Origin of the sequence: Lawsonella sp., assembly GCF_011525565.1 — a bacterium.
Lineage (GTDB): Bacteria > Actinomycetota > Actinomycetes > Mycobacteriales > Mycobacteriaceae > Lawsonella > Lawsonella clevelandensis_A.
Genome location: NZ_WVRS01000001.1, coordinates 230,685 through 346,027 on the forward strand (window position 1 = coordinate 230,685; position 115,343 = coordinate 346,027).

The following is a 115,343-nucleotide window of genomic DNA, read 5'->3' on the forward strand; positions in this document are numbered from 1 at the left end:
GCCGTCACATTACGGAGAAAAGCAGCATCTCCGGCACCTAGTAAGACTCCATCGCAGGAGAATACGGCACCGGCCACGGGGAGTAGACACACCATAAACCACCAGGGAATACCAACGCAGTTAAGTACTGCACTATCACTGGTAAAAATGCGAGGAATAACGTTGTAGAGTGCGGCATAAATAATTGCGATAACGACTGCAATAATTGTGCCGCTCGCGACGATATGCTTTCCTAGCTGTTCCGTTTCAGTGGTGCGATGCGCTCCCAAGGACTCCCCTACTAATGATTGTGCAGCGACGGCCACAGAATCTAGTAGTAGTGATGTAAAGACCCATATCTGCCACACAATTTGGTGTGCTCCCAGAGCTTCTGCGCCAATGCGAGCGGCTACCGCAGAAACGGAGAGAAAACACACCTGGAATCCGAGTGAACGAACAATGAGATCCTTCCCCATGCGCAATTGTTGGCGGATAATCTCCCGATTGGGTTTCCACGAAAGATGGTAGCGGTGGGCGGAGCGAATCAAGACAATGGTGAAGAGAATACCTGTTAGAGATTGTCCTACAACGTTTGCCCATGCTGATCCTTTGAGACCTATAGAGGGCAGGAATCCCCATCCGTAGATAAGAGCAGGGCAAAGGATAGCAGAAACACCAAATCCCACGACAACAAAAATGGGGGGTTGACGTACTTCTTGAACACCGCGCATCCACCCATTTCCCGCCATGGATAGCAGGATAAAGGGAACACCAAAAAGTGCTATTCGCAACCAGCTAAGAGTATCGCTAGCAAGTTCTCCCCCGCCGGTAAGAAGTTTCGTAAGTGGATTAAGAAACACCTGCATAAGGATAAGGATGGCAAGACCAACAAAAATAGCTAACCAACTAGCTTGGACACCTTCTTGGCGTGCTAGTTGAGGTTTTCCCGCCCCGTGGTAGCGAGCTGATCGAGCAGTAGTTCCATAGGAGAGGAAAGTGAGCTGTGACGACACAACAGCCAATACTGTACCGCCTACAGATAAAGCAGCCAGTGGAATAGCACCTAAGTGACCGACCAATGCTGTATCAAATAAGACATACAGCGGTTCCGCAGCTAGTACGACAAGCGCCGGGAGTGCTAGACGCAGCAACTGTGGTACAAGCTTACGAAAAGAATTGAGTGATACAGAAGAATTCATTATGGCGTTAAAGCCCGATACCCGTCATGGAGAGGCGGATTGTCTAATATGCGAAGAATTGTGTGAAGGACATCGTTCAAACTACTGGTAACAGTGAACCCGGCTGCTTGCCGATGCCCACCGCCCCCAAAATGGCGAGCAATGTCAGCTACGTTAACAAGACTGCGAGAACGCAAAGAACCTGTCCATACACCTGAAGTCATTTCCCGCATGACAAGTGCCACTTCTGCTTCACCGGTAGTACGAACAACATCAATAAGTGCCTGTACGTCCTCGGGTCGGGCATTCTTATATACGTCATGCGGAACTGTGGCATAGACAAGCCCGCGGCCTTTCCCCGCATCGGGTAATAATGTTGCTGTTTGCAGCACCGTTCCCAAAAGCTCCAGATAGCTAAAAGGGCGCGTATCCATCAATTGTCGAGTAAGACTATCGGCGTCAATACCAACTTCTACTAAGCGGGCAGCATCAGCATGAGCGCGGGCACTCCCCCAGTGGAAACCACCAGTATCGGTGAGGAGCCCAGCGAAAAGACACGACGCAATAGAAGGAGTTAAGGCAACTCCTAAAGCATCGAGAAAATCGAGAATAAGCTGTGCTGTTGCATCGGCACGAGGAACAATAACGCTATGGGTGCCGAATCCGTCATTGGAACGGTGATGATCAATAATGAGCGTATAGGGAACTTTCTCCGCTAGATGGTGGAGTACACCCATCCTATCGGCCGAACCGCAATCAACAACTACAACAAAATCGATATCATCCGGCATATCGCATGGCCGCACAATAGTGTCTGCACCTGGCAATATGCGGAGAGTCTCGGGAGTCTCATCAGGATAAGCAAAACTCAACCATGCTTCTTTACCCAAGAGATGGGCAGCGTGAACCACTGCTAATCCCGACCCAATAGCATCAGCATCAGGATTAACATGCCCAATAACAGCAATACGGTGAGCATTCTCAGCAAAAAGGCGAGCCGCGTCAGTAATAGAGATGTTCCGTGCTGTCACAGATTACCTTTCTGTACTGTGTATTTGTACTGTGTATCTGTACTACGTGTTACCTACGTGCAGTACTCACAATTGCGAATGCAGTTAACTATTCTTCATCGTCTTCTGCACCATCTACCCGATAGGGATGCGCATCTCCTGCCGGGGATGCACCTTCACGAGCTTTCGCCGCTGCGGCATCTGCTGCACGAGCTCGCGCAAGAAGCTCCTCCATATGCAGTGCTGCATCGGGTACAGTATCTGTCTCAAAACTAAGGGTAGGGGTAAAACGTACCCCCGTTCCTTTACCGACAAGCGTGCGCAACTGCCCTTTTGCCCTATCCAATGCTGCTGCAGCGGCCGCAACGTTAGGACGCTCATCGAGCGTTTCACCACGCACTGTGTAATACACGGTGGCATCGTGTAAATCACCGGTCAGGCGAACATCGGTAATCGTGACGTAGTGCAAGCGAGGGTCTTTAATTTCTCGGTCGATCGCAGTAGCCACAATTTCACCGATTCGTTTCGCCAAACGGCGTGCACGAGGTGATGATGTCATAAGGCCCTCCTCACATCAATAGTTAATTCTTACCTTTGAGAATACCCAAGCTCATGATGAAAGCCCATCACCGCATGATGAACGCCCTTCACTATACGGAAGGGCGTTCATCCACTATGCACTAACTGTATGCGGTATGTAGCTATACGATCAGGCTAGTCACACTAGTCAGACTAGTCGCGCGGCTTTTCCACCATCTCGTAGATCTCGATTACATCATCTACCCGAATATCGGAGTAGCCAACGGTAAGACCACATTCGAAACCTTCACGAACTTCTGTAACGTCGTCTTTTTCACGACGTAGTGAATTAACAGAAGTTTCCGGGCACACCACATTGCCGTCACGAACAATACGTGCCTTCGCGTTACGACGCACGATACCGTCCTTGACCATACAACCAGCAATTGTACCGACCTTGGAGGACTTAAAGAGAGCACGGATTTCAGCATGGCCAATAATATGCTCTTCGTAGATGGGTTTGAGGAGACCCTTAAGAGCCTTCTCAACTTCATCAATAGCCTCGTAAATGACGGTGTAGTAGCGAATTTCTACACCTTCACGGTTGGCAATTTCTGTTGCTTTGCCTTCCGCACGGACGTTGTAGCCAATAATGACAGCATCTGAAGCCTGCGCCAATCTGACGTTAGTTTCGGTAACAGCACCAACACCGCGGTCAATAATATTGAGTTCAACTTCGTCGTCAACATCAATATCCAGCAAGGCAGATTCCAGAGCCTCAACGGTACCGGAATTATCACCTTTGAGGATGAGATTGAGTTTCGAGGTCTCCTTCAAGACTTCATCGAGATCTTCCAGGCTGACGCGCTTGCGGGTCTTGGCAGCAAGGGCATTGCGTTTGCGTGCGTCGCGTTTTTCTGCGATCTGGCGAGCGATACGATCTTCTTCAACGACGAGGAAATTGTCGCCTGCGCCGGGAACACTGGTGAGACCAAGTACCTGTACAGGGCGAGACGGCTTAGCTTTCTCAAGATCATTACCGTATTCGTCAACCATACGACGAACGCGACCATAGGATCCGCCAGCCACAATCGAATCGCCAATATGCAAGGTTCCTCGCTGTACCAGCACCGTAGCCATGGGACCACGTCCACGGTCGAGGTGGGCTTCAATAGCCACACCTTGTGCGGGCATATCCGGATTAGCACGCAAATCCAAAGTGGCATCAGTAGTAAGGAGGATAGCTTCTAGGAGCTTATCGATATTGACACCATGCTTGGCATCAATATCGACAAACATTGTGTCGCCACCGTATTCCTCCGGCACCAAACCATATTCGGTCATCTGGCCACGTACGCGATCCGGATTGGCGGATTCCTTATCGATCTTCGTAATAGCAACGACAATCGGAACATCCGCAGCCTTCGCGTGGTTAATAGCTTCCACCGTCTGCGGCATAACACCGTCATCGGCAGCGACCACAATAACAGCCAAGTCTGTAGATTTAGCACCACGTGCACGCATAGCGGTAAATGCTTCGTGACCTGGGGTATCAATAAAAGTGATAACGCGAGTGCGTCCATCCATCGGCAGACGTACCTGGTAAGCACCGATATGCTGGGTAATTCCACCCGCTTCGTTCTCACCTACATTAGTACGACGAATGGTATCCAACAGACGGGTCTTGCCGTGGTCAACATGGCCCATGATGGTGACAACAGGTGGACGACGCTTTAATTCATCATCGTCGCCCTCATCGGCACCGAACTGAAGATCAAAGGACTCAAGAAGTTCGCGATCTTCATCTTCGGGGCTCACAACCTGAACCTTGAAATTCATCTCGTCGCCGAGCAGCTCCAAGATGTCGTCAGAGACGGACTGGGTAGCCGTCACCATTTCGCCGAGGTTAAAAAGAACCTGCACGAGAGATGCTGGGTTAGCATCAATCTTTTCCGCAAAATCAGCTAGTGAAGCACCGCGGGAAAGACGAACAACTTCGCCATTTCCTTTAGGAAGCCGCACTCCACCCACTGATAGTGCCTGCATTGCTTCATACTCTTGCTTCTTCTGACGCTTCGACTTCTTTCCTCGCCGGGGACCGCCACCGGGGCGTCCAAAAGCACCTGCTGTACCGCCGCGGCGTCCACCACGACCACTCCGGAAACCGCCACCAAAACCAGAATTGGGCTGTCCACCCGGGCCATGATGGCCACCAAAACCGCCACCGCGTTCACCACGACCACCAGAATGTGAGCGTGGAGCGTCAGGATTTTCTGAATGCCGAGGCATGACGGTAGGCGTGGGGAAACGACCGGAACGACGATTCTCCCCACCATTACGATTCCCGCGGTTATGGGAGGAACGACCACCCTGACCGCCGGAACGTCCACCTTGATTATTTTGTCCACCCTGTGAACCGGGACGTCCACCACGACCACCCGGACGTGGCATAGGACGGGGTGCGGGGTGCTCATCCGGTGTAGAGAATGGGTTATTAGCAACATGCGGACGACGTGCCGCAGCTTTTGCGACAGCTGCGGGGGAAGGATGCGAACCACGCGGTTTAGCAGCTGCACCAGGTTTAGGAGCTTTAGCTGTTTTGACAGCGCTCTTAGCCGCAGTTGCAGGAGTTGGCTTTCGTGATGTTTTAGCAGCGTCAGTTTTTGCGACACTACTGGCCTTAGCCGGTGCGGGCTTCGGAACAGGTTTCTTGGCTGCACCGGGTTTAGCAGGTTTAGCAGCGCTTACCGTAGCAGGCGAAACAGAATTCGTACTGCTGGTAGTTTTACGAGACTTCTTCGCCGCAGCAGGTTTTGCACGTGAAGACGTTTTTTCCGCTGTTTTATCGGTATTTTCTGCTTGTGCTGTTTTACCAGCAAATAGTTTGCGGATACGTCGCGCAACTGGAGCTTCGACGGTGGAACTCGCAGACTTAACAAATTCACCCTGTTCATTCAGGGTCTCTAAAAGTTGTTTGGATGTAACTCCGAGCTCTTTTGCAAGCTCGTGGACACGGGCCTTTCCAGCCACTTTTCTCCTCACTCAGAGGCCAAGCGCCGAAAAGGTGCTCGACCTCAATGATTACTGTGATTGCCGTTCATCGTAGTGACTTCACGGTGTACTCATCAGGGGTTTGTCTCACTTTCATATCTACTGACGAGGTATCACTCATACGAGTGAACCTCCTCGTCTAGGGTGCTACACCATTCTGATACTGCCTGAGTCGCAGCATCGGTGTTCAGCATTCCTTGCACTCGTAAAGCTCGTTGGAATGAACGTCGTTGTAACGCGAGCTCATAGACATGCTGATCCGAAAGAATCCATGCTCCCCTACCAGGAAGCACGGCTTGTGGATCAAACACTAACTCTGTTCCGCCAGCATTTGTCCTGCTAACAAAACGCCACAGCGCCGCACACTCTCGTTTTTCCCGCGTGACAATACACATACGGGTAGGACGATGAACTTTACATATAGCCACAGGCTATTCTATCGAATTCCGTGGTAAATCCTCGAATTTCGATATGTCTGGCTAATAATGCGCTAAAACTAGAGTTCAGCATGCTCCGGAGGCTCTGTTGTGACGCCATCAGATCGGATATCAATACGCCACCCTGTCAACCGGGCCGCCAGACGTGCATTTTGCCCCTCTTTACCGATAGCAAGAGAAAGCTGATAATCGGGGACAACAACACGCGCTGCTTTAGTTTCCTCATCTAGCACAGTGACGGAAAGAGCTTTCGCGGGAGACAGTGCATTACCAACAAATACTGCAGGATCTTCGTCCCAATCAATAATGTCGATCTTCTCGCCTCCCAGTTCACGCATAACGTTACGGACACGCTGCCCCATAGTGCCAATACAAGCACCTTTAGCATTAATGCCATCCTTCAAAGAGCGCACAGCGATCTTTGAACGGTGCCCAGCTTCACGGGCGACGGACGTAATCTCCACCTCACCTGCGTCAATTTCAGGAACCTCTAGGCGGAACAGTTCCCTCACCATATTGGGATGTGTTCGTGAAAGAAGAATCTGTGTTGAATTAGCTCCCCGACGTACCCCCACCACAAAGCATTTCAAACGATCGCCATGGTTGTAGCTTTCACCTGGGACTTGTTCACTGGGGGCAAGAATACCTTCCTGTGAATCAAGCTCAGTACCAAGTTGCACAACCACCATGCCACGTTTATTAGCAGCCGCATCTCGTTGTACGACACCAGCAACAATCTCACCCTGCTGCGCAGCATACTGACCATAGGTGCGATCATTTTCAGCATCACGCAGACGCTGCAGGATAACTTGTCGAGCAGTTGTAGCTGCTACTCGACCAAAATTGCGAGGAGTGTCATCGTATTCTGAGATGACAGCACCATCCTCATCAATTTCTTTAACGATGACAGAAACAGCACCGGTCTTTTCATCAATATCAATCGATGCATGTGGCTGGTGTCCCTCTGTATGCCGATAAGCACTTAATAATGCTTGTCGAATAGTGTCAATCATGTCTTTGACAGGAATTCCCTTGTCAGCCTCAATCATGCGCAATGCAGCGAGATCAATATCCACTTGTTACTTTCCTTCCTGGTGGACAAATGCGGCTAGCTTGTCATCGTCCATAACGATCTCCCAGTCCACGTCAGAGGGCTCGGAGAATTCAAACTCAATCATTGCTAGCGCAATCGAGGTAAATGGCACAGTGTGTACCGTAAGACGTTTGGGATTAATCCGCTGTCCCTTTTTCATTGTCGGAACAGTAAGAATAACAACAGCGTTATCACGTACAGGACCGATACGTCCACGTAGCGACTCCCCATCTGTTGTATCGATGGTGACAAGACGACCACGATTCCGAAGCCACTGTCGCACACGAGTAAGAGGGCGGTCTAGTCCCGGACTAGTAACTTGCAAAAGATAGGGTGCAGAACCTTTATCGTGTGCATCAAGTACCTGAGAGAGTATCTCGGATAATGCCACGATAGTGTCAAGAGAGGGACCACACTCAGAATCGTCATCAACACAGATCTCAATAATGCGTTGACCATCTTCACGGCGGAACGCAACATCAATAAGTTCCGCCTGATGCTCACTGAGCACCGGAGCTACGATATCTGCCACGGAATCTTCGGTGGAGAGGCCAGTGGCCTCGTCAGACGAGGAGGGGGGCATTCTGCCTTCTTTCGATTGTGTTATCGTCTCTAGGATACCCATCTTCGGGAGGAAGTTCGCATCTTTTGTCTTACCCAGACACGCAGTTCTCACGACAACTCTGGCACAATAAATAACGTGACTATAAATGTACAACAAGCGGCCAACACGCCAATGAACACACCAATGGAATTGTGTGACAGTTCATTGGCGCTTCACTGTAATAGAAGAAAATTTCTATTAGGTGCGGTTTCACTAGGCTTTACTCCCCTTATGGCCGGGTGCAGCCTTGGCAAACACGATACTGCTGATCCGCTCTATCAATTGTTGTATAGCGCACAATGCGATGTTCACGCAGCTCTTAGCCTTACTACCCTCTCTTCCCACACAAAAAATATTATTACTGTGCGGAAACGCCATATTGAGGCTCTGCAAGAAGAAATTAAAAGGCAGGAGAAGCTATGGAAGGCTCCTTCTGAGCCTCCGCATATCTCCCAAAAATCTCCTGTTTCACTAAAACTGCTACAGCAGCATCTCCTCAAAGCATCGCAGGAAGCGCTTAACATTGTTGCTGACAATACTGGTTATCGAGCAGGTCTAGCTGGCAGTATTGCTGCCTCATGCAATGCTCTTGCAAAGGTGGTGCTCTAATGGCCTCTGATACTGATGCCAAAGCTCTCGGTGAAGCACTCCGCAGCGAATATTCAGCTATTTTTGGCTACGGTGTTGTATCGGCCTATGTCTCCGATACCTACAATTCCTCCGTTGCCACTGTATGGTCAGCACATCGTGCCCGGCGTGATCGTATTATCCACATTATTGAGTCCTCAGATGAGGACCTCCCGCAACCGGAAGTGGCTTATACATCCACTAAAAAAGTGTGGGATAGCCTTACCGCTATGCAATTAGCTGCCCGAATTGAAGATGACTGTTCCATTGCTTGGGTGAATGCTTTACAGCAGTGCTCTACGCCAGATGGTCGTCAATTAGCCATGCGGGCGCTTCTGCATACTGCAGAATGGACGGCACGCTGGCGTATTGCAGCTGGTACTACACCTAGTGTCGATGCATTTCCCGGGCTGCATCGTTCGAAGGGTAACGACCTTCACGAGGTGGATCCGGGGGCACAGCCTTCGCCGACACTACCGACTATTTCATCTCACTCGACAACTACGTCACCGGAGAATGATAGGACGGTACTCAGTACACCATCATCGACTACTATGATGTCTTCAACTATGACGCCCTCGAATAAGGTGTCTCCTTCGTCCCTCTCAGACCGGTAAAAGTGCAAAAAGAAAATATGCGTTGTGGTGTGTCTTATTACTAGACACACCACAACAATGATTTTTCGTATTAAAGATCGGACTACCGGGTCATACTAACGGTTGGTAAGCACGGCGAGAGCATCTGCTGGATCCATTTCCTCAGATTCCCCGGTAAGACGGTTTCGCAGTTCCACCTTGCCGTTGGCCCAGCCGCGGCCAATAACAAGTATGTGCGGCATACCGAGTAGCTCGGAGTCTTTAAACTTCACTCCTGGTGAGGCTTTTCGATCATCGAGGAGTACTTCCAATCCGGCATCGGATAGCTGTTCTGCCATGTCAGTTGCTGCTTCAGCTACGCCTTCAGTCTTATTAGCGATAACAACGTGGACATCCCATGGAGCAACTTCTTCTGGCCAGCGCAACCCTTTATCGTCATGGGACTGTTCAGCAATAACAGCAACCAAACGCGATACACCAATACCGTAGGATCCCATAGTGACGCGTTGGGGTTTACCATCTTCACCCAAGACGTCAATATCGAAAGCGTTAGTGTATTTGCGGCCAAGCTGGAAGATATGTCCAATCTCGATACCGCGAGCCAGTGTTAATGTGCCGTTTCCGTCGAGGGCGGGATCGCCTTCATGGATAGTAGCAACATCTAAAACACCTGTAGGAATGAAATCTCTACCTACGACTGCATGAAGACGATGAGTATCCACTTCGCCGCCACCAATAACCCAGGAAGTACCTGTTACTGCACGGGGATCAACATAGTACTCAATGTCATTGTTAAGCAGTTCAATTGGCCCAATATAGCCCTTCTTGATGAAGGGGTACTTAGCGAAATCTTCTGCCTCGAAAAGCGCTACTTCAGCGGGATCGAAAGCAGCTTCTAGACGCTTCTGCTCAAGTTCACGATCACCTGGGATACCAATACCCATTGGTACCCACTCTCCGCCTGGTTGACGTGTTTTAACCATGAGTGTCTTTAGAGTATGGTCTGCCGTCACCGTCGTATGCCCAGCTTCATGGAGGCAGGTGACGAGTTCCTCAATAGTACCGGCGTGCGGAGTTGACACAGTAATCATCTCTGCGTGATCAGAAATGGATTGTTCCGGTGGAGCAGGAATACGTACAGCTTCTACATTGGCTGCGTAATCTGATTCAGTGGAGCGGACGAAAGTATCTTCGCCAGCCGGTGATACTGCCAGGAATTCCTCCGAGGCAGATCCCCCCATCGGCCCAGACATGGCCGTGCAAATAACGTATTCCACCCCAAGCCGGTTAAAAATACGCTGGTAGGCACCACGATGTGCTTGGTAGGCTGCTTCTAGGCCAGCATCGTCAACGTTAAAGGAATAGGAGTCCTTCATAACGAATTCGCGACAGCGGAGCAGACCGGCGCGGGGTCGTTCCTCATCACGGTACTTCGTTTGAATTTGGTAAAGCACCAAAGGAAGATCCTTGTACGAGGTGCACTGTGACTTCACTGTCAGCGCGAAAAGTTCTTCATGCGTGGGCCCTAGGAGATAGTCGGCATTTTTACGATCTTTCAGCCGGAATAATGCTGACCCATATTCCGTCCACCGGTGGGTGGTCTCATATGGTTCACGTGGTAGCAAGGCGGGGAGTTCAATCTGTTGAGCTCCAATGCCGTCCATTTCTTCTCGCACGATCTTCTCGATATTGCGGAGAACTCGTAAACCAGCCGGTAGCCAAGAATAAATACCGGGGGCAATGCGGCGGATGTAGCCGGCGCGGACTAGCAATTTGTGGCTAGCAACTTCAGCGTCGGCGGGGTCTTCTCGGAGGGTACGCAAAAATAGCGTCGACATTCTGGTGATCACAGAGTTAGCCTAGTCCTTTTGCACGTAAGACACACTTTAGGCCATCAAGAACAAACTGAAAGAGACCCGCCTAGAGTGCACAATTACGGAAGATCGTTAGCTGCCTCATTAGCTTTCTGCCCCTCCACAACGTCGGGAACAGTGAAACGGATAAAGAGTGCGCTAAGAATTCCCATAACAACCGCTAATCCCAAGCACACGAAAAGAGTGAGAAGATACCCTTCACCAAGTGCATGCAACTGCACAGAATTCATCTCTGTTACGGGGATATCTGCTCCCCCATGATGGCGCGTATAGGACTGTGCCAACGCGCCAGCAAATGCAAGACCAATAGGTCCACCCAGCGTTTGTGCAACTAAAGAAATGGCAGTCAACGGGCCAACATCAATGGGTTTCACACCGGCCACGGCAGAAAGCGTAAGAGCAATACTGACTAATCCAACTCCATAGCCAATGATCAATGTGGGTGGGAAGATGTCAGCCCAGAATGTGGACTCTTCGCTAATGGCAGTCCCCCACCCAAAGCCGATAACCATAAAGATACAACCCGCCAAAATGATCCACCGGGGAGCCCACTTCATCGATATTTTGGAAGCTGTAGCAGCACCAAGAGCAAGTGCAAAGGCAAACGGTATAAAAGCTAGTCCAGCGCGCAGTGTGGTGTATTTCAGAATGGTCTGTACGTAGAGCGCGACGAAAACAGCTACCGTAGTCATAATTGCGCCTAGCAAAAAGATCGCGATAAATGTGAACACGCGATCCCGGCGAGTGAAAAGGCTAAGTGGAAGAACTCCATTCTCCGTGTGCTTTTGAGTAATGAAAAATGCCCCGAGGGATGCAATACCGACAAGCATAGCGACAATAAAAACAGGATTTGAAGCACCTTTACCAGCACTCGTCAAACCTAAAACAAGTGCGGTAGACCCCAAGGTTGCGAGGATAGCACCCCATATATCCAGTGGTACTCGCTGTCCTTCTACTGCACCCAGCACATAGTGGCCAGCAATGACGATAAAAATCCCAATGGGCACATTAATAAGGAAAATCCATTCCCAGGAGATGCTAGTGAGGGCACCACCAATAATCAGACCAAAAACTGAGCCCAATCCCGTCATGGCAGACCATACGGCGAAAGCTTGATTCCGTGCTTTTCCGGGGGGATAGGTCACCACAATAAGCGCCATACCTGACGGTGATGCAATCGCTGCCCCGAGGCCCTGCAGGACACGAGACAGTATGAGCATGATAGGCCAACGGGAAAGACCACATAGCAGGGAGGCCACGGTGAAGGTTCCCACTCCAATGAGGAATGCTCGTTTACGCCCTAAGACATCTCCAATACGGCCACCAAGGAGGAGAAGACCACCATAGGCAAGGGCATACGCTGTGATAACCCAAGAACTTGCTGATTCTGAAAGTCCTAGTTCTCGCTGAATAGGTGCGAGTGCCAGATTGACGACGGTGCCATCCACAACCACCATGAATTGGAGGAGTGAAAGAACTAATAGAGGCAGGCCAAAAGCACTTACTTTTTCTTGTGGCGCAGCCGCCTGCGGGGCGTCAGTCATGGAAAGAGAACTCCTTTTCAGGATTTCTACAGTGAAGATAGTGGGAACAAACTGATTATCACTACACTATCGGTCTTTTACAGAAAATCCCTATTTGAATTGCACATGCCACGACATGGTTATGAACTAATCACACTTATAGAAAACACTTGTGAGACGAAACACCCTTCTCTGATGTATACCATGGAGGTAACACCTCTCGTTTTGGCGAGAAACTTCCCCTAGCGTTGTTGACACTCTCATTTCACAAGGATGGATAATGGCTGCAGCACATTATGATCTCGTCGTCATTGGAACCGGATCCGGTAACTCACTCTTTGACGAACGATTCGACAATCTCAAGATTGCTTTATGCGAAGACAAAATCTTTGGCGGTACATGCCTCAACGTCGGTTGTATCCCCACTAAAATGTTCGTCTACCCTGCAGACCGTATTCATGACCTCTACGATATCGACCGCCTTGGCGTCAATGCCCACGTTAACAACATTCGATGGGATGAGATCGTCAACCGTGTCTGGAACCGTATCGACCCCATCGCCGCTGCCGGCGAACGCTACCGTGTAGAAGACTGCAACAATATCGATGTTTACGGTCATGCTGAATTTATTGGTGAGAAACGTTTCCGCGTAACAGATCGCAATGGTACTGATACCCATGAGATCACCGCTGACCGTGTTGTTCTCGCGGCTGGTTCACGTGCCGCTATCCCCGGACTTGTCGCTGAGTCTGGTGTGCAGTACTACACCAATGAAAATATTATGCGTATTGACCGAGTGCCCGAACACCTCGTCATTCTTGGATCCGGCTATATTGCTACAGAATTCGCCAATGTTTTCTCCGGTATGGGCTCCACAGTAACCCTTATCGGCCGCTCCCCTGTGCTCCTTAAACATCTCGATAATGAACTATCTGAGCTCTTTACTGAGATCGCTCGGGAGAAATGGGATGTCCGTTTAGGGCAGGGAACGACAGCTATCGACCAGGTGGAGAAGCAGCGTGAAGATGGGTCTTCCTACTTCGAAACCACCATTACATTTGAAGACGGCAGCACTGTTACCGGTGACGCATTCCTAGTTGCTACCGGACGTACCCCTAACACCGACCGCCTTGGCCTCGACAATGGTTCCGGTGTGAAGGTTGAAAGGGGACGCGTTGTTGTCGATAAGTACGGGCGTACCACTGCACCCGATGTGTGGGCCTTTGGTGACATCTCCTCTCCCTACCAACTTAAGCACGTTGCTAACGCGGAAATGCGCGCTGTCCAGCACAACCTTATGGCAGACTCCCCTGCCGACTACCAAGAAATGCCACACAGTGTAGTCCCGGCAGCAATCTTTACCCATCCACAAATCGCCAATGTGGGTCTTACTGAAGAACAGGCTCGTAAGAAAGGCGCGGAGGAAGGTTTCCCCGTTACCGTCAAGGTGCAAAAGTATGGTGACGTTGCCTATGGCTGGGCGATGGAGGACCAGCACGGGATCGTCAAACTTATTGCCAATGCAGCAACCGGTGAGCTACTCGGCGCACATATCTTGGGACACGAGGCTAGCCTCCTCATCCAGCCGCTTATCCAGGCAATGAGTTTCGGACTGAAAGTTAACGATATGGCACGCGGTCAATACTGGATTCACCCTGCGCTGACTGAAGTTATCGAGAACGCTTTACTCGGCCTTGAGCTCCAGTAACATGTGAGATAGCTCTACAGTATGGCCACCAGTACACTCAGCACACTATGAAATAACTGGTGACCATACTTTTGTAGAAAGGTTCAACTACGGGAGAAAGTAACCATGTTCCATAGTCGCCTCTCACAGACAAATAGCCGCCTTTCACATAGAATGTGCACAGTTCTCGCTTCTCTAGTGCTAGTGTGCATATACCCGTCAGCTAACATGCCTACGGCGCAAGCCACTACCACCACAAACATAACCAGTACTGCTATCGATCAAAAGACAGTACCCACAACAAAAGACGGATTACCTACCATCCTCAACCACTGGGATTGTCGTTCCTCCCAGCACCCCACCCCGGTCATCATGATTCATGGAACGTTCTCACGGCAATTGAGCCAAATTGACGTTACTCAGATGCTGCACGACAGAGGATATTGCGTTTTCGGTATTGACGCTGGCCATAATGACAATCTCTATACCCTGATAAAACCAGAGTATTACGGAACTGCCCACGTCGATGAGACCACCGACCAGGTTAATGCCTTCATCGAAAAGGTAAAAAGAAAAACCGGAGCTAAAAAAGTTGACCTTATCGGTCACTCACAAGGCGGTCTCATTATCCGTAACCGTATTACTCGCTATGGCGGCAAAGACGTACGTATCGCCATGATGCTTGCTGGAACCCATCAGGGCACAACACTCATGGGCGCTTCCAAAATTGTTGAAGAAGCCATGCCACATCTCTTCCCCATTATTGCCGCTCCATTGTAGGTCCTGCCGTCTATGACCAAATGGTAGGTTCCCCCTTCATCAACAACCTCAACACGCACAAAGATACAGTGGCTGGCATTACGTATGTTGTGATGGTTACCCCGGACGATAATCAAGCAACGCCGTGGCAGTCAGGATTCATTACTGATCCGGTAAAAGGAGCAACTGTTTATAACATCAACATTAAACAGTTGTGCAACATACCGGCTTCCGAGAAGATAGGGCACTCTGATACGCATATGGATTACCGTGCACTCCACGTTATCCGTTGGGCTTTAGCGCATGCTACTCATCGGGGAGCTCAACCCAATTGCCAGATAGAAGCGCGGAAATAAACCATAAAAGGGCAGGGCACATCGAGAAAACTACTCGATGTGCCCTTAGCCTGTCTGTTTCGTTATAAAGATGCGTATTTAGAGGTGCGCAGGGTCACCGCTACCATCTGAACGGATCGTCAGAACCTCATAGGAGTCTTCTGTGACAAGAATGGTGTGCTCAAACTGTGCGGTCCACTGGTGATCCCGATTTTGGACAGTCCATCCGTCATCCCAAATATCGTAGGCTAGCGAGCCGAGATTAATCATCGGTTCCACGGTGAGTGTCATTCCGGGTTCCATCACATCGGTAATGGCGGGTTCATCGTAGTGCAGAACAGCCAGACCATTGTGGAAAGTGGGGCCTACCCCATGTCCGGTGAAGTCCCTGACCACGTTGTATCCAAAGCGCTTCGCATAGGATTCAATGACTCGGCCGATAACATTTACCTGGCGTCCCGGACGAATAGCTTTAATGCCACGCCACATAGCTTCATGGGTGCGTTCAACAAGTAGTCGATGTTCTTCACTGGGTTCACCAGCGAAAAATGTTGCGTTTGTATCTCCGTGAACACCATTTTTGAAGGCGGTGACGTCAATGTTGACGATGTCCCCTTCTTGGATCACTGTAGAGTCCGGAATACCGTGGCACACAATCTCATTAAGGGATGTACAACAGGATTTTGTGAATCCTCGGTATCCCAACGTAGAGGGGTAAGCACCATGATCGCACATGTACTCATGAGCAATACGGTCTACCTCATCCGTTGTGACACCGGGAGCAACCGCTTCACCGGCAGCCTGCAACGCATCTGCAGCAATCGTGGAGGCCTCCCGCATTGCTTCAATAACCTCAGGGGTTTGTACATACGGTTCGCCGATGGCTTCCTGAACATCGTCTTTCCATGCGTACTCCGGGCGTTCAATATCGGCGGGAACAGTACGGATGGGGGTAGGTTTACCAGGTTTTAGGGGTGCACGAGTCATAAATATTCCTCTACCAATTGAGTGTGTGTAGGTACGGTGTGGGCAGTGGCATTATTGCTCGGTAAGGCCTTGTTCATCGGCTATGCGCTGGGCTTCTTCAATAAGAGTAGGAACAATTTCTTGCTCGGGTACAGTCTTAATGACGTTACCTTTCACAAAAATCTGTCCTTTACCATTACCTGACGCACAGCCCAGGTCAGCTTCGCGAGCTTCGCCAGGACCGTTCACAACGCAACCCATAACCGCCACGCGCAACGGGAAGGATACGTCTTTGAGACCATTTTCGACTTTATTAGCCAGTTTTACAACGTCAACCTGACAGCGTCCACATGAAGGACACGACACAATTTCTAGACGCTTAGGGCGAAGATTAAGGCTACGCAGGATGGCCTCCCCTACTTTAATCTCCTCCACTGGCGGTGCTGAGAGACTGACACGAATAGTATCGCCAATTCCCTGTGAGAGCAGAGTGCCGAAGGCGACAGAGGATTTAACCGTACCTTGGAAAGCAGGACCTGCCTCAGTAACACCTAAATGCAGCGGGTAATCACATTGGGCGGCAAGCAATTCATAGGCACGTACCATGGTGACAGGATCATGGTGTTTCACTGAAATAACGATGTCGTGAAAGTCGTGCTCTGCAAACAGGCTTGCCTCCCACAATGCAGACTCGACAAGCGCTTCCGGAGTAGCTTTCCCATATTTCTCAAGAAGTCTTTTATCGAGGGAACCAGCATTAATACCAATACGAATAGGAATATGAGCAGCACTAGCTGCCGTAGCAACTTCCTTCACACGCCCATCGAACTCGCGAATGTTGCCGGGATTGACGCGTACTGCTGCACAGCCTGCATCAATAGCAGCAAAAATATAGCGTGGTTGGAAATGGATATCAGCAATAACCGGTATGGGGCTTTTCTCCACAATTGCCGCTAATGCATTTGCGTCTTCTTGTCGGGGGCAGGCCACGCGCACAATATCGCAGCCGGCTGCCGCAAGCTCAGAAACCTGCTGCAGCGTTGCAGTAACATCATGCGTCCGAGTAGTTGTCATCGACTGGACGGAGACAGGGAAATCGGAGCCTACACCAACATTTCCCACCATTAATTGGCGAGTTTTTCGACGGGGATGAAGCACCGGTGCCGGGGCTTCGGGCATACCCAGATTCACATCAGTCACGATGACTCTCCTCTCGAAAGGCGTAAAGCGCCCTTCTGCGCTACTCTCTAATGCTAGTCGCTGCAGATCTCTACTGCATAAGCCGAACAGGGTTCACAACATCCGCTACCACTGTCACAATGAACAGCAGGACAAGCAACCCCACGACAACGGTGGTAAGGGGCATAAGCTTGGAATAATCAGCTGGCCCCTTAGGATCTTTACCTTCTAGACGACGGATACCATCACGGATTTTCTCGTAGAGAACAACGACAACGTGGCCACCATCCAATGGGGGCAGCGGAATGAGGTTGAAGAGTGCAAGACAGAAGTTAATCTGCGCCAGCAGCATAAGAAATACTGACCAGGACCCAAAAGCGAGCGCATCGCCACCTGCAACAGATGCCCCCACAATACTCATGGGGCTATCTGCGGAACGCTCTCCCCCAAAAATGGCTTTAACAAGTCCGGGGATCTGGGCTGGAATATGGACAAGCGCTTTAGCAATAGCCCCATTAATTTCCCACGAGAATTTCATCGCCGCGGGGAATGCGGTGGCTCCGTTATAGTGTCGTATTGGCTCTAGCGGTTCTTCTCGAACGCTTACGCCAGCAACAGCAACTTTAGTGAGCGTACCTTTGTCATCCTTACCAGCATCTGGTTTTTTCACGAGGCGAAACGCCTGCTCCGGATGAACATGGAAGGTATATGTCTTACCGTCACGCATTACTGTGTATTCCACATCTGTGGTGGCGGACTGGGTAAGGGAAATAACCTGCGCGGAATTCTGAATTTTATGCCCGTTAACATGCGTAATGATGTCTCCCGCGCGAATACCAGCAGCTGCAGCAGGGCCGTTCCCAGAGCACTTTGCGACGGAACCATCACTATGCTGATCAGCTACGCACGTGGTCGCAGCGACACGAGTCACTATGGGAGAATTCGTGTTTGGTAGTCCCCAGGCGGCAGCTACCACCCATATAAGAGAAATTCCCAGCAAGACATTCATGATGATACCGCCCAGCATTACAATGATGCGTTTCCATGCCGGCTTCTTATACATAGCGTCGGGAGCTTCTTCCTCCGTGAGCTCCTCATCCAGAATGGTCATACCGGCGATATCGCAATAGCCGCCAAGTGGGAGAGCTTTAAAACCGTACTCGGTTCCGCCTTTATGCCACGAAAAGAGTGTGGGACCAAAGCCAATAAAGTAGGCGCGAACTCGCATTCCCGACCATTTGGCAGTCAGTAAATGTCCTGCTTCATGTAGAGCGACAGAAATCGCAATACCGAGAATGAAGAGGATAATACCGAGGGCAAAACTCATAAACGCTCCTGGAGCTTCTGCTGTGCGCAAGCACGGGCCCACGCTTCTGCGGCGAGAACATCATCGACGCAGGCTGGGGTGGTTGTCCACTGGTCAGCTTCAGAAAGGACATCCGCTACTGTGTCAACGATCGCGGGGAATGATAAGTTCCCTGCTAAAAACGCTGCCGCAGCCTCCTCATTGGCGGCATTATAGACGGCTGTCATCGTTCCACCAGCTCGTCCTGCTTCCCGTGCTAGTTCTACAGCAGGGAAAACCTCATTATCCAAAGGCTCAAAAGTCCATGTTTGAGCCTGGCTGAAATCACACGCGGGAGCCGCCTCCGAAACACGATTCGGCCACATCATTCCCAACGCGATAGGTATCTTCATAGACGGTGGAGAAGCCTGGGCAATAGTAGAGCCATCGCAGAATGTCACCATGGAGTGAACGATCGATTGCGGATGCACTGCCACCTGGATATTGTCGTAGTCCACCCCGAACAGTAAACGTGCCTCAATAAGCTCCAGCCCTTTATTCACCAAAGTGGCAGAGTTAAGGGTATTCATAGGACCCATGCTCCACGTGGGGTGAGCACCTGCTTGTTGGGGAGTCACTGATTCCAATTGTGCGCGAGTCCATCCCCGGAACGGACCGCCGGAAGCAGTAAGAACTAGTCGCGCTACCTCATGTGTACGTCCTGCGCGCAGACACTGTGCAAAAGCAGAATGTTCAGAGTCTACTGGAACAATCTGTCCTGGCTGCGCTGCCTTTATAACAAGCTCACCACCTGCTACCAGAGATTCCTTATTCGCCAATGCGAGAATCTCCCCCGCCGCAATAGTGGCCAATGTGGGACCAAGTCCCAGTGAACCCACCAAACCGTTAAGAACGGTATGCGCGGGGACAGTGTTGACCAAATCCGTTGCAGCACTCTCCCCCACACGAACACTGATGCCAGTACGATCTTGTACAATCTGTGCCGCATCAGCATCGGCAACAGCAACTTCAGTGACACCGAATTCGGCAATTTGATCACATAAAAGATCGATGGATCTACGCGAATGTCCCCCTGCAGCAAGACCCGTAATAGTGAATAAATGCGGATTGGTGCGAACAACATCAAGAGCCTGAGTACCGATAGAACCGGTGGACCCAAGCAAGAGAACAGAACGTGGCTCTGTCACTGATCCTTCTTTCTACTTTCCGCCTAGTCTACTTCTCTTCTGCAGCAAGCTGACCGCATGCTGCAGCGATATCCTGCCCGCGTGTATCACGGACAGTACACGTCACGCCTTGTGCGCGTACATGCTCAACAAAAGCATCCTGGCGGGCGCGCGGAGAAGCATCCCACTCACTACCCGGAGTGGGGTTAAGGGGAATGAGGTTAACATGTGCCATTTGGTGCAGTTTGTGGTGCAGCAACTGTCCCAACATATCTGCACGCCATAACTGGTCATTAACATCTCTAATAAGGGCATACTCGATAGAAATACGGCGTCCTGTACGATCCGCATAGTACTGTGCTGCATCAATAACATCCGCCAGTGGCCATCGATTATTGGCAGGGACAAGCGTATTCCGCAGATCATCATCAGGACAATGCAGAGAAATCGCTAACGTCACGGCAAGATCTTCATCGGCGAGCCGACGAATAGCAGGAGCGACACCCACCGTCGACACCGTTACATGTCGCTGCGAAATTCCGAACCCTTGTGGCGACGGAGAGGTAATTTGTCGGATCGCACGAAGTACGCGTTTATAGTTAGCGAGTGGTTCACCCATTCCCATAAACACGACATTGGATAACCGTCCCGGACCTCCCGGCATTTCCCCACTGTCCATCATGTGAGCAGCAACGCGAACCTGCTCAACAATCTCCGCTGCAGAGAGCTGACGTTGAATACCAAGTTGTCCAGTTGCACAGAATGGGCACGCTTGCGCACAACCCGCTTGCGAAGAAATACAGAGTGTTGCCCGGTCGCTGTACCGCATGAGGACAGACTCTAGAACCGTCCCATCAGGTGATTTCCAGAGTGTCTTACGAGTTTCTCCCCCATCTGCCTCAATATAGCGAACAGGGTGAAGAAGCTGCGGGAACAATGCCTCTTTTACTTTTTCACGGACACCTGCGGGAAGATCTGTCATCTCCAACGGGTCTGCTTCGCATCTTCCGTAATAATGACGCGCAATCTGATCAGCCCGGAAAGCTGGTAGACCAAGCTCACGCATCTTCTCCTTCACTTCAGGAATAGTGAGATCAGCAAAATGCGTGGGCGGCAATCCCCGGCGTGGGCCGCGGGCAAGAGGGACAGGAACCGTCATCGAATACAGTATCTACTCTCATGAGATGCGTAACAGTACGTTACAAATGAAGTACTTACAGGTCACATTGTAGGAGCACACGCAGTCTGTACTTACAACAACCCGTTAACTGCAACAATAATCGTAAGAACAATCCACGTCATTGCTGCACTCGGCAGAATGCCATCAAGGCGGTCCATCATACCGCCATGCCCGGGAAGCAGATTACTCATATCTTTAATCCCCAATTCCCGCTTGAACTGGGATTCAGCCAAATCTCCGAAAATATCGGAAAAAACCAGGCCGATACCCAGTAGTACGCCCACCCACCAGGACAGATCCAAGAGGAAGACTGTCATTAGAATAGCGGCAATCAGGGAAAAGATAAGTGACCCGGCTAAACCTTCCCAGGATTTCTTAGGGCTCACTTTTGGAGCGAGAGGATGTTTTCCCCAAAGAACACCAAAGGTATATCCGCCTATATCTGAACACACTACGGTGACGATGAAGGTGATGAGGATGAGGTTCCCTTTAATACCTCTCTCCGCAGATTGAAAGCCCATTAAAACAGTAGTGAAGGCTGCCATAAGAGGGATCCAGGCAAGGAGAAATCCTCCCATGCTCGTATCCCGTAACCAGTTTTTGGGTGCAGCCTTATTTCCCTCAAGGAAAAGACGAACTACCGCAAACACCATGATGGATAGTAAGAAAGCCACCATAATGCCTCGTACACCGGCTAGTGCAGACCATGCAACGACTTGCCCCAGCAGATGTATGGCAATAGATGGTAACTGGTATCCGTGTTCGTGGAGACGATCCAGCACTTCCTTAAGCGCAAGAACGACCAGAATAGCCACTAGCACAGCCCATATCAGCTGAGCAGTGAGCCTATTGTCAGTAAGTGCCGGAACTCCCAGAACAACAAAGAGAACAATTCCACCAAGAAAAATTCCCGTACCGAAAGCAGCTGGAAGATTGCGTCCCGGATTTCGCTTTCGCGGAGTCGCAGTAGGCGTCGAAGAGGAAGCCACTACTATACCTCCATCAAATCGGTTTCCTTAGCGGCCACCATTTCTTCAATACTCTGCGTGTACTTTTTAGTGAGGGCGTCTACTTCTTTTTCAGCCGCCTTTACTTCATCTTCCCCGGCGTCGCCATCCTTATCCAATTTTTTCAAATCTTCCATGGCTTTACGACGAATACCACGAACAGCAATCTTGCCTTCTTCGCCTTTAGTTTTAGCCTGCTTAGTAAGGTCACGGCGACGTTCCTCAGTAAGCTGCGGAACATTAATACGTAGTACTTGCCCATCGTTAGCGGGATTAAAGCCCAAATCGGAATTGCGGATAGCATTTTCGATAGTGGACATCTGGCTCTGCTCGTAGGGTTTAATGAGAACAAGTCGAGCTTCTGGAATGTTGATTGTCGCCATCTGTGTAATGGGAGTCATCACTCCGTAATAGTCAGCCATAACGTGGCTGAACATAGCAGCAGTAGCGCGACCAGCGCGGATAGTACTGAGGTTTTCACGTGTGTGCTCCACAGTTTTATCCATTTTGTCTTCGGCTTCGAGAAGAATCTCGTCAATCATCATGAAATATTTCCTTTAATGGTGGGGGTTGACTATGAGGTGCTTTACTCGAGAATAACGAGCGTACCGATATCCTCACCGTTAACAGCTCGTGCAATATTTCCTTGTTTTAACAAATTAAAAACAAGAATTGGCATCTTGTTTTCCATACAGAGAGAAAATGCGGTGGCATCCGCTACTTGGAGTCCCCTATCAAGGCATTCACGAGCAGTAATGTGGTCGAACATAGTGGCGTTAGGGTTAGTGCGTGGATCATCCGTGTAAACACCATCAACAGCTTTAGCCATAAGAAGCACATCTGCTCCAATTTCTAGCGAGCGCTGCGCAGCCGTTGTATCCGTGGAAAAATACGGCATCCCCATACCGGCACCAAAAATAACAACTCGACCTTTCTCAAGATGCCGAATAGCTCGCAGCGGCAGATAGGGTTCCGCTACTTGTGCCATCGTGATGGCAGTCTGTACACGAGTAGTGATACCTCGTTGCTCGAGGAAATCCTGGAGTGCTAAACAGTTCATGACAGTTCCCAGCATGCCCATATAGTCAGAGCGAGAACGGTCCATGCCACGTTTAGAGAGTTCACGTCCACGGAAGAAATTACCGCCACCGATAACTACAGCTACCTCAGTTCCAGCTTCAACAATTTCCGCAATCTGGGCAGCAACTGAGTCAACCACGTCGGGGTCGACACCGACAGCCCCTCCACCGAACATTTCGCCACCGAGTTTAAGCAGGACGCGCTTGTAGTGCGACCGTGAGGAAATATCCTCCGACATTATGTGAGCCCCTTTGTAAGGTTGTAAAACGTGTGCTTCTCTCAATGATAGTAAAAAGCAGAGTCACTGTGAGACTCCTTTGATAAGAAACACAGTGACTCTGCTTGTATGCTTCTTAGAGCTTTCCGTAGCGGTAGCTCTGAGGAGTGTCTAGTGCTGTCCAACCTCGAAACGGAGGAAGGCGTTAACCTTCACACCAGCTTCATCGAGTACCTGGCCAACAGACTTCTTACTCTCAGCAACAGAAGGCTGATCAACTAGGCAAACATCCTTGAAGAAACCATTGAGACGACCCTCAACGATCTTCGGAAGAGCCTTTTCGGGCTTACCTTCCTGGCGGGCGGTAGCCTCAGCAATCTCACGTTCTTTCGCAACAATATCGGCCGGAACTTCGTCACGAGTGACGTACTTCGGCTTCAGTGCTGCAATCTGCATGGCAGCTGCGTGAGCAGCATCCTTGCCATCGCCTTCATACTGAACGAGGACGGCAACCTGCGGTGGCAGGTCAGCAGAACGCTTGTGCATGTAGGTAGAAACTTGACCATCTAGCTTACCGTAGCGAGGTAGCTGCATTTTTTCGCCGATGATGGCGGAAAGAGCCTGTACAGCGTCAGCAACGGTCTGGCCATCGAGATCGAGGGCAAGCAACTCTTCAAGAGTATCCGGACGCTTTTCAGCAGCGAGGTTAACGATACGGTCAGCCAGGTTGATGAACTGCTCATTCTTGGCGACGAAGTCCGTCTCGGCATTGAGCTCAATGACAACGCCATCTTTAGAGGCGACAAGACCCTGAGCAGTAGCGCGCTCGGCACGCTTGCCCACGTCCTTAGCACCCTGAATACGTAGGATTTCAACAGCCTTGTCAAAGTCGCCTTCGGATTTAGCGAGGGCTTCCTTGCATGCCATCATGCCGGAAGCAGTGATTTCGCGAAGACGCTTAACGTCTGCGGCAGTGAAATTGGCCATTGTGGCAACCTTCCTAAAGTGTGGAGTGATTACTCAGCGTCAGCAGCGGCTTTCTTAGCCGGAGCTTCTTCTGCTGCGGGGGCCTCATCAGCAGCGGCCTTGTCAGCCGGAGCATCAGTGGCGGCAGCAAGCTGCTCGGCTTCCCACTCAGCAAGTGGTTCACCTTCGCCGGGTTTTTCAGCGGCGTTATTCTTTGCAGCCTGTTCTTCGGCACGAGCCTGCAGGCCTTCGGCGATAGCAGAGGCAATCACCTTAGTGAGAATAGCGTCGGAACGGATGGCGTCGTCGTTAGCCGGAATCGGGTAATCAACGTCGTCGGGATCGCAGTTGGTGTCAAGAGTACCAACGACCGGGATGTTAAGCTTCTTGGCTTCAGCAATGGCCAGGTGTTCTTTGTTGGTGTCGATGACCCACATGACGGAAGGAACCTTGGTCATGTCGCGGATACCGCCAAGGGTACGCTCCAACTTGTCCTTCTCACGGGTGAGCATGAGAATTTCCTTCTTGGTGCGGCCTTCGAAACCACCGGTCTGCTCCATGTTCTCAAGTTCCTTGAGACGGAGAAGACGCTTGTGAACAGTCTGGAAGTTGGTCAGCATGCCGCCCAGCCAGCGGTGATTCACATAAGGCATACCAACGCGCTTGGCTTCTTCCTCAATTGCTTCCTGAGCCTGCTTCTTGGTGCCAACGAAGAGAATATTGCCACCATGTGCAACAGTCTGCTTAACGAAGTCGTAGGCCTCGTCAATGTAAGTAAGAGTCTGCTGGAGATCAATGATGTAAATACCGTTGCGTTCAGTGAAGATGAAACGCTTCATCTTAGGATTCCAACGGCGGGTCTGATGACCAAAGTGTGCACCTGCATCAAGCAGTTGCTTCATAGTTACAACAGCCATGTTGTAGTGGAGACTTAAAAACAGCCTGCGGCTGCAGTCCCCATCCTCGCTTTCTTACATGTGGTTAGTGCATTCTCACTTTGAGAACACCCTGGTAGAAAAGAGGTTTACCCGTCACTACGTGAACCACGGGGTCCTCCTCACCAGTATCACTATGCATAACTGCCGGATCCTGGTGCTATGTGGAAAATTCCTATCCGCGAGTGGACGGAATTCCCACCATAGTACTTTCTACGCGAAGTCGATTGTGCCTCTTTATACACATATCGCAGGCCATATTTTACCTAGTAGCTCTCCCAAAATCGAATCATATAGGTCATACTCTAGGGATCATTCACTCGAGAATTTTTCACATCACCTCAATAGTGAGGAAAGGGCACCTATGTCACGCATTTTTCGACGCGTTACTGCATCTATTCTGACGGTGGTATTCACTCTCGCCATTCTGTTGACTGCTGGCAATGACACTATTTCCCAGGCAGATACTGCTGTCACTTACTCTCCAGCTCATACTGCATCAGTATATATTCCCCCTGTTCCCGGCCACACTGTCCGCGATTTCTCGGTAGGGCCGGAACGTTGGTCTCGTGGACATCGAGGAGTTGACCTTTCGAGCCGCACGAACGAAGCAGTCCATGCAGCAGGTGCAGGAATAGTTACCTTCGCAGGAGTTGTTGTTGATCGTCCCTTGGTCGTTATTGACCATGGTCCTTCTCCCCTCGTTCCCACAGGAGAGCACCTCTTCACAATCTACGAACCTATTACCCCGCTGGTAGAGAAGAACCAGCAGGTACAACGTGGACAGATTATTGGCACAGTATTAGCAGGTCATGCGGGATGTACGGGAGTATGCCTGCACTGGGGAGCACGATGGGGCCACGGACACAATTCTGGCTACCTTAATCCGTGGCTGCTCATAGATTCTCTGCCACTGAGCCTCTTACGATGGGTTGATTAACTGCGCCTCAACTAAGTACTTCTCAGCCACGCGGATGAGCTTGCTTATGAACTGCCCGTAGTCTTTCCGGTGAAACGTGCGTATACAATTGCGTGGTAGACAGCGATGAGTGTCCTAAAAGCTCCTGTACAACACGTAAATCTGCGCCGCCCTCCAGCAACGCGGTAGCTGCCGAGTGACGTAACCCATGCGGTGCTACCTCTACCCCACCCGGTATTTCCCCGGTAGAAGCATGAACGACATCCCTGACAATGCGAGGATCAATACGCCCCCCACGCGCTCCTAACAGTAATGCGTGTTGGGATCGTTGATTGGAAAGATACGGACGACCGTCCTGCAACCACATGCGCAAAGCTCGCTGCGCAGGCACACCGTAAGGAACAACGCGCTCTTTGTTACCCTTACCGATAACGTGCAGAATACGATGTTCCTCATCAACACTGTCCAGATCGAGATTGACAAGCTCAGCAACACGAATCCCGGTATCGTAGAGTAACTCCACAATGAGCCAGTCCCGAATAGCGATTGGCTCCTTTTCTGCCGCTGCACAGGCGAGATGAGAGAGTACCTCGTCCATTTGTTGCTGATGAACAACTTGCGGAAGCTGCTTTTTAGCAGGTGGTGTCTGCAACCGCACAGAGGGATCGCTGGCAAGCCGACCGGTTTGTACTGCCCACCCACAGAGTGCCCGCACCGATGCAACATGACGAGCAATAGTAGCAGGAGCTACTCCTCGCATGACATCCCGCGAAAGCCATTTTCGTAAAAGAGGGAGGGTAAGTTGGCTCCAATCGGTTTCCGCTATGGTTGTGCGGTCCACTCCGGGCTGGGTTACACGAAGCATAAAATCAATAAGACCACGACAATCTGCCAGGTAGGAACGTTGCGTGTTGGCAGATAGCTGGAGACGTACAGCAACGTAGTCCCCGAACTCATCCAGATCGACAGACCATGGCGTGGGTAACTCAGAGTACACAGTTGTAAGTGCTCGCTGTCCACGTCCCATAGTTCTACTGTGCAAGGGAAAAACGGAGAAATCAACCTTTCCCCAGACAGCTTTACAGAAGACCACTACAGATGGGGTAAAACCCCATTAAACTCAGCAAAATTCGGAAGTACTTGGGGATATTTTCTGCACACTACGATAGAGCGAGGAAAGAGTTTTTCCGAAAGCAGGGTCCGCATTAATAGGGTTAATAACGTCGAATATCTGGCCGCCTGCGCGCAAGAAATGATCTCGATAATCGAGGCGCACTTCTTCTAGTGTTTCTAGACAGTCTGCAACGAAAGAGGGTGTCGCTACGAGGAGTTTTTTTACTCCTTCAGCGGGAAGTTCTGTAACTCGTTGTGCAGTGGATGGACCTAACCATTCTCCTGGACCAAATTTAGATTGAAAACTAATTGAGATGGGAAGATCTGGGAAAGCGGCCGCAATGGCATCGCGGGTAGCTATGCACTGTGCTTTATAGTGTGCCGCGCAGTGATAGCGCTGGTCAGGAACTCCGTGAAACGAGAGCAGAACATGGTCGTAGGGCACAGTCGCGCATAGATCCCTAATCTGTTGCTGATACCAGTGGATCATGTGAGGTTCGGTCGCATAGCTAGATACAAAATGGAGATGCGGGTGTACCTTGCTCCCCCTCACCGTGCTATCCCCAGGTAGCGATTGCTTTTTGTCGCATGCAAGAGCGTCATAAAAATCAATAACTCTTGTGACAATTGGGGTCACAGTTGACGTTGCAAATTGTGGGTAGAGGGGGATAACAGTGAGGTCATCAATATCCCAATCAGTAAGAGCTTCCTCAATGGTGGGTGATGATGCACAGAATGCGTATCGTACGTCAACATGGGAAAGCGCTTCTTGTAGCATGGCGCATTGTTGCTGGGTGATGACGGAAAGAGGAGAACCATGCGGAGTCCACATCGCTTGGTAACGATCAATTAATTTATGTGGCCGTACCTTCAGAATGATGCCGTTGAGAATGGGTTTCCATAGGATGGGATGAAGATTCACAATGCAACGATCACTCAGCATGTTGCGCAGAAAATTGCGAATGGCGTCTTCAGTCGGTTCCTCTGGGCTACCCAGATTAACAATGAGGCACCCGTTCTTCATGCGACGCACTCTCTTTTCTTATCCAACGTCCGGCAGTGATGGAGACTAGTTTACAGTCACAAAGACTTTTTAGAGACATCTGAACAGTTTTTGTCTCCAATCCAGTTTCTGTACATATCTCCATGAGAGATGTTGGGAAAAACGGAGAGATGGCATTCCATACTTTTTTATTGTCCTGTGTCAACCGATCTGTCGGCAAAGAAGAATTTTCTAGTGGTAAAGCCAGCTGTCCAATAGGACCGATTTCCTCCATAATTTCTTCACCACGCGTCACAAGTGTGGCCCCCTCACGAATAAGCCGATGACACCCAGCTCCATCCACGTCATGAATACTATGCGGCACTGACATCACTGGACACCCAAGATCACGTGCCCAACTGGCAGTATTAAGAGCTCCTGATCTCCACGCTGCGGACGTCACCACTACCCCCTGCGAGAAAGCAGCAAGGAGCCTATTACGAGCCAAGAAACGATACCGCGCTGGCCGTGTTCCAGGCGGATATTCGCTGACGATAAGACCGTGATTAGCAATACTTTTATAAAGAGCAGAATGTTGTGCTGGATACACACGATCCAATCCACAAGCGATAACAGCCATAGTTGGTACCCCCATCTGCAGCGCAGTACGGTGAGCAATGCCGTCTACCCCGCATGCCAACCCGGATACTATACCAACACCCTCCGCAGCTACTTCTGCCGAAAGTTCGGTCGTTATCTGTTTTCCCTCTGTAGAGGGATGTCGACTCCCTACTACTGCTACTGCTGCACACTGTAGAACATCTATATCTCCTTTTACCCATAAAGCGTAGGGAGCATACGCGGCATTATCGTGTTCTTGACGTGCGTGTACTGCATCATAATTAAAGACAGCTAACTGTTCTTTCGGCCATTCTGGCTGGTCGGGAGTAAGTAATCGGAAACCATTAGCATGTGCAGAATCAAGGTCATCAACAGCACAATCCCATTCCCGCCGAGCCCGCACTTTTCGTTCTAAGGCATCCGGTAAAACATCCTTATTACGGATAACTTCGGCAGCATATTCCGGGCCAACATGTGCAATTAAATCCGCCAGTGGTGCACAGGGACCTTCTGCTACACGGGCAAGATATGCCCAGGCTAGTTCAGTATCAGAATATTTCATGGTTTATTTTTCACTTTTAAAGATCGTCGATAGGTCTGCGAAGTTTGAGTGCACTGGCAATATCATCACTGGTAGGAATAGATTTATCTGCTAGGTCAGCGAGTGTCCATGCCACTCTGATAGTGCGAGATAATCCACGCGCCGACATCATCCCCGAACGCAATTGCGCATGTACAGGTTTTAAAGTACCGGCGGATAAACGATGTTCATTGAGAACCGCTTCTGATACATCACTATTGGTGTACTCTCCTCCCCATCGGTTATAAGCTCGCTGCCGTGCATCTATAACTTTCTCGCGCAGGTAGGCAGAAGTAATTCCCTGAGTTTCTGTAAGAGCTGCCAAACCAACAGCTTCAACCCGGATACGCAGATCCACACGATCCAGTAAAGGACCGGATAAACGCGCACGATAACGTGCCCGGGTAGCGCTAGAACAGTGACATTCTTGCGGTGCTGGAGCCCCACACGGACACGAGTTACCAGCCAGAATAAGCTGACAACGTGAAGGGTATGTCACTGTCCCTTTACTTCTACTAATGCGCACTTCCCCATCTTGTAGAGGTGCACGTAGCATATCGAGAATAGATGCGGGAATTTCTGTGCACTCATCTAAAAAGAGCACTCCTCGATGCGCTAGCGATACTGCACCTGGTGATGCGTAACCACTCCCTCCTCCTAATAATGCAGGTCCAGTAATTCCCGCATGCGGGGCTTCAAAGGGAGGAACTGTTATAAGTGGATGCTCAGCATCAAGACATCCTTTTAAAGAATGCACTGCAGTAACTTCAAGCGCATGCGCATAGCTCAACCTCGGCAGAATGGTAGGAAGGCGCTGTGCAATCATTGATTTTCCAGCGCCTGGAGGGCCCAGCATGAGCATGTGATGTCCGCCGGCAGCTGCCACGAGTGCGGCCTCTACTGCTGACCGTTGACCGCGGATATCGGCAAAATCCTTATCTTGTGGCACCTCAAGTGCTTCTAAAGGCTTGTTATCCAAAGAAGATGAAGGTACAAGGACATCTCGTGGAAGATCGCCGCGGAGCGCACCTACCAAAGTGGCAAGATCTGCTGCATCTAGGATCTGTAATCCTTCTACGAGGGACGCTTCCGCGCGGTTAGCTGTTGGCACGATAAGAGTGCGGATACCTGCATCGTATGCTGCGGCCGCCATGGGAAGAACACCATGGACAGGAAGGATACTGCCGTCTAACCCAACCTCTCCAAGGACAGCAATAGGGTGCTGTCGTGAAGATAACTCCGGTATATGTCCTTGTGCAGAAAGAATAGCGAGTGCAATAGAGAGGTCAAAGTGAGCTCCCGTTTTCGGAATATCCGCAGGCGAAAGCGTTAATCGTTGACGAGGCCAGGGAAGACCAATTGTGGAAAATGCTGAGCGTACTCTATCCCCAGCCTCACGAACTGCAGTGTCAGCTCGTCCCACAATATGAATAGTGGGCAGTCCTCCCCCACAATGCGCCTCCACTGCGATGAGTGTCGCATGCAAACCCTGCATTGTCAGGCTGTATGCGACCCCCAAACTCATGAGAGAACATCCCGGAAATGCCGAAAAGAAAACCCTTCAGTGGGATTACCTAGTAATGAAAGAACATCAAAGCGAAGCCCTCGATGATCTGGGAATCCCTCCGGTGGTTCTTCATATGCATGTGACAACCACTCTGAAGCAACCATACGAATCGTACGTGCTTTTTTACGGGTAATAGCTTCCTCTGGCCAACCAGCAATAGTTGTTGTCCGTGTTTTTACTTCCACAAAAACAAGTTCAGTTGTCTCTGTGTCGAAAGCAATAATATCGAGTTCACCACGTATTCCGGGGATACGTACATTACGATCCACAATGGTGTAGTGACGGTCTTCCAACCATTGAACTGCAAGGTTTTCGCCTAAAACTCCAAGTTCTTGCGGCGTTAATGTATCTGTCATGCCCTACAGCATGCCGCACTCACATACGTATAGGAGCACCATTACCCGTCATAGCGGCATCCTATACACAGTGCCCTATATTTGTGGAAAACACCCCTTAGGGAAGCTCAATGTCTGGCTTATCAAGCTCTTCAATATTGACATCTTTAAACGTCAATACGCGGACATTTTTTACAAAACGTGCTGGTCTATACATGTCCCATACCCATGCATCGGACATGCGTACTTCAAAGTACACCTCGCCCTGACTATTACGGGGAATCATCTCGACAGCATTCGCAAGGTAGAAACGCCGCTCGGTTTCTACGACATAGCTGAATTGGCTAACGATGTCCTTATACTCACGGTACAAGGACAATTCCATCCTTGCTTCATAGTCTTCTAGATCATCTACGCCCATTAGCTACTCCTCCTTAACAGGTGCCGCTTTTCGCATTCCTGCAATAGCGTGAGCCTTCATTACATTCGCATAGCTCATCCGATGTATGGGGCTCACTCCATAGTGTTCCATAGCAGCCTGGTGTGATGCGGTCGCATAGCCCTTGTGTCTCTCAAAACCATATTCTGGATACTCGTCAGCGTACTGAACCATAATATGGTCTCGACTTACTTTGGCGAGCACGCTAGCAGCCGCTATACACAAAACATTGGCATCGCCTTTAATGACAGGAAGTGACGGCATTGGTAGACCTGGTACTGAAAAACCATCAGTTAATACATAGCCAGGAGATATCGCTAGCTGGGCAACTGCCCGTCGCATACCTTCAATATTGGCATGCTGAATACCACTATCATCAATCTCTGCTGCACTAAAGTGCACAATAGACCAGGCCACAGCATATTTTTGAATAAGGGGGAACAATCGTTCACGCCGCGCGGGAGTGAGCTTTTTAGAATCGGTAAGTCCGTCCAGATCCGGTACCGGCTGCATAGGGAGAATACACGCAGCCACAGTAAGTGGTCCTGCGCAGGAACCACGGCCCGCCTCATCTACTCCTGCTACTGGCCCACACCCATGAGATATCAGTACGCGTTCCATCTCGTGAAGATGGGACATGTCTGTAGATTTTCTTCCCATAGCGACAATTACCGCAGTAGCATCTGGGCCGATTACTTTGGTTGCGGGAGTGGTTGACTCTTTACCTTATGCCACCGCCCAGCAGGCCAAATAATGGACTGGACTTTGCCTCGAACGTTAGAAATTGGAACAGTTCCGTGATACTGATCTTGCATGTGATAACGCGAGTCTGCTGAATCTGTACGATTATCTCCCATTACCCACATAAACCCCTTGGGGACAGTAACGGGGCCAAAATATGGGCCTCCACAGGCATTGGAACCGTTAGGATTCCCACCCCAGTCGATAAAGGGCGGATAGAGTATGTAGGAAGAATTAATAACATGGTCGTCCACAGTGACGCCCTTATCCCCCGGCTGGCAACGAACTGTCTGTCCACCTACTGCGATAACTCGTTTGACAAGGTCATTCTCATCGGGTGGAACAAGTCCAAAGAAAGTGCCCGTGTTCTGCATTGCACGGACAAAGGAATTGTCTGATCGGTTGGACTCAAAAGACTCATTCCAGGAATCTGGTCCTTTAAAAACTACTACATCGCCGGGCTTGGGATCGCTAGACCGATATGTCATTTTATCGACAAGAATACGGTCCCCTACTTGCAGGGTAGGGATCATAGATCCAGAGGGAATGACATAGACACGCGCAAAAATATTCTGCACAAAAGCGCTAATAGCCAACGCGATAACGATAATGATGAGCAATTCCTTGAAGAAACTTAACACGCTACTTCCGAAGGATTTTTCTTCTTCTTTATCCGCATTAACAGCGTCAGCAGTGTCTTTTTCTTTGCGACCAAGCATGCTTTGTAGGAGAACCTTTCACTGTGGCGCGATAGAGGATAGCGCGTCCGGTAATTACTCTGTGTACAGGATACGACGAACCGGACCAGAAGTCCTGATGCTCCTGATCCGGTTCGTAGAAGTCTCAGTAGAAATGCGACTTAGCGCTTTTCCCTAATCTTAGCTGCCTTACCATGGCGATCGCGCAGGTAGTACAGCTTAGCGCGACGAACATCGCCGCGAACAGCAACATCAATCTTGTCAATGTTGGGAGAATGTACCGGGAAGGTACGCTCTACACCTACACCGAAAGACATCTTACGTACGGTGAAGGTCTCGCGAATACCAGAGCCCTGGCGGCGTACAACAATGCCCTTAAAGACCTGGATACGCTCCTTAGAGCCTTCAATAACTTTCACGTGAACGTTGACGGTATCGCCAGGACGGAAATCCGGAATATCATTTCGCAACGACTGTGCGTCAACGGAATCAATAAGGTTCATAACAAGTTCCTTGTATGCTAGTCATAAGGCAGAGGAACCTAGCGGCACATGCTCAACTGGTTCGTACCCCGATCAGGCAGCTTGCGTACTACGTATAGTCCACAAACAACGAAATAATTGTGCCACATAGTAGCAGTTTTCCCTAATCACTCCAGGGAAATCCCTTTAATCGTCATCTCCGTGAAGCGAATCAAGAAATGCACGATCACGTTGCGAAAGTTCTACAGTGTTGAGAAGATCTGGGCGTCGCTTATATGTACGTCGTAATGATTGCTCACGACGCCATTGGTCAATACGCGCATGGTGCCCAGATAACAAAACATCCGGAACAGCAAGATCACGCCATACCTCCGGGCGAGTGTATGACGGACCCTCCAATAAACCATCCGAGAAAGAATCTTCCTCATAGGACCGCTTATTGCCAAGTACGCCAGGAAGTAGACGGATAATAGCTTCACTCATAACGAGTACGGCTACTTCTCCCCCGTTAAGAACGTAATCTCCGATGGATACTTCAACAACACGCATCCGCCGACGTGCATCGTCAACAACACGCTGGTCAATTCCCTCATATCGACCACATGCAAAAATAAGGTGCTGCTCTGTTGACCACTCACAAGCATCGTGTTGTGTAAAAGGCCGACCTGCCGGCGTAGGCACAATGAGAAGTGGATCATCTGCAAGGTCGACAGTATCTAGCGCTTCACCCCAGACAGTTGGTTTCATCACCATACCTGGACCTCCACCATAAGGAGTGTCATCGACAGAACGATGCACATCATGCGCAAAGTCCCGCAGGTTATGAACTTCTACCTTAACTGTGCCCGCTTCTATTGCTTTTCCAGGAAGTGATTGGTGAAGTGGAGCAAGGTATTCAGGAAAAATAGTGAAGATATCTAATTTCATGAAAGATCCCACAATCCTTCAGGAAGATCAACGACCAGCCGTCCTCCTGCAATATCTACCTCCGGCACCATTGCTTTCACAAAAGGAATAAGATGCTGCGTCTTTTCTGCATCGGTAATAACAAGAAGATCCTGGGCTGTGTAAGAGAGGACATCTGTTACTTCTCCCACTACCTCTCCCCCTCGCGTCACAGCATTGAGTCCAATAAGTGACGTGACATGGTATTCATCCTTCTCCGGATTATCAGCATTAGTGAGGTCTGCCGAGTCAATAATAAATTCAGCATGTCGGAGGTTGTCCGCAGCAGTGCGATCATTGATATCTGCCAGATGAACAAGTAAACGTCCCTGATGCCAACGAGCGGCCGTTACTTCATGGTGCGAAGTAACGCCGCTCGTATGACGTAATGTAATTGTAGTGCCTACCGCAAACCGTTCTTCGGGAGAATCGGTGCGTACGTCGACAACAAGATCGCCACGAACTCCATGAGATTTAACAACGGTGCCAGTGGCTAATTCCATGAGGTAACTCCTTGTGCTGGCAGCAACTACAAGCTTCTGCTTCCAGCGTAATGGTAGTTACTGATCGGAATCTACAACGTCGACACGCAAGTTTCGTCCACCGAGGGCATTGACAACAGTGCGCAATGCCGTGGCGTTACGACCACCGCGGCCGATAACCTTTCCTAGGTCATCCGGGTTAACGGTAATTTCGATGGTACGGCCACGACGACCGTGTACCAGGGCGACTTCCACGTCATCCGGATTGCTCACAATGCCACGAACCAAATGGTCTACGGCATCCGCAACAATGGTGGCGTTCAGCATTTATTCAGCCTCAGCAGCCTCGTCTGCAGCTTCTTCCTTCTCAGAAGCAGCTTCTTCAGCGGCAGCAGCTTCCTCAGCTGCTTTCTTCTCAGCCTCTTCCTTGGCTTTCTTGTCGGCCTTACGCTTAGCAGTAATAGCTTCAGCGGTAGGCTCGTTGGCAGCCTCTTCCAAAGCCTTATTGAAAAGATCCAGCTTAGAGGGCTTTTCTTCAACAGTCTTGAGGGTACCTTCAGCACCAGAAAGACCCTTGAACTTCTGCCAGTCACCAGTGATCTTGAGGAGGTTTAGAACAGCTTCTGTGGGCTGAGCACCAACACCGAGCCAGTACTGAACGCGCTCGGAATCAATATCGATGATGCTGGGCTCATGCTTCGGGTGGTACTGACCAATGGTCTCAATGCCACGACCGGAACGACGAGTGCGAGCATCTGCAACAACGATGCGGTATTCAGGGGTGCGAATCTTACCGAGACGCATAAGTTTAATCTTGACAGCCATAATGGCTCCTTTTCTGTGTCACAGGGGAATTCAGCAATACAGCAGACTGCATCCGGTTTTCCCCCTCGAGTGGGTGTGACGGTCGGCCGGCGCATCTGGGAAACATGTCCGAGAAACCGAGTCCGACGCCCTCTGTACAGTCATTCCGTGTTAACGGAGACTGGTCTTCTATTCTGCCAGAAATAACGACAGGAAAGAAATTAAAACTTGGGGAACTTTAATTTGCTTAAATCCATTCCTTCTAGCCCCGGAGGCATTTGTCCTAGTCCCCCAGCTAAACGAGAAAGATCTGGCATGCCTGGCATACCCTGCGGTATACGCTGCTGCGAACGGTTCTTCCCCTTTTTACTATTTTTCCCCTTCTTACCCTTGCCCTTCCGACGATTCCCACCAGACGCCATCCGATTCGTGAGTTTATTCATCACCTTACGGGCAGTGAGGAAACGCTCCACTAATTGGTTGACTTCGGTTACTGTCACGCCGGAACCTGCAGCGATGCGACGCCGGCGAGAAGCATTAAGAATTGTGGGATCTTCCCGTTCCGCTGGTGTCATACCACGAATAATGGCCTGAATATGGTCAAGCTGCTTCTCATCTACTTGTGCAGCAGCCTTCTGCATTTCTTTTCCGCCCGGCATCATACCGAGAATATTGGACAGTGGCCCCATGCGACGCACCATCAACAATTGGTCGAGAAAATCCTCCAGCGTCAACTGACCGCTCATCATACGAGTGGCAGTTTTCTTCGCTTCTTTTTCGTCAAAAACCTGCTCTGCTTGTTCAATAAGAGTAAGCAGATCTCCCATACCAAGAATACGGCTGGCCATACGCTCCGGATGAAAAACATCAAAATCTTCTAGTTTTTCACCCGTGGAAGCAAACATAATGGGCACGCCAGTCATTTCACGGACAGATAACGCAGCACCACCACGCGCGTCACCATCGAGTTTGGTGAGTACCACGCCAGTGAACCCCACGCCATCCCGGAATGCTTCAGCTGTAGAGACAGCATCCTGGCCAATCATGGCGTCGAGAACAAAGAAGATCTCGTCTGGATTAACAGCATCTCGGATAGCCCGTGCCTGCCCCATGAGTTCTTCGTCAATACCAAGACGACCAGCAGTGTCGATAATGACGACATCGTGGACTTTACGCCGAGCCTCTTCAATACTCTGACGCGCTACTTCTGCCGGATCCCCAGAGGTTTGGCCAAGAGGGCTTTCTCCTGCACCAACACTGGTGCCCGGATTAGGAGCGAATACCGGTACACCGGTACGCTCCCCTACAATCTGTAGCTGACTTACCGCTCCAGGACGCTGCAAATCGCACGCTACCAACATGGGTGTATGGCCATTATTCGCGAGGTAACGAGCAAGTTTACCGGCGAGGGTCGTTTTACCAGCGCCCTGCAAACCCGCCAGCATAATAACCGTGGGGGGATTCTTGGAGAAATTCAGCTTACGAGCTTCTCCACCCAGAATCTCAATAAGTTCCTCATTGACGATCTTGACGAACTGCTGTGCCGGATTAAGCGCAGCATGTACCTCAGCACCCTTTGCACGAGTTTTAACTCTCTTAATAAAACTACGCACAACAGGAAGTGCAACGTCAGCATCCAGTAACGCGAGACGAATTTCGCGCGCAGTGCTGTCAATGTCGGCATCGGTAAGTTTACCTTTGCCTTTAAGACCTTTGAGGGCATTTCCTAAGCGGTCGGAAAGAGACTCAAACACGTGTGTTTACTCCTGAAACGGGGGCAGGAAACGGGGGCAGGGCGCAAGAACGCCCGTCACTTCTCCCTCATGTTACCCGTCTACCCGCGCAGAAGCGTTGTCGGCTCCGACAAGCGCAGGTAGAACAACTCCATTGCCATAAATGACGAAATATCTATGCTAAAAGTGCATCAACAAAAGCAGCCGGTTCGAAGGGTGCAAGATCATCCGTCCCTTCACCTAATCCCACAAGCTTCACTGGCACACCCAGTTCTTCTTGAACTTGGAAAACAATGCCACCCTTGGCCGTACCATCTAGTTTGGTGAGCACAACCCCGGTAATGTCGACGACATTCTTAAACTCTTTTGCCTGCAGAATACCGTTCTGACCAACTGTGGCATCAAGAACAAGAAGTACTTCATCAACACTAGCCTTCTTTGATACCACCCGTTTCACCTTGCCGAGTTCATCCATAAGACCGGTCTTAGTGTGAAGACGGCCAGCAGTGTCAATAAGGACTGCATCAACATTCTGCTGTACTCCAGCGTCTACAGCATCAAAGGCAATAGCAGCAGGGTCAGATCCCTCAGCGCCACGAATAGTAGTGGCTCCTACACGATCTCCCCATGTTTGGAGCTGATCAGCGGCAGCAGCACGGAATGTATCTGCAGCACCTAGTAGTACTCGTCTACCATCCCCCACCAGTACACGTGCGAGTTTGCCAGTAGTTGTCGTTTTACCAGTACCATTCACACCCACCATAAGGAGAATTGCCGGGTGATCATCATGTGGAAGAGCTTTGAGAGAGCGATCCATCTCCGGGTGGCATTCCTCTATAAGAATGTCACGGAGCAGAGCGCGCGCACCTGCTTCATCGCGGATGTTTGAACTAGCGAGTTCATCCCGCAAGCGGTCCACTACACGCATAGTGATAGTCGTCCCCAGATCCGCCATGATGAGAGTATCTTCAACTTCTTCCCAGGCGTCTTCGTCTAGGTCCCCAGCACCGAGAATACCAAGAAGTCCCTTGGAGAAAACGTTATTAGAACGAGCGAGACGACCACGTAAATGAGAAAGACGACCTTGTGCAGAAGGAACTTTTTCTTTTTCTACTGTATGTTCTGTCTCATCTACTGATTCTTCAACAGTAGCCGTATCAGTTGGTTCTGCACCATTATCTACAGGGATAGAAACATCGGTGCTTGCAGGGGTAGCAATAGGGACAGCAACAGGAACAGTGCCAGTACTGGGTTCACTGTGAGTCTCTTCGCTAGTTTCGGCGGCAGTTTCAGCAGCACTTTCGGTACCGATGCCAACACTAGTGTCGGGAGTAATTTCAGCTGAGGTATCGACAGAATTATTGGGTTCTGCAATAGCAGATTCTTCCCGTACCGATTCTTTCTTAGAAAGTGTCGTATCTACAGATTGTTGAGATACTTTCGGCGCAGACTGTTGAAGAGGCACCGTATCTTTAAGTTTTCCTTCTCCTTCCGAGAAAGAAAATTGCCCACCCGCATTGTATGAGCCACTTCGTTCTTTGCCTTCAAGCTGCTCTTTCTCAGAAAACGAGATAGCATCTTGCTTCTTTTTCTTGGCTCCTACGGCAAGAGTAATTGCAACAGCAACAATAACAACGCCAATGACAATACCGATGATTGTCGCGATAAGAGTATTAGTATCCACGCTAATAGTGTGGCAGGTTCTGACGATCCTTGCAGAACGAGACTCCACAAAATGAGAAAAGAAGACGTGGATTTGGTGTTAGCCCTATAGCCATCACAATAATAAAGACAACACTAGTAAAAAATAATGCTATGCCTTATCCAGAAGGATTCCAATGAGTGCTATAACTGCTGATGACATGCGAGCCACTATTAACGAATGGGCTGATAAACGCGGTTTCCGACCTGAAATTCCCTACGCAGAATCAACATCACTGAAGTACCAACGGCGCTTTTCTTGTGTTCCCGGCCTTTACGTTTTTATTTTCACAAACGGGGATATTTTTGTAGGCATGGCTGATGACCTTGGAGAAACACTAACGCGACAACCAGAGCAATGGGTTTCTGAGATTAGCGGAGTACGCCTCATGGCTCGCTCAAAGAAGGGGCTCGATCTAGCTCAGGAAGCCATGGCATTGCAGCGAGAAGTACAGTCCCAAGGTTTCACTATTCATCCGCGCCCCTAAACAACACGTCAACGCTCGTAAAAACCTGCTGGTAAACCGCGCGGACGTGTATAGTTTTCCACAACTAGATCAACACGTCCCGGGGTACTCCCCGAACGGAGCAACTCCACTAAGTGTTCACAGCTGGAGCGAGTTCCTTCCGCAACAACATGGACTCTCCCATCGCTCTTATTAGTGGCGCTTCCCACCAGACCAAGTTCTAGGGCTCGACACCGAGTCCACCAGCGGAAACCAACGCCTTGTACATAGCCATGTACCCATGCATCAAGCCGAACTGTATCGTCATTCATCATGCTGCTCTGCTGAATCTATGCGCTGTACTGGATGCATACGCTGCGAGATAACGCGAGTAACACCGTCACCCTTCATCGTCACACCGTAGAGCACATCAGCAAGATCCATTGTCTGTTTTTGGTGAGTAATAATCAGAAGCTGTGAATGTTCCTGCAGCTCTTTAAATAATCCCAGGAGCCGATGCAGGTTAGTTTCATCTAACGCAGCCTCGACCTCATCGAGAATATAGAACGGACTCGGACGTGCTTTAAAGATAGCGACGAGCATCGCTATAGCAGTTAATGATTTCTCTCCACCGGAAAGCAACGAAAGCCGTTTAACTTTCTTTCCCGGAGGTCGAGCTTCTACCTCAACACCCGTATTCAACATGTCGTCTGGGTCAGTAAGGTAAAGCCGCCCCTCACCTCCCGGGAAGAGTGTGGCGAAAACAGTGACGAATTCACGTGCTACATCGTGGAAGGCTTCCGCAAAGACCGTTTGGATGCGTTCATCAACATCGTCGACGACACCAAGAAGATCCTGGCGCGCTTTTTTAATGTCCTCTAGCTGGGTGGAGAGGAAACTATAGCGTTCTTGCAGGGCCGCGAATTCCTCTAATGCTAGTGGGTTTACCTTCCCTAAGCGTGCTAATTCTCGTTCTGCTATGCGCAGACGTGTTTGCTGCTGTTCCCGATCGTATGGCAATGACTGTGGTTTGCTGACGTTTTCGCCACGCTCTTTCGCTTCCTCATATTCCTGCATTTCCAGAGCAGACGGCGGAAGTGGCACATCGGGACCATACTCTGCGAGGAGGTCATCCGCTCCCATCCCCAGATCATCCAAGATCTGTTCTTCCATAAGACGCAACCGCTCTGCCGCTTGAGCACGCAATAGTTCATCTTTATGGGTAGCATCCCGTAATTGCTCACATTCAACTTGAGCATCACGACACTGCTGACGGGTGGTAGTAAGGTGCTCAGTGAGCTTCGTTTGTTGAGCCGCCAGATGCTGGCGATGCTCCTCCACTATTGCGAGATGCTGACGGAGTGAAGCTTGGAGATCTTCCCCTGCTTCCTGAACAGCAGCAATAATGGCAAGTGCTTGTTGTCGAGTGGCAGCTCGACGCGCAGCGCGTTTCCGCAAATCACGCTCCCGCATTGCTTGACGGTGCAGAGAATCAGCACGTCCATGTATGTGGGTTGAACGTTCTTCCGCGGTACGAACAGCAAGACGAGCCTCCATCTCAGCAGCCCGCGTGTGGGCTACTGCAGCGGCAGCCTCAGTAGTGGCAGTATCGTCGAATAACGTGGGTTCTTCTTGCTCCTCACTAGCAAGACGCTGCCGCTCCTCGAGATCTGTGAGCTCTGCCATCAATGTACGCTGTTGTTCTTCCGCTTGATTGCGTTGCTCAGTAAGACGATCCTTGTGCAGAGTAGCTGCACGCCCACTAGCCGTAAGGCGAGCGAGTTCCTTGGTAAGCGTCGTAATTGCCGAGTCGGATTCAACTAGAGCTGCTTGTGCCTGTGCGGCAGCTTCAGTACGAGTGCGGTAATCATCTTCTGCACCGCGTAGAGCAGCTTGTGCTTTTTCGACGTTGTTGAGGGCAGCTTTTTCGTTTTTACGGGCTTCCTCAATAGCTACTTGAAGCTCTACAGCGCTATGTGCAGTGCGAGGACCACCCGACGTCCATCCCCATCCGCAAGAATCTCCATTGCGGGTAAAAACGCGGAGTCTGCGGTCGCCAGCAATAACTTTGTCTGCAGTTTCCAAATCTTCTACAAGAACAACATCTACAAGTAATGTTGTCACCGCACTTTGTAGTGAATCAGGAACAGTAACAACATCAAGTGCCCACTGTGCACCTGTTGGTAAATCGCTATCCAGGCGGAACGTGTCCACATCATGGCTTTCAATAAGGAACATGGAGCGGCCAATGGAGCCTTCTCGCAGAGATGTAATAGCGTCATGGGCATGACGCGTGGTGGAGATAGTGTGGGCGGAGCTAGCTTCCCCCAAAGCTACAGCAATAGCCCCCTCCCATCCCGGGACAATCGTGATTTTTTCAGCAAGTTTTCCAGAGATACCAAATTGTTCCGCATGATCGTGAAGCCATGTGGCAGCATCCCCAGCCGCTAGGTTAAGAGAAAGAGCCTCTATACGTGCATGAAGCGCCGCTGCTGTCTTTTCGGCAGCACGTTCTTCATTACGTAGTTCTGTGCAGCGTTCTTCGGCACTATCACGTTCGGCAATTGCTTGGTCGTAGCGATCATTGAGATGTTGCTCTGCGTTTTCTAACTCGCGCAGCCGCGTCTCTGCTTCTGCTGTTTCCTGCTGCGTAGAAAGACATTGTTGACGAGCATCGGCAAGTTCCTCACTGTAGCGAGATGCTTGTGTTTCCGCCGTTGAAATGGCATTTTTTGTGGACTGAATAGCTCCAGCAAGACGGGCAATACCTTCCCGCCTATCAGCAACAGCACGCATAGCTGCCAGCCGTTTTTTCTCAACAGCTTGTGCATATTCTTCGGCTTCCGCCCGCGCATGCGCAGCATCCTGCAGCGTGCGCTTAGCGACGGTAAGTGCTTCGGTAAAAGAAGCTTCCTCCTGCGCAGCTTCTTTTGCTTGTTGTTCTAATTGGTCTGGGTCTGCCCCAAAATGAGGTTCAGGTTCTGCACGGAGATGCCGGGCACGGTCTTCTGCAATACGAAGTGTTGCTGCCACCCGTTCCGAGAGGGCTGAAAGGTCAAACCAGTTCTGTTGAGCTTTATCCAGTGCTGGGGAAAGCTCCGCCAGTTCAGTCTCGGCAGCAGTAACAGCAGCAGTTAGCTGCTGCAACCGTACTTCTGCTTCCTTATACTGTGTAGCTTTCTCCTGCTGAAGCTGTGTGTATTGTGTTGCTTCATGGCGGTGCTGGACAAGATCATCGGCAGCAAGTCGAAGTTTGGCGTCACGGGCGTCGGCTTGAATAGTTTGGGCTCGTCGGGCGGCTTCTGCTTGCCTGCCGAGGGGTTTGAGTTGGCGGCGGAGTTCTTTGGTGAGGTCATTAACTCGGTCGAGGTTGCCCTGCATAGCGGACAGTTTTCGGAGTGCTTTTTCTTTGCGTCGGCGGTGTTTGAGAACACCTGCAGCTTCTTCGATGAAAGCGCGGCGTTCTTCGGGACGGGACTCGAGGATTTCAGCAAGTTTTCCCTGCCCGACGATGACATGCATTTCGCGGCCGATGCCGGAGTCGGAGAGTAGTTCTTGTACGTCCATGAGGCGGACGCGATCCCCATTGATTTCGTATTCGCTAGCGCCGTCCCGGAACATGCGCCGAGTGATAGATACTTCAGTGTATTCAATGGGAAGAGCACCATCGCTATTGTCGATGGTGAGGGTGACTTCTGCACGTCCAAGTGCTGTTCTAGTGGGTGTACCGGCGAAGATGACGTCTTCCATTTTTCCGCCACGGAGAGCTTTTGCACCCTGCTCCCCCATGACCCAGGTGAGAGCATCTAACACATTGGATTTGCCGGATCCGTTGGGGCCGACGATAGCGCAAATGCCGGGTTCAAATCGGAGAGTCGTTGACGAGGCAAAGGACTTGAAGCCTTTGAGGGTCAGACTCTTGAGGTACATGTGGTGAATTCTACCTGGTTCGTGCGGGTGGTTTCTGACAATGTGGGCAGAATGTGTGGGAACGTCCACCTATAACAACAGAGGTGAGCGGTGTACCACAGCGGTCGCAGGGTGTACCAGCTTTGCCGTAGGCGTGGAGTGACCGCGCAAAATATCCGGGTTCTCCTGCAGTATTGACGTAGAGACTATCAAACGATGTGCCGCCCACAGCGAGAGCTTTCCGCATAACGCTCTGTGCCTCGGTAAGGATACGCGTGAGTTGCGTATAGGACAGTCCGGAGGCAAAACGAGCGCCATGGATCTGTGCTGCCCACAATGCTTCATCTGCGTAGATATTGCCAATGCCGGAAACAATTTCTTGGTTCAGTAGGGCGGTTTTGATGGGGACGCGGTGCTTCCGTAATTCTCGTGCTGCTGCTTCCGCATTAAAGCAGTCTTCAAGGAGATCTGGGGCAATGTGGCGTGCCAGACTCGGTACCCATCTGTCGGCATGAACGTCATGTACTAGCTCATCCAGTGTGAGATATCCAAAGGTACGTTGGTCGACGAAGCTGATACTACGTCCTGCACCAATAGAGGCGTGCATGCGGCAGTGTGGACGCGGCAGTGTTTCCTGCTCATCCATAATGAGTTGGCCGCTCATTCCTAAATGTATGAGAAGCGCCTGTGGTGTATCCGATAGCGTTTGTAGAACACACCATAGATACTTACCCCTCCGATCAATTGTGGTGACGGTGGCACCCTCAAGAGCTGCTGCTAAGGCGATACTTCCTCCGGGATAGCGTCTTCCCGTACGGGGATGCGTAATCTCAACATTATGAAGAGTAGCGCCGGTGAGGTGGTTGGCGAGACCGCGACGTACTACTTCAACTTCAGGTAATTCTGGCACTAGTATTCCGTCACTAGTATTCTGACTGTCTTGTCGTTAGTGTTCCGCCGGTGAGGTCAGCGTTACTGCCGAAGTAGAAAAACCACCATTATCGAGTGCGTAACGCGGCATTGTTGGATTCTCATCGAGATCAACATCATGGGCGGGCATACCAGCTAGCGTAGCTTCTACTTGCTTCGAGATAGGAACTCCTGGATGGTGTTCCTGAATAGCCTCCCACGTATTTTTCGCAGCGGCTTGCTCAGCTTTCTTCTTGTTTGTGCCGGCTCCAGTTCCAAAAGCACGCCCAGCAATAATGCCTGTTGCAAAGAATTCTTTAGCATGGTCCGGGCCGGTAGACGTGATGTAGTAAGTGGGAGCAGAATTGTAGTGGCTAGCAGCATATTCTTGCAGACTAGTCTTCCAATCGAGGCTTATTCCTGCCGTACCAGCATTATCGATAAGCGGCTGCATAAGCCCCAGCACAACACGCCGGCTTACCTCAATGCCATGGGTGATGTGGGTCGCTCCGAATAGGGCTTCTGTCGCATCGGCAAGAATTGATTCTTTGCTGCGGCCTCCCGTCATCTCTTCTCCCCTGCCCAGCAGAAGATATTCGCCTAGACCCTTTGTCCCCAATGTGTTCGCTATGCGCGCCAGGGAAAAACCGGACACGATATTGGCACGCATTTTTGCTAGTTCGCCTTCGGAACGCTCAGGGTATTGACGGAAGAGCTGTTCAGTGACACAAATGCTTAACACAGAGTCGCCGAGAAACTCTAGTCTTTCGTTATTGGGGATACCGGGATGTTCATACGCATAGGAGCGGTGACACAATGCGTGGATAAGAAGTTCCCGTGGCAGATCAACATGCAGACAATCCAGCAGTGGTTGATAATCGACGGAGTCCCATCCTGCTGGAAGGTCCCACTCAGAGGGGATACGCATAAACTATCCCTCTTTCTTTTCTTCGCTACCTGCAGATTCTTTACTGTCTGCAGAGGCGTCATCTGTGTCATCAGCGGTGGGTTCTGTGGCAGCATCATTTAAAAACGCAAGATTTTGGAATTTCTCCAGGGCTGCCCATCGTGGATCAATCAGATCATTATCCTCCCCTGAAACACCATCAATCTCGGGCATTTCGGCATCTTCGGGGCACGGGTGTCCCTCCACAGAAGAACACGAGGGGGCAAACGGCAAAGCGAGACACACTGCATCGATGATAGCCTGCTCTAGATCCAATTGCGTGGGGTCGTCTAAGACATATACTTCGTCATCATCCTGGATAGTATTAGCTGTCTCTGAATCTGGGTAGACGAACAGTTCAGTTAACGAGGCCTCCACTGTCCCATGAATTTCGCTAAGACAATTGACACACTGCCCTGTGGTAGGACCAGCAATAACCCCCGTCACCAAAATACCTTCGGTAACAGCTTCTAATTCTAAATCCGCGGAGACTGGGCTACCTGCAGGAATAGCAATAAGGTCTAACCCGATGGGCTCATCTATGAGGAAAACACGATCAATATGGTGATGATTCCCGGCGGCACGTCCCAGCGGACGCACGTCCAGGACGAATTTTGATTCGTTCTCGGAGGTATTCGTAGTCACAGACTTAGTTTAACGTGTCACAGCTTAAGGAGACACCAGCTACAACACCCTGCAGTCAGATAGTCCAATAGATAATTACTGGTACCCGTCATTATAGGGGGCGTAGTCGCCCTGCTGAGAGTCGTCGTTGTAGTCAGCATTGTAGCCAGCGTTGTAGGACCCGTTATAGTCCTCATCAACGTTCTCGTCGTACACTGCGCCTGTAGGCTGATAGTTCTGATAATCATCGCTACGCTCTGCTACACCAGCAGTGGAACGCAACTGTTTGCGACCGTTGAGAACTTCGCGTGACGTAGTGTTAAGAATGGATTCAAACTCGGCTAGTTTCGTATCGACATAAACATCGCAGTCTCCACGCATCCGGTCTGCCTCAACATGAGCAGCATCGACAATGCGGGTAGCTTCTTCCCGCGATTTTTTGACGACTTCTGACTCACTTACTAAACGGGCCTGCTCGGCACGACCTGCTGCCACGCTAGCTTCATAATCATCATTGGCTTTGGCGAGGAGTCTCTCTGCCTCAGTTTGTGCACGGTCCGTGACAGTTTGATACTCATGTTGTGCTTCATGCAGTATCCGATTGGACTCGTTTTCCGCATCGGACATCAATACTGCGGAATTGTTGGTAGCCTCGGCAAGCATACGGTCAGCTTTGTCCTTGGCCTCCGCAATCATGCGATCTGCATCTGCTCGCGCCTCCGCCAACTGCTGGTCTACCTGCGCATTAGTCTCGTTCTTGGTGGTTTCTGCATAATCATTGGCATCGTTAACAAGAGTGTCCCGTTTATCAAGAACATCCTGGGCATCATCTAGCTCGCCGGGGAGAGCGTCACGAATTTCGTCAAGTAGTAAAAGGGCATCGGAGCGGGGCACCATACATTGAGAAGACATTGGTAGGCCACGAGCTTCTTCAATCATGGCGACAAGTTCGTCAAGTGCTTCAAAAACGTGGAACATGAGTGGTCCTACCCTTCTTTTTTAATGGTCATCTCTAGTGTGCCGAATCTTCAGCGATTTTGTGGGAAAGTGCCTCGGTGTGTCGCCTGACCTGCATAACTTACAGTCGTTTAAGAAGCTTTTTCAGAACTATCGGAGGAACAAGTCCACTAGCATCCCCACCAAAACGAACAACTTCTTTCACCACACTAGAGGAAATAAAACTGAGCTCTGGGGATGTCGGTAAAAAGATAGTGTCAATCCCAGAGAGTTGTTTATTGACGTGGGCCATAGGCAACTCATACTCATAGTCCTGGTTAGACCGAATACCCTTCACCACCGCACATGCTTCTACATTCGTGCAGTAATCAACTAGTAGTCCCGCAAAAGAATCGCTTGTAACGTTAGGGATATCGGAAAACCCTTCCTGCAGGATTTCAAGACGCTCCGCAACTGTGAAAAGCCCCTGTTTGTTTGGGTTATGGGCGACGCACACAATAACGTTGTCAAAAAGCTGCGCAGCGCGCCGCACAATATCGACATGCCCATACGTAAGAGGGTCAAAAGACCCTGGGCAAACTACAGTGCTCATGCAGCTAGACTACCCGTATTATCGACAATTGCGATGTCGATACGAGTTTCTCCATACTTTTTTGATCGATATTCGCGGTAGTACTCTGGCCATTGCGTGGGCGCATCGCGGGAGGAACGCTCAAGGACAATAACGGACCCGTCAGCAACCCAGCCATTGTCTATTAAAGACTCCAGAATGCCCGGCCAGTCCTCTTCTACTTGTGTATAAGGCGGATCTGCAAAAACTAGATCATAGGGAGTAAACGCATCTGTCTCAGCATTGCCGTGGGCAGCTAGAAATGCCTGTACAGACCTTCGCACAATTGTTACTCCCGGCACGTCTACCACAGCCTTATTGCGTTCTGCGGATGCTACAGCTGCCCCGTTTTTTTCTACAAGAGTGACGGCTTTGGCTCCCCGGGAGGCGGCCTCCAACCCCACTGCCCCTGATCCCGCGTAGAGATCAAGCACAGTTGTGGTATCCCACTCCAGAAGAGTATCTAGACTGTTAAAAAGTGCTTCCCGTACACGGTCGGTTGTGGGACGGGTACTGCTTGGCGGGGAGAAAAGTCTGCGGCCACGTGCGCTACCAGAAACGATACGCATTACTGTATCTCTGCAAGAGGGTCTCCGCCGTCTACATTGACGAAGTCATCATTCAGTAGATAGTGAGCGGTTCCGGCTGCTGGGGCAACAACTGCAGCATCTAGTTTGATGGCTTCAACGTAGCCGACCACATCCCCCTGTGACACCGGGCTATCTTGCGGCATAGTGCGGCGCCATATACCGGCTAGCGGCGCCACTATGCGCAGCGGCTCTGGTGTGTTCTGGTTGTTCGTCATATTCTCAGTGTATCTATCCATGTGGGTAGTAAACGCCGCTCTGGGACGCAACTTTCGCAACGACGTTTGCCCATCCAGGATACTGGGTGGACCACTCAGATGAAGAGTTCTTCAGTAGTTCTTCCATATCGTCTCGCGCGTCAGCCACAACATCCTCGTCGTGTGCAATATCAAGTACACGAAGCGGCATTGTCAATCCAGCTTGTGTTGTTCCCAGGAGATTTCCTTCTCGTCGCTGTGCAAGATCGACCCGGGCTAGATAGAAACCGTCTGTGGAGGCTTCCACTGCAGTTAGTCTCTTCTCTGCCGATGATGCAGGGTCGCAATCAGTTAGTAGTAGGCACAGGCCCGGCGCGTTTCCACGGCCGACACGACCGCGGAGTTGGTGGAGTTGGCTAACGCCGAATCGGTCTGCGTCTACAACGACCATCATTGTGGCGTTGGGAACGTCGATTCCTACTTCAATGACTGTTGTGCACACCAGTACATCACATTCGTGGGAGCTGAAGGAGTCCATGACGGCGGTTTTTTCGTCTGTGCTGAGCCGTCCATGGAGGAGACCGACGCGTAGGCCTGCGAGGGGCCCGGCGGTGAGGTCATTGTATGTGCGGGTGACGGTGGCAAGGTCGCTATTATCGCTGTCGTCAATGGCTGGGCAGACGACGTAGGCTTGGTGTCCTTGGTGGACTTCTTCGCATATTCTTTGCCAGATGCGCGGTACCCAGGTGGGGTGCATATTGGTGTTAATGACGGTGGTGGTGATGGGTGCACGTCCGCGTGGGAGATCTTTCAGGGTGGAGATGGTGAGGTCTCCGAAGCTGGTGAGGGCGATGGTGCGCGGGATGGGGGTGGCGGTCATGACCAGCGTGTGGGGTGTGCTATCGGCGGGGCCTTTGTGAGAGAGGATTTCTCGTTGCCGGACTCCGAAACGGTGTTGTTCATCGATGATGACGAGGCCGAGGCGGAAGAATTCTACGCCTTCTTGGAGAAGTGCTTGAGTACCGATAATGATGCCGGCTTGGCCTGTCATTATGTCGAGGAGGGCTTGTCGTTTGGCAGCTGTGGATAGCGATCCGGTGAGGAGGGTCACTGCGGTTTGTGGGGTCGGTGCTGTGCTTTGTTGAGCAGAGTCAGCAGAGTTGGCAGAATCTGTGAATGTGAGTTGGTCTGCCGTACCGAGTTCCCCGAGAAGTTCTCGGATACTGGACGCGTGTTGGTAAGCAAGGACTTCTGTGGGGGCCATGAGGACTGCCTGGTAGCCGTTATCGACGGCTTGCAGCATACTGAGAAGGGCCACAATGGTTTTGCCGGAGCCTACTTCACCTTGAAGGAGACGGTTCATGGGGTGGGGTTGACTAATGTCTGTAGAGATTTCGGCAAGTACTTTTTCTTGCCCAGCGGTGAGGCGGTAGGGCAATCGCTGCTGCAAGGCGGTAACAAGGCCCTCGCTGTGTGGTGGGCAGGCTGGCGCCTGATGGGCGTGACGTTCCTGCTGTTGCTGTAAAAGCGCCATTTGTAGACTGGCTGCTTCATCGTAGCGGAGGCGTTCTTGTGCCGCGATAATGTCGGCGGAGGTGGTAGGCGTGTGAATTGTTCGTAGTGCGGTATCGAGGGGAATCAGGTGGTGACGGTCGAGAAGCTCCTGTGGTAGCACTTCGGGGAAGGGTGCTACTTGGGGAAGAATTTTTTCAATGAGCACCATGAGAAGCCACGATGACACTCCACTGGCGGCTGCGTAGACGGGAATAATCGGCCGGTTGAGCAGCTCGATAATAGTGGGGTCCACTCCCGTAAGCCCATCTTTATGAAGATCTTCAGAGGTGAGTTCTGCGGAGGTGGCAGTGGGTGTATTTACCGCTGTGCTGCCGACAATCTTGGTTACGTGGAGGAGTTTGGCGAATTGTCCGCCGGCGATGGCGGGAGCATTTTTGCGGAGTACTAAAAAATTCGGGTGGCTCATATCGAAGAACCTCCCGCGTCGTTGGATAGTCCCGTCGAGGAGAACTTCTGTTCCTTCGGTAAGGACACGTGCAATGCCGTGTGGATGGAAAAACGCCACGTTGATGGGTGTGTCTCCGGATATAACAGTAACGCGCAGAATGTATCCTTTACGTTGCCGCATGCGAGACAGGTCGGCGCGTATGACGCGCCCTCGCACCATCACACTGTCTCCATCAGTGGTTGTGGAAGGGTCAAAAACCATGCGGCCCTGGATATAACGGCGGGGGAAATGATAGATAAGATCCTCCACTGTGTGAATACCCAGCCCCTCCCCCAGACTGTGTGCCACTTTTGTGGGGAGAATACTTGCTAGGTAATCATCGACATGCATGAGGATTATTCTCCTGCAACCGGAAGTCGCCAATTGACGGGTGTGGCTCCTTGCGCAATGAGTTTTTCATTGGCTTTGCTGAAAGGTCGAGAACCGAAGAAACCGCGAGAGGCGGATAGTGGAGAGGGGTGTGCTGAAGCGATAATTGGGGTGGATCCTAGCTGTGGGGTAAGAGTTTGGGCGTCACGGCCCCACAAGATTGCTACAAGTGGGGCATCTCGAGCGACGAGTGCATTAATGGCGCATTCGGTGACGTTTTCCCATCCTTTACCACGGTGAGATGCGGGCGCGCCGGGTCGGACGGTGAGCACTCTGTTGAGGAGAAGAACTCCTTCTTTGGTCCATGGGGTGAGATCCCCATTCGCTGGGGTGGGGTACCCTAAATCTGTGGAGTATTCCTGGAAAATATTACTGAGGCTACGTGGTAGCGGGTGTACGGCCGGGTCCACGCAGAAACTTAACCCCACTGCGTGTCCCGGGGTGGGATAGGGATCCTGTCCCACGATAAGAACTTTTACTTGGTCAAAAGGTTGTGTGAAGGCTCGTAGAACATTTTTTCCGGCGGGAAGATATCCGCGGCCGGCAGCTATTTCACTACGGAGGAAATCTCCCATTCGGGCAACATCGTCTGCGACGGGGGCAAGAACCTCCGCCCAACCGGGGTCAATAAGTTCCGCAAGTGGACGTGCTGCCACAGTATGCTCCTCAGTATTCACAAAATAGGCGTTATCGTGGGCAACGGCATAGTACACCTAATAGAGGCGAGGGAACGTGAGGGAAAGCTTGTGAGCTAAGCGAAAGATTCCCATCCTTCTATAGTCGATATACCGTTACCGTCCATGCTAATAAGATGTGCGCTATCTGCCGCCATCGCAGTGCTAGTAGTGCCAATCTTATGAAAGCCACCGGGTAATGCACTGTTGTGAGGGAAAAATGCGAGAAGGCCATGGTCCTCTCCCCCCGAGAGGACCCATGTGCGGAGAAGCTGTTCTTCTTCCATAGCGTGAGAAGAATATGCTGCGCATACAGTAGCGAGTTCTCGAAGAGATTCCCCTGCTATCTCTGTTATTTTTTCATAGGACAAATCGGCTGTGAACATAGTACTGCCGGCACCGGTTGTATCGTTCGATCGCTGTATGACGCGCTGCAGATCTACTAGCAGACCATCTGAAACATCCGTCATGGCTGTTGCGCCGTCGGCGGCAGCCCGTGCCCCATAGCCATAGGGAGGATGAGGACAGCGATACAGTTCGCATGCACGCTGAACAAGCGGATGTCGTAGGAATCCGCCTCGCTGCCCAAACGTACCTGAAAGAATATCGAGACCTGCAGCAGACCAGCCGAGAATACCGGCAAAAGCTATATCCTCTTCTACTCCGGCAGTATTTTGTAGCACTGGCATATGGACAGGAGGGACAATCTCTCCCAGTGCTGTCACACTAATAACAATGTGCTGCGCGGCAGAAAAATCTCCACCCACAATGTCAGCACCAGAGCGGTGTGCTTCCGCAACTGTGCCACGACCAATCTCCGTGATAAACGTGGCGGGAGTATCGCGTGGTGCGGCGAGTGCAACTACATACCCAGTGGGATGGGCACCCATGGCTTCAATATCTGCAGCGTTTTGGGCAATTGCTCGGCGCCCTATGGAATAGGGGTCGGACCAGTCGCGACGAAAGTGTTCTCCCTCGATGAGGATGTCTGTGCTGACAACTGCTCTGCTGTTGCGGGCTGACACAATAGCGGCATCGTCACCGGGCCCAAGAATAGTGGAAGAATGCTGAGGCTGGCACGTAACACTATCAATGAGAGCAAATTCTCCAATATCAGCAACAGTGGAGCCAGTGTCGGGGAGGTCCGTGTTGGTAGTGGCAGCGACAATAGGGTCAGCACTTACCATAGTGACTCCATCCCTTTCTCGTATACCTACGCATTCAACACGTTCTTATTGCAGTATGCAGGTTAGGCCGTGTGACGGGCTAACTCAGTGTCGATAAGAGTGGCGATGAGATCGGGATAGCTCACACCCTGAGCTGCCCACATTTTCGGGTACATGGAGATGGAGGTAAATCCGGGGAATGTGTTGATTTCGTTAATAACAGGACCTTGCTCTGTAATGAAAAAGTCCACTCGAGCAAGACCTTTTCCATCAATGGCACGAAAAGCTTTCACTGCTAATTCACGAACTTCGTCGCTGACACTCTCCGGTACTTTGGCAGGTAAGTCGACGTTAATAACGTCGTCAAGGTATTTCGTATCGAAGTCGTAGAAGTTTCCACCGTCCGAAGGCTCTGTAACTTCCTCATTTGTAACTGTCGCGGAGGACTCGCTTGTAGATTCTGGAATACAAATTTCTGCAATGGGTGATGCGTGTACGTCACCGGAGGCGAATTCCAATACGCCGCATTCCACTTCGCGCCCTTTAATGGCGGACTCCACAATAACTTTGCTATCGCAGGTACGGGCAAAGTCGACAGCGGCGGGAAAATCCTCCCACGTTGTCACTTTGCTGATACCGATAGAAGAACCGCCGCGAGCTGGTTTCACAAACACGGGTAACCCCAGCATGTCTTTTTCAGAATCGGTAAGCGTAGTGGTACCAGCGCGCATCACTACTTGCGTACCAACGGGAAGACCAGCATGGCCAAGTACAACCTTGGTAAATTCCTTATCCATGGAATTTGCAGAAGCTGCTACCCCACACCCCACGTAGGGCACCCCGGCTAGCTCAAAAAGACCTTGAATGGTGCCGTCTTCACCATTGGGGCCGTGGAGAACGGGAAGAACAACATCAATTGTGGCTACTTCTTCTCCTGCATGGTCGCCACTGGTATAGACAATGGTGCCGCGTCGTGTGGGGTCTAGAAGAAGGGCTACTTCTTTACCCGGAGTAGGTGTAACTTCTGGCAGTTTCCGGCCATGCTGTGAAAGTTTATCGAGGTCACCATCGCCAAGATACCACCCGCCGTCTCTCGTAATGCCAATGGGAACAATTGTGTACTGACCCATCTCCTTCATAATGCTGGCAGCGGAAATACAGGAGATTGAGTGCTCGGGGCTATTGCCCCCGTAGATAACAGCAACAGTGGTGTTCTTCATGCTTTAAAAAATACCTAATTGGCGAACTAAATACCTACTGGCCGCATACCTAGCTATCACTCATCGAATAGGCATGAATTAGTCCGAACTAGGAGCAGGACCCCTCATCGCCCTAAAATAGCGGTGATTATGGAAAGGTTTTTCATGAGTTCTCCTTCTGCTCCCCACAATAGCGTGGAAATATCTGCATCTGCCGTTTCTTCCCCCACCTCTCAGACGGGATCGTTACTAGCAGAGAATCCACAATCAATGCGGAAGTGGTTTATACACCGTATCGATGCTCGGAATTCCCCCAATAATTATGTTCTTGCAGCGGGGGGCGTTGTGTGGCGTCGCAATGAAAAAGGCGACATCGAGGTTCTACTCGAGCATCGCAAACGCTACGACGATTGGTCTATCCCCAAAGGAAAAGTCGATCCTGGTGAATCGCTCGTTATGACAGCTATCCGCGAGATTGCGGAAGAGACTGGTTTTGATGTCCGGTTGGGCAAATTCTTAAAACGAGTCCACTATCCCCTATCAGGCGACCGCCAAAAGATTGTGTACTACTGGTCTGCGCAGGTTACTGGTGGAGAATTCCACGTCAATAGCGAAGTGGACAGCATTGCGTGGCTTACACTTCCCGAAGCTGAACAACAGGTTCAATATGAGTCTGATCGCAAAGTCTTACGCCGTTTCCGGAAAATAGATGTGACATGGCATCCGCTGGTTCTTGTACGGCATAGTCGTGCAGGAGAACGCAGGGAAGGAAACAGAGATTTCCTTCGCCCTCTCGATGCGGTAGGACGCCAGCAAGCCACAGCACTAGCGGAGGCTGCCAGCGCCTACGGGATGACTGAGCTTTTCGCTGCAGACCGCATTCGGTGTGTACAAACGCTACAGCCCACTGCACTTTTACTGAATTTATCTCTCCCCACGGAAGAGGCTCTTTCCGAAGAATTCGCCCTTAATCACCCAGATGACACACTGAACTTCTGGAAAACAATGTGTACGCACGCAACACAGGGGCAAATACCTATGGTGTGTTCACAGGGTGGCGTTATCCCGTCCCTTCTGCGGAGTATGGAGACCGCCGAGGGAATAGCGTGGGGACCGCATAACTGTAAGTGTAAAAAAGGCGGAATGTGGGTCATTTTTGTTGATAATTGCGGAGTTGCACAAGCCGCTGATTATCTACCAAGCCCACTAGCCGTGCGGTAATTCTTTTGTACAAGTGGCAAAGAGAGGGCGAAGCCGAGTCTATTTCTTAGACTTCTTCTTTTTGGACTTCTTCCCCTTTTTGCCACTTTTTTCTGCTTTAGCTGCTTTCTTCGCTGCCTTTGTCTCTTTTTTCAGAGTGGAAGCATTAGATTCAAAAGTATTGGTAGCAACGCGTTTTACAGATATTCCAGATTCGGGCAGTTCAGCTTTACCCTTAACGACAGCCCTGAAGTACTGGCCGGGACGAAACATGGGTACTTGTGTTGGTGCTACCGGAACAGCTTCTCCGGTATGAGGATTGCGGGCGACACGGGCAGCTCGGTCGCGACGCTCGAAAGTACCAAATCCCATAATGGTTACTGATTCGTTGCGTTCAACGCTTCGTACGATAATGTCGAGGATATTTTCTAGTGCATTGGTGGCCGTGTTCTGGTCGATATCCATGCGGCGCGACAATTCCGCCACAATGTCGGCTTTATTCATTGTTCCTCCAGATGTTCTTCAGAAAGCTCTTCGGGAGATACAGACTCTAAGATCTGTACTCGAATAGTGAACTATCCTCAGTAACAACAGTTATACGCTCTTTTAGCGAGGGCAGCATGCAATCACGCTACTTCGCAAAGGATAAGCATGTTGTTATTCTTTTTCTCGGAATAACAATTAGTAGATTCTAGTTTTCCAAAACTGGGATCTACTGAAAATATAGCCGAAATTGGTAAGTTTAAGGGGCAATTACAGAATAAATTATCGAGTAATTGGCTTGTACGATGGTCGATTAATCTCATATTGGGCTATCTCGTCTTCGTGTCGCAGTGTCAAATCAATGTCATCGAGCCCCTCCATAAGACGCCACCGGGTGTAATCGTCTAATTCAAAGGGAACAACATAGTCGCCTGCGGTGACAGTTCGCTCTTCTAAACTGACTGTAACGGTCATACCGGGATGGGCTTCTGTTATCTCCCATAGCTTCTCAATGTCTTCCTGCGCAACCACTCCCGCGACAAGACCCGATTTAGCAGCATTACCACGGAAGATATCCGCGAATCGCGGCGAGAGAACTACTCGAAAACCATAGTCCATTAACGCCCATACTGCGTGTTCACGCGATGATCCCGTGCCGAAGTCTGGTCCAGCAATAAGGACACTCCCCTGCCGATAGGGTTCCTGGTTCAAGACGAAATTCTCATCATTTCGCCAAGCAGCGAAAAGTCCATCGGCAAAACCGGAGCGAGTAACGCGTTTCAAAAAAACTGCGGGGATAATTTGGTCGGTGTCAACGTTAGAGCGACGCAGTGGGACGCCAACACCACTATGAGAGATGAACGGTTCCATGGTTTCTGTTCCCTTTCGAGTGGAGTGACAATTATCGGACGGGAGCAAGATCTGCGGGGGAAGCAAGTGTTCCGCATACGGCAGAGGCCGCAGCAACAGCGGGACTTACCAGGTGGGTACGGGATCCTTTCCCTTGTCGCCCTTCGAAATTGCGGTTAGAGGTAGAGGCGGAACGATCTCCTGGATTCATTGTGTCGGAATTCATTCCCAGGCACATGGAACAACCGGGGTTACGCCATTCCGCGCCGGCGTCTCGGAAAACTACATCGAGGCCTTCTTCTTCCGCTTGTTGTTTTACTAATCCGGATCCGGGAACAACAAGCATACGAACCCCTTCTGCCACCGTACGACCACGGAGAACATCCGCAGCAGCTCGTAAGTCTTCAATGCGCCCGTTAGTGCAGGAGCCAACGAATACTGTATTGATGGCGATATCCCTCATGGGGGTGCCTGCTGTCAAATCCATATATGCGAGGGCTTTTTCACAAGCGGCTTTCAGAGACTCATCGGCAAAGTCGTCGGGGCTGGGAACTACTCCAGAAAGTTCCACTCCTTGACCTGGATTGGTACCCCATGTGACATATGGTTCGATGTCTTCGCCTTTGAGGACAACTTCTTTATCAAAAGTGGCGCCGTCATCCGTACGAAGTTCTTTCCACGCTGCCACAGCCTTGTCCCATTGTTCGTCTTTGGGAGCATGTGGGCGTCCTTTGAGGTAATTAAAGGTGACGCTGTCGGGGGCGATCATGCCTGCCCGTGCCCCGGCTTCAATACTCATATTGCAGATGGTCATACGGCTTTCCATAGAGAGTTTCTCTATGACGGGGCCACGGTATTCAATAACGTGCCCTTGCCCACCCGCGGTACCAATCTTCGCAATAATGGCGAGAATAATGTCCTTGGCGGTAACTCCTGGCTGCACTTCACCAGTGACAGTGACGGACATGGTCTTAAAAGGCTTGAGAGGCAATGTCTGAGTGGCCATGACGTGCTCTACCTCAGAGGTGCCAATACCGAAGGCTAAAGCACCGAATGCCCCGTGGGTAGATGTATGAGAGTCACCACAAACGATGGTCATACCGGGTTGGGTGAGACCAAGCTGCGGACCAATAACGTGGACAACACCTTGGTTAAGGTTTCCCATGGGATAGAGGGGAACCCCGAATTCTTGACAATTCTTATGCAGAGCGTCCAGCTGTGCCCGTGATGTGGGATCAGCAACAGTACCATCGACCGTAGGAACGGTGGGAACGTTGTGATCTTCTGTAGCGACAGTAAGATCAGGGCGGCGTAAACGGCGTCCCGCAAGACGCAGTCCATCGAAAGCTTGTGGGCTTGTTACCTCATGAAGAAGCTGCAGATCAATATAGATAAGATCGGGTTGACGGGCATCGCCTTCCCCTTCTCCAGGTACAACAACGTGCTGTTCCCACACTTTTTCGGCGAGAGTTTTAGGGCCGTGCATAGTGGTCGTAACGCTCCCTTCGCAAGACTACTGATAAGCGGTGCAGATACGAGAGCTTTTCGTTCCTATAATGAGAGCGGAAGAACCATTATGTGAAGAAATGAGGCAGGCTCACAGCATTTGCATCCCATAAAATGGGATGCTACAGTCAAAATATGGGAAAGTCAAGCGGAATCGGCGTCTTAGATAAGACGATGCTTATCCTCACAACAGTCGCAGAAGAACCCTGCTCACTCAATGAATTATGTGAACGCTCTGGAATTCCACGCGCTACAGCACACCGCCTTGCCGTAGGAATGGAATTACATCGTCTCTTAAGCCGGGATACCTCCGGACTATGGCATCCTGGCCCCGCATTAGCCGAACTTGCAGCCAAATCAACAGACACACTATTAGAAGCAGCCCATCTCATTCTCCCCCGCCTACGCGACATCACGGGAGAATCAGTACAGCTTTACCGCATAGAAAATGGACAACGCGTCTGTATAGCAACATCTGAACCACCCACGGGTTTACGAGATAGCGTCCCGGTAGGAGCGCACCTTCCTCTCTACGTAGGCGCATCCTCTAAAGTTCTGGTCGCATGGGCAGAAATGAGTATCCAACGATCCATACTGGCGGAAGGCGAAATTACGGAAACACAACTCCGCGATACCCGTCGACGTGGATGGGCACAGAGTATTGGTGAACGCGAACCCGGTGTAGCAAGCGTCTCCGTACCAGTTCGCGACGCACGCGGCACCGTACTAGCAGCCATCGCTGTATCGGGCCCTATTGACCGCATTGCTAAACGTCCTGCAAATATGTGGGCAGCAGACCTAAAAACCGCATCGAGCGTTATCACTAAACACCTGTAAACACACAGGTAGAAAAACTATAGAGGTACATCTTCTACAAGATGTACCTCTACTGTTGTATTCCTTACAGGAATTCTCTTAGCCGATAACCCGCACTCCTGTAGCCTGCGGGCCACGGCGACCATCGCCTAGTTCATATTCCACTTGCTGGTGTTCTTCTAGCGTGAGAAAACCGTCTCCCTCAATCTCGGAGTAGTGGACGAAAACATCAGCGCCGTTGTCATCGGGAGTAATAAAGCCGTAGCCTTTTTCTGAGTTGAACCACTTAACGGTACCCGTTGCCATGGCGTTTCCTTTCTTTCCCCTACTTTTATGTGATCATTGGGGATTCATAGACGGGTTGATTACCCTATTGTCCTCCACAATAACGAGAAGCGCCTAACGACGACGTCAAAACTCACATCCCAGCTAAAATGACAGCGTCACTCAATGCCAGCTGCTTCCTCATCCTCAATTTGTTTGAGAGACTTCCCCTCCTCCGTTTTCCACTGCACACGACCATTCACCGATGTCCCACTAACGAAACTTGCAGCAGTAGAAGGGCTGGAAAAATGTGTATCTCTAGTTAGAACAAAATTCTCATTAACACGGTCAGCATAGTGCGCTCTCAAACGACAAACATACGGCGGAACTGATGCTGTGAACTGATCTTCAGGACGTATCTGTGAGCCCGCTAATACAACGAACCCATCACTGACCCGCTTCCCTCTCGCCACAAGTCGTGCTCTAGTAAAAGTCAGTTCTTGTTCTTTAATCTCATCAGATCTTTTCTGTTGTATTCCATCGAATGTGGTTTCGTTAACAGATTCGAAAACTTTAAAGCCTAAAGCACCGATAACAATATGTGCGTAATCGATAAACTCATCAAGCTCAGCTTGTTTCTCCTCTGTAGGAGCTCCCATTGATGGATCGTTACCGTTGGTAACCACGTAACGCCCAGCACTTTTCGCCATTCCAGTAAACCGATGTTCTAAGTAGCTGATTTCCGTAGGCCCCAGTGCGTTATTAGAAGTGACGATTGCAACGGCCTGAGTCCAATAATCGGTTTTTTCCTCATCCCGATGCTCCATAATGCGACCGAGCACACCTTTATTATTTTTCCTTTTTCGTGCCTGTCCAATATAAACTCGCTGGTTTCCATCATCATCAGCCCCAAAAAGAAGATAGACACCAGATTGTTGCAGATCAGATCTATCTTTCGACTTTATTAGATCAGTACGAGGAAGAAGATAGCACACACCTGTCCAATTACTGAGTGAAGCTTTAATTCTCCCCTGAGGAATTCCATCGATAAGATACAACATAACTGTTTTTGGCCGTAGCATTACTTATCCTTGCTTTCTTTTCTTCCGTGTAATTTGTTATTACTCCAAGCATAAAAACCGTGATATTCATAAGATAATTACCATTGTTACTTTTACCTGTATACAAAAATCCCCCAGCTATAGCCGGGGGATATCACAGGTATTAAGAATTATTTGGTACCCCCAACGGGATTTGAACCCGTGTTACCGGCGTGAGAGGCCGGCGTCCTAGGCCGCTAGACGATAGGGGCATGACCACTTGATAACAAGATGGTTATAGAAGCTTAACGTATTACTTCTAAGATCCCAAAACTGTTACCAGATTTGGGTTTTCTTCACTTTTATAAAGCGAAAAAGCTGGCCTACCAGGACTCGAACCTAGAATGGCTGAACCAGAATCAGCTGTGTTGCCAATTACACCATAGGCCATTGGGGTCTCATGACCACCTCGAAAAGGTTACCACTTTACCCCTCGTTAACACCAAATCGAGATGTTAACCTTGGTTTTCCACTGGAGTGGGTTCATAGGAAAGAGCCTCTGTAAGACGCTCTAGGGACACCTCACGACCCAACATCTCAATGGATTCAAAGAGTGGCGGGGAAACATGGGTACCTGTTACCGCTACTCGTATCGGGGTGAAAGCCTTGCGCGGCTTCAACTCCATCTTCTCAATGAGTTCACCCTTCAATGCACTCTCAATAGCGGCAGCCTTCCATCCTGTTTCTGGGATTTCCTGCAGAACAGTAAGAGCTGCTTGCAGGACAGGCTTAGCCTCGGGCTTGAGGTTTTTGCGCCCCGACTTCGCATCAATGGAGAAATTATCTCCACAGTAGAGGAAGTCCAGTAGCTTCCATGCGTCACTCAACACAACAATGCGTGTCTGTACAAGGTCTGCAGCCATCGTGAAGATATCGTCATCGAGATCTTCCGGTAGTGTTGTTCCTCTCGGTGAGGGGAATTCACGCATATAGGCAAGTAGTCGCTCGCGAAAATCGGCTGGCTCCAGCATGCGAATATGCTCGGCGTTAATAGCATCAGCCTTCTTCTGGTCGAAGTGCGCCGGAGCGGAGTTCACATCGACAACATCGAAGTGCTTAACAAGTTCATCAATGCTGAAAATATCGCGGTCAGAGGAAAGGCTCCACCCCAACAAGGCCAGGTAGTTGAGGAGTCCCTCCGGGAGGAAACCACGATCACGGTGGATGAAGAGGTTAGATTCTGGATCACGCTTAGAAAGCTTCTTGTTACCAGTTCCCATCACGAAGGGAAGATGCGCAAACTGCGGAATCTGCTTCGCTACACCAATACGTATCAGGGCTTCATAAAGAGCAATCTGGCGCGGAGTAGAAGGCAGCAGATCTTCACCCCGCAACACATGAGTAATTCCCATCAACGCATCATCGACAGGGTTTACCAGGGTATACAGCGGAGAACCATCAGAGCGGGCAATAACGTAGTCTGGCACAAACTGGGACTTGAATTCCGTGTAGCCACGCACCATGTCATTCCAGCCCAGATCCTTATCGGGCATGCGCAGACGAATAACGGATTTACGCCCTTCCGCACGGTAGGCAGCTTTTTGTTCTTCGGTAAGGTCACGATCGTAGTTATCGTAGCCGAGCTTGGGATCTTCACCCTTCGCCAGGTGACGGGCCTCTACCTCTTCATTAGTAGAGAAGGCCTCGTAGGCTTCGCCAGCGTCTAGAAGCTGCTGAATAACCTTGCGGTAGATGTCGCCACGCATGGATTGGCGGTACGGCTCGTGTGGGCCCCCTACCTTCGGGCCTTCATCCCAGTCGAGTCCCAGCCACTCGAGAGAATCAATGATGGCCTGGTAACTTTCCTCCGAGTCACGCTGTGCATCGGTATCTTCAATGCGGAAAATGAGTTTTCCACCGGTGTGACGAGCGTAGGCCCAGTTGAAGAGGGCAGTGCGGACCATTCCCACGTGGGGGGTACCGGTAGGCGACGGGCTAAAGCGGACACGGACTTCTTGAGTAGTCATAGTTTAAGGCTAGTAGCTTTCACGAGTAGGCTGGAGAACGGCGCTACCAACAGCGCCTTTGTTCTTATTGTAGGAGGTGGAGATGGAGCCTGAAAAACCCTTGCACTCGCAGCAGCACTATCTCCCCACAAGACCGTGTACCGAACCAGATTTTTTATTATCACGCGCCACCGGATCTGTCCGCACACAAGGCATTAAAGAAACTTTCTCCTCCGTAGCAGAGGCCCGTGAAGCTCTCGCCTCCGGCCGTGCCGACATGATTGTGGGGGCGTTACCGTTTACACCCAACGCACCAGCTGCTCTTATTTCTCCCAAGCACGTCATTCGCTCTGATGCTCCATTGGAGCCGCCCGCGTTCTTCCGTGGACAAGAAATGCGTGCCCGTATTGTGGACTTCTCTCCTACTGCTTCCGAGCATCGCCGTCGTGTTGAGCAGGCCGTTGCAGCTATCCGCCGGGGTGTTGCGGAAAAGATTGTGCTTGCTCGTGCTGTGGACGTTATTGCTGATGAGACTTTAGATCCCCAGCTTATTGCCGCACGTCTTCTTGACGGTAGCCCACGCCAGGAGGCGTATTTAGCGGACCTCTCCCCTGCCGGGACAGACTATGAGGGGCACTGGCTAGTGGGCTCTTCCCCGGAACTGCTGATAAGCCGCCGCGGGGCAGAGATAAGCTCTCACCCGCTAGCCGGTTCCCGGCCCCGCTGTTCTGACCGTCAACGCGATGCGCAATCTGCACGCGACCTGCGCACTTCTACGAAAGATAGTGCCGAGCATCGCTATGTTACCCAGGCACTGGAAGAAGCTCTACGTCCTTTGTGTAGCAGACTCGATGTTCCCGCTACACCTAGTCTGACGTCTACGAAAGAAATGTGGCATCTTGGTACCCACATTACGGGGACACTTGCCGCTCATGCAGAAAATAGGGATGCCACACAGACACACGAACTACCCACTGCTCTCGACCTAGCTGAGTTACTGCACCCCACTCCTGCCGTGGGAGGTTGGCCTCGTCGCGAAGCACTCACTTTTATCTCTGATGCGGGTGAAAACCGCCGCTTCTATGCGGGCACGGTGGGATGGTGTGATGCTGCTGGTGATGGTGACTGGGTAGTGGCTATTCGTTGTGCAGAACTGGATCCGGCACACAATTCCGCCACGGCCTGGGCTGGTGGTGGAATTGTGGCAGATTCTTGTCCCTCTGCCGAAGTACAGGAAACTCGCGACAAGCTACAAACTATCTTGCGTGCTTTAGGAATTGTCGACAGTCTTTAAGCATTGACAACGGGGTTGGAAAGCGTGCCGATACCGTCAATAGAGACCGTGACCGTATCCCCTTCTACCAGGGGTCCAATACCTGCCGGTGTGCCGGTAAGAATAACGTCGCCGGGCAGTAGTGTCATGACACTACTAACAAACTCGATAATCTCCGAAACAGTATGAACAACTGCTGCTGTGTTCTCATCCTGGCGAACTTCGCTCGTTCCATCAGCATGTATCACTTCCACCAGGATGTCTTGGTCAGAGGGATCGAGTTGGGTCTCAATCCACGGGCCTAGTGGGCAGAACGTGTCATAGCTTTTAGCCCTGGTCCATTGTCCTTCTGCGGCTTGAATATCGCGAGCAGTGACATCGTTAGCAATGGTGTACCCCAGGATGACGCGTCGTGCGTCTGCCGCATCAACATTGTGACAGGGTTGATTGATGATGACAGCTAGTTCACCCTCATGGTCAACACGTTGGCTGACCGCAGGCCTCCGAATGGGGGCATCTGGGCCAATAATAGAGGTAGGGGGCTTAATAAAGATGACGGGTTCATCTGTCGTTTGGCCACCCAATTCTCTGGCGTGATCAATATAGTTCTTCCCTACTGCCACAATCTTTGTGGGGAAAATGGGAGCTAAGAGACGTACGTCGGGAAGTAAGAACTTTTTGTCAGTGAAAACGGGCTGTCCATCCCAGGGAAGTTCATCTACTTGACGGATAGTACACGTGGAAGGAGTATCGGGATTCCCCTCGACGACGCCAAAGGAGACACCTTCGGGGGTAGCAAAACGAGCAATACGCATAGTAGAAGAATACCCCGCGCTGCAGAGCCCTGTTGAGTAGGACACTGCTGAGTAAGACACTGCTCGGTAGGAACTCATCTCCGAGTTCCTACCGAGCAGGATTCAGATAATTGAATAACCTTATGCGCTATGCGAGTGCAGCAGCGATACGATCACCTATCGCACTGGTGGAGATAGTCTCATCATCGCGGTGTGCCACATCGTTTTCTATTGCTTCCATAATGCGAGCAGCTTCACTGTCATACCCCAAATGCTCCAGCATCATTGCGCCAGAAACAATGGCGGCAGTGGGATCTGCCAGTCCCTTCCCCGCAATATCGGGGGCAGAACCGTGTACTGGTTCAAACATGGAGGGGTTGGTACGGGTGGCATCAATGTTTCCGCTTGCTGCTAATCCAATACCACCTATCACAGCGCCGGCGAGATCTGTGATGATATCGCCGAAAAGATTATCGGTGACGATAACATCAAAGCGACCCGGATCCGTCACCATATAGATAGTGCACGCATCAATGTGACAGTAATCCGTTGTTACTTCCGGATAGTCAGCAGCAACATCATCAACAGTGCGTTTCCACAGTGAACCCGCATGGGTTAGCACATTCATCTTGTGAACAAGAGTGAGGTGTTTACGACGTTTCATGGCGCGTTCAAAAGCGTCCCGCACAACGCGTTCCACTCCGAAGCGGGTATTCAGGGAAGTTTCTGTAGCAACCTCAGCTGTGGTTCCTACGCGGATCGCTCCACCATCGCCACAGTAGAGACCCTCCGTGCCCTCACGCACAACAACGAAGTCGATGGAAGGGTTACCAACTAGGGGTGAGTCAACACCTGCGTAGAGCTTCGCTGGGCGAAGATTGACAAAGTGATCAAGGGCAAACCGTAATTTTAGAAGTAATCCGCGCTCCAAAACGCCGGGAGCTACCCGCTCTGGATCACCAATGGCGCCGAGCAAGATGGCATCATGTTGACGGATCTTCTCAACAGTCTCATCGGAGAGAATCTCACCAGTTTTCAGGTAGTGTTCCGCGCCTAGCGAGTAGTGCGTGACCTCAATACTGGGGATAACTGCACGAAGTACTTTTAGCGCTTCGGCAGTAACTCAGGGCCAATACCATCGCCACCGATGACCGCTAGATCAATCGTGGCACTCACGCGAGATCCACCTGGGCAGCACGAGTTGCCCAACAGCAGAACTGACAGTCTCCATCTCATCTTCAGTAAGGGCACGGTTGAGACGCAGCAGAGCAGTAGCACCAGTTCCCTTTGCATCAGGGCTGAGAGCACAAGAAATAATATCTACGTCCGCATTGCCCAATGCAGTGGCGAAAAGCCCTAGTGCACCGGGACGATCCTGGTAGGACAGCACCACATTGTGACCTTCTGCACGCATGTCGAAGTTGCGACCGTTAATACCGATAATCTTCTCAACTTTCTCCAGACCAGTAAGAGCACCGGAGATAGAGGTAACGTCACCATCGGCGGTGACGGCACGCACCGTCACAACAGACCGGTGGGTAAGAGCCTCAGTGTGAGTATCGACCTCAATAGAGACACCGCGCTCTTCGGCAATCTGCGGAGCATTCACAAAAGTTACCGGCTCGGTGCTGACAGCGGAGAAAAGACCGCGCAAAGCGGCAAGACCAAGAATATCGACGGGTTCAGCGGAAAGCTCACCGGAGACAACAACCTGCACGGCAGTAACCGGTTTGGGAGAAAGTGTGCCGGCCAGAAGACCCAATTTGCGAACAAGTTCCAGCCACGGTGAAACTTCATCATTAACGGGGCCGCCGGAGACGTTAACAGCGTCTGGAACGAACTCGCCAGCAAGTGCCAAGAGTACGGAATGAGCAACATCAACGCCTGCGCGATCCTGTGCTTCTGCGGTGGAGGCGCCAAGATGCGGAGTTAGGACAATGTTGTCGGCATCTAGCAGCGGGTTATCCGTAGGGGGTTCCTTGGAGTACACGTCAACAGCAGCGCTGCGCACCTTACCGGATGCCAATGCCGCTGCAAGGTCTTCCTCAACAATGAGTCCACCACGAGCAGCGTTCACAATAATGACACCATCCTTGCACTTGGCAAGTTGCTCAGCATTGATAAGACCGGCGGTTTCCGGGGTCTTCGGGAGGTGGATGGAGATGATATCGGCGCGGGAGAGCAGCTCGTCCAAGCTCACCAATTCAACGCCGAGTTGGGCGGCGCGGGCAGCGGGAAGATAAGGATCGTATGCCACTACCGTGGTATCAAAAGCCTTCATACGCTGAGCGTATAGTTGACCAATATGACCTAGACCGATCACACCGACGGTCTTGTGGAAGATTTCAACGCCTTTGAAACTGGAGCGCTTCCATTCGTGCTCACGAAGAGTGTTGTGAGCTGCTGGGATCTGGCGAGCAGCAGCCATTGTCAGCGCTACGGCATGTTCTGCCGCAGAATGAATGTTTGAGGTAGGCGCATTGACAACCATGACACCGCGGGCAGTAGCCGCGGGAATATCGACGTTATCAAGCCCTACACCAGCGCGACCAATAATCTTGAGATTATCGGCAACGGCTAATGCTTCGGCGTCAATAGTGGTGGCAGAACGTACGAGTACTGCGTCCGCTTCAGGAAGAGCTGCCAGCAATTCAGAACGGTTCGGACCATCGACCCAACGAATTTCTACACCATCACCCAGTGCATCTACGGTCGATTGAGCAAGTTTGTCGGCAATCAGTACGACGGGACGAGCATTTTGGCTCACGAGATTCTCCATTGTGTGTGAGGTTATTTCTGACACGACCGCGCCAGAAACTCTAGGTATCACGCTGCTAGTGTGCGCGTAGAGTAAAGCGATCTGGAGACATAAAGAATGCTACGCAGACTTCCCTACACTACTTCCTAAACAGCCTGATACACGGCTTATTCTAGTAGGCGAAAACAGATATAGGAATAGATACCTTGGTACTACTTTTGGGCAGTACCAAGGTATCTCAGCATTAGGTGGGACTGTCTATTTAGGCAGTCTCAGTAATTTCGCGCTTGACCCAGCTCATCATGTTGCGAAGGTCTGCACCAACAGCTTCAATCTGGTGGTTCTGTACCTGCGCACGCAGTTCCTCTAGCTCCTTGTTTCCATTCTCGACGTTCGTCATAAGCCGCTTTACGAAAGTACCGTCTTGGATTTCTTTCAGTACCTGGCGCATAGCTTCGCGAGAGGCGTCTCCCACAACACGGGGGCCAGACAGGTAGCCACCGAATTCAGCAGTGTCGGAGATGGAATAGTTCATATTGGTAAGGCCGCCCTCGTAGATGAGGTCAACGATGAGCTTCGTCTCGTGCATGCACTCGAAAAATGCCATTTCGGGGGCGTATCCGGCCTCAACGAGAGTTTCGAACCCCATCATAATGAGAGTTTCCATACCACCGCAGAGCACTGCCTGCTCACCGAAGAGATCTGTTTCGGTTTCTTCGCGGAAGGTTGTCTTAATGACACCTGCGCGGGTACCACCAATACCCTTTGCGTAGGAGAGGGCAAGAGCCTGGCCTTCGCCGGTAGGATCCTGCTCAACCGCAATGAGGCAGGGCACGCCGTGTCCTTCCACAAACTGACGACGAACGAGGTGGCCGGGCCCCTTAGGAGCACACATGGCAACGGTGACGTACTCCGGAACCTCAATGAGTTTGAAGTGAATATTCAAACCGTGTGCAAAGAAGAGGGCGTCGCCTTCCTGCAGATAGGGCTTAATGTCATTATTAAAAATTTGTGCCTGAGAAGTATCCGGGGCAAGCATCATAATGGTGTCTGCCCATTGTGCAGCCTCTGCATTGGTCATAACTTTGAGACCCTGCTCTTCTGCCTTGGCAATGGACTTGGATCCCTCGCGCAGACCAATGACAACGTCAACGCCGGAGTCACGCAAGCTTAGAGCATGTGCATGGCCTTGAGAACCGTAACCGATAATGGCAACCTTACGGCTCTGGATGATGGAAAGATCAGCGTCGTCTGAATAGAAAGTTTCGACTGCCATGGGTGGAGTCTCCTTTTACTGTGTCTTCATGTGGAGTCATACAAGCCATTGACCTATATGTTGTGTTAATCAGTGTAGCGTTGCCAGGAAGCCTTAGTCAGCGGGTAGCTGTCATTGACTTCGGGCCGCGGCCAAGAGTGATCGTGCCCGACTGCACAATCTCTCGAATTCCAAAAGGATCTAAGACTCGCAATAATGCGTCTATTTTGTCTTTGGTACCAGTAGCTTCCAGCGTCACAGACTCTGGAGCCACGTCAATTACTTTGGCGCGGAAAAGTTCTGCTGTTTGCACAACCTGGATGCGGTTACTCGCATCGCATCGAACTTTGATAAGGATGAGCTCCCGGGATACGGAAGCATCAGCATCCTGTTCGACAATCTTCAACACGTTAATGAGCTTGTTGAGCTGCTTCGTTACCTGTTCAAGGGGAAGTCTGTCGACGGCCGTAACAATAGTCATCCGGGATACTCCCTCAACCTCTGTCGGACCGACCGCAAGAGATTGAATATTGAAACCTCGGCGCGCGAATAAGCCAGCGACACGGGTTAGCACGCCAGGCTTATCTTCCACCAGGATACTCAAAGTATGTGTCGTAGTCATGGTTAGATGGTGTCCCTTCTGGCCTGATCCTCATCGACGAGCGGATATATTCCCTTGAGCATCATGATTTCACTGTTACTAGTACCAGCAGGCACCATTGGCCATACTTGAGCATCCTTGGCAACAACAAACTCGATAACAACTGGGCGGTCGTTAATCTTACGGGCTTTTTCGATAGTTGGAACGATATCCTCTTCAGTTTCTACGCGAAAAGCAGCGCACCCAAGAGCTTCCGCCAACATAACGAAATCGGGGATACGACGTGTATGCGTCTCCAAGGTGGTCTGGGAATAACGCTCGTCATAGAAGAGCGTCTGCCACTGACGCACCATTCCGAGGCTGTCATTATTGATGAGGGCAACTTTAATGGGGAAATTATTTAGTGCGCAGGTCGCTAGTTCCTGATTCGTCATCTGGAAACAACCATCGCCGTCGATTGCCCATACTTCCTTATCTGGGTTACCAGCTTGAGCCCCCATGGCGGCAGGAATTGCGTATCCCATTGTGCCAAGACCACCGGAGTTTAACCAGGTACGGGGTTCTTCAAAGTCGATAAGCTGTGACGACCACATTTGGTGTTGTCCCACGCCAGAAACATAAATGGCGTCTGATCCGACAATGTTAGAGAGGGTCTCAATGACATACTGAGGAGACAAGTGTCCTTCTTCGTCTAGGGCCTTGTCGTACTTAATGGTGTAACGTTCACGTAATTCATCGAGATAGTCCACCCAGGCACGAATGTCACCAACAATATTCTCGGAAGGATCCGATTTCATCGTATTAATAAGTGCCGTTATTACTTCATGCGCATCGCCCACAATGGGGATATCGACAGTGACATTTTTACCAATCTCTGCCGGATCGATATCTGCATGAATAACTTGCGCATGCGGGGCAAAGTACTCAAGATTACCTGTTACGCGATCATCAAAGCGAGTACCGAGTGCAATGATGAGGTCACTTTTTTGCAATGCGGCAACAGCTGGGATGGTACCGTGCATTCCCGCCATACCGTAGTTCAGTGGGTGACTCTGCGGAAATGCATCCATACCCATAAGTGTGCAGGTCACAGGAATATCCGTGAGGGCTACCAGATCGAGCAGATCCTGCGAGGCATTGGCGTTAATAATGCCTCCGCCAATAAGGAAAACTGGTTTGTGGGCTTTCGCAATAAGACGAGCTGCTTCACGTATTTGTTTGCCGTGTGGCTTCGTCACTGGATGGTAACCTGGCAGATCAATAGCTGGCGGCCATGAGAATGTTGTCTCCTGGTTCATCGCCGATTTCGTAATATCGACGAGCACTGCGCCGGGCCGACCAGTTTGGGCAATATAAAAAGCCTCTGCCAATACTTGTGGGATAGTAGAGGCGTCTTTGACAAGGAAATTATGCTTTGTCACTGGAATGGCGATGCCAGAAATATCTGCTTCTTGGAAAGCATCAGTACCAATGCACGATTCTCCCACCTGCCCAGTAATGGCCACCATGGGGACAGAGTCCATTTGTGCACCAGCCAGTGCCGTTACCAGGTTAGTAGCAGCGGGACCAGACGTCACCATGCAAACGCCAACTCGCCCAGTGGATCGTGCATAGCCTTCGGCTGCGTGGCCAGCCCCTTGCTCGTGACGAACAAGTACGTGGTTAATAAAAGTGCTGTCGTAGAGCGGATCATAGACGGGAAGAATTGCGCCACCTGGAAGTCCAAATACGGTGTCTGCGCCAAGTTCCTCGAGAGAGCGAATGACAGACTTTGCGCCTGTGCATTTCTCTGGACCTATGCCGCGGTTACTGCTGGTTGCGTGTGCTGCTTCAGCGGGTGTGGGAATAGTGCCACGCCCTGGCTGGCGAGCTTGTGGTGCGCTCACATCAGTTCCTTCAGGTGACGGGCAGAGGCTACGCCTCCGCGTGAGATGGTAATAAAAAACCCTCGCCAGTGTGACTGTGCGAGGGGCATTTAGCTTCTCCGTGATCCGGTAGCGTTAACCGGGTCTAGCATAAACGCCGACCGCGAATACGTACAGATACTAGGACTTGAAGCATGACTTGATACTACGGTACAAATCTCATAATGTCAACTAATATAGTCACTATATGAGATCGAATACTCAAATTTCGATGTCGCAATGTTAATGGCACATGACCCATACAGAAAGGCTTCACAATGCCTCAGCTTCGATCTGCCCAATCAACACGTGGTCGTAATGCCGCAGGAGCGCGCGCACTCTGGCGTGCCACTGGTGTCAAAGATTCTGACTTCGGTAAACCAATTATTGCTATCGCCAACTCATACACGGATTTTGTCCCCGGACACGTACACCTCAAATACGTCGGCGATATTGTCAAAAAAGCCGTCGAAGAGGCTGGTGGAATAGCGAAAGAGTTTAACACCATTGCCATCGATGACGGCATAGCAATGGGCCACAACGGCATGCTCTATTCCCTCCCCAGCCGCGAAATCATTGCCGACTCCGTGGAATACATGTGCAATGCACACACCGCCGACGCCCTCGTCTGCATCTCCAACTGCGACAAAATTACCCCCGGCATGCTGAACGCTGCACTGCGCCTCAACATCCCCACAGTTTTTGTGTCCGGCGGCCCTATGGAAGCCGGTGGCGCCGTCGTCGTCGATGGTGTCGCCCGCAAAGGCTCAGACCTTATCACCGCCATCTCCGCAAGCGCTTCCGATAAAACAGATGACGATGCACTTCTTAAAGTTGAACAAACCGCCTGTCCTACCTGCGGTTCCTGCTCAGGCATGTTCACTGCCAACTCCATGAACTGCCTGACAGAAGCCCTTGGCTTATCCCTGCCCGGTAATGGTTCTACTCTTGCCACCCATAAAGCCCGCAAGGCGCTTTTTGAACGCGCCGGAAAACTCATTGTGGAATTAGCCAACCGCTACTACCACGATAATGACGAGTCCGTTCTCCCCCGCTCTATTGCCACTCGCGAAGCATTCTGCAACGCTATGACCCTCGATATAGCCATGGGCGGATCCACCAACACTGTGCTGCATATTCTTGCCGCTGCACAAGAAGGTAATGTGAACTTCACACTGGATGACATTGACGCTATCTCGCGCCGCGTACCGTGCCTTTCCAAAGTGGCCCCTAACTCCGATTTCTACATGGAGGACTTCCACCGTGCTGGTGGTATTCCAGCACTACTCGGCGAACTTAACCGTGCTGGCCTCTTAAACACCACTGTTCACTCTGTACACTCTGCGGACTTTGCACACTATCTGGCCGATTGGGACATTCGCGGCGGTTCCGCCACCGATGAAGCTATAGAGCTCTACCATGCTGCTCCCGGTGGAGTACGCACCACACAGCCCTTCTCCACCGATAATCGTTGGGATAGTCTTGATCTTGACGCTGAAAACGGATGCATTCGTGATAGCGCCCACGCCTACACCAAGGAAGGTGGGCTCTGTGTCCTCCGCGGCAATATCGCCGAAGACGGTGCCATTCTTAAAACTGCCGGCATCAGTGAAGATCAATTCCACTTCGAGGGATCTGCGCGCGTCGTCGAAAGCCAAGAAGAGGCTGTTAACGTCATCTTAAATAAGACACTACAGCCGGGGGAAGTTCTTTTCGTCACCTATGAAGGACCTTCTGGTGGCCCCGGTATGCAAGAAATGCTGCATCCTACTGCCTTCATTAAAGGCGTTGGTTTAGGGAAGAAATGTGCCCTGGTCACAGATGGTCGTTTCTCAGGAGGATCCTCCGGCCTTTCCATCGGACACGTCTCTCCTGAAGCAGCCCACGGTGGCGCTATTGGACTTGTCCACGATGGTGACCCCATCTATATCGATGTTGCTGAACGTAAGATCGAATTGCGTGTTAGTGCAGAAGAACTGAAAAAGCGTCGTACTGAAGAGAACACCCGTGAGCACCCCTGGACTCCTCATAAAGATCGTTCTCGAGAAGTATCAAAGGCCCTACGCGCTTACGCAAAGATGGCCGCATCGGCAGACCGCGGCGGTGTGCGCGACATCGACTAGCCTTCTCTTTCCTAGTCCTGCCCTCCCTCTATGAAAAGTGTGAGGCCCCACTGTATGGTGGGGCCTCACACTTTTCATAACCTTACGACATTATCGACGAGAGTCTACTAGAAGATAAATCTGTTAGAAGGGGAAACCTTGCGTATTAAAAATTGCCCACACAATGGGAGCTGACGCGATACCAACAATGAACCACACAATGGCACCCCATTTAGGTCGTGTCGCCCAGCCCCATCGTCCATCCACTGACCACCGGCCCGACCCGGCAAAAATAACCGCTGCAGACATTGCCGCAATAAGGGTAATCAGCTCATACGGTCCCTTATAAAGAGCGAGAAAAGCACCCTCACCCAATGCTAAATGCGTAAGCGTCGCCATGCCCATCACACCTAAGATCACCGACGCTCCCGCTGGCGCAAAAAGCCCCAAAATAACGATGATGCCGCTCACAAGTTCTGCCACACCAGCACCTATCGCAAATATCTCAGTGTGATTAGTGAAGCCGACAGACCGTAGCAGGTCCTCAGTTGCACTAATGGAACCGCCAAAAAGACCAAAGAGTTTATCCGCACCATGCATGGCCATAATGACACCGAGAGTTACTCGCAGGAGGAAAAGGCCCCAATCAACCGTCCCCCATCCTTTTGACTTATCGTCCTCGTTATCGTCTTTTTCCTGGCCATCATGTACATCTTCCAGAAGTTCGTCACTATCTGAAAGGTCACTACTATCCAGAGGCTCGCTACTAGCAGCATCTTCAACTGACGAAGAAGACACGCTCACGGGGGCAGCAGGGGCAACAGAAACAGGAATGTCAGCTACGGCAGTCTCCGCTGATTCCATAACAGCTGTCTCTGCTGGGTCAATGTAAACATTGTCATCGAATACCCCAGAGGAAGTATCCTCACCAGGTAAAACAGTATCGATAAACGTTGTTTCAGCATCTTCTGCGGCGGTATAGGCCAGAGGCTGCTCCATCTCTGGCATCTCACTCGCAGTGTCCTCACTATCGAAGATTCCCACAGCTGTGGCATCGTCGTCATCCGTCGACTGCGCTTCGCTTTCACTGTCTGCAGTAATACTTTCCTGATCTGCAGCAGAAATAGTGTCGATGTCGTCTAATAAACCATCCAGGACGACATCATCGTCACTAACTGGCTGCATCTGTTGGGGAACAGTATCATCCGACGAATCGCGCGAGGCAGTATCTTCGCTGATATCCTCGCCAGTATCTTCGTTGAGCACAGGTTCCTCATTAAACGCAGGCTCAGAGTTAGGAACAGAAGTTGTATCGTCGCTCATGCGTCCAGAATAACGGGAGAATTTATGAAAATGCAGAACATCCCAGGTGAGTCGCTAAGAGCACACTCCTGGGATGTTCTACGTAAGAAAGTTATGAGCACATTTCAATGATGATTTCGCGTACTCGTGCAGCATCTGCCTGGCCGCGAGTAGCTTTCATCACTGCACCGATAATGGCACCGGCTGCCTGTACTTTGCCACTGCGAATCTTATCGGCAATATCAGGCTGAGCGGCAAGAGCTTCCTCCACTGCGCTGCGAAGCGCCGAATCATCGGAGACAACGGCCAGTCCACGTTTTTCGACGACTTCAGCAGGTTCACCCTCGCCGTCGAGGACAGCATCAACAACCTGGCGGGCCAGCTTATTGGTGAGCTTGCCTTCCGCGACCATGCTAATAACTTCTGCCAGCTGTTTCGGAGAAATAGCCAGGGCATCAAGTTCTACCTCGCGGTTCTTGGCTTGCTGCGTAAGGTAGGAAACCCACCAGTTACGTGCTTCAGCGGAGGGAGCGCCCGCTTCCACCGTATCGGCAACAAGATCCATAGCACCGGTATTGACGAGGTCTCGGAGTTCCTCATCAGAAAGATTCCACTCTTTCTGCAAACGAGCACGACGCACCCAAGGGAGTTCCGGTAGTGTGGCACGAATATCTTCAACATGCTCACGCGACACGACAACAGGCGCCAAATCAGGATCATTGAAGTAGCGGTAATCAGCAGAGGTTTCTTTCGGACGACCTGCTGCAGTTGCACCAGTAGATTCCAAGAAGTGGCGCGTCTCTAGACGAACTTCTTCACCCGCATCCAGAACGGCTGCCTGACGGCACATTTCGTAGCGGACAGCAGTCTCAATGGACTTTAACGTATTAACGTTCTTTGTCTCTGTACGCGTACCGAACTCGGTGGTACCCACGGGGCGGAGAGACAAGTTAACATCGGCACGCATGGACCCCTGCGCCATATTGACGTCAGACACCTTCAGCGAGCGAATAACATCACGCAATGCGGTGACGTAAGCGCGAGCTACTTCGGGGGCGCGCTCCCCTGCTCCTTCAATAGGCTTGGTAACAATTTCGATAAGCGGCACGCCGGCACGGTTCATATCGAGGAGAGAGTGTGTAGCACCGTTAATGCGGCCTGTCTCACCACCAATATGGGTCAGTTTGCCGGTGTCTTCCTCCATGTGAGCACGTTCAATATCAACCCGGAAGGGGGTGCCGTCTTCGAGCTGGAACTCCAGATAACCGTCGTAGGCAATGGGCTCGTCATATTGGCTAATCTGATAGTTCTTGGGCTGGTCCGGATAGAAGTAATTCTTTCGAGCAAAACGCGAATAAGAAGCAATCTGGCAGTTTAAGGCCAAACCGATCTTGATAGCCCAGTCCACTGCTTGCTGGTTAACAACGGGGAGTGCGCCAGGTAGTCCCATACATGTGGGGCTAACGTGGGTGTTGGGTTCTGCACCGAAAGCGGTGGGGCTATTGCAGAACATTTTCGTTTCCGTAGAAAGCTCTACGTGAACTTCCAACCCCATAACGGGATCGTACTTCGCGATTACCTCGTCGAAGTCGAGGATGTCATCTACATGGGCGCTTGTCATGGTTCCTAGTTTAGGTGAGAAGAGCAGTTATTGCAGTATCGGCTCAACACACGGTTCCTCGCTGAGAAAGCATGCACTGAACCCGCATTGAGCCGATACTAAGTGATCAGTTATACCACCGCTATGGCACGTTTAGCCGAAGAGGGCTTCCATTTCCCTGTAGCGATCCATGGGGACTCTCTTCGGATGGCCGACTGCCTCATCAAGAGTGATGCGTTCAATCTTGTCATTGCGAACCGCGACCACTTTTCCAAAGTCGCCCTCGGCAACGGCATGGACAGCATTAACACCAAAACGAGTACCCAGAACGCGGTCAAAAGCAGTAGGGGTACCACCACGCTGAATATGACCAAGTACCGTGGTACGGATATCGCGATCATAGAGGCGAGTACGTAGCTCATCGCCAAGCTGTTGCGCAACGCCCGTATATATTTCGTGCCCGAACTTATCGATACCGCCAGACCGCATTTCCATCGTGCCTTCCTTAGGATGTGCCCCCTCGGCTACCACGCAGATAGCGTAGGATTCACCCATTTGGAAGCGGCGCTCCATAAGCTTGGCAATGCGATCAACATCGAAAGGAACTTCTGGGATAACAACCATGTGTGCGCCTCCGGCCATTCCTGCCTGGAGAGCGATCCATCCGGCGTTGCGTCCCATGACTTCTACCAGCATGACGCGCTGGTGGGACTCCGCAGTGGTATGCAGACGGTCAATAGCATCTGTGGCAATAGATACTGCTGTATCGAAACCAAACGTGTAGTCAGTATTGGCAACGTCATTGTCGATAGTCTTGGGAACACCGACAACATTAATGCCGTTTTCCATCAGCCAACGACCGCCGCGCAAGGTACCGTCTCCACCAATAGGAATGACGGCATCAATTTCATTATCGGCAAGAGTCGCTTTGATATCGTCTATGCGAGATTCCAACTCATGTGGATTCATGCGACCAGTACCTAAAATGGTGCCACCTTGGTCGAGGATCTTGTCGATGCTTTCATTGTCATAAAGCTGAATACGAAAATTGTTGACGAGACCAGTCCAACCGTCTTGGAAACCCACCACTGTAGCGTCGTAGCAGCTGTTAGCAGTGCGAACAACACCGCGAATAACTGCATTTAAGCCCGGGCAGTCACCACCGGCAGTCAGAACACCAATTCGAAGACCCATGTGACTAATCCTTCTCTATTGCCATTTCTTAGAAAAAGTAGCTATAGGTGCAGTGTACCGAGATAAACAAGCGAATACTTAACCGATCCAGCAACAGATTCACCGCACCTACATAGTTTCGCTGATATAAGCCCAGATTACGCCGAAATCCTCCCCTCCGCCTGTATTCCTCAGACGAAGAGGAGGACTCCTCACAAAGTGTTCTCACAGAATATTAGCGTCTAGTGGCAAAAGCTAGCAGAGTGGTCCACGCGCCTTTTCATACGCGGCACCAACCCGATAAAGACGAGCATCCTCCAAAGCTGGAGCCATAATCTGCAGACCCACAGGCATTCCAGAATCCGATGCCAGTCCAGATGGAACGGACATACCACAAATACCTGCCAAGTTCAGAGGCAACGTGTAAAGGTCGAAGAGATACATGGAAAGTGGATCGTCAACTCGCTCTCCCAGCTTGAATGCCGTCTGCGGAGTAGTCGGCGAGATCAACACATCTACCTGCTCATAGGCTTTTTGGAAGTCCTGTGCAATAAGCGTACGAACCTTCTGTGCCTGCGTATAGTACGCATCGTAGTAGCCAGCAGAAAGAGCATACGTACCAATGATGATGCGGCGTTTAACTTCCTTACCAAAACCAGCAGCACGCGTCAGAGACATCACCTCGTCAACCGAATGAGTCCCATCATCGCCCACCCGGAGTCCGTAGCGCATTCCGTCAAAGCGGGCCAGATTAGACGACACTTCAGAGGGAAGAATGAGGTAATAAGCAGCCAATGCGTAGGGGAAGTTCGGGCAAGACACCTCAACGATTTCTGCGCCCAACCCTTGCAGAGTTTCAACTGCCTGACGGAAAGACTCCGCTACTCCAGGTTGACATCCCTCATCAGTGAGGAATTCCTTAATAAGGCCAATCTTCACACCGGAAAGATCTTTATTCTGACCCTCCAATGCGGCATCCACCATATTGGGAATTTCTACCGACAATGATGTGGAATCATGATCATCATGGCCAGCAATAACATTGTGCAGCATGGCCGTATCCAACACGGTACGAGCACACGGACCACCCTGATCCAGGGACGATGCACACGCTACCAGACCATAGCGAGATACTGTGCCATAGGTGGGCTTCACCCCTACCGTGGCGGTAAGAGCTGCCGGCTGACGGATTGAACCACCCGTATCTGTACCAATAGCTAGCGGAGCTTCATAGGAGGCCAACGCCGCAGCGGAACCACCACCAGAACCACCCGGAGTACGCTCCTTATCCCACGGGTTATAGGTGGGACCATACGCAGAGTTTTCCGTAGAAGAACCCATGGCGAACTCATCCATATTGGTCTTACCCAATATGGGGATGCCAGCTTCGCGGAGCTTCTTCACAACAGTCGCATCATACTGTGGGACATAACCCTCCAGAATTTTCGATGCGCATGTTGTCGGTGCATCAACCGTTGTGAAAATATCCTTCAAGGCAAGTGGAACACCCGCTAGCGGAGAAGCCGGTTCCTTACCAGCTGCAACATCCTCATCCACCTTGCGAGCAGTTGCTAAAGCTTCCTCCGCGCCAACATGTAGGAAAGCATGGATATCGCCATCGATTTCTTGAATACGATCCAAGAAGGCTTGCGTTACTGCAACAGATGATAGTTCCCCTGCATGTATACGCTGTGCCAGCGTATATGCATCCATAGAAAGAATAGAATCAGCAGGAACAGTACGAAGATCACTCATTATCGTTATTCCCCTCCCTCACTCAGAATCTGCGGAATGACGATACGGCCATCCTCTACTTCAGGAGCCTGACTCAATACTGATTCCTGCGACAAACAAGGCTTGGTAACATCCTCATGCGCAATATTCTGGATAGCCACTGGATGGCTCATTGCGTCAACGCCTTCAGTGTCAAGCTCCGTGATGACATTCACGTGCTGCAAAATATCCTTAATTTGACCAGCCAACTCATCTAACTCATCATCAGCTAACGCCAAACGCGCTAGTTTCGCGAGGTGAGCGACATCGTCACGGGTAATACCGTCCACTGAAGCACCTTTCTTCGGAATCGTACTATGCAAATGCTTATGTACTGTGCAAATGCTACCGCGTCGCGGTGGGAACAGGCCACACGTAGCAACGAACAATGAGTCCTGGAACAGGACTCCAAAAACGCGAGCGTTCCAGTTGGAACCCCATGCGCTCATACACTCGGTGAGCCGGAACCATGTTCTCCCTAGTTGAGAGTACTACTGTGTGAAAACCATTCTGAACAGCATATTCCTGGCAAGTACGCACAAGTGTCGACCCAATACCGCGCCCCTGCGCTGCCTCATCTACAGCGAGTGTACGTAGTTCAATTTCCCCCTCTTGCGCAATTGATGCCCAAGGATTACCACCTGCTGCCAATGTAACAGCACCCAAAATCTGATCGGTGACATCATCAACAGCAACAAAATTGGCATCCGCATTCTGAAAACGCGGAGTGACATCACGCAAGATATCGAGATAAGGAGAATTGGGATCTTCATAAGGGGTAAATGTGGTAGCCGTCATTTCCCCCACTATCTGCAGATCCTCTTCACGCATTGGACGGATAGTAAACCCAGTAGTAGACCCAGTGCGATTCTTATCGCTCATGCACGTTTCTCCTTTAACGCTGCTTCGCCACCGTGTAGTAGCACAACAAATTCTTCCTCATTAAGAACAGGAATACCTAAAGCCTCTGCTTTAGTAAGTTTTGAGCCAGCATGAGCACCAGCAACAACGTAGTCAGTTTTCTTGGAAACAGAACTGGCTGCCTTACCACCATGGGAGACAATAGCCTCCTTCACAGAATCGCGCGTAAAGCCTTCTAATGAACCGGTAGCAACCACCGTCAACCCCTCTAGCGTGTGGGGCTGATCCTCCTCATGGGAATCCTCCATACGGACTCCCGCAGCAGCCCATTTGTCAACGATATCGCGATGCCACTCTATAGAAAACCATTCCACAAGCGAATCTGCAATAATGCCGCCCACACCTTCTACCTCAGATAGCGTGGCTACTTCTCCACTCATAGCCAAGTGCTGAATTTTCTGCAGACTACCAAATGCTGTTGCTAGAGAACGAGCAGCGGTGGGCCCAACATGGCGAATGGAAAGAGCAACGAGAATCCGCCACAATGGCCGTTCTTTTGCCTCTTCTAAGTTTTGTAGTAACTTCTCCCCAGTCTTGGACAAGATGACGCGCTGTCCATCGACCTCGCCTACTGCAGTATGCGCATATTTAGGATCCGTATCCACATTACGGGGTGCACGCCGCGTATATTGCTGTGTTTTTAACAAATCTGCAGCAGTGATGGTGAAAAGATCCCCTTCATCATGCAAAATATTCCGCTCGTACAGATCACGGGCCCCCTTCTCCCCAAGCGCCTCAATATCGAGGGCGGCCCGACTCGCAAGATAAAACAGACGTTCCCGCAACTGCGCCGGACATCCATGTGTGTTGGGGCAACGCCAGTCCTGGTCAGATTCTTTTTCTGGGGCAAGAAGAGCACCACATTCAGGACAGTGTGTGGGAAAGATGAATTCTTTTTCCTCACCCGTACGCGCATCAACGATAGGGCCTAAAACCTCGGGGATAACTTCTCCAGCTTTTCTAATGACGACCTGGTCGCCAATGAGAACACCCTTACGTTTCACTTCAAACTGGTTGTGCAACGTCGCATTAGATACTGTTGAGCCGGCAACAGTGACAGGTTCCATAAAAGCATAGGGTGTGACACGTCCAGTTCGCCCTACAGAAACGCGAATATCCAGCAGTTTCGTTATAGCTTCTTCGGGTGGATATTTATAGGCAACAGCCCACCGCGGTACACGTGATGTTGCCCCCAGTCTGCGTTGTTCCGCAATGTTATTGAGTTTTACAACTAATCCATCAGTTTCATGTTCACTTTCGGCACGATGTTCACCCCAGTACCGCATCTTGTTAAGGACCTCATCGATACCGTGGACGCATTCTGTTTTATCGGAAACATGCAATCCCCAAGACGCCATAGCTTGATAGGCCTCCCACTGCGTCGTAGGATGAAAACCTTCAGTTTTCCCTAAGCCATGACAAATCATACGAAGATGGCGACGAGCCACCTCTGCCGGATCTTTTTGACGGAGAGATCCCGCCGCAGCATTGCGTGGATTAGCAAAAGGCTTAGGTTTCCTGTCAGCTTCTGCTGCCTCATTAATAATTCGTTCATTAAGTGCAGCAAAGTCATCAAGAGCAAAAAACACTTCCCCGCGCACTTCTAACAGAGCAGGGATCGGGTAATCCGGATTTTCACGCAAATGCGTGGGGATATCAACAATAGTGCGCGCATTGAGGGTAATATCCTCCCCCACTCGCCCATCACCGCGAGTAGCAGCACGGTCCAAAACACCATTTCGATACACCAGATCTATTGCGGCACCATCGATTTTCAGTTCCGTAAGATATTCCTGGTGTGTCCCCACCTCATTTTCCAGCCGAGTAAGCCACTCCGTTAATTCTTCTGGACTAAAAACATCGTCTAAACTGAGCATTCTCTCCGGATGCTCAACAGACTGAAAAGTAGTCTCGAAACCACCACCTACCAACTGTGTAGGTGAGTTAGGTGTACGGAGTTCGGGGTATTCGTCTTCGAGTGCTACTAGCTCATAGAAAAGCTTGTCGAACTCACTATCTGCAATGATGGGTGAATTCATAACGTAGTAGCGGAATTGGTGGTCCCGCACAGTGTCCGCTAGCTCATTCCACCGCTGCTGAATAGTTGAGTCAATCACGTCTTTAGCCTAACGTTTCCACACCACGAAGTTAACCAAATTTGCTACAGCCAGAGAGTAACCTGAAGAACAGTTTTGTGCATATTCTGCGATTGCTTACCTCAGAGGAGTATCCATGGCAGACAGTTTCTTTAACCCTCACCACGTGTGCTCTTTCGACCTCGAAACTACTGGTCCAAACCCACGCACCGCACGCATTGTCACATCCTCATGCCTAAACATTGATTTCCCCGACACTACGTCATCGGCAGAACCCCTCATTGAGGCCCATAATTGGCTTGCTGATCCCGGATGCGATATTCCTGCCGCCGCAAGCGCAGTCCACGGCATCTCAACAGAAAAAGCGCGCACAGAGGGACGCCCCCACCAGGAGGTTGCAGAGGAGACTGTCTCTTGTCTTTACGATGCGTGGGAGGACAATCGCGCAGTTATCGTCTACAACGCCTCATTTGATCTCACTATCCTGCGCCATTGGGTTCCCAGTTTTGAGATTCGTGGGTTAGTAATAGACCCCTACGTTATTGACCGCGCACTGGATAAATATCGTCAAGGCAGACGCACGTTAACCATGGTGTGCGCACATTACAACGTTTCTCTCGACAATGCTCACCAGGCTGATGCGGATGCATTGGGGGCTGCACAGCTGGCACTCCGTCTCGCGGAAACCTATCCCCAGCTTTGTACAACACCCACTGCGGAATTAATGACGCAGCAGACTGAGTGGCAGAAGGAACGTCAGCAGAGCCTGCGTGACTATCTGGCACGGGTAGGACGTAACTATAGCACTGTAGAAACGGAATGGCCGTTACTGGGGCCACTCGTTGAGGACTAACGCTGGTACTTCTGCAAGAGCTCCCACATACTCCGCTACACTTTCCGCAGGACGAAACGGCACAGCATTAAACGTGGTATTGGACACGGTACTGGCTGCCCACCGCAATGTTGTATCATGTACAGCTGGTATTTTCTCTACCTGTGGAGGAACAGCTATATCGTGTAGCACTTGTGCAATGCGCTGTGCCTGAGTGCGCCACTGCTGGCGTGGCACCGCCACTGGTAGCGATATAGTTCTAGGCTAGTTCCCCACTGGTCATACAGCTCTCCTAGAGTATCGCGCTGCTCTGCCGTTGGTCGCAGAGAAAATGGCAGAGCTAAACGCAATGTCTTTGCACGTATTACCGAATCACAGTAGCGAGTCCAGGTATGGTCCGGAAACTGCGTCATATCCGGTAGACGTAGGACAACGCGACCTGGCGCTACTGCCCCACTAGCACCCCATTGGGACAGTAATGTTCGCATATCGGGAATGGGCATACTCTCCCATATATGTATCCCAGATAGACTTCCATCGAATACTGACTGTGCTTCAGTCTCGTCAATGACAATCCACACATCACGGCCCGTACGATGCGTTATTTCGTTGATGACATGGGCAACCATTTCCGCATATTGCTCCATGAGGTCCCGCACTGCACCTGCATCTGTCCACATCCAATGCCCGTTGGAAAGTTCCACATGGGAAAGGCAGGTGACAGGTCCTGCGAGCGGTACCGTCAGTTTCCCCTCCGCTGTACCTGTTGTTTCGATAGTTTCTTCCAGTAGATCCAGATCTTGCTCTAGGAGTGAACAGGCAGACCGGTGAAAACGCGTTTCATGCGCTCCGCAGGTAAAAGTACGTATCCCATAGCCCCATACCATGTCTGGTAGCAGAGCTGTCATTCGTCCTACTGGTGACGCTTCATAGCCACGCTCCGGAAGAACAGGAAAGAAGAAACTCGGACTGGCTTCTCCCGCAATTGTGGCAAGGGTAAGCCGCATATCCGTACCGGGATAGGTTCCCTCTGCACGTATGTCCACTAGATATCCTCTGCGGCTATTGTCTCTGTGGTTGTAGCAGAAGAATGTTCACTGGGGAATTCTTTGTACAGATCATCACGGTTGCGCGCCGTAGCGTGGATAGTGACAGATCCAAGGACAATATCTCCGGCCGGATCTGGCTGGTAAAGCACGGCAGTTTGCCCACATGCGACACCACGCAACGGTGTATCCGTATGAATAGTGACAACTCCACCTGTCATCTCCGCTGGTGTACCTGCAGTGTTAGTATCCGCAGCACCTATTTCAACGGTGCATGGTACGGGTGTAGCGTGTGCTCGTACTTGTACTTCACAGCGCAATTGGTAATGTTCACCAGCTGCCGCAATAGTGGCTAATTCCGTTACTAACCAGTTTCCAGGCCATCCCTGTAAATAGTTAGTTGCCAACATGTCTCGCGTACCAATAAGAACCGTATTACGGCGCACATCAATACCCACCACATAGCGTGGTAATCCATCGGGTAGTGGACCAGGGAGCCCTAGTCCCTTCCGCTGACCAATTGTAAAACCGTATGTACCGTGGTGTTCCGCAACGGTTTTCCCCGTCACCATATCGACTACTGGGCCAGGTCGATCACCGAGCCGAAGGTGAAGGAAACCACGTGTATCTCTATTGGGAATGAAACAGATATCAGTAGAGTCTGGTTTCGATGCCACACTGAAACCGTGTGCAGCAGCTTCCTTCCGAATATCAGGTTTTTCGGTATCACCACAGGGGAAAAGTGAGTGATCAAGTTGGTGTCGGTTAAGCACACCTAACACATACGATTGGTCTTTCGCCGAGTCCACACCACGGCGCAGCATGCCGTCAGTAATCTGTGCGTAATGGCCAGTGGCCACAGCGTCATATCCCAAGGCAAGGCCACGTTCGAGGAGAGCATCAAATTTAATTCGTTCATTGCACCGCAAGCACGGATTAGGTGTCTCCCCTAGTTCATACGTGGTAACAAAATCCTCAATGACGTGCGAACGGAAACGCTCAGAAAAATCCCACACGTAAAACGGGATGCCTAATTGATCAGCAACACGACGCGCATCGCTAGAATCTTCCAGAGAACAACAACCACGCGCGCCAGTCCGTAATGTCGCTGGAGCACTGGACAGTGCAAGATGGATGCCCACTACCTCGTGCCCAGCATCAACTAGGCGGGCAGCAGCTACGGAAGAGTCAACACCTCCGGATAAGGCAGCTAGTACACGCATGGGTATAGCCTATGCCAGACCAGCTAAACGAGCACGTTCCACCACCTGAGGTAAAGCGTGAAGAAGCGTATCAATATGCTCCTCTGTTGTGGTGTACCCCATGGAAAGACGCAGTGTACCACGCGCTTGTTGAGCAGGAATGCCCATAGCGAGCAATACTTCAGAAGCCTGTGCCACACCAGCACTACACGCAGCACCAAGGGAGACACTCACATCCTTACCATCGAGAAGCATAAGAAGGGCATCACCTTCACAACCAGGGAATGTAGCTGACACTATCCCGGGAAGAACGGGAGTATCCGCCCCACAGGTTGCTTCTTCTGGACCATTGATAATGACATCGTCGACGGCAGCATGTAGTCCATCAATCAGTCGCTTTCGCAAGGCAACAAGCCGTACAGTTTCTTCGTGTTGTTGTGCGATAGCGGATCGTAGCGCAGCAGCCATACCAACAATGCCCAAAAGATTCTGTGTCCCTGGGCGCAAACCTCGTTCCTGCCCACCGCCGTGAAAAAGAGGGATGAGGGGGGCATCACGGCGAGCCAGAAGAACCCCTACACCGGTAGGTCCTCCAATTTTTTGGGACGCAACCGACATAGTGGTGATGCCGGGATGTGAAAAATCTACCGGAATATGTGTTGCTGCTTGCACTGCATCCACGTGGAAAGGAACATCATGAGATAGTGCTAGATCTGCTAGTTCGGTTATAGGCTGAACAGTACCTGTCTCATTATTAGCAGCCATTACCGTCAGTAGTAGCGGTACATCGTCTTGGTTCAGTCGCTCCGCAACAACATCAGGAAGAACACGTCCCTCCGCATCAACAGGAAGAATATCCAAATCGATACCGAAATAGTGATGTCGATAGTCGGAAAGCCACTTCGCCGTATCACTAACGGAATGATGCTCCACCGCACTAAGGAGCAAACGATGGCATTCCTGCCCGGCGCGCTGTAATGCCATACCTTTGAGAGCCAGATTGTCTGCTTCTGTACCTGAGCTAACGAAAATAACTTCGCTGGGGCGGGCCCCTAGATTATCTGCGATAGACTCACGTGCTTCTTCTAGATGACAGCGGGCTCGTCTTCCCACGGAATGTGCACTGGAAGGATTGCCTATATCACTAGCCAAGGTACACATTGCTTCCAACGCTTCTGGCCGCAATGGGGTAATAGCAGCGTGGTCGAAATATGCGGCATTAGCTAGAGATTCTGGATCTTCACAGAGCATTCGGTGTCTTTCTTCAGCTATGAGTCAACGATGACTGTTGTCAGCTGCGTGCTTTGAGCAGTTCAATAAGTTGCGGCACAATTTCTTCTACATCACCAACAATTCCCAGGTCGGCGAGTGAAAAAAGTTGTGCGTCGGGATCATTGTTGACAACCACAATATGTTTAGAATTTTGCATTCCCGCTTTGTGCTGGATAGCGCCCGAAATACCTAGCCCAATGTAGAGATCGGGATTGACGGTGACGCCAGTTTGCCCAATTTGGAGAGTTCCTGAGCAGTATCCAAGATCTACCGCGTCACGCGTGGTGCCTACTGCAGCGCCTAGTTGGTCGGCAAGTCCCTCAACATAGTCGTGGAATCCTTCTGCCGATCCCACACCGCGGCCACCAGCTACAACAACTTTTGCTTGAGTGAGGTTGGGACGGTCGCTCGGGGCGTCTTCTTGCCATTTCATAATTTTGACGCTGCGTCGAATAGTGGGGTCTGGTAAAGAGACTGTACGAATTTCTACGGTTTTTTGGTCGTCCTGCGAAATTTCGGAGATATCGATAACGCCGTTACGAAGTACTACCACTGGGTAGCGTCCGTGTATTTCGGCGGCGACGTCAAGCTGTGATCCGAAGATGGAATGTGTGACGTGGGTGATATCGGTAAGAGCGACAACATCGGAGGCAAGTCCAGAGCCGAGGCGTACGGCAATACGGCCAGCAATTTCGCGGTTCATAATGCTATCGGGAAGGAGAACGCCAGCAGCGTCTTCGGCGATAGCGATACTACTAACAAGATCAACGGTGGGGGTGGCGAAGAAAGTAAAAGCGTCCTTGTCTTCGGCAGCGTGGAGAACGTCTACACCGTAGGGGGCGATTGCCTCCGCGAGAGTTTCTGAAACGCCTGGTTCACAGACGACTATTGCATGCACCGTATCTATGGATCGGGCAGCGGTGAGAGCTTCAAGGCTAGATTGTGTGGGGCGTACCTGGTCGCCGCGGCCAGTGTAGGAAATGGGGACAAGAATAGTCATAGGTCATAGTCTCCTATACAAGCTTCTTTGCGACGAGGTAGTTCATGATGCGTTGAGCACCATCACCGTTATCAACAAAAATATCGCCTTGCGATTTGGCAGGCCGTTCTTCAGTAGCGGTTACTGTTGTGCCGGCACCTTTTTGCCCTACTTGTGTGGGAAGGACACCAATATCCGCAAGAGTCCATTCTGTAACTTCCTTTTTCTTGGCAGCCATAATGCCTTTGAAGGAGGGGAAACGGGGTTCGTTCATTGTTTCTGTGACGGAGATGAGGGCGGGCATTTCCGCGGTGAGCTGGTAGGTAAAGCCGTCTGTGGCACGCTCAGCGATGAGGGATCCATCAGGTTCAACGGTGAGGGAATGGATGCTGGTAAGAGCTGGAATACCTAGGTACTCAGCAACGATTGCAGGTACAGTGCCCGCACCTGCATCTGATGATTGGTCACCGCAAACGATAAGTTTTGTATCTTCGATATGGCCAAGAGCGTTTGCAAGAACCCAAGAGGTTTGGATGGCATCGGAACCAACGAGAGCGTCATCGCAGATGTGAATGCCACGGTCTGCCCCCATTGCCATGGCGCGACGCAGTGCTTCGACGGCACTGTCAGGGCCCATAGTGAGAGCAATGATCTCATGTGGGGTTTCCAGGATATCATTGAGCTGTACAGCGGCTTCCACAGCATGCTCATTAGTTTCGTCTAAGATCTTGTCAACGTTTTCGCGGTTGAGACGAAAATCGTCGGTCAAGGAATTGTCTGTCTCATAGTCAGGAACTTGTTTTACAAGAACGACTGTGGCTGACATGTAAACCTCCTGCTTGAGGGTGCACTAGCGGAAATACGCCTGCAAAGATGGTAACTCTAATAGCTTTTTCAACCTAGTTTTCTCTCCATTTGGCGCTTAGTTTTGACATGTATTGACCCGTATTTGTCCATTGACCCGTATTTATCGTGGTTTACAAATGCTGAACTGGCCAAGAGGGTGGAACTATTGTCCAATGCGGCGAGCCTCGCAGAGAAATGCCACTGCATTGCTTCCCACGCGGCTAATAACCAGGGTACGGGCGGGAGCGTCCGATACTGGTTTAGGAAGAATTGCTTTCCGTAGGTGTGCTGGGTCAACGTCAACGCCGCGTACCAGGATTTCTATGCTTGATGTGGGGTAATGCCGTAGCGCCTTCTTGATGTCTGCGACGCGGTAACGCATTTGCTCTACCACTGGATAATAGGCAACCCCTGCAGGTGCGGCAGAACCCGTAAGATGAGCAATACGCGTATCCAGTTGCCACAGTCCGTGCCGTGCTGCCCAGTGTCGCACCAGCCCGGCGCGCACAATTGCCCCGTCTGGTTCGATGAGGATTTCTCCTACTTCTCTGGTAGGAACATCTGCGGCAGCGGCCTCGTTGGCGGCACTGTTTGTTATCTGGTCAACGATCTGCCCGTTTGAGCTCAGTATGGTGGCGCGGCGTCTGGTGTATCCGTCGTTATCCTCTGCCACATTCACTGCTGTGCCTGCTATACGGTTAAGCAGATCGACGGACCATAGGGCGGCCTCTTTTACTCCCCCATCGTGTGATCCGGTAATGGAAATAATCTCAACTTCTCCCTGCCAGGGGCCTGTGCCCCACCCGTCTGCGAAAAGTTTGTCCCACTCGATACCAGGGGCGCATTTCATCAGGTACGGGCGCTGACGATATGCCTCCAGGACAGCTGTCAGTGAGGGGGTGGTGGCATCGGGTCCCCGGTAGCGTCTTTGTCCTGTGGCGGTTCGCCGGGCAGGATCTAGCAGGGTGATGACGTCGCTCCCCCATACGGGGTGGAGACAATCCGCTTCCTGGAATGCGACTGTGGGAACATTGTGGCGCGCCATAGCTAAACGAGCCTGATCAATATCTGACCCGCTGAGTTCTCCTGTGCTGCCAGCCTGGACTAGTGCGGCCACTTCTGTTCCCACTGAGCAGGTGGCATCGTGAATAGGCTGTGCAATCGTACTATCACTACTGAGAAGTCGACGGGATCGGTAGTGTGTTACCGCATAGGGAGTAGCTTGTTGAACTGCTGCCAAAGTGAGAAACCAGTGGGCACTGGCAGGCCCTAGTTTTTCCACTGCCCGCTGCCGTGCTTGCACCAGATCAATTGTCCCATTCAGTATTTCTGGCGTGAGATCTGGATAGTGTCTCCGAAGTTGTGCCGTTGACGAGAGACTATCTGCGGGAGTCCACGATAAAGCGCTTACAGCATTAATGAGATCTTCTCCAGCAGGAGTGGTCCACCACTCTACTAGTTCAGGGGAAGCTACTATCGTCACAGTTCGCTGCCTTATCCGTTTTATGGTTGTATTTACACTTATTTACACTGTGGAACTATAGGTGTTCAGCGGCCAGATAGATCCATACTGTGACGGCCTCGTGCATAGTCACGATGTGCGAAAAAGCGCCCATCTTCCCTGGTAACGGTAATGGGCTGTGCGAAGGCATCCGACATAGTTTGCGATGTAATGACGTCTGCAATAGGACCTTGGTGAACTACCTGTCCTTCACGCAGGATCATTGCGTGGGTAAAACACCGTGGGATTTCCTCTACGTGGTGCGTCACCATAACCATGGCAGGGGCTTGTGGATCTTGTGCGAGAAGTTCTAACAGTTCAATAACATCTTCTCGGCCTCCTAGATCGAGACCAGAAGTGGGTTCGTCAAGAAGTAACAGTTCTGGCACCGCCATAAGAGCTCGCGCAATAAGGACACGCTTCTGCTCCCCTTCGCTTAACAGGCCAAAGGGACGATCGTGTAAATGAATAACAGAGAAATCTTCCAGTAATGCTGTTGCCCTATCGAGGTCTTCGGGAAGGTATTCCTCTTTCCACCGACCAAGCATGGAATATCCGGCAGATAGGACAACATTGAGGACAGTTTCTTGGGCGGGTACATGACGCGCTAAAGCAGCGGAGGACACTCCTATGCGAGTTCGTAATTCGGTGAGATCAGTATGCCCGAATTCTTCCCCGAGGACGTTCAGAGTTCCTCGAGATGGGTACAGATCGCCAGTTAGAAGGCGTAGGAGGGATGTCTTTCCGGCACCATTAGGCCCAAAAATAATCCATTGTTCACCCGCATTAACACGCCAGCTAAGGGGACCCACAAGAGTGGTATCGCCGCGGTAAAGTAGGACGTCACGCGCATCTACAACATTCCCCCATGATACAGTTGCACCATTGTGTGCTGAATGCTGTGTTGGATACTGTACTGGACTATCAGCGAAAGCCACCTCAGACCCCTTCCTCTTGCTCTCTAGTGATGGTATCAGCGGTACCGTTTATCCACTATGCTGATATCGAAGAGTGATATCTTTTTAGGGAGAAACCGCAGTGATCGGACGGTTCGGTGTTACTAATGTCCAGCCCGTTGTCGATAATGGAAACTCTCCTTCTAAAGCTGTTGTAGGAGAAGTTATTCCGGTCAGCGCAACCGCATGGCGCGAAGGGTACAACAAACTTGCTTGTACGCTCTGGGTAAAGGGTCCTGACCATACTAAAGCGCAGCGTATTAGCATGACGCCTGGTGATATCGACGATACTTTTCACGCTTGCTTTGTCCCCGATACTGAAGGAATGTGGACATTCCGCATTGATACATGGTCAGATGTTCGTTCTACGTGGGTACACGACATCACTGCGAAGATTAATGCGGGCCAAGAAGCTCACGACCTTGCTAACGATCTTGAAATTGGTGCCGAAATACTGGAAGCCGCATTGCTTCAAAACAGTAAAAAAACTGTAAAAGCAGTGCTTCAAGAGGCTATTAACGCCTTACGCGACACTACTCTTGCACTACCTGAACGCGTTGGTCCGGCCCTCTCTAAAAAAGTTACAAAGATCCTTGCCAAACGTCCCGTACGAGATCTCCTCACTCATGGGAAGCCTTACCGCATATGGGTCGATCGTACGAAGGCAATGTTTAGCTCCTGGTATGAGCTCTTCCCCCGGTCTACAGGTGGTCGTGACAAGAATGGCAAACCAGTTCACGGTAGCTTCTCCACCACGGAAAAAGAGTTAAAACGCATTGCCGACATGGGATTCGATGTTGTCTATTTTCCTCCCATTCACCCCATTGGAGAAGTGAATAGAAAAGGGCGTGACAATTCTCTTACCGCAACACCACAAGATGTTGGCAGCTCCTGGGCTATTGGTTCTAAAGAGGGCGGTCACGACGCAACCCATCCACAGTTGGGAACTAAGAAAGATCTTGCCCACCTTGTTAAAGCTGCCCGCAAGCAGGGCTTAGATGTTGCCCTCAGCCTTACCTTGCAGTGCGCTCCAGACCATCCATGGGTGCAGTCACACCCCGAATGGTTCACTATCCTTCCCGATGGGTACCTGGCTGTTGCGGAAAATCCTCCGCATAAATACCCCGATATTTATCTTCTCAACTTCGACAATGACTATGACGGGCTGATACAAGAAATCGAGCGTATCGTCCGTGTATGGATAAAAAGAGGCGTCCGCATCTTCGCCGTCGACCGACCCGATAGTAAGCCGGGAATGTTCTGGGAAGACCTTATCTCTCGCATTAAAAAGACAGATTCAGATGTTCTTTTCCTTGCTGAAACATTCACCCGCCCTGCTCCTATGTTCGGTCTTGCACGTTTGGGCTTTTCGCAGTCCTACACGCACTTTATATGGAAAACAACAAAGCAAGAATTAGAGGAGTTCAGTCTCCACACACTCCGCCACCTCGATGAAGCCCGGCCAAATCTTTTTACTAATACTCCCAGTGTGCTACAGGAAAATCTGCACGATGGTAACCCGCAAATGTTTGCCATCCGTGCTGCCCTGGCAGCTACCCTCTTTGCCAGCTGGGGTATGTACTCCGGTTTTGAAATCTGTGAACATGCTGTTCTACCAGGTTCGGAGGAATACCTCCACTCTGAAAAATATGAACTCCGTCCACGCGATTTCGCCCAAGCCTGCGCAGAGGGAAAGAGCGTAGAGCCGTGGATTACTACCCTCAACCGTATTCGTCGCGAGCATCCAGCACTACAGCAAAATCGTCAGCTAGTTTTTCATCACTGCGATAATGATGCTGTTATTGCATACTCAAAATTCGATCCAAAAACTGGTGACTCTGTTTGTGTTGTTATTACTCTCAATCCACGAGAGACAGAGGAGACCACAATCAGTCTCAACATGCCTGCCCTAGGATTGGACTGGCACGACCACATAGACGTTTACGACGATGTCACACAACAAACTTTCCGCTGGACAGACTGCAATCATGTGAAATTAACACCAGAGGAGAGTATTGCACACATCTTTACGCTTCCGCGTATTCCACGGAAGCGTCGCGCACGTCTTTGCTATCGAAAAGATACCTAAAAAAGCAACGATGCTAATTGCTGCCGTGCGGCTAAAACTAGAGGATCGGCAGAGTCACACATAGCGAATAGCTTCACTAGATGGTCACGTGCTTTAGCTCTGTCATCACCAGTAGTGCGAGCGATCGTGTTGAGCAATCGCATAAATGCTGCTTCTGCTCCTACTTCTGTCATCTCTCGATCGGCTGCATCGCACTGTGCAGAAACATCGTCTAGGTGTGCGTCCGCTTTTGCAATAGTGTTCTCGTCAGTAGTGGCTGCACGGGCAAGCGTTTGGTACAGGGCTAATGCCGATTCTGCCGCGTGATCTCCCGGATGATGAGCCAAATAGTCATGCAGTAGCTTCTCAGCGGCAGCATAGTCGCCTTTATCGGCTAGTGCATCCGCTTCATCAACAATGCTAGGTGACGCAGGCACAGCATCTTCTGAGGTAGATCCAAACTCGCCAAAAGCGTCAAGTCCTGGAATAGTGCCATCGGCAGGAATAGGAGTCAATCGTCCGTTGACAACGTTAAGGAGAGCATCAAGCCATCCCCTTAGCTGCGCTTCCGGCTGCACACCCGCAAACGCATCAAGCGGACGTCCCTTCGCCATAGCCACTACTGTCGGTACAGATTGCGCTTTGAAGGCTTGCGCCAGCACTACTTCTTTTTCAGTATTTGCTGTCGCAAGGATCCATTGACCATGGTAATCAGCGGCTAACTTCTCAAGAAGAGGAGTGAACTGCTTACAAGGCTGCGACCAGTCAGCCCATAGTTCCACAACTACGGGAACATAGTCCGACACCTTGAGCATAGCTTCAAAGTTGGCTTCCGTAAGTTCAATAACGGTGGGGAGAGAGACACCATGAGATGTCTCTGTATCTGTTCTGAAAATAGTGCTCTCATTCTCAGCGGCACTAGCAGCAGTATGAGCACTATCCGCTGCAGCTCCCGTCATGCCTCCGTTTGGATGAGGCTGATGAGCTTTTGCACGTTGTTCTTCTTCGGCAACACGGGCTTCTGCAACTTTTTTGAGAGCAGAGAGATCAATATTTTCCACGAAACTTCCTCACCTCTTGCGTCATTACAAACAAGTGTATTCTTCTATCAAAAAAGCCGCAGCTCAGTACTCTCGATACCGCGTAATTCATCATAATCTAAGATAGCGCAACGGATTCCACGATCTTCCGCCAGTGTCTGCGCCTGCGGTTTAATACTCTGTGCAGCAAAAACTCCCATAACCGGCGCCAACAGTGGATCACGATTCAACATATCGAGATAACGGGTAAGTTGCTCAACCCCATCGATACCACCCACACGCTTAATCTCTACTGCCACTGCGCCTCCCTCCGCATCCCGACACAGAATGTCGACAGGGCCAATGGCAGTAGGGTACTCACGCCGTACCAACGTAAAACCTTCACCCAAAACATCAATATGCTCGGCTAAAAGTTCCTGAAGATGTTGCTCCACGCCATCTTTTTCAAGCCCAGGATCCGGTCCAAGCTCAATTTCTTCATCCAGCACAATATCTCCGATAAGAATACGGAGTTGCTCGCGTGCTTTATTCTCGACGACCCACAGTTTTTCTCCAGTGGGTACGTCATCTTCATCTAAGACATCTTGCTCGTCAAACCAACAGGGTGGTGTCATCCAATTCAGTGGTTTATAAGCGCGGTCATCTGCATGCACGCTAATAGAACCATCAGCTTTTATCAGAATAAGACGACGGGACATAGGAAGGTGGGCACTTAGCCGACCAACATAATCTACTTGGCAGTCTGCAATAACTAATCGCACCCCTCCTACGATAGGGCAGATTGTGTGGAAATGGGCATTACCTTGCTTAGAATGGAGCTATGTCAGGCTGCGAGTGTCCACTACCCCACGAACCTGTTTTTGGACAACCAACTACTCTTGCAACTCGCGAGGTATATCGGAATAACTGGATGGTAGTTACCGAATCTGATCTTCGGCAGGCAGATGGTTCTCCCGGGATCTATGGCGTTGTTCATAAACCCAGTGGGGTTGTCGTTGTGGCATGGCGGCCTTCCCAATGTCATAAAGAAGGCGAAGTTCTTATGGTGGAGCAGTACCGCTACGCTCTCCAGCGACGCTCCTGGGAATTCATCGCCGGGACTGCTCCACATCGTGCTGAGCAAAACCCAAATGACCTTGCGCAAAGAGAGCTCCGCGAAGAAACAGGCTATCGTGCAGCAACCGTCACTAAAGTTGGTTGTATTGACGTAGCTCCCGGATTCGTTGACCAAGTACAACATGTTTTTCTTATGCGTGACTTAACCCCTGGCTCGCCAGAAAGAGAAGATACGGAAGCCGATATAGTGTGCCGATGGTGGCCACTACCGAAACTAAAAAAGTCTATATCCGCTGGTCTTATTAATGATGCGCAGACCCTGGCTGCATGGTCATTGGTACAACTACATGTGGAGTTTTAGGCTTAAAGACAATGACTGCGCACTCTCCCAAACCACACCGGCCTCCGTACCCTCGTAGGTACATTACTCCGGTGGAATCATCCACAGAAGAGACTCCCAAGAAACACGAATCGCGGTTCGGGTCTCCTCTTCTCGGATCTGCTAACGACACACCGAAAAAAACACGAACTCGTATTTTTCTTCTTTTGTGGGCACTCCTCAGCGGCGCTCACTTATCCGGTGCTCTGGCATGTCTCCTCATTATCTCCAGCATTGTGCCGTCAGATCGTATCTTTGCTCCCGACGTCGCAACACTTACCTGGAAAGCAGTTCCTGCCTTTATCGCTATCTCTTATATTGTGGGAATTTCTGGGTGCTACTTCTATACAAACTATGCTTTGAAGTGGTTCGTCGATGAACAACCCCCTACAGAGAAAAATCGCACGCTAGTTTTACTCGGGCCGCGTTACCTGACACTTCTACAGCTCATTCTCTGGCTTATTGGGGCGCTTATTTTCGGCTGTTGTTATGGCCATATAGAACCCTCTATGGGGTTAAAAGTTGCCCTTACTGTTATCGTTGGGTCAATCATTATGGCGGCACTCTGTTTTCTCGCCTCAGAGTTCGCGCTCCGCCCCGCAGCTTCCGTTGTCCTCTCCCACTATGGGCCACAAAGCCGTACCGTCACGGGAATTGCGTCCCGCATGTTCCTCGTATGGTTGGCAGGTACCGGTTTGCCTATCCTAGGGCTTCTTCTTATTGGTGCTACGAATCTTCATACAACTGAATTCTCTATCCAAGAGATGTCACGCTTCATCGTCATCATTGCAGTATGCGTACTACTCTTCTCCGCTGTACTCAACCTGCAGATTTCCACGTACATCACTCCCCCATTGCAGCAAGTACGTCACGGCATGGAACGCGTATCAGTGGGTGATTTAGATACCGAAGTTGCAGTGTTCGATGGCTCTGAAATTGGTGGACTTCAAGCTGGATTCAACAACATGGTGCATGAGCTGCGCGAACAACAGCATATAAAAGACCTATTCCGCCAACACGTGGGGTCAAAAATTGCTGATCAGGCGCTCTCTGCTCAGCCTGAAGAACGAAACGTCACAAAGCGAGACGCTTCTGTCTTCTTTATTGACATTATTGGGTCTACAAAGCTCAGTTTAGAATACGACAGTTACACCGTTGTTGACCTGCTCAATCGCTTCTACACAATTGTTGTAGAGGAAGTTAATCGTGCAGGTGGAGTCGTTAATAAATTCGCCGGCGATGCAGTACTAGCCATTTTTAATGTCCCGGACGATCACCCGGATCCAGCAGGCGCATCACTCTATTGCGCTCGGGTAGTTATGAACCGTCTCGATCATGAACTTCCCGAGATTGCTGCCGCAGTAGGAATATCAGCAGGCCGTGTAGTTGCCGGCAATATTGGGTCAAAAGATCGTTACGAATACACCGTTATCGGTGATCCCGTCAATATCGCATCGCGCCTGTCTGAGCTTGCTAAACAAGAGCCCGGCCGTATTTTAGCGTCACAGAGAACAGTTAATATGGCCAATGAAGAAGAAGCCCATTTCTGGATGATTGACGGCGCAACAGTCCTACGAGGTCGCTCCGACGCAACCGTACTTGCACGCCCAGAAAACCCCGTTGTCACATCTTTTGCCCTACGCAAGGAACGACAGCAGCAGAACAAGCACCACGACGGCACTATGCAGACTAATACGCCCGACCACAACACCACACAGTTATAAAGTCGCTGCCCCACAAAAAGCTCTCCTCACAAGAAGAGTAAAAAGAGCACAAATATTTACAGACCTTGGTGGTATAACCGCTTAGAGGGACGAGATTCTAACCACGACAATAATGCTGCATGCGCAGATGGACTTAATGCTAACTCTACCTCTGGGGTGCAGCCAGTGACGGAAACAATACGAGTATTCTCTTCCATCAACGAACTCTCAGAAGAGTTTGGGCTGCGACGAGATGAGATACGAATGTCTTCGCGATTTAAATCGAATGATTGACGGCTAACAAACTTAAGAAGTTGGTAGTAGCGTACACAATTTTCTTCATAGACGAGGATCCCATGACGCCACCCATGACTGCCTTCCGCAGGCAGCGTCCGCATGAGCACTCCCGTCCCCTTACCCTGCAGTGCAGTCATGTGACGGTAGAAAAAATACAACGCAGCCGCCAGTGCAATAAGTAACACACCGACGGCTACGATACTAACCCACCACATAAGGGCAGCATACCTTGAATTCCACTTCTATTTCCAACTTGTCGTTAGAGTCCAAGTACAAAACAAAGTCATCTATTCTTTTTTTACTATGCTGCTGCAGCGAGTCTCTTAGCGGCACGAATTTGTGCACGCAAATGAGACCGCTTCCACTCGGGAGTATCCTCTGGAAGATCAGCCAACTGCTTCTCAACATCCGCAAGAGATATGTTGTCGGCGGGGATAGCCTTTTCAGCCATCACCATAACATGCTTACCTGTGCATGAAAGAAGACCGCCAGAAACAGCAAAGACGAGGAAGTCACCATCGGCGCTGTGTACAGTCACAACGCCGTCCTCTGCCATCTGGGCAAGGATTGGCTGACGCCCATAGAGGATACCCATCTCGCCTTCAACCGTCGTACTAGTAACACTAGCTGCGGTACCGGACCAGACTGAGCCATCAACCGAAACGATTGAAACATCCAAGTCAGACATAACAGATTATTCTTCCTCGAGAGCTTTGGCCCTGTCCTCTACCTGATCAAGTCCACCAACATTGCTGAAAGCCTGCTCAGGATAATTATCAAAGTCACCCTGGCAGATCTTATCGAAGGCCTCAATAGTATCGGAAAGAGGAACAACAGAACCTGGGATACCGGTGAACTTTTCACCAACCAGCATATTCTGGCCGAGGAAACGCTCGATACGGCGGGCACGACCAACCAGTACCTTATCCTCTTCTGAAAGTTCATCCATACCAAGAATGGCGATGATATCCTGCAACTCCTTGTACTTCTGCAAAATATTGATGACATTCTGAGCAACTCGATAATGCTCTTCGCCAACAATACCTGGCTCCAAAATACGGGAGGTAGAAGAAAGCGGATCCACTGCCGGGTAGATACCCTTTGAAGCAATACCACGTGAAAGCTCAGTGGTTGCATCAAGGTGGGCGAAGGTTGTGGCAGGTGCCGGGTCGGTGTAGTCATCAGCAGGCACATAAACAGCCTGCAGTGACGTAATAGAGTGACCCTTAACTGAGGTAATACGCTCCTGCAACTGACCCATTTCATCAGCCAAGGTTGGCTGATAACCCACGGCGGAAGGCATACGGCCTAGCAGGGTAGAAACCTCTGAACCGGCCTGGGTGAAACGGAAGATGTTGTCGATGAAGAGAAGCACATCCTGGCCCTGTACATCGCGGAAGTACTCCGCCATGGTCAGAGCAGAAAGTGCGACGCGCATACGAACTCCCGGCGGTTCGTCCATCTGTCCGAACACAAGAGCGGTATCGGGAAGAACACCCATATCGCCCATCTCGAGAATGAGGTCGGTACCTTCACGGGTACGCTCACCAACACCAGCGAATACTGAGGTACCGGAGAACTCACGCGCAATACGCGTAATCATCTCCTGAATAAGCACTGTCTTACCAACACCAGCACCACCGAAAAGGCCAATCTTGCCACCCTTTACGTAGGGGGTAAGGAGGTCAATAACCTTAATACCGGTTTCAAGGATCTCAGTTTTACCTTCAAGTTGGTCATAGCTTGGAGGCTCGCGGTGAATGGACCACTGCTCTCCATCACGCCCAAGACCAGGCTTATCGAGGCAATCGCCAAGGGCGTTAAAAATGTGGCCCTTAACGACATCTCCCACAGGCACGGAAATGGGATTACCGCTATCGACAACCTTGGCACCACGAACAATACCGTCAGTAGGTTGCATAGCGATTGTACGGACAATGTTATCTCCCAGATGCTGGGCAACCTCGAGCGTGATCTTATGGGTATTGCCGCTCAAAGTAGCATTCACATAGAGAGCATTATTAATTTCTGGAATGGCGCCCCGCGGGAACTCTATATCCACCACGGCGCCGATAACACGAACAACTCGTCCTTCAAGAGCGATATCCGCTGATTTTTGATCAGTCAGGGCTGAGGTCATCTCTTAATCTCTTCCTGCACTCTCCGAGAGAGCGCCAGCTCCACCAACGATCTCGGTAATTTCTTGGGTAATCTGAGCCTGTCGAGCCGTGTTAGCGAGGCGGCTCAAGTCCTTAATGAGCTCATTAGCGTTATCTGTAGCTGCCTTCATTGCTGTACGACGAGCAGCACACTCCGAAGCAGCTGATTCGAGCGCAGCTGCAAAAACACGCGTCGTAATATAACGCGGCAGAAGCTTGTCAAGAAGCTCTTCAGCATCTGGCTCAAACTCATATTCAGGAGATAGCGAATCAGAATCAGTCGGATCGGAGAGTAAATCCTCACCGAGAGTAATGGGATCATCGTCGTAGACCGGCTCAATTGGGATCATACGACGCACTGTTGGAATCTGAGACAGCATCGAACGGAATGTGGTGTACACCAAGTAAATGGCGTCACAACCAGCAATTTCCGAGCCATCAGGGGCAGACAAAGTACCTCCAGACCCCGTTAAGTAGCTATCTAACAGATGTTCAAGGGGACTCTTGAGATTCTCATACTCTGGATTCATTGAGAATCCCGACCATTGGCCTGCTAGGTGATGATCATGGAAGGAGTAGTGGGCAATGCCTTTTGCCCCCATGACATAGAGAACTGGTTCTGTACCATGTTCTTTCAACATCTCACAGAGCTCATCACAAGCCTTCAAAACATTGTGGTTATAACCGCCACACATGCCTCGATCACTAGTAATAATGAGCACGGCTGCACGCTTAGGATTAGACCGATCTGCGAGAAGAGGATGCGTCATGTTAGTCGCACCAGCCACTGCAGACAGCACGTTGACAATTTCTTGTGCATACGGTGCTTGTGCAGCAGTACGGGCCTGAGCACGAGTAATACGTGACGTAGCAATAAGTTCCTGCGCGTGAAAAATTTTCGCATTAGACCTTGTCGCCGAAATACGATTTTTTAGCGCTTTCAAATCTGCCATAGATCGCTCCCTCCTCTCTGATTGGTAGAAGTCGTCATCATTGTCATCACACCTTACGCTTCGCGAGAAGCAGTACGCTTCACCGGCAGAGTTTCTTGTGTGACTGCTTCTTCTTCAATAGCCTCCGCATGCAATGCAGAACCATCGGAGAGACGGAAAATCTTCTTGAAGTTGTCAGTTGCAGCAACGAGCTTAGCGATAACATCGTCAGTCAGCGGCTGTCCGCCCTCAATATCAGTGAAGATATCCGCAGAGTTACGATGCAACTCACTCATCAGCTGCTCTTCAAAACGACGTACCTCCCCTACCGGGACTTCGTCGTAGTGACCATTACTGGCCAAGTAAATGGTGACAATCTGGTCTTCCACTGGCCACGGATGGTGCTCACCCTGCTTCAAGATTTCAACCAAGCGTGAACCACGAGCCAACTGCCGCTTGGACGCATCGTCAAGGTCGGAAGCAAAAGCAGCGAAGTCTTCTAGCTCACGGAAAGAAGCAAGATCCAGACGCACACTGCCAGATACTTTCTTCATTCCCTTTGTCTGTGCAGCACCACCGACACGGGAAACAGAAATACCAACGTTAACAGCAGGTCGAACACCACTGTTAAAGAGGTTGGACTCCAGGAAGACCTGACCATCTGTAATAGAAATGACGTTCGTTGGAATATAAGCAGAAACGTCATTAGCCTTGGTCTCGACGATGGGGAGACCCGTCATAGATCCGCCACCCATGTCATCAGAAAGCTTGGCACAACGCTCAAGTAGACGAGAGTGCAGATAGAACACATCGCCAGGGTATGCTTCACGTCCCGGTGGACGACGTAGCAGAAGCGAAATAGCTCGGTAAGCTTCCGCCTGCTTAGATAGATCGTCGAAAATAATAAGAACGTGTTTGCCCTGGTACATCCAGTGCTGACCCAAAGCGGAGCCCGAGAAGGGAGCGAGCCACTTAAAACCAGCAGAATCAGATGCAGGAGCGGCCACAATCGTCGTATATTCCATTGCGCCGTACTCTTCTAGCGCAGCTTGGACACCAGCGATAGTGGAACCCTTTTGACCAATAGCAACATAAATGCACCGCACTTGCTTAGAAGGATCTCCAGATTCCCAGTTAGCCTTCTGGTTGATAATAGTGTCAGTACAGATAGAGGTTTTACCAGTCTTGCGATCGCCAATGATGAGCTGACGCTGACCACGACCAATAGGGGTCATTGCATCAATAGCCTTTAAGCCTGTCTGCATAGGCTCACTGACCGGTTTACGTTGAAGTACAGTAGGTGCCTGCAGCTCGAGGGGGCGTTCCGCCTCAGACCCTATTGGGCCCTTACCATCGATAGGCTGGCCCAGCGGATTAATAACGCGGCCAAGGAAAGCATCGCCGACGGGAATAGAAAGTACTTCCCCAGTACGACGAACTTCGTCACCCTCTTTAATCTGTTCAAAGCTACCCAGTACTACAGCGCCGATTTCGCGCTCGTCAAGGTTTTGAGCAACACCAAGTACACCACCTGGGAATTCAAGTAGCTCATTAGCCATAACTGACGGTAGGCCACTGACACGGGCAATACCATCAGCTGCCTCAACGACAGCACCAACTTCACTACGGGTAGCGTTGGGATCGTAACTATCCCGGAACTGCGCAAGGGCATCCCGAATTTCTTCGGAGGAGATCTTTAACTCCGCCATCTTTTCCCTGCTCTTCCTAATGTTTTATCTAGACTAAGCTGCGCCGGAGCGAATCAAGCTTGCTAGCAAGACTTCCATTAATAATTCCACTGCCCACCTTGATGATGACACCGCCGAGAATAGCGGGATTAATCACCTCATGAATGGACACCTCAATGCCATAGATGCCATGAAGTTTCTTGCGAAGTGCTTCACGCTGAGCATCATTTAACGCTACGGGAGTAGTCACATCAGCTACTCGACGTCCAATTTCATGCGCCGCCTGGCGAGACAGAATATCAAGATCATCAGCAGCAAGTCCCTCTTGTGGACGAGCAACTGCTTGCGACGCAAGAATCTCCGAAATAGCTGAAACTTTCCCGTAAAACAGTTGAGCAAGCAACGCACGCCGCTCATCTGCGGAAGCTCTTCTATCACCCAAGGCCTGTTCTAAGCCAGGATGGGCCTTAATAGTACGGCTAAGCTGAAAAAGCTCTTCTTCTACCTGCGGAAGCGAGTTCGAAAGCTCGGCTGCTTGTAGTAATGCAGAACGGGCAGTACGAACAAGCCCATCACGGAGATCAGCTGGATTGGACCAATCCAAACCAGCAGCTTCTTGGCAGACGCGCAAGGTTTCAGGCAATACCTTGTTCTCAATGAGACTAGTCATGAGAGTTCTGCGCTGTTGCGGAGTAGCAGAAACATCTGCCACTGCGATACGCGTCGGACGATCCTTTTCAATAATTTCCACAACGGTGAATAGCTCGGCACCCATCTGTTGTCCTAGAACAACAGACTGTTCACTCTGACGGATAAGGTCTTCCGCAAGAGAACGAATATGGGCAAGAGCATCACGGCTGGCGGCATACATGACAGTCATCGACGGGCAACTCCCGCATTGTCATTGTCACCAAGGTTAGCGAGGAAAGCATCAATGGTACTAGCCCGCTTTTCGTCCTCGTGCAGCTCTTCACCAAGAATAAGCTCAGCGAGGTTGGTGGCTTGTATACCGATGTCATTCTTGAGATCGGTATAGGCCTTTTGTCGTTGGGCATCAAGGGACTGCCGTCCGCTGGCAACGATACGATCGGACTCAGCGACAGCTTTGTCCTTCATCTCAGCCACGATCTGTCGTCCCTGTTCACGCGCTTCTTCACGAATCTTAGTTGCATCATCGTGAGCCTGTGCCAGCTGTTGGTTGTATTCGTCCAACGTCTGCTGCGCCTTGACCTGCAGTTCTTCTGCCTTGGCCATGCCGCCTTCAATACGATCGCGTCGTTCTTGGAATACTTTCCCATAACGCGGAAGAACGAATTTCCACATCAACAGCATAATGATGAGGAAACAGACCAGTGACCACACCACGTCATAATTAGTCGGGAAGAGCGGACCAAGGCTGCCATCAAGAGGCATATTCTTGGTCGAGTCTTCTCCTCCAGAAGCAAGAATAAGTGAGGTCATCATTTTCGAATAGTCCAACGTTTAGAAGAGGAAGCCGGCCACAAGAGCAATAAGGGCCAAAGCTTCAGTGAAGGCAATACCGAGGAACATGGTGGTACGAAGCTGTCCCGCCATTTCCGGCTGACGAGCCATGGCCTCAACTGTTTTACCAGCAACAATTCCGATACCAAGGCCAGGACCAAGAGTAGAGATACCGTAACCGACAGTGCCGAGACCCTTAAGGGTGGTTTCGGTGTTGGCGGCAAGCGTCATCAGATCCATTATTTTTCCCTTCTTAATTCTCCCCACCCATCGTGGGGGAAGCTCAAATTCGTATGGATATGAAGTTATGGGGATAGGGAGCTAGTGCTCACCGGCATGGAGTGAAAGGTCAATATACACAGCTACCAACAATGCGAAAATGTACGCCTGCAAGAAGATCACAAGAAGTTCGAAAAGTGTGAAGAGAACGGATGCGACCAACGTGACTGCGGACAATACAGTCCAACCATTGAACTGCCAGAAGAAGAAGTCAGTAGCAGCAAAGATCAGGGCCAGAATAAGGTGCCCTGACAGCATATTCGCCATAAGACGAATAGTGAGAGTAACCGGACGAAGAATGAATGTGGAGATGAATTCGATCGGAACAACAATGATGTGCATTGCCGCCGGCATATTCGGAATAACGACCGAAGACTTCATGAATTTAAAGAACCCGTATTTACGAGATCCTGCGTAAATGAACGCTATATACCCGACGATAGCCAGTACAAACGGCATACCAATACGTGCGTTCGGCGAGACGTTAAGGAACGGGATAATCGACGGTAAGTTGAGGAAAAAGACAAGAACAAATGTCGCAGTAATGAGAGGAAGGAATCGTTTACCTTCTCTTTTACCGAGAATATCCTCAGCTACTCCAGTACGGACAAAGTCCAATACCATTTCGGCAGCATTCTGCAGCTTGCCCGGAACAAGTTTGGGATTGCGAAAAGCTAATGCAAATAAAAGCGCGACAAGAAGTACTACGAATAGGCGCACAACCATGAGCCTGTCGAGGGTGAACCACCCTCCAGCAACATCATGGAACCATATTGGATCAGGAAAAAAATCCCCCAAAGATGGGGTGTGGAATTCACCCTTCATAGCCGCTACATCTGAGTTGATCAGTGGTCTCTCCCCTCATGGAATGTAACCGTATGTACATCTGCGGCAACAGTGAACATGACAAGACCCACTTTAACAGCCAGTGGAGAAAAAGGCCTATCCAGAATAGGAAGCTGTGTCAAGATTCACTCTGAGTGATTCTTGTCTTCTTTTTCCAATTGGGGTGTCACATACGTGACCTGGGTTTTCTTCACCCCAACAGTCTCAGCAGCAAGAACGACAATAAGAGCCGCCGTCATCACCCACACAAACGTAGGCCGATCATAGAACGTGAGATGCTTAATAGATGCCACAATCACCAAAACAATAATGATTTTCAGCAGCCAACTTCCCATAATGATCGCCATCGTGACGCGCGGTGAAAGGTCACGTGTCAAGAGCACCATGATGACGGTAATAAGCTCAAACACCCCAGCAATAAGGCCTCCTAAAAGAGCACCCCATATACCCGCTGTGCCAGCTGTACACCAGCCAACTATCACACCAATAAGAAGAACACCTGCTAGGCCAATAAGACCGTTACGCAGCGCATTGAGAAGAGGAAGCGGTTTTTCTTCACGATATGGTTGTAGTTTCTCCCGCGTTTCTGACGCATCAGAAGAAGTATCACTCATCGCTGGATTCCTCTCGTAACGAACTGCCATCCGTGCAATAATTCATCTGCTTCACACGCGGCGAACTAGTTGGCTGCCCTATGGTATCTCGTACCGCAGCTGTTCCCCCACCATGCGATCTTTTGACAGAACGATCACGACTGTTCCGCTGCTCTGACCAACGCTGCTGTACACGTGGAAGATATGTCAACACTGCCACAAGTAAAGCAAGCATAATAATGAGAGGAAGATACACCTGCCACGGTAACAAAAGAGGTGTAACGGCAGCAGTAGTCAACCACCCTGCCCATAGATAAATAATGAGTACAGAGCGACGTTGTGAATGCCCCACCCGCAATAAGCGATGGTGGAGATGCATTTTATCGGGAGTAAATGGGCTCACACCAGCACGAGTACGTCGTACTACCGCCATAATGAGATCCAACATTGGAATAAACATTGCTGCAATAACCACTAAAAGTGGTGATAACAACGCTAATGCATCGCCCACCCCATAGCCAGAAAGTGAGGTACGTCCCGATGCAGAAGTAGATGCTGCAGCTAAATTAAGACCAATAAGCATAGAGCCTGAGTCCCCCATAAAGAGACGTGCAGGCTGAAAATTATGGGGAAGAAAACCTAAACAAGCTCCCGCTAAAACTACCGAAATAATTGCAGGAGGATAAGCAGACACTGCACCTTCTTGCTCCGAGAGAAGATGCACGGATAACACCATAATGGCCACTGCTGCTATCGCCCCCACCCCAGCAGCAAGACCATCTAACCCGTCAACAAAATTAACCGCATTAATAATGGCGACAACCAGTAGAACCGTAAAGAATCCAGCCTGCCAAGGATCGAGCACAAGATTATTAATACCCCCAAAGGGAACATAGATCTGAGTCCACGAAAGACCCATGACAACCATAATGCTCGCAACAACAATCTGCCCTAATAGCTTAGTAACAGCATCCAGTCCCCACCGGTCATCCACGATGCCGAGAATAACGATGAGGCATGATCCCACCATTGCCGCTTTCAGATCGGGAACAAAAGTAAAGCCATTATGCAAAGCCGGCAAATTCGATGCAATGACATAGCCCGCAACAAGGCCAATGAAAATTCCTATTCCTCCCCACCGCGGTATAGGAATAACGTGCACGTCACGCCGTCGCGGAATGGCCATAGCGCCACCGCGAATAGCGATTTTACGAATAAGACCTGTAATAAGAAAAACAACAATTATGGAGGAAAGGAATACCAACCCCAATTCTCTCCACGGCACACCGAGGCCACCAGCAACACCAAACATAGATGCGCCAGCTAGAGTGTGTACACATGGAGCAGAAATAGTGATGTTTCCCCTTCTCTACCTATAGAAGTATTACGCCTTTTCCCTACGCAGTACCGCAGCAGGCGTTCCAATACTACGTGCTACATCTTCTGCAGTGATAGTACCTTCCCGAATAATACGTGGAGGTTCACATGTAACGTCCACAATAGTTGATGCCGTGCCGCTATCCGCAGGCCCACCATCCAGATAGATGGAAACACTCTCCCCCAACTGCTGCTCTGCCTGCGTGACATCAGTAGCTGGAGCATGCGCTGTAATATTTGCAGACGATACCCCCAATGGTCCCGTCAGCCGTAATAAATCTAGCGCCACCGCATTAAGAGGCATCCGCAACATTACCGAATGCGACGTCTCCCCTAAATTCCATTTCACTGTAGAAGACTGTGGAACGACCACACTTAAACCACCTGGCCAATACGCCTTCATAAGAGCAACAGCAGGTTCAGGCAAGTCTCCCGCCAATTCCTCCGCCGCAGCCCACGAACCGACAAGAACCGGCACCGGCATATCCGGACCACGATGTTTAGCCGCTAATAGTGCTGCCACAGCTGCCGGGTTAAAAGCATCACACGCAATGCCATAAACAGTATCGGTAGGCATCACTACCAGTTTCCCAGCTGCTAAAACGGCCGCAGCCTCCGTCAGCGCAGCCGTACGATTATGACCAGGCAGACAATTGTAGGTAGTCATACAGATATTCTTTCTGAAGAAAGGGGACTCTTCCAACGAGCAGTCATAAAACGTGGACGGCCAGCTAAATCTAGATGGTCTTTACAGTCACTATAGCCAGCTCTCTGCGCAAGCTGTGTGAGGGACTCTCCGGTGGCATCATCATGTTCCATACCGAGCACTGCACCAGGTGTAAGAAGCACCGGAAGGTGGTGAAGAATATGCCGACTCAAGACGAGCCCGCCTTCTCCCGAGAAAACGGCATCAGTTGGGTCAAACTCTCTCGTTTCCCTATCGACGGTGCTGTCCAAAGGAACATAGGGCGGATTACACACCACTACATCAATACTGTTCTCGGGGATTCCCCACCCACTATATGGGAGAGTCGCATCTCCCTGGATAAGGGAAATCTGCGGAGCCAATGCAGCAACATTACGACGTAAATACATAAAAGCCTGGTCAGAATACTCCACTGCCCATATATACGCAGTGGGAAATGCTCGTGCCATAGCAATAGCCAACACGCCCGATCCTGCACAAAGATCGAGAATATGCAGTGGTTGTGCGCTGGACATGGACATCTGTTGGTGTGCTGCTTTTATCGCCCAGTCTGCGAGGAGCTCAGTTTCTGGGCGGGGGATAAACACTCCCTCCCCCACGGCTACAGAAAAATCTAGGAAGGGAGCCTCCCCCAGGATATGCTGCACCGGTTCGCGGGACATGCGCCGCTGCACCCACCCTTCTAGAGTGTCTTTTTGTGCAGTAGTCAGTTGTGTATCACTACGTAGTATCAGTTGCGCAGGTGCACAGTGAAGAAGTGCTGCTACAAGCAAACGTGATTCGGCAGCCGGTGAATCGATGCCAGTACTCTCTAAACATGCGCAAACCCACCGCAGCACGGTCCGCACTGATAAATCAGTAGGGAATTCAGACTGAGGTGGGTTTGTCATTGGAGTATTACTCCGCTTCAAGACGAGCTTTCCGATCAGCTTCTACAAGAGCATCGATGAGGTCACCCATGTCTCCATCGAGAACCTGGTCAAGATTATGCGCTTTATACCCAATACGGTGGTCAGTAATACGATTTTCGGGGTAATTGTAGGTGCGAATACGCTCCGACCGGTCTACAGTGCGTACCTGATCGGTACGACCGGAGGCAGATTCCGCCGCAGCCTCTTCTTCCCGGATAGCTTGCAGACGCGCCTTTAACACCTGCATCGCGCGGATTTTATTCTGCAGCTGGGATCGCTCATTCTGGCACGTCACGATGAGCCCTGTAGGGAGATAGGTAATACGCACAGCGGAGTCAGTCGTGTTCACTCCCTGGCCACCTTTACCGGAGGAGCGGAAAACATCGACACGAATATCTTTATCGTCGATCTCGATTTCTTCCACTTCTTCCGGCTCAGGGAAAACGAACACGCCAACCGCAGAAGTATGGATACGGCCCTGCGATTCGGTGACGGGAACGCGCTGCACGCGGTGCACACCACCCTCAAATTTCATTTTGGACCAGACACCATCACGGCTCGGCTCACGAGACTTTACCGACATGGAGATATCTTTATAGCCACCCATGTCAGACTCTGTAGCGTCGAGGACTTCTACTCGCCATCCAAGTTTGTCGAAGTACTTGGTGTACATGCGGGCTAAGTCTGCAGCGAATAGGGCAGATTCTTCGCCGCCTTCACCAGATTTCACTTCGAGAACAATATCATCGGCATCATGTGGGTCACGCGGAGCAAGAAGATCTGTTAATTGTTCTTTCAGCTTCTCCACTACTGGTTCTAGACGTGCCACTTCTTCTTTGAAAGAGGAATCCTCCTTCGCCAATTCTTGTGCAGCATCTAGATCGTCCTGTGCTTGTTGCAGCTCGCGATAGCACTTCACAATAGGGCCTAGCTCTGCGAACCGCTTAGCAACACGACGCGCAGCGGTCTGGTTATTGTGAAGTTCTGGATCTGCAAGTTGCATTTCCAAACCGGCATATTCCGACAGAACATCATCGACTGCGGAAACTGCAGTAGCCACGGAACTTACTCCTCCTCATCGATATTGGGAGTCGTCTTTGCAATTTGCATGAGGAACTCACGATTGTTCTTCGTCTTCTTCAGCTGTTTAATAACCAGCTCAATGGCCGGAACCGGCTCGAGACCGGACAGCACGCGACGGAACTTATGAACAATCTGATATTCCTCTGTCCCCAGCAACAGCTCATCTTTACGCGTACCAGACGGGTTAATGTCGATAGCCGGGAAAATACGACGCTCAGCAATACGCCGATCGAGCTTCAATTCTGCGTTACCGGTACCCTTGAACTCCTCAAAGATGACGGTATCGCCGGCAGATCCGGTTTCCACCATGGCGGTTGCGATAATGGTAAGAGATCCACCGTTCTCAATATTGCGGGCGGCGCCGAGGAAACGCTTCGGCGGATACAGTGCAGTGGAATCGACACCACCGGAAAGAATACGGCCGGATGCCGGGGAGCTGTTGTTGTAGGCACGCCCCAGGCGAGTAATGGAGTCCAACAACACAACAACATCCATCCCCTGCTCTACCAGACGCTTTGCGCGCTCAATAGCAAGTTCGGACACAGTTGTGTGGTTAGACGGGGGGCAGTCAAATGTAGAGGCAATAACCTCACCCTTCACACTGCGCTGCATATCCGTCACTTCTTCGGGACGCTCATCAACAAGCACAACCATAAGGTGGCATTCCGGATAATTGGTAGTGATGGCATTGGCGATATTCTGCAGCACCGTCGTCTTACCGGCTTTAGGAGGCGACACGATAAGAGCACGCTGCCCTTTACCAATCGGCATAATGAGATCAATGAGACGAGTAGTAATGTTTTCCTTCGTCGTCTCCAAACGCAAACGCTGATTAGGATACAGCGGAGTAAGTTTGGCGAACTCAGGACGCTGCGCAGCCATTTCCGGACTTAATCCGTTAACTGAGTCAATGCGTACCAGGGGATTAAACTTTTGCCGGTTGTTATGGTTCTGACTACTACCCTCACGCGGCATACGAACTGCGCCAACAATAGCGTCACCACGTCGTAGTCCAGATTTCCGCACCATATTCATAGAGACGTAAACATCGTGGGGGCCAGCAGAATAGCCAGAAGTACGCACAAAAGCGTAGTTATCAAGAATATCGAGAATACCGGCAACAGGCTGTAGCACATCGCCTTCCCGAATCTCGGTATCCCGATCATCCCGACGATTACGGTTGCGGTTATTACGATCTCTCCGATTATTGCGATCCCGACGATTACGGTTGCGGCCGTTATTGTCTTGGTTGCCGTTGTTCCTGTCATTCGAACCGTCACGACCAGAACCATTAGAGTTTCCGCCACGATTATCAGAGCGGTTATCGGAACGATTGTCGGAGCGATTGTCGTTGCGGTTATTCCGATTACGGTACCGCTTCTGATAATTGTCTCCGCCGTTATTATCGGCGTAGTCGCGCTCAGAATAATGACGATCGTTATTGTCGTGCTTAGAAGTATCACGATCAGTATTGCTATGGGAAGAACGATTCTGCGCATCGTTCTTCTTATCTTGCTGCTTATCCTGCTGTGTATTCTTCTCTTCTACCACAGGAGCAGTTTTGTCAGTGCGCTTCGGAGAACGCTGAGTTTTCTCCCCTTGAGCCTGCTGACCGGAGTTTTTAAGCTGCGTCTGAATTGCCTCAATGAGGTCGCCTTTACGCATACCAGAAGTACGTTTAATACCAAGCTCGGTGGCCATTTTACGAAGCTCGGGAATGACCATCGAAGAAAGTCCTTCGCCTTTACCGCGGCGAGAGCGAGTGGGTTCTGCCGAAGCAGTATTATCCATAGTGTCCGTACTGGTCACGGATTTCCTTTCATCCCTATTGGTAAAAAAGAATAGGGGCTTTAATGGATGAGGAAAACGACATCAGTTTCCTCGTTATGATTCTCCCTCACAGCAGGCATTTCTAAGAAGAATGCGAAAACTGTTCAGAAACAGGGAATGCCCATCAGACTCCACACAGTAACAGTGCTTGTAACTGCCGATAACGTAATGCTAACCGACAATAACTGACAACAAGGCAATAGTTGGTAACAACTATGCTACACGCGCTAACTGGTGGTAGGCCTTTTAAGAATAACTGTAAAAACTGCAGCTAAGCAAGCTAGGCATAAGTTTATTGCTAATAAACCCGCTGAACACCTTCACAGATATCAAGATGCAAGACGCGCAGACCGTCATCTTCGGCATCGCTCTGGAGATCCTGGGGGAAATCCCCTGTATGCAAACACAACACAGTAGGACCGGCACCAGACACCATTGCCGCTAAACCACGGTCGCGTAAACACCGAATCCAACGCGTTGTAACAGGTAGTGCCGCTGCACGTTGCTGCTGGTGAAGTCTATCTTCGGAAGCGTCGAAAAGTAGGTCGGGGCGCTTTGTCATAGCGAGCATCATCATGGAGGCACGCGACACATTAAACACCGCATCTCGATGCGGCACTGTTGCAGGGAGCACCGCTCGCGTTTCCTCTGTTGACGACCGCGAATACGGCACCAGCGCGGTAGCGCGAATATCGGGATGGACATCAAGACGAACAGCGTGATACGACGTGTTCGCGAAACCTGGTTCATCCGCCCAGGACACCACCATGCCGCCTAGGACAGCTGCCGAGGAATTATCCGGATGACCTTCAAATTCGGAGGAAATTTGCACCATACGGGTGAGGTCAAAAGGACGATCACACAGTGCATCTGCAAGAGCTACGCCACCAACTGCAGCCGCCGCAGAGGATCCGAGACCACGCGACTCCGGCACCCGGTTGTGACAGACAAGGTGTAGCCCCGGAACATCGTAACCGTTGGCTTCCATAGCAGCTCGAAAAGCACGATATACCAAGTGTTTTTCATTGAGAGGAACTTCTCCGCTGCCCTCTCCCTCTACATCTATGACCAGGCCAGAATCAATAACCTCACAGGACACGTCATCCCACATACCCAGAGCAAGACCTAACGTATCAAAGCCAGGACCTAGGTTTGCGCTGGAGGCAGGTACACGGATAGCCACTTTTGTCCCTACCGGAAGCATGCGTGCTTCAGCTACTCCATTTGCTCTGTCTGTCACGATGCGTCTCCTTTACCACAGATAATATGGCTTGCAGGAAAAGGACAGTAGCCTATTTTTCCTGGCCTTCCATACGAAGAACAGAAGTAACTCTCACAACGCTGTCAGACTCACCCAGAGCTTCTACGCATGCAGCAAGATTGGCTTCACTGGCAAGGTGCGTTACAACAGACAAGCTAGCAAATTTGCCGTCCGAGTTACCACCAACAGCAGTGTCAGCTTCACTCTCTCCCAGTTCATCCTGGTACACAGTGGCAATAGAAACATCGTTCTTGGCGAAGACATCTGTCACCTTGGACAAGGTGCCTTTTTCGTCAACAACATACATGTTGACGAGATAGCGCGTCTGCACATCCCCAAAATTGGCGATAGGAAGATTAGCGTATGTGTTATCTCCCGGGGCACGCCCACCGTGCACAACGTTGCGGGACGCAGCAACCAAATCGCCGAGTACTGCCGAAGCAGTAGGGGTTCCACCTGCACCAGGACCATAGAACATAATCTGTCCAGCAGACTCCGCTTCCATAAAGACAGCATTAAAAGCACCATTAACGGTAGCCAACTGGTGGGTAAGCGGTACCAGTGCCGGATACACACGCGCAGATACAGACTGTGAACCATCCTGGGAAGTGATGCGCTCGCACACTGCAAGCAATTTAATAGTGCAGTTCAAACGGTGCGCGGAACGAATATCCTGCTGTGTAATCTTGGTGATGCCCTCGCGATATACGTCCTTTGCCGTCACCCGAGAGTGGAAAGCAAGAGTAGACAAAATAGCTGCCTTAGATGCAGCATCAAAGCCCTCTACATCAGCAGTAGGATCAGCTTCGGCATAGCCTAAACGGCCGGCTTCAGCGAGTGTCTCGGCATAGTCCGCGCCGGTTGCATCCATCGCGGAGAGGATGTAGTTTGTAGTGCCGTTAACGATACCCATAATGCGCTGGATCTCATCCCCAGCCATAGACCGCTTCAAAGGCCCAATAATAGGAATTGCACCCGCTACTGCAGCCTCGAAATAAAGATCAACCTGGGACTCGTCCGCGGCAGCGGCCAACTCTGCAGAATGTGCAGCCACTAAAGCCTTATTGGCGGTAACAACTGATTTACCCTGTTTCAAAGCAGATAGGAGAAGCTGGCGTGACCCCTCGATACCGCCAATAACTTCCACAACGACGTCAACATCGGGGCGATCAATTAAAGCCTGTGCATCATCAGTGATAAGACTGGGATCAACTCCGCGATCACGTTGGGTATCGCGGACAGCAATACCACGAATAACAATGGGCGCCCCTACCCGGTGGGTGAAGGAATCACTGTTTTCAATAAGAAGACGAACTACCTCTGTTCCAACTGTTCCCATGCCGAGAATGGCAACACCAACCTCGGGCTGACGGAGTTCAGTATGAGCTTCGCGGGTCATGAAACCTCCAAACTAAGCAGATCGTCAAGCGTTTCTCGACGAAGAATAAGCCGGGACTTACCGTCACGCACTGCCACAACAGCGGGCCGTGGCAGCATATTATAGCGGCTGGCCATGGCGTAACAGTACGCTCCCGTAGCTGCTACACCTAGGATATCGCCGGGCTGAATATCAACAGGCTGCCACGTGTCACGAACAACAACATCACCACTTTCGCAATGTTTACCAACAACGCGGCATAAAGCCGGATCTGCCTGAGTTGTTCGATTGACCAATCGACAGTCGTACTCAGCATCATACAGGGCGGTACGGATATTGTCGCTCATACCACCATCAACAGCCACATAACGACGGATAACTCCAGAAGGCAGCACAATATTCTTCAACGTGCCAACCGTATACAACGTCACCATGGAAGGACCCACAATGGAACGCCCCGGCTCCACCATCAACTGCGGTGTGGGAATACCCGCTGCAGCAGCCTCCCGCTCAACAATGGCCCGCAAATCAGCCGCAATGTCGGCAATTGCCGGAGGATCATCAGATTCCAGGTAGGCAATGCCAAAACCGCCACCAAGGTCAACTATGGAGAAGCCTTCCGTAGCGTCCGGCCCATACTGCTCCACAATCTCAGCAAAAAAAGTGATAATGCGGTGAGCAGCCATTTCAAAGCCGTCAACATCGAAAATCTGGGAACCGATATGGCTATGCAAACCATTCAGGATGAGGTTATCTGCCTCAATAACACGTTGCACAGCTTCAGCAGCCTGGCCACTCGCCAGCGAAAAACCAAACTTCTGGTCCTCATGCGCCGTGGCAATGAAGTCATGCGTATGGGCTTCTACCCCACAAGTAACACGCACAAAAACGTTCTGGCGTTTACCCAGTTCACCAGCAACTTTATTAAGACGGTCAATCTCATACAGCGAGTCCACAACAATGTGCGCAACGCCTAAATCAACAGCCTGCCGAAGCTCCTCCACAGACTTATTGTTTCCATGCAGAGTCATGCGGTTAGCGGGAAAACCTGCCGCTAGAGCAACACCCATCTCATAGCTGGAGGCAACATCCATGCAGAGGCCAGCCTCGTTAATCCAGCGGGCGACCTCACCACACAAAAATGCTTTGGCCGCATAGTGAACATTCTGGGGGCCTCCAAAAGACTTCGCCATCGTAGCAACGCGACCACGGAAATCCTCTTCATCCAAGACGAAAAGCGGTGTCCCATATTCGGATACAAGGTCAGTGACAGCTACTCCACCAATCGTGACAACGCCATCCTCATTTCGAGAGGCCGTAGCGGGCCACACGATCTTCGGCAGATCATTCATGTTAGCGGGAGGCTTACGCACCCCCATCAGATCGGCTACTTCGTGAGTTTCGTGGCGGGATCCCGCGGGGTTGACAGTCACATGCGCTCCGGTGCGGTTACGCCAAGGAGCTGCAGACCATTCTCGAGAGTCTGGCGAGTTGCGGCACACAAGGCTAGGCGGGCTGAGTGAAGAGCAGCGTCTTCATCATGGTCAACAGTGTCAGCTTTGGGAAGAACCTGACAGGAGTCATAGAAACGGTGGTAGGACGCTGCAAGATTTTCCAAGTAGCGGGCGACGCGGTGCGGTTCCCGCAACTCAGCAGCACTTGCCACAACTGTGGGGAATTCACCCAGGGTACGAATGAGATCCCCTTCTCGCTCGTGTGTGAGCAAGGAAAGATCAGCGGTATCAACAGTGACACCCAGCTCCTCAGCCTTACGCTGTAAAGAGCAGAGGCGAGCATGCGCATATTGCACATAAAAAACCGGGTTGTCATTGGACTTGGATGCCCACAATTCCAGATCAATATCCAGGCTGGAATCCACGGAAGAACGAATCA

General features: G+C 50.8%; 108 protein-coding genes, 2 tRNA genes and 1 pseudogene (2 of these 111 cut by a window edge). 15 read left to right on the plus strand and 96 right to left on the minus strand.

Annotated features, from left to right (window positions below):
- The 7 genes from QZV76_RS01080 to rimP all read right to left on the minus strand — a co-directional run.
- Positions 1-1,178: the 5' portion of an MATE family efflux transporter gene (locus QZV76_RS01080; protein ID WP_290595389.1), read on the minus strand. 178 nt of this gene lie to the left of the window's left edge; the window shows 1,178 of its 1,356 coding nt (coding positions 1-1,178); it begins with the start codon at positions 1,176-1,178; the stop codon falls past the left edge of the window.
- Positions 1,178-2,188: a bifunctional oligoribonuclease/PAP phosphatase NrnA gene (locus QZV76_RS01085; protein WP_290595390.1), complete on the minus strand. Its 1,011-nt coding sequence runs from the start codon at positions 2,186-2,188 to the stop codon at positions 1,178-1,180. Before QZV76_RS01085 ends, QZV76_RS01080 begins: the two co-directional genes overlap by 1 nt.
- A gap of 88 nt (positions 2,189-2,276) precedes the next feature.
- Positions 2,277-2,726, minus strand: a complete 450-nt coding sequence (rbfA, locus tag QZV76_RS01090) for a 30S ribosome-binding factor RbfA (protein ID WP_290595391.1) — start codon at positions 2,724-2,726, stop codon at positions 2,277-2,279.
- Positions 2,727-2,899: 173 nt separating this feature from the next.
- Positions 2,900-5,716: a translation initiation factor IF-2 gene (infB, locus tag QZV76_RS01095; protein ID WP_290595392.1), complete on the minus strand. Its 2,817-nt coding sequence runs from the start codon at positions 5,714-5,716 to the stop codon at positions 2,900-2,902.
- A 134-nt stretch (positions 5,717-5,850) separates the two neighbouring features.
- Positions 5,851-6,165, minus strand: coding sequence for a YlxR family protein (locus QZV76_RS01100; RefSeq protein WP_290595393.1), 315 nt, complete (start codon positions 6,163-6,165; stop codon positions 5,851-5,853).
- Positions 6,166-6,233: 68 nt separating this feature from the next.
- Entirely contained in the window at positions 6,234-7,250 is a 1,017-nt protein-coding gene (nusA, locus tag QZV76_RS01105; protein ID WP_290595394.1) for a transcription termination factor NusA, read from the minus strand.
- Positions 7,251-7,253: 3 nt separating this feature from the next.
- Positions 7,254-7,850: a ribosome maturation factor RimP gene (rimP, locus tag QZV76_RS01110; RefSeq protein WP_290595395.1), complete on the minus strand. Its 597-nt coding sequence runs from the start codon at positions 7,848-7,850 to the stop codon at positions 7,254-7,256.
- 252 nt (positions 7,851-8,102) lie between these two features.
- Between rimP and QZV76_RS01115 the strand changes: the two genes are divergently transcribed.
- Together QZV76_RS01115 and QZV76_RS01120 are read left to right on the plus strand one after the other, a co-directional pair.
- The gene (locus tag QZV76_RS01115) at positions 8,103-8,480 is read left to right on the plus strand and encodes a hypothetical protein (RefSeq protein WP_290595396.1); all 378 of its coding nucleotides are present in this window, start codon (positions 8,103-8,105) and stop codon (positions 8,478-8,480) included.
- On the plus strand, positions 8,480-9,115 hold the full coding sequence (locus tag QZV76_RS01120) for a ferritin-like domain-containing protein (protein WP_290595397.1): 636 nt from the start codon (positions 8,480-8,482) through the stop codon (positions 9,113-9,115). The genes QZV76_RS01115 and QZV76_RS01120 overlap by 1 nt, the downstream gene beginning before the upstream one ends.
- Before the next feature lie 95 nt (positions 9,116-9,210).
- On the opposite strand, the gene QZV76_RS01125 is transcribed toward QZV76_RS01120, so the two are convergent.
- Positions 9,211-10,944 carry a proline--tRNA ligase gene (locus tag QZV76_RS01125; protein ID WP_290595398.1) on the minus strand — a complete coding sequence of 578 codons (1,734 nt, stop codon included), beginning with the start codon at positions 10,942-10,944 and terminating at the stop codon, positions 9,211-9,213.
- 83 nt (positions 10,945-11,027) lie between these two features.
- Positions 11,028-12,512 (minus strand): MFS transporter, encoded by a 1,485-nt coding sequence (locus QZV76_RS01130; protein WP_290595399.1) that lies wholly within the window; start codon positions 12,510-12,512, stop codon positions 11,028-11,030.
- Between the two features lie 259 nt (positions 12,513-12,771).
- Here QZV76_RS01130 and QZV76_RS01135 point away from each other — a divergent pair, with 259 nt between their 5' ends.
- The 3 genes from QZV76_RS01135 (at position 12,772) to QZV76_RS01145 (ending at position 15,293) form a co-directional block, all read left to right on the plus strand.
- Positions 12,772-14,199, plus strand: a complete 1,428-nt coding sequence (locus tag QZV76_RS01135; RefSeq protein ID WP_290595400.1) for a mycothione reductase — start codon at positions 12,772-12,774, stop codon at positions 14,197-14,199.
- Between the two features lie 207 nt (positions 14,200-14,406).
- Positions 14,407-14,958 (plus strand): alpha/beta fold hydrolase, encoded by a 552-nt coding sequence (locus QZV76_RS01140; protein ID WP_290595401.1) that lies wholly within the window; start codon positions 14,407-14,409, stop codon positions 14,956-14,958.
- A gap of 20 nt (positions 14,959-14,978) precedes the next feature.
- Positions 14,979-15,293 carry a hypothetical protein gene (locus QZV76_RS01145; RefSeq protein WP_290595402.1) on the plus strand — a complete coding sequence of 105 codons (315 nt, stop codon included), beginning with the start codon at positions 14,979-14,981 and terminating at the stop codon, positions 15,291-15,293.
- A 78-nt stretch (positions 15,294-15,371) separates the two neighbouring features.
- Here the strand turns inward: QZV76_RS01145 and map are convergent, their stop codons facing one another.
- The 10 genes from map to rpsB form a co-directional block, all read right to left on the minus strand.
- The gene (gene map / locus QZV76_RS01150) at positions 15,372-16,259 is read right to left on the minus strand and encodes a type I methionyl aminopeptidase (protein ID WP_290595403.1); all 888 of its coding nucleotides are present in this window, start codon (positions 16,257-16,259) and stop codon (positions 15,372-15,374) included.
- A 51-nt stretch (positions 16,260-16,310) separates the two neighbouring features.
- A complete protein-coding gene (gene ispG / locus QZV76_RS01155; protein ID WP_290595651.1) occupies positions 16,311-17,417 on the minus strand; it encodes a flavodoxin-dependent (E)-4-hydroxy-3-methylbut-2-enyl-diphosphate synthase in 1,107 nt (368 codons plus the stop codon).
- 91 nt (positions 17,418-17,508) lie between these two features.
- Complete coding sequence (locus QZV76_RS01160; RefSeq protein ID WP_290595404.1) at positions 17,509-18,744, minus strand: RIP metalloprotease; 1,236 nt, start codon at positions 18,742-18,744, stop codon at positions 17,509-17,511.
- Positions 18,741-19,910, minus strand: coding sequence for a 1-deoxy-D-xylulose-5-phosphate reductoisomerase (gene dxr, locus QZV76_RS01165; RefSeq protein WP_290595405.1), 1,170 nt, complete (start codon positions 19,908-19,910; stop codon positions 18,741-18,743). The genes QZV76_RS01160 and dxr overlap by 4 nt, the downstream gene beginning before the upstream one ends.
- 28 nt (positions 19,911-19,938) lie before the next feature.
- Positions 19,939-21,048: a 23S rRNA (adenine(2503)-C(2))-methyltransferase RlmN gene (rlmN, locus tag QZV76_RS01170; RefSeq protein WP_290595406.1), complete on the minus strand. Its 1,110-nt coding sequence runs from the start codon at positions 21,046-21,048 to the stop codon at positions 19,939-19,941.
- A 92-nt stretch (positions 21,049-21,140) separates the two neighbouring features.
- A complete protein-coding gene (locus tag QZV76_RS01175) occupies positions 21,141-22,058 on the minus strand; it encodes a phosphatidate cytidylyltransferase (RefSeq protein ID WP_290595407.1) in 918 nt (305 codons plus the stop codon).
- A gap of 2 nt (positions 22,059-22,060) precedes the next feature.
- Positions 22,061-22,618: a ribosome recycling factor gene (gene frr / locus QZV76_RS01180; RefSeq protein WP_290595653.1), complete on the minus strand. Its 558-nt coding sequence runs from the start codon at positions 22,616-22,618 to the stop codon at positions 22,061-22,063.
- Positions 22,619-22,662: 44 nt separating this feature from the next.
- A complete protein-coding gene (gene pyrH, locus QZV76_RS01185; RefSeq protein WP_290595408.1) occupies positions 22,663-23,394 on the minus strand; it encodes a UMP kinase in 732 nt (243 codons plus the stop codon).
- Positions 23,395-23,544: 150 nt separating this feature from the next.
- Positions 23,545-24,360 (minus strand): translation elongation factor Ts, encoded by an 816-nt coding sequence (tsf, locus tag QZV76_RS01190; protein WP_290595409.1) that lies wholly within the window; start codon positions 24,358-24,360, stop codon positions 23,545-23,547.
- Between the two features lie 29 nt (positions 24,361-24,389).
- Complete coding sequence (gene rpsB / locus QZV76_RS01195; RefSeq protein ID WP_290595410.1) at positions 24,390-25,256, minus strand: 30S ribosomal protein S2; 867 nt, start codon at positions 25,254-25,256, stop codon at positions 24,390-24,392.
- A gap of 382 nt (positions 25,257-25,638) precedes the next feature.
- Here rpsB and QZV76_RS01200 point away from each other — a divergent pair, with 382 nt between their 5' ends.
- Positions 25,639-26,214: a M23 family metallopeptidase gene (locus QZV76_RS01200; RefSeq protein WP_290595411.1), complete on the plus strand. Its 576-nt coding sequence runs from the start codon at positions 25,639-25,641 to the stop codon at positions 26,212-26,214.
- A gap of 22 nt (positions 26,215-26,236) precedes the next feature.
- Here QZV76_RS01200 and QZV76_RS01205 read toward each other — a convergent pair whose 3' ends face one another.
- From QZV76_RS01205 to ftsY, 15 genes are all read right to left on the minus strand, one after another.
- The gene (locus QZV76_RS01205) at positions 26,237-27,220 is read right to left on the minus strand and encodes a tyrosine recombinase XerC (RefSeq protein WP_290595412.1); all 984 of its coding nucleotides are present in this window, start codon (positions 27,218-27,220) and stop codon (positions 26,237-26,239) included.
- 93 nt (positions 27,221-27,313) lie between these two features.
- Positions 27,314-28,330 carry a ferrochelatase gene (gene hemH, locus QZV76_RS01210; RefSeq protein ID WP_290595655.1) on the minus strand — a complete coding sequence of 339 codons (1,017 nt, stop codon included), beginning with the start codon at positions 28,328-28,330 and terminating at the stop codon, positions 27,314-27,316.
- Positions 28,305-29,471 carry a DNA-processing protein DprA gene (gene dprA / locus QZV76_RS01215; RefSeq protein ID WP_290595413.1) on the minus strand — a complete coding sequence of 389 codons (1,167 nt, stop codon included), beginning with the start codon at positions 29,469-29,471 and terminating at the stop codon, positions 28,305-28,307. Before dprA ends, hemH begins: the two co-directional genes overlap by 26 nt.
- A 16-nt stretch (positions 29,472-29,487) precedes the next feature.
- Positions 29,488-31,014, minus strand: a complete 1,527-nt coding sequence (locus QZV76_RS01220; RefSeq protein WP_290595414.1) for a YifB family Mg chelatase-like AAA ATPase — start codon at positions 31,012-31,014, stop codon at positions 29,488-29,490.
- The gene (locus tag QZV76_RS01225; protein ID WP_290595415.1) at positions 31,011-31,412 is read right to left on the minus strand and encodes a YraN family protein; all 402 of its coding nucleotides are present in this window, start codon (positions 31,410-31,412) and stop codon (positions 31,011-31,013) included. The genes QZV76_RS01220 and QZV76_RS01225 overlap by 4 nt, the downstream gene beginning before the upstream one ends.
- A 97-nt stretch (positions 31,413-31,509) precedes the next feature.
- Complete coding sequence (locus tag QZV76_RS01230; RefSeq protein WP_290595416.1) at positions 31,510-31,812, minus strand: DUF2469 domain-containing protein; 303 nt, start codon at positions 31,810-31,812, stop codon at positions 31,510-31,512.
- Between the two features lie 3 nt (positions 31,813-31,815).
- The gene (locus QZV76_RS01235) at positions 31,816-32,469 is read right to left on the minus strand and encodes a ribonuclease HII (RefSeq protein ID WP_290595417.1); all 654 of its coding nucleotides are present in this window, start codon (positions 32,467-32,469) and stop codon (positions 31,816-31,818) included.
- A 53-nt stretch (positions 32,470-32,522) separates the two neighbouring features.
- Entirely contained in the window at positions 32,523-33,290 is a 768-nt protein-coding gene (gene lepB, locus QZV76_RS01240) for a signal peptidase I (RefSeq protein ID WP_290595418.1), read from the minus strand.
- A gap of 140 nt (positions 33,291-33,430) precedes the next feature.
- Positions 33,431-33,772 carry a 50S ribosomal protein L19 gene (rplS, locus tag QZV76_RS01245; RefSeq protein ID WP_290595419.1) on the minus strand — a complete coding sequence of 114 codons (342 nt, stop codon included), beginning with the start codon at positions 33,770-33,772 and terminating at the stop codon, positions 33,431-33,433.
- A gap of 165 nt (positions 33,773-33,937) precedes the next feature.
- Positions 33,938-34,678 (minus strand): tRNA (guanosine(37)-N1)-methyltransferase TrmD, encoded by a 741-nt coding sequence (trmD, locus tag QZV76_RS01250; protein WP_290595420.1) that lies wholly within the window; start codon positions 34,676-34,678, stop codon positions 33,938-33,940.
- A complete protein-coding gene (gene rimM / locus QZV76_RS01255; protein ID WP_290595421.1) occupies positions 34,675-35,199 on the minus strand; it encodes a ribosome maturation factor RimM in 525 nt (174 codons plus the stop codon). Before rimM ends, trmD begins: the two co-directional genes overlap by 4 nt.
- Before the next feature lie 57 nt (positions 35,200-35,256).
- A complete protein-coding gene (locus QZV76_RS01260) occupies positions 35,257-35,505 on the minus strand; it encodes an RNA-binding protein (protein ID WP_290595422.1) in 249 nt (82 codons plus the stop codon).
- Positions 35,506-36,003, minus strand: coding sequence for a 30S ribosomal protein S16 (rpsP, locus tag QZV76_RS01265; protein WP_290595423.1), 498 nt, complete (start codon positions 36,001-36,003; stop codon positions 35,506-35,508).
- Positions 36,004-36,203: 200 nt separating this feature from the next.
- A complete protein-coding gene (gene ffh / locus QZV76_RS01270) occupies positions 36,204-37,736 on the minus strand; it encodes a signal recognition particle protein (protein WP_290595424.1) in 1,533 nt (510 codons plus the stop codon).
- 154 nt (positions 37,737-37,890) lie between these two features.
- Complete coding sequence (gene ftsY / locus QZV76_RS01275) at positions 37,891-39,399, minus strand: signal recognition particle-docking protein FtsY (RefSeq protein WP_290595425.1); 1,509 nt, start codon at positions 39,397-39,399, stop codon at positions 37,891-37,893.
- A 154-nt stretch (positions 39,400-39,553) separates the two neighbouring features.
- On the opposite strand from ftsY, the gene QZV76_RS01280 reads away from it, so the two are divergent.
- Positions 39,554-39,904 carry a hypothetical protein gene (locus QZV76_RS01280; RefSeq protein WP_290595426.1) on the plus strand — a complete coding sequence of 117 codons (351 nt, stop codon included), beginning with the start codon at positions 39,554-39,556 and terminating at the stop codon, positions 39,902-39,904.
- 8 nt (positions 39,905-39,912) lie between these two features.
- Here QZV76_RS01280 and QZV76_RS01285 read toward each other — a convergent pair whose 3' ends face one another.
- The 13 genes from QZV76_RS01285 to QZV76_RS01345 form a co-directional block, all read right to left on the minus strand.
- Positions 39,913-40,194, minus strand: coding sequence for an acylphosphatase (locus QZV76_RS01285; RefSeq protein ID WP_290595660.1), 282 nt, complete (start codon positions 40,192-40,194; stop codon positions 39,913-39,915).
- Positions 40,187-43,792 (minus strand): chromosome segregation protein SMC, encoded by a 3,606-nt coding sequence (gene smc, locus QZV76_RS01290; RefSeq protein ID WP_290595427.1) that lies wholly within the window; start codon positions 43,790-43,792, stop codon positions 40,187-40,189. The genes QZV76_RS01285 and smc overlap by 8 nt, the downstream gene beginning before the upstream one ends.
- Before the next feature lie 10 nt (positions 43,793-43,802).
- Positions 43,803-44,681, minus strand: coding sequence for a bifunctional DNA-formamidopyrimidine glycosylase/DNA-(apurinic or apyrimidinic site) lyase (mutM, locus tag QZV76_RS01295; protein WP_290595428.1), 879 nt, complete (start codon positions 44,679-44,681; stop codon positions 43,803-43,805).
- Positions 44,682-44,717: 36 nt separating this feature from the next.
- Positions 44,718-45,608, minus strand: a complete 891-nt coding sequence (gene rnc / locus QZV76_RS01300) for a ribonuclease III (RefSeq protein WP_366664339.1) — start codon at positions 45,606-45,608, stop codon at positions 44,718-44,720.
- A gap of 3 nt (positions 45,609-45,611) precedes the next feature.
- The gene (locus tag QZV76_RS01305) at positions 45,612-46,271 is read right to left on the minus strand and encodes a YceD family protein (RefSeq protein ID WP_290595429.1); all 660 of its coding nucleotides are present in this window, start codon (positions 46,269-46,271) and stop codon (positions 45,612-45,614) included.
- Positions 46,272-46,346: 75 nt separating this feature from the next.
- The gene (locus tag QZV76_RS01310) at positions 46,347-47,228 is read right to left on the minus strand and encodes a DivIVA domain-containing protein (RefSeq protein WP_290595430.1); all 882 of its coding nucleotides are present in this window, start codon (positions 47,226-47,228) and stop codon (positions 46,347-46,349) included.
- 100 nt (positions 47,229-47,328) lie between these two features.
- Complete coding sequence (gene coaD, locus QZV76_RS01315) at positions 47,329-47,799, minus strand: pantetheine-phosphate adenylyltransferase (protein WP_290595431.1); 471 nt, start codon at positions 47,797-47,799, stop codon at positions 47,329-47,331.
- Positions 47,796-48,386, minus strand: coding sequence for a 16S rRNA (guanine(966)-N(2))-methyltransferase RsmD (gene rsmD, locus QZV76_RS01320; protein ID WP_290595432.1), 591 nt, complete (start codon positions 48,384-48,386; stop codon positions 47,796-47,798). Before rsmD ends, coaD begins: the two co-directional genes overlap by 4 nt.
- Positions 48,386-48,622 carry a biotin/lipoyl-containing protein gene (locus QZV76_RS01325; protein WP_290595433.1) on the minus strand — a complete coding sequence of 79 codons (237 nt, stop codon included), beginning with the start codon at positions 48,620-48,622 and terminating at the stop codon, positions 48,386-48,388. The genes rsmD and QZV76_RS01325 overlap by 1 nt, the downstream gene beginning before the upstream one ends.
- A 13-nt stretch (positions 48,623-48,635) precedes the next feature.
- The gene (gene recG / locus QZV76_RS01330) at positions 48,636-50,954 is read right to left on the minus strand and encodes an ATP-dependent DNA helicase RecG (protein WP_290595434.1); all 2,319 of its coding nucleotides are present in this window, start codon (positions 50,952-50,954) and stop codon (positions 48,636-48,638) included.
- A 5-nt stretch (positions 50,955-50,959) separates the two neighbouring features.
- The gene (locus QZV76_RS01335) at positions 50,960-51,649 is read right to left on the minus strand and encodes a uracil-DNA glycosylase (RefSeq protein WP_290595435.1); all 690 of its coding nucleotides are present in this window, start codon (positions 51,647-51,649) and stop codon (positions 50,960-50,962) included.
- A gap of 95 nt (positions 51,650-51,744) precedes the next feature.
- Positions 51,745-52,854 carry an AIR synthase related protein gene (locus QZV76_RS01340; protein ID WP_290595436.1) on the minus strand — a complete coding sequence of 370 codons (1,110 nt, stop codon included), beginning with the start codon at positions 52,852-52,854 and terminating at the stop codon, positions 51,745-51,747.
- 62 nt (positions 52,855-52,916) lie between these two features.
- The gene (locus tag QZV76_RS01345; protein WP_290595437.1) at positions 52,917-54,053 is read right to left on the minus strand and encodes a D-alanine--D-alanine ligase family protein; all 1,137 of its coding nucleotides are present in this window, start codon (positions 54,051-54,053) and stop codon (positions 52,917-52,919) included.
- Positions 54,054-54,197: 144 nt separating this feature from the next.
- Between QZV76_RS01345 and QZV76_RS01350 the strand changes: the two genes are divergently transcribed.
- Positions 54,198-55,253, plus strand: a complete 1,056-nt coding sequence (locus tag QZV76_RS01350) for an NUDIX hydrolase (RefSeq protein WP_290595438.1) — start codon at positions 54,198-54,200, stop codon at positions 55,251-55,253.
- A 39-nt stretch (positions 55,254-55,292) separates the two neighbouring features.
- Here QZV76_RS01350 and QZV76_RS01355 read toward each other — a convergent pair whose 3' ends face one another.
- The 3 genes from QZV76_RS01355 to leuC form a co-directional block, all read right to left on the minus strand.
- Positions 55,293-55,736 (minus strand): HU family DNA-binding protein, encoded by a 444-nt coding sequence (locus QZV76_RS01355; RefSeq protein ID WP_290595439.1) that lies wholly within the window; start codon positions 55,734-55,736, stop codon positions 55,293-55,295.
- A 261-nt stretch (positions 55,737-55,997) separates the two neighbouring features.
- A complete protein-coding gene (leuD, locus tag QZV76_RS01360; protein WP_290595440.1) occupies positions 55,998-56,585 on the minus strand; it encodes a 3-isopropylmalate dehydratase small subunit in 588 nt (195 codons plus the stop codon).
- 31 nt (positions 56,586-56,616) lie between these two features.
- Positions 56,617-58,050, minus strand: coding sequence for a 3-isopropylmalate dehydratase large subunit (gene leuC / locus QZV76_RS01365; RefSeq protein ID WP_290595441.1), 1,434 nt, complete (start codon positions 58,048-58,050; stop codon positions 56,617-56,619).
- Positions 58,051-58,205: 155 nt separating this feature from the next.
- On the opposite strand from leuC, the gene QZV76_RS01370 reads away from it, so the two are divergent.
- Positions 58,206-58,907 (plus strand): IclR family transcriptional regulator, encoded by a 702-nt coding sequence (locus tag QZV76_RS01370; protein ID WP_290595442.1) that lies wholly within the window; start codon positions 58,206-58,208, stop codon positions 58,905-58,907.
- A gap of 78 nt (positions 58,908-58,985) precedes the next feature.
- On the opposite strand, the gene QZV76_RS01375 is transcribed toward QZV76_RS01370, so the two are convergent.
- From QZV76_RS01375 to gltX, 5 genes are all read right to left on the minus strand, one after another.
- Complete coding sequence (locus QZV76_RS01375) at positions 58,986-59,192, minus strand: cold-shock protein (RefSeq protein ID WP_290595443.1); 207 nt, start codon at positions 59,190-59,192, stop codon at positions 58,986-58,988.
- 137 nt (positions 59,193-59,329) lie between these two features.
- Positions 59,330-60,232, minus strand: coding sequence for a GIY-YIG nuclease family protein (locus tag QZV76_RS01380; protein ID WP_290595444.1), 903 nt, complete (start codon positions 60,230-60,232; stop codon positions 59,330-59,332).
- 154 nt (positions 60,233-60,386) lie between these two features.
- A tRNA-Glu gene (locus tag QZV76_RS01385) sits at positions 60,387-60,462 on the minus strand.
- Between the two features lie 106 nt (positions 60,463-60,568).
- Positions 60,569-60,640: transfer RNA gene (locus QZV76_RS01390), tRNA-Gln, on the minus strand.
- A 65-nt stretch (positions 60,641-60,705) separates the two neighbouring features.
- Positions 60,706-62,217 carry a glutamate--tRNA ligase gene (gene gltX / locus QZV76_RS01395; RefSeq protein ID WP_290595445.1) on the minus strand — a complete coding sequence of 504 codons (1,512 nt, stop codon included), beginning with the start codon at positions 62,215-62,217 and terminating at the stop codon, positions 60,706-60,708.
- 82 nt (positions 62,218-62,299) lie between these two features.
- Here gltX and QZV76_RS01400 point away from each other — a divergent pair, with 82 nt between their 5' ends.
- Positions 62,300-63,490, plus strand: coding sequence for an isochorismate synthase (locus QZV76_RS01400; protein ID WP_290595446.1), 1,191 nt, complete (start codon positions 62,300-62,302; stop codon positions 63,488-63,490).
- Here the strand turns inward: QZV76_RS01400 and QZV76_RS01405 are convergent.
- From QZV76_RS01405 to QZV76_RS01430, 6 genes and pseudogenes are all read right to left on the minus strand, one after another.
- A complete protein-coding gene (locus QZV76_RS01405; protein ID WP_290595447.1) occupies positions 63,487-64,284 on the minus strand; it encodes a fumarylacetoacetate hydrolase family protein in 798 nt (265 codons plus the stop codon). The genes QZV76_RS01400 and QZV76_RS01405 overlap by 4 nt on opposite strands.
- A gap of 127 nt (positions 64,285-64,411) precedes the next feature.
- Positions 64,412-65,427: pseudogene (locus QZV76_RS01410) on the minus strand (3-isopropylmalate dehydrogenase).
- Positions 65,423-67,030 (minus strand): phosphoglycerate dehydrogenase, encoded by a 1,608-nt coding sequence (serA, locus tag QZV76_RS01415; protein ID WP_290595448.1) that lies wholly within the window; start codon positions 67,028-67,030, stop codon positions 65,423-65,425. Before serA ends, QZV76_RS01410 begins: the two are co-directional and overlap by 5 nt.
- Positions 67,031-67,283: 253 nt before the next feature.
- Positions 67,284-68,297: a ketol-acid reductoisomerase gene (gene ilvC / locus QZV76_RS01420; protein WP_290595449.1), complete on the minus strand. Its 1,014-nt coding sequence runs from the start codon at positions 68,295-68,297 to the stop codon at positions 67,284-67,286.
- A 97-nt stretch (positions 68,298-68,394) separates the two neighbouring features.
- Positions 68,395-68,898 carry an acetolactate synthase small subunit gene (ilvN, locus tag QZV76_RS01425; RefSeq protein WP_290595450.1) on the minus strand — a complete coding sequence of 168 codons (504 nt, stop codon included), beginning with the start codon at positions 68,896-68,898 and terminating at the stop codon, positions 68,395-68,397.
- Between the two features lie 2 nt (positions 68,899-68,900).
- Positions 68,901-70,763: an acetolactate synthase large subunit gene (locus QZV76_RS01430; protein ID WP_290595451.1), complete on the minus strand. Its 1,863-nt coding sequence runs from the start codon at positions 70,761-70,763 to the stop codon at positions 68,901-68,903.
- Positions 70,764-71,059: 296 nt separating this feature from the next.
- Between QZV76_RS01430 and ilvD the strand changes: the two genes are divergently transcribed.
- Positions 71,060-72,904 carry a dihydroxy-acid dehydratase gene (gene ilvD / locus QZV76_RS01435; RefSeq protein ID WP_290595452.1) on the plus strand — a complete coding sequence of 615 codons (1,845 nt, stop codon included), beginning with the start codon at positions 71,060-71,062 and terminating at the stop codon, positions 72,902-72,904.
- A gap of 123 nt (positions 72,905-73,027) precedes the next feature.
- Here ilvD and QZV76_RS01440 read toward each other — a convergent pair whose 3' ends face one another.
- From QZV76_RS01440 to ligA, 7 genes are all read right to left on the minus strand, one after another.
- Positions 73,028-74,206 carry a DoxX family protein gene (locus QZV76_RS01440; RefSeq protein ID WP_290595453.1) on the minus strand — a complete coding sequence of 393 codons (1,179 nt, stop codon included), beginning with the start codon at positions 74,204-74,206 and terminating at the stop codon, positions 73,028-73,030.
- Positions 74,207-74,297: 91 nt separating this feature from the next.
- Positions 74,298-75,806 carry an Asp-tRNA(Asn)/Glu-tRNA(Gln) amidotransferase subunit GatB gene (gatB, locus tag QZV76_RS01445; RefSeq protein WP_290595454.1) on the minus strand — a complete coding sequence of 503 codons (1,509 nt, stop codon included), beginning with the start codon at positions 75,804-75,806 and terminating at the stop codon, positions 74,298-74,300.
- A gap of 132 nt (positions 75,807-75,938) precedes the next feature.
- Entirely contained in the window at positions 75,939-76,979 is a 1,041-nt protein-coding gene (locus tag QZV76_RS01450; protein WP_290595455.1) for a 6-phosphofructokinase, read from the minus strand.
- 234 nt (positions 76,980-77,213) lie between these two features.
- Positions 77,214-78,713: an Asp-tRNA(Asn)/Glu-tRNA(Gln) amidotransferase subunit GatA gene (gene gatA / locus QZV76_RS01455; protein ID WP_290595456.1), complete on the minus strand. Its 1,500-nt coding sequence runs from the start codon at positions 78,711-78,713 to the stop codon at positions 77,214-77,216.
- Between the two features lie 5 nt (positions 78,714-78,718).
- Positions 78,719-79,021 (minus strand): Asp-tRNA(Asn)/Glu-tRNA(Gln) amidotransferase subunit GatC, encoded by a 303-nt coding sequence (gene gatC / locus QZV76_RS01460; RefSeq protein ID WP_290595457.1) that lies wholly within the window; start codon positions 79,019-79,021, stop codon positions 78,719-78,721.
- Positions 79,022-79,076: 55 nt separating this feature from the next.
- Positions 79,077-79,613, minus strand: a complete 537-nt coding sequence (locus tag QZV76_RS01465) for a GNAT family N-acetyltransferase (protein ID WP_290595458.1) — start codon at positions 79,611-79,613, stop codon at positions 79,077-79,079.
- Positions 79,610-81,769 carry an NAD-dependent DNA ligase LigA gene (gene ligA, locus QZV76_RS01470; RefSeq protein ID WP_290595459.1) on the minus strand — a complete coding sequence of 720 codons (2,160 nt, stop codon included), beginning with the start codon at positions 81,767-81,769 and terminating at the stop codon, positions 79,610-79,612. Before ligA ends, QZV76_RS01465 begins: the two co-directional genes overlap by 4 nt.
- A 115-nt stretch (positions 81,770-81,884) precedes the next feature.
- On the opposite strand from ligA, the gene QZV76_RS01475 reads away from it, so the two are divergent.
- Positions 81,885-82,601, plus strand: coding sequence for a 3'-5' exonuclease (locus QZV76_RS01475; protein ID WP_290595460.1), 717 nt, complete (start codon positions 81,885-81,887; stop codon positions 82,599-82,601).
- 155 nt (positions 82,602-82,756) lie between these two features.
- Here QZV76_RS01475 and QZV76_RS01480 read toward each other — a convergent pair whose 3' ends face one another.
- The 7 genes from QZV76_RS01480 to QZV76_RS01510 all read right to left on the minus strand — a co-directional run bounded on the left by QZV76_RS01480 (position 82,757) and on the right by QZV76_RS01510 (position 90,364).
- Positions 82,757-83,626 carry a hypothetical protein gene (locus QZV76_RS01480; RefSeq protein WP_290595461.1) on the minus strand — a complete coding sequence of 290 codons (870 nt, stop codon included), beginning with the start codon at positions 83,624-83,626 and terminating at the stop codon, positions 82,757-82,759.
- Positions 83,626-84,849 (minus strand): tRNA 2-thiouridine(34) synthase MnmA, encoded by a 1,224-nt coding sequence (gene mnmA / locus QZV76_RS01485; RefSeq protein WP_290595462.1) that lies wholly within the window; start codon positions 84,847-84,849, stop codon positions 83,626-83,628. Before mnmA ends, QZV76_RS01480 begins: the two co-directional genes overlap by 1 nt.
- 9 nt (positions 84,850-84,858) lie before the next feature.
- Entirely contained in the window at positions 84,859-86,079 is a 1,221-nt protein-coding gene (locus QZV76_RS01490; protein ID WP_290595463.1) for a cysteine desulfurase family protein, read from the minus strand.
- Positions 86,080-86,119: 40 nt separating this feature from the next.
- Positions 86,120-87,100, minus strand: coding sequence for an electron transfer flavoprotein subunit alpha/FixB family protein (locus QZV76_RS01495; RefSeq protein WP_290595464.1), 981 nt, complete (start codon positions 87,098-87,100; stop codon positions 86,120-86,122).
- A gap of 13 nt (positions 87,101-87,113) precedes the next feature.
- Positions 87,114-87,905, minus strand: a complete 792-nt coding sequence (locus QZV76_RS01500) for an electron transfer flavoprotein subunit beta/FixA family protein (RefSeq protein ID WP_290595465.1) — start codon at positions 87,903-87,905, stop codon at positions 87,114-87,116.
- Positions 87,906-88,088: 183 nt separating this feature from the next.
- Entirely contained in the window at positions 88,089-89,408 is a 1,320-nt protein-coding gene (locus tag QZV76_RS01505; protein WP_290595466.1) for a class I SAM-dependent methyltransferase, read from the minus strand.
- 65 nt (positions 89,409-89,473) lie between these two features.
- Positions 89,474-90,364 carry an ABC transporter ATP-binding protein gene (locus tag QZV76_RS01510; RefSeq protein WP_290595467.1) on the minus strand — a complete coding sequence of 297 codons (891 nt, stop codon included), beginning with the start codon at positions 90,362-90,364 and terminating at the stop codon, positions 89,474-89,476.
- Positions 90,365-90,464: 100 nt separating this feature from the next.
- On the opposite strand from QZV76_RS01510, the gene QZV76_RS01515 reads away from it, so the two are divergent.
- Entirely contained in the window at positions 90,465-92,471 is a 2,007-nt protein-coding gene (locus QZV76_RS01515; protein ID WP_290595468.1) for a maltotransferase domain-containing protein, read from the plus strand.
- On the opposite strand, the gene QZV76_RS01520 is transcribed toward QZV76_RS01515, so the two are convergent.
- Positions 92,468-93,511, minus strand: a complete 1,044-nt coding sequence (locus QZV76_RS01520; RefSeq protein ID WP_290595469.1) for a tetratricopeptide repeat protein — start codon at positions 93,509-93,511, stop codon at positions 92,468-92,470. The genes QZV76_RS01515 and QZV76_RS01520 overlap by 4 nt on opposite strands.
- Positions 93,512-93,558: 47 nt before the next feature.
- Entirely contained in the window at positions 93,559-94,251 is a 693-nt protein-coding gene (gene nucS, locus QZV76_RS01525; RefSeq protein WP_290595470.1) for an endonuclease NucS, read from the minus strand.
- Positions 94,252-94,310: 59 nt separating this feature from the next.
- Between nucS and QZV76_RS01530 the strand changes: the two genes are divergently transcribed.
- Complete coding sequence (locus tag QZV76_RS01530; protein WP_290595471.1) at positions 94,311-94,907, plus strand: NUDIX hydrolase; 597 nt, start codon at positions 94,311-94,313, stop codon at positions 94,905-94,907.
- Between the two features lie 71 nt (positions 94,908-94,978).
- A complete protein-coding gene (locus tag QZV76_RS01535; RefSeq protein WP_290595472.1) occupies positions 94,979-96,649 on the plus strand; it encodes an adenylate/guanylate cyclase domain-containing protein in 1,671 nt (556 codons plus the stop codon).
- Positions 96,650-96,705: 56 nt separating this feature from the next.
- Here the strand turns inward: QZV76_RS01535 and QZV76_RS01540 are convergent, their stop codons facing one another.
- The 19 genes from QZV76_RS01540 to argS all read right to left on the minus strand — a co-directional run.
- The gene (locus QZV76_RS01540) at positions 96,706-97,140 is read right to left on the minus strand and encodes a DUF2550 domain-containing protein (RefSeq protein ID WP_290595473.1); all 435 of its coding nucleotides are present in this window, start codon (positions 97,138-97,140) and stop codon (positions 96,706-96,708) included.
- An 86-nt stretch (positions 97,141-97,226) separates the two neighbouring features.
- Positions 97,227-97,613: a F0F1 ATP synthase subunit epsilon gene (locus tag QZV76_RS01545; protein ID WP_290595474.1), complete on the minus strand. Its 387-nt coding sequence runs from the start codon at positions 97,611-97,613 to the stop codon at positions 97,227-97,229.
- A gap of 6 nt (positions 97,614-97,619) precedes the next feature.
- Positions 97,620-99,065, minus strand: a complete 1,446-nt coding sequence (gene atpD / locus QZV76_RS01550; RefSeq protein ID WP_290595475.1) for a F0F1 ATP synthase subunit beta — start codon at positions 99,063-99,065, stop codon at positions 97,620-97,622.
- Between the two features lie 3 nt (positions 99,066-99,068).
- Positions 99,069-100,037: a F0F1 ATP synthase subunit gamma gene (locus tag QZV76_RS01555; RefSeq protein ID WP_290595476.1), complete on the minus strand. Its 969-nt coding sequence runs from the start codon at positions 100,035-100,037 to the stop codon at positions 99,069-99,071.
- Positions 100,038-100,090: 53 nt separating this feature from the next.
- Positions 100,091-101,725 (minus strand): F0F1 ATP synthase subunit alpha, encoded by a 1,635-nt coding sequence (gene atpA, locus QZV76_RS01560; protein ID WP_290595477.1) that lies wholly within the window; start codon positions 101,723-101,725, stop codon positions 100,091-100,093.
- Positions 101,726-101,753: 28 nt separating this feature from the next.
- Positions 101,754-102,584: a F0F1 ATP synthase subunit delta gene (locus QZV76_RS01565; protein WP_290595478.1), complete on the minus strand. Its 831-nt coding sequence runs from the start codon at positions 102,582-102,584 to the stop codon at positions 101,754-101,756.
- Positions 102,581-103,165 (minus strand): F0F1 ATP synthase subunit B, encoded by a 585-nt coding sequence (locus QZV76_RS01570; protein WP_290595479.1) that lies wholly within the window; start codon positions 103,163-103,165, stop codon positions 102,581-102,583. The genes QZV76_RS01565 and QZV76_RS01570 overlap by 4 nt, the downstream gene beginning before the upstream one ends.
- Before the next feature lie 21 nt (positions 103,166-103,186).
- Complete coding sequence (locus QZV76_RS01575) at positions 103,187-103,426, minus strand: ATP synthase F0 subunit C (protein WP_290595480.1); 240 nt, start codon at positions 103,424-103,426, stop codon at positions 103,187-103,189.
- A gap of 81 nt (positions 103,427-103,507) precedes the next feature.
- Positions 103,508-104,290, minus strand: a complete 783-nt coding sequence (gene atpB / locus QZV76_RS01580; protein WP_290595481.1) for a F0F1 ATP synthase subunit A — start codon at positions 104,288-104,290, stop codon at positions 103,508-103,510.
- Between the two features lie 146 nt (positions 104,291-104,436).
- The gene (locus QZV76_RS01585; RefSeq protein WP_290595482.1) at positions 104,437-104,925 is read right to left on the minus strand and encodes a hypothetical protein; all 489 of its coding nucleotides are present in this window, start codon (positions 104,923-104,925) and stop codon (positions 104,437-104,439) included.
- Complete coding sequence (locus QZV76_RS01590) at positions 104,918-106,216, minus strand: glycosyltransferase family 4 protein (protein WP_290595483.1); 1,299 nt, start codon at positions 106,214-106,216, stop codon at positions 104,918-104,920. Before QZV76_RS01590 ends, QZV76_RS01585 begins: the two co-directional genes overlap by 8 nt.
- Positions 106,217-106,288: 72 nt before the next feature.
- Entirely contained in the window at positions 106,289-106,948 is a 660-nt protein-coding gene (locus QZV76_RS01595) for an L-threonylcarbamoyladenylate synthase (RefSeq protein WP_290595484.1), read from the minus strand.
- Positions 106,945-107,877 carry a peptide chain release factor N(5)-glutamine methyltransferase gene (gene prmC, locus QZV76_RS01600; protein ID WP_290595485.1) on the minus strand — a complete coding sequence of 311 codons (933 nt, stop codon included), beginning with the start codon at positions 107,875-107,877 and terminating at the stop codon, positions 106,945-106,947. The genes QZV76_RS01595 and prmC overlap by 4 nt, the downstream gene beginning before the upstream one ends.
- A 7-nt stretch (positions 107,878-107,884) precedes the next feature.
- Positions 107,885-108,958, minus strand: a complete 1,074-nt coding sequence (gene prfA, locus QZV76_RS01605) for a peptide chain release factor 1 (protein ID WP_290595486.1) — start codon at positions 108,956-108,958, stop codon at positions 107,885-107,887.
- A 5-nt stretch (positions 108,959-108,963) separates the two neighbouring features.
- Entirely contained in the window at positions 108,964-110,772 is a 1,809-nt protein-coding gene (gene rho / locus QZV76_RS01610; protein WP_290595663.1) for a transcription termination factor Rho, read from the minus strand.
- 337 nt (positions 110,773-111,109) lie between these two features.
- Positions 111,110-112,015, minus strand: coding sequence for a homoserine kinase (gene thrB, locus QZV76_RS01615; protein WP_290595665.1), 906 nt, complete (start codon positions 112,013-112,015; stop codon positions 111,110-111,112).
- A gap of 88 nt (positions 112,016-112,103) precedes the next feature.
- Positions 112,104-113,471, minus strand: coding sequence for a homoserine dehydrogenase (locus QZV76_RS01620; RefSeq protein ID WP_290595487.1), 1,368 nt, complete (start codon positions 113,469-113,471; stop codon positions 112,104-112,106).
- Positions 113,468-114,829, minus strand: a complete 1,362-nt coding sequence (gene lysA / locus QZV76_RS01625) for a diaminopimelate decarboxylase (RefSeq protein ID WP_290595667.1) — start codon at positions 114,827-114,829, stop codon at positions 113,468-113,470. Before lysA ends, QZV76_RS01620 begins: the two co-directional genes overlap by 4 nt.
- A 50-nt stretch (positions 114,830-114,879) precedes the next feature.
- On the minus strand, positions 114,880-115,343 hold the 3' end of the coding sequence (gene argS, locus QZV76_RS01630) for an arginine--tRNA ligase (protein ID WP_290595488.1). It continues 1,201 nt past the right edge of the window; the window shows 464 of its 1,665 coding nt (coding positions 1,202-1,665); its start codon lies off the right edge, out of view; it ends in the stop codon at positions 114,880-114,882.

Excerpts from the sequence above, each read along its gene's own strand:
- QZV76_RS01350 (WP_290595438.1), top strand. The coding sequence starts at position 54,198 with ATGAGTTCTCCTTCTGCTCCCCACAATAGCGTGGAAATATCTGCATCT.
- rlmN (WP_290595406.1), bottom strand. The coding sequence starts at position 21,048 with ATGACGGTTCCTGTCCCTCTTGCCCGCGGCCCACGCCGGGGATTGCCG.
- prmC (WP_290595485.1), bottom strand. The coding sequence starts at position 107,877 with ATGACAAACCCACCTCAGTCTGAATTCCCTACTGATTTATCAGTGCGG.
- QZV76_RS01595 (WP_290595484.1), bottom strand. The coding sequence starts at position 106,948 with ATGACTACCTACAATTGTCTGCCTGGTCATAATCGTACGGCTGCGCTG.
- QZV76_RS01325 (WP_290595433.1), bottom strand. The coding sequence starts at position 48,622 with ATGACGAACAACCAGAACACACCAGAGCCGCTGCGCATAGTGGCGCCG.
- rbfA (WP_290595391.1), bottom strand. The coding sequence starts at position 2,726 with ATGACATCATCACCTCGTGCACGCCGTTTGGCGAAACGAATCGGTGAA.
- lysA (WP_290595667.1), bottom strand. The coding sequence starts at position 114,829 with ATGGGGGTGCGTAAGCCTCCCGCTAACATGAATGATCTGCCGAAGATC.
- atpA (WP_290595477.1), bottom strand. The coding sequence starts at position 101,725 with ATGGCGGAGTTAAAGATCTCCTCCGAAGAAATTCGGGATGCCCTTGCG.
- QZV76_RS01160 (WP_290595404.1), bottom strand. The coding sequence starts at position 18,744 with ATGAGTTTTGCCCTCGGTATTATCCTCTTCATTCTCGGTATTGCGATT.
- rplS (WP_290595419.1), bottom strand. The coding sequence starts at position 33,772 with ATGAACCTTATTGATTCCGTTGACGCACAGTCGTTGCGAAATGATATT.
- QZV76_RS01465 (WP_290595458.1), bottom strand. The coding sequence starts at position 79,613 with ATGAGCGATAAGAATCGCACTGGGTCTACTACTGGGTTTACTATCCGT.
- QZV76_RS01130 (WP_290595399.1), bottom strand. The coding sequence starts at position 12,512 with ATGACTGACGCCCCGCAGGCGGCTGCGCCACAAGAAAAAGTAAGTGCT.
- ilvC (WP_290595449.1), bottom strand. The coding sequence starts at position 68,297 with ATGGCAGTCGAAACTTTCTATTCAGACGACGCTGATCTTTCCATCATC.
- QZV76_RS01490 (WP_290595463.1), bottom strand. The coding sequence starts at position 86,079 with ATGCTCTGTGAAGATCCAGAATCTCTAGCTAATGCCGCATATTTCGAC.
- map (WP_290595403.1), bottom strand. The coding sequence starts at position 16,259 with ATGACTCGTGCACCCCTAAAACCTGGTAAACCTACCCCCATCCGTACT.
- thrB (WP_290595665.1), bottom strand. The coding sequence starts at position 112,015 with ATGCTTCCGGTAGGGACAAAAGTGGCTATCCGTGTACCTGCCTCCAGC.
- QZV76_RS01200 (WP_290595411.1), top strand. The coding sequence starts at position 25,639 with ATGTCACGCATTTTTCGACGCGTTACTGCATCTATTCTGACGGTGGTA.
- ispG (WP_290595651.1), bottom strand. The coding sequence starts at position 17,417 with ATGCCCGAAGCCCCGGCACCGGTGCTTCATCCCCGTCGAAAAACTCGC.
- smc (WP_290595427.1), bottom strand. The coding sequence starts at position 43,792 with ATGTACCTCAAGAGTCTGACCCTCAAAGGCTTCAAGTCCTTTGCCTCG.
- QZV76_RS01530 (WP_290595471.1), top strand. The coding sequence starts at position 94,311 with ATGTCAGGCTGCGAGTGTCCACTACCCCACGAACCTGTTTTTGGACAA.
- rimP (WP_290595395.1), bottom strand. The coding sequence starts at position 7,850 with ATGCCCCCCTCCTCGTCTGACGAGGCCACTGGCCTCTCCACCGAAGAT.
- QZV76_RS01115 (WP_290595396.1), top strand. The coding sequence starts at position 8,103 with ATGGCCGGGTGCAGCCTTGGCAAACACGATACTGCTGATCCGCTCTAT.
- QZV76_RS01590 (WP_290595483.1), bottom strand. The coding sequence starts at position 106,216 with ATGTTTGGTGTTGCTGGTGGCCTCGGTGTGCCGTGGAGAGAATTGGGG.
- QZV76_RS01310 (WP_290595430.1), bottom strand. The coding sequence starts at position 47,228 with ATGTTCCACGTTTTTGAAGCACTTGACGAACTTGTCGCCATGATTGAA.
- QZV76_RS01225 (WP_290595415.1), bottom strand. The coding sequence starts at position 31,412 with ATGACAGATACATTAACGCCGCAAGAACTTGGAGTTTTAGGCGAAAAC.
- QZV76_RS01120 (WP_290595397.1), top strand. The coding sequence starts at position 8,480 with ATGGCCTCTGATACTGATGCCAAAGCTCTCGGTGAAGCACTCCGCAGC.
- QZV76_RS01370 (WP_290595442.1), top strand. The coding sequence starts at position 58,206 with ATGGGAAAGTCAAGCGGAATCGGCGTCTTAGATAAGACGATGCTTATC.
- frr (WP_290595653.1), bottom strand. The coding sequence starts at position 22,618 with ATGATTGACGAGATTCTTCTCGAAGCCGAAGACAAAATGGATAAAACT.
- QZV76_RS01475 (WP_290595460.1), top strand. The coding sequence starts at position 81,885 with ATGGCAGACAGTTTCTTTAACCCTCACCACGTGTGCTCTTTCGACCTC.
- mnmA (WP_290595462.1), bottom strand. The coding sequence starts at position 84,849 with ATGCGTGTACTAGCTGCCTTATCCGGAGGTGTTGACTCTTCCGTAGCT.
- coaD (WP_290595431.1), bottom strand. The coding sequence starts at position 47,799 with ATGAGCACTGTAGTTTGCCCAGGGTCTTTTGACCCTCTTACGTATGGG.
- QZV76_RS01355 (WP_290595439.1), bottom strand. The coding sequence starts at position 55,736 with ATGAATAAAGCCGACATTGTGGCGGAATTGTCGCGCCGCATGGATATC.
- recG (WP_290595434.1), bottom strand. The coding sequence starts at position 50,954 with ATGCATGTCGATGATTACCTAGCAAGTATTCTCCCCACAAAAGTGGCA.
- QZV76_RS01500 (WP_290595465.1), bottom strand. The coding sequence starts at position 87,905 with ATGTCAGCCACAGTCGTTCTTGTAAAACAAGTTCCTGACTATGAGACA.
- trmD (WP_290595420.1), bottom strand. The coding sequence starts at position 34,678 with ATGAAATTAGATATCTTCACTATTTTTCCTGAATACCTTGCTCCACTT.
- QZV76_RS01545 (WP_290595474.1), bottom strand. The coding sequence starts at position 97,613 with ATGTCTGACTTGGATGTTTCAATCGTTTCGGTTGATGGCTCAGTCTGG.
- QZV76_RS01620 (WP_290595487.1), bottom strand. The coding sequence starts at position 113,471 with ATGACCCGCGAAGCTCATACTGAACTCCGTCAGCCCGAGGTTGGTGTT.
- QZV76_RS01235 (WP_290595417.1), bottom strand. The coding sequence starts at position 32,469 with ATGTCCCATCTTCACGAGATGGAACGCGTACTGATATCTCATGGGTGT.
- tsf (WP_290595409.1), bottom strand. The coding sequence starts at position 24,360 with ATGGCCAATTTCACTGCCGCAGACGTTAAGCGTCTTCGCGAAATCACT.
- QZV76_RS01145 (WP_290595402.1), top strand. The coding sequence starts at position 14,979 with ATGGTAGGTTCCCCCTTCATCAACAACCTCAACACGCACAAAGATACA.
- atpD (WP_290595475.1), bottom strand. The coding sequence starts at position 99,065 with ATGACCTCAGCCCTGACTGATCAAAAATCAGCGGATATCGCTCTTGAA.
- QZV76_RS01540 (WP_290595473.1), bottom strand. The coding sequence starts at position 97,140 with ATGTGGTGGGTTAGTATCGTAGCCGTCGGTGTGTTACTTATTGCACTG.
- QZV76_RS01575 (WP_290595480.1), bottom strand. The coding sequence starts at position 103,426 with ATGGATCTGATGACGCTTGCCGCCAACACCGAAACCACCCTTAAGGGT.
- QZV76_RS01495 (WP_290595464.1), bottom strand. The coding sequence starts at position 87,100 with ATGACTATTCTTGTCCCCATTTCCTACACTGGCCGCGGCGACCAGGTA.
- QZV76_RS01565 (WP_290595478.1), bottom strand. The coding sequence starts at position 102,584 with ATGACTGTCATGTATGCCGCCAGCCGTGATGCTCTTGCCCATATTCGT.
- hemH (WP_290595655.1), bottom strand. The coding sequence starts at position 28,330 with ATGAAGAACGGGTGCCTCATTGTTAATCTGGGTAGCCCAGAGGAACCG.
- QZV76_RS01570 (WP_290595479.1), bottom strand. The coding sequence starts at position 103,165 with ATGACCTCACTTATTCTTGCTTCTGGAGGAGAAGACTCGACCAAGAAT.
- QZV76_RS01340 (WP_290595436.1), bottom strand. The coding sequence starts at position 52,854 with ATGGTAAGTGCTGACCCTATTGTCGCTGCCACTACCAACACGGACCTC.
- QZV76_RS01405 (WP_290595447.1), bottom strand. The coding sequence starts at position 64,284 with ATGCGTATTGCTCGTTTTGCTACCCCCGAAGGTGTCTCCTTTGGCGTC.
- QZV76_RS01260 (WP_290595422.1), bottom strand. The coding sequence starts at position 35,505 with ATGCTGAACGCCACCATTGTTGCGGATGCCGTAGACCATTTGGTTCGT.
- gltX (WP_290595445.1), bottom strand. The coding sequence starts at position 62,217 with ATGACTACTCAAGAAGTCCGTGTCCGCTTTAGCCCGTCGCCTACCGGT.
- QZV76_RS01280 (WP_290595426.1), top strand. The coding sequence starts at position 39,554 with ATGAGTGCTATAACTGCTGATGACATGCGAGCCACTATTAACGAATGG.
- pyrH (WP_290595408.1), bottom strand. The coding sequence starts at position 23,394 with ATGTCGGAGGATATTTCCTCACGGTCGCACTACAAGCGCGTCCTGCTT.
- QZV76_RS01400 (WP_290595446.1), top strand. The coding sequence starts at position 62,300 with ATGGAGCCTGAAAAACCCTTGCACTCGCAGCAGCACTATCTCCCCACA.
- QZV76_RS01345 (WP_290595437.1), bottom strand. The coding sequence starts at position 54,053 with ATGAAGAACACCACTGTTGCTGTTATCTACGGGGGCAATAGCCCCGAG.
- gatA (WP_290595456.1), bottom strand. The coding sequence starts at position 78,713 with ATGAGTGATCTTCGTACTGTTCCTGCTGATTCTATTCTTTCTATGGAT.
- rsmD (WP_290595432.1), bottom strand. The coding sequence starts at position 48,386 with ATGCGTATCGTTTCTGGTAGCGCACGTGGCCGCAGACTTTTCTCCCCG.
- ilvN (WP_290595450.1), bottom strand. The coding sequence starts at position 68,898 with ATGACTACGACACATACTTTGAGTATCCTGGTGGAAGATAAGCCTGGC.
- rimM (WP_290595421.1), bottom strand. The coding sequence starts at position 35,199 with ATGGAATTAGCCACTGGCACCGTTGTTAAATCTCATGGAGTTCGTGGC.
- rnc (WP_366664339.1), bottom strand. The coding sequence starts at position 45,608 with ATGCGTATCCCCTCTGAGTGGGACCTTCCAGCAGGATGGGACTCCGTC.
- QZV76_RS01135 (WP_290595400.1), top strand. The coding sequence starts at position 12,772 with ATGGCTGCAGCACATTATGATCTCGTCGTCATTGGAACCGGATCCGGT.
- QZV76_RS01375 (WP_290595443.1), bottom strand. The coding sequence starts at position 59,192 with ATGGCAACGGGTACCGTTAAGTGGTTCAACTCAGAAAAAGGCTACGGC.
- QZV76_RS01380 (WP_290595444.1), bottom strand. The coding sequence starts at position 60,232 with ATGCTACGGCCAAAAACAGTTATGTTGTATCTTATCGATGGAATTCCT.
- QZV76_RS01555 (WP_290595476.1), bottom strand. The coding sequence starts at position 100,037 with ATGGCAGATTTGAAAGCGCTAAAAAATCGTATTTCGGCGACAAGGTCT.
- leuD (WP_290595440.1), bottom strand. The coding sequence starts at position 56,585 with ATGGAACCGTTCATCTCTCATAGTGGTGTTGGCGTCCCACTGCGTCGC.
- QZV76_RS01220 (WP_290595414.1), bottom strand. The coding sequence starts at position 31,014 with ATGAGTTTGGGGGTCGCATACAGCCTGACAATGCAGGGTTTGCATGCG.
- QZV76_RS01140 (WP_290595401.1), top strand. The coding sequence starts at position 14,407 with ATGCCTACGGCGCAAGCCACTACCACCACAAACATAACCAGTACTGCT.
- QZV76_RS01230 (WP_290595416.1), bottom strand. The coding sequence starts at position 31,812 with ATGGGCGTAGATGATCTAGAAGACTATGAAGCAAGGATGGAATTGTCC.
- lepB (WP_290595418.1), bottom strand. The coding sequence starts at position 33,290 with ATGCTTGGTCGCAAAGAAAAAGACACTGCTGACGCTGTTAATGCGGAT.
- QZV76_RS01285 (WP_290595660.1), bottom strand. The coding sequence starts at position 40,194 with ATGAATGACGATACAGTTCGGCTTGATGCATGGGTACATGGCTATGTA.
- dprA (WP_290595413.1), bottom strand. The coding sequence starts at position 29,471 with ATGAAATATTCTGATACTGAACTAGCCTGGGCATATCTTGCCCGTGTA.
- rpsP (WP_290595423.1), bottom strand. The coding sequence starts at position 36,003 with ATGGCTGTCAAGATTAAACTTATGCGTCTCGGTAAGATTCGCACCCCT.
- QZV76_RS01450 (WP_290595455.1), bottom strand. The coding sequence starts at position 76,979 with ATGGGTCTTCGAATTGGTGTTCTGACTGCCGGTGGTGACTGCCCGGGC.
- gatB (WP_290595454.1), bottom strand. The coding sequence starts at position 75,806 with ATGACAAGCGCCCATGTAGATGACATCCTCGACTTCGACGAGGTAATC.
- atpB (WP_290595481.1), bottom strand. The coding sequence starts at position 104,290 with ATGAAGGGTGAATTCCACACCCCATCTTTGGGGGATTTTTTTCCTGAT.
- QZV76_RS01440 (WP_290595453.1), bottom strand. The coding sequence starts at position 74,206 with ATGAGCGACGATACAACTTCTGTTCCTAACTCTGAGCCTGCGTTTAAT.
- ilvD (WP_290595452.1), top strand. The coding sequence starts at position 71,060 with ATGCCTCAGCTTCGATCTGCCCAATCAACACGTGGTCGTAATGCCGCA.
- rho (WP_290595663.1), bottom strand. The coding sequence starts at position 110,772 with ATGGATAATACTGCTTCGGCAGAACCCACTCGCTCTCGCCGCGGTAAA.
- QZV76_RS01585 (WP_290595482.1), bottom strand. The coding sequence starts at position 104,925 with ATGAGTGATACTTCTTCTGATGCGTCAGAAACGCGGGAGAAACTACAA.
- QZV76_RS01205 (WP_290595412.1), bottom strand. The coding sequence starts at position 27,220 with ATGGGACGTGGACAGCGAGCACTTACAACTGTGTACTCTGAGTTACCC.
- leuC (WP_290595441.1), bottom strand. The coding sequence starts at position 58,050 with ATGCACGGCCCTAAAACTCTCGCCGAAAAAGTGTGGGAACAGCACGTT.
- rpsB (WP_290595410.1), bottom strand. The coding sequence starts at position 25,256 with ATGGCTGTTGTAACTATGAAGCAACTGCTTGATGCAGGTGCACACTTT.